Origin of the sequence: Enterobacter sp. EC_64 (genome assembly GCF_019584165.1) — a bacterium.
In the GTDB taxonomy this organism is placed as follows: Bacteria; Pseudomonadota; Gammaproteobacteria; order Enterobacterales; family Enterobacteriaceae; genus Enterobacter; species Enterobacter roggenkampii.
On the sequence record NZ_VDAS01000002.1, the window covers coordinates 171493 to 286835 of the forward strand.

The 115343-nt window shown below is 55.5% G+C and carries 102 protein-coding genes (2 of these 102 only partly in view); 60 read left to right on the forward strand and 42 right to left on the reverse strand.

What is annotated here, in order from left to right; all coding sequences use genetic code 11:
• The 18 genes from rsmH to mutT form a co-directional block, all read left to right on the forward strand.
• Positions 1-472, forward strand: partial view of a 16S rRNA (cytosine(1402)-N(4))-methyltransferase RsmH gene (gene rsmH / locus FHC52_RS02365; RefSeq protein WP_021240527.1) — the 3' portion only. It extends 470 nt beyond the left edge of the window; only the last 472 of its 942 coding nucleotides appear in the window; its start codon lies off the left edge, out of view; its stop codon occupies positions 470-472.
• Positions 469-834: a cell division protein FtsL gene (gene ftsL / locus FHC52_RS02370; protein WP_008501989.1), complete on the forward strand. Its 366-nt coding sequence runs from the start codon at positions 469-471 to the stop codon at positions 832-834. Before rsmH ends, ftsL begins: the two co-directional genes overlap by 4 nt.
• Positions 835-849: 15 nt before the next feature.
• Positions 850-2616 (forward strand): peptidoglycan glycosyltransferase FtsI, encoded by a 1767-nt coding sequence (locus FHC52_RS02375; protein ID WP_008501988.1) that lies wholly within the window; start codon positions 850-852, stop codon positions 2614-2616.
• The gene (murE, locus tag FHC52_RS02380; RefSeq protein WP_023326692.1) at positions 2603-4090 is read left to right on the forward strand and encodes a UDP-N-acetylmuramoyl-L-alanyl-D-glutamate--2,6-diaminopimelate ligase; all 1488 of its coding nucleotides are present in this window, start codon (positions 2603-2605) and stop codon (positions 4088-4090) included. The genes FHC52_RS02375 and murE overlap by 14 nt, the downstream gene beginning before the upstream one ends.
• Positions 4087-5445 (forward strand): UDP-N-acetylmuramoyl-tripeptide--D-alanyl-D-alanine ligase, encoded by a 1359-nt coding sequence (murF, locus tag FHC52_RS02385; RefSeq protein WP_220419889.1) that lies wholly within the window; start codon positions 4087-4089, stop codon positions 5443-5445. The genes murE and murF overlap by 4 nt, the downstream gene beginning before the upstream one ends.
• Positions 5439-6521, forward strand: coding sequence for a phospho-N-acetylmuramoyl-pentapeptide-transferase (mraY, locus tag FHC52_RS02390; RefSeq protein ID WP_008501985.1), 1083 nt, complete (start codon positions 5439-5441; stop codon positions 6519-6521). The genes murF and mraY overlap by 7 nt, the downstream gene beginning before the upstream one ends.
• 2 nt (positions 6522-6523) lie before the next feature.
• The gene (murD, locus tag FHC52_RS02395; RefSeq protein ID WP_032675946.1) at positions 6524-7840 is read left to right on the forward strand and encodes a UDP-N-acetylmuramoyl-L-alanine--D-glutamate ligase; all 1317 of its coding nucleotides are present in this window, start codon (positions 6524-6526) and stop codon (positions 7838-7840) included.
• Positions 7840-9084, forward strand: coding sequence for a cell division protein FtsW (ftsW, locus tag FHC52_RS02400; RefSeq protein WP_008501983.1), 1245 nt, complete (start codon positions 7840-7842; stop codon positions 9082-9084). Before murD ends, ftsW begins: the two co-directional genes overlap by 1 nt.
• Positions 9081-10145, forward strand: a complete 1065-nt coding sequence (murG, locus tag FHC52_RS02405) for an undecaprenyldiphospho-muramoylpentapeptide beta-N-acetylglucosaminyltransferase (protein WP_021240525.1) — start codon at positions 9081-9083, stop codon at positions 10143-10145. Before ftsW ends, murG begins: the two co-directional genes overlap by 4 nt.
• A 56-nt stretch (positions 10146-10201) precedes the next feature.
• Positions 10202-11677 (forward strand): UDP-N-acetylmuramate--L-alanine ligase, encoded by a 1476-nt coding sequence (gene murC / locus FHC52_RS02410; RefSeq protein WP_023326695.1) that lies wholly within the window; start codon positions 10202-10204, stop codon positions 11675-11677.
• A complete protein-coding gene (locus FHC52_RS02415; protein WP_045371602.1) occupies positions 11670-12590 on the forward strand; it encodes a D-alanine--D-alanine ligase in 921 nt (306 codons plus the stop codon). The genes murC and FHC52_RS02415 overlap by 8 nt, the downstream gene beginning before the upstream one ends.
• 1 nt (position 12591) lies before the next feature.
• Positions 12592-13434, forward strand: a complete 843-nt coding sequence (gene ftsQ, locus FHC52_RS02420; RefSeq protein ID WP_220419890.1) for a cell division protein FtsQ — start codon at positions 12592-12594, stop codon at positions 13432-13434.
• A complete protein-coding gene (gene ftsA, locus FHC52_RS02425; protein ID WP_006173845.1) occupies positions 13431-14687 on the forward strand; it encodes a cell division protein FtsA in 1257 nt (418 codons plus the stop codon). Before ftsQ ends, ftsA begins: the two co-directional genes overlap by 4 nt.
• A gap of 63 nt (positions 14688-14750) precedes the next feature.
• Positions 14751-15902 carry a cell division protein FtsZ gene (ftsZ, locus tag FHC52_RS02430; protein ID WP_008501978.1) on the forward strand — a complete coding sequence of 384 codons (1152 nt, stop codon included), beginning with the start codon at positions 14751-14753 and terminating at the stop codon, positions 15900-15902.
• Positions 15903-16003: 101 nt separating this feature from the next.
• Positions 16004-16921: a UDP-3-O-acyl-N-acetylglucosamine deacetylase gene (gene lpxC / locus FHC52_RS02435; protein ID WP_008501977.1), complete on the forward strand. Its 918-nt coding sequence runs from the start codon at positions 16004-16006 to the stop codon at positions 16919-16921.
• A gap of 278 nt (positions 16922-17199) precedes the next feature.
• Positions 17200-17703, forward strand: a complete 504-nt coding sequence (secM, locus tag FHC52_RS02440; RefSeq protein WP_074165536.1) for a secA translation cis-regulator SecM — start codon at positions 17200-17202, stop codon at positions 17701-17703.
• Between the two features lie 58 nt (positions 17704-17761).
• Positions 17762-20467, forward strand: coding sequence for a preprotein translocase subunit SecA (gene secA, locus FHC52_RS02445; protein WP_021240521.1), 2706 nt, complete (start codon positions 17762-17764; stop codon positions 20465-20467).
• Positions 20468-20524: 57 nt separating this feature from the next.
• The gene (mutT, locus tag FHC52_RS02450) at positions 20525-20926 is read left to right on the forward strand and encodes an 8-oxo-dGTP diphosphatase MutT (RefSeq protein WP_220419891.1); all 402 of its coding nucleotides are present in this window, start codon (positions 20525-20527) and stop codon (positions 20924-20926) included.
• A gap of 25 nt (positions 20927-20951) precedes the next feature.
• Here the strand turns inward: mutT and yacG are convergent, their stop codons facing one another.
• The 3 genes from yacG to coaE are packed head-to-tail and all read right to left on the reverse strand — an operon-like array spanning position 20952 to position 22519.
• A complete protein-coding gene (gene yacG, locus FHC52_RS02455; RefSeq protein ID WP_126287611.1) occupies positions 20952-21146 on the reverse strand; it encodes a DNA gyrase inhibitor YacG in 195 nt (64 codons plus the stop codon).
• 9 nt (positions 21147-21155) lie between these two features.
• Complete coding sequence (gene zapD, locus FHC52_RS02460; RefSeq protein WP_008501972.1) at positions 21156-21899, reverse strand: cell division protein ZapD; 744 nt, start codon at positions 21897-21899, stop codon at positions 21156-21158.
• Positions 21899-22519 carry a dephospho-CoA kinase gene (gene coaE, locus FHC52_RS02465; protein WP_220419892.1) on the reverse strand — a complete coding sequence of 207 codons (621 nt, stop codon included), beginning with the start codon at positions 22517-22519 and terminating at the stop codon, positions 21899-21901. The genes zapD and coaE overlap by 1 nt, the downstream gene beginning before the upstream one ends.
• 228 nt (positions 22520-22747) lie before the next feature.
• Here coaE and FHC52_RS02470 point away from each other — a divergent pair, with 228 nt between their 5' ends.
• Positions 22748-23791 (forward strand): GMP reductase, encoded by a 1044-nt coding sequence (locus FHC52_RS02470; protein ID WP_023293282.1) that lies wholly within the window; start codon positions 22748-22750, stop codon positions 23789-23791.
• Between the two features lie 41 nt (positions 23792-23832).
• Here the strand turns inward: FHC52_RS02470 and hofC are convergent, their stop codons facing one another.
• The 4 genes from hofC to nadC all read right to left on the reverse strand — a co-directional run bounded on the left by hofC (position 23833) and on the right by nadC (position 27905).
• Entirely contained in the window at positions 23833-25017 is a 1185-nt protein-coding gene (gene hofC, locus FHC52_RS02475; protein ID WP_063417731.1) for a protein transport protein HofC, read from the reverse strand.
• Positions 25007-26389, reverse strand: coding sequence for a type II secretion system protein GspE (gene gspE, locus FHC52_RS02480; protein WP_220419893.1), 1383 nt, complete (start codon positions 26387-26389; stop codon positions 25007-25009). Before gspE ends, hofC begins: the two co-directional genes overlap by 11 nt.
• Positions 26390-26399: 10 nt before the next feature.
• On the reverse strand, positions 26400-26837 hold the full coding sequence (ppdD, locus tag FHC52_RS02485; protein ID WP_047747737.1) for a prepilin peptidase-dependent pilin: 438 nt from the start codon (positions 26835-26837) through the stop codon (positions 26400-26402).
• Between the two features lie 174 nt (positions 26838-27011).
• The gene (gene nadC / locus FHC52_RS02490; protein WP_021240514.1) at positions 27012-27905 is read right to left on the reverse strand and encodes a carboxylating nicotinate-nucleotide diphosphorylase; all 894 of its coding nucleotides are present in this window, start codon (positions 27903-27905) and stop codon (positions 27012-27014) included.
• Between the two features lie 87 nt (positions 27906-27992).
• Between nadC and ampD the strand changes: the two genes are divergently transcribed.
• Entirely contained in the window at positions 27993-28544 is a 552-nt protein-coding gene (gene ampD / locus FHC52_RS02495; protein WP_139963492.1) for a 1,6-anhydro-N-acetylmuramyl-L-alanine amidase AmpD, read from the forward strand.
• 9 nt (positions 28545-28553) lie between these two features.
• The gene (gene ampE, locus FHC52_RS02500; protein WP_008501964.1) at positions 28554-29408 is read left to right on the forward strand and encodes a beta-lactamase regulator AmpE; all 855 of its coding nucleotides are present in this window, start codon (positions 28554-28556) and stop codon (positions 29406-29408) included.
• A gap of 18 nt (positions 29409-29426) precedes the next feature.
• Here ampE and FHC52_RS02505 read toward each other — a convergent pair whose 3' ends face one another.
• The 4 genes from FHC52_RS02505 to FHC52_RS02520 form a co-directional block, all read right to left on the reverse strand.
• Positions 29427-30377, reverse strand: coding sequence for a family 43 glycosylhydrolase (locus FHC52_RS02505; protein WP_220419894.1), 951 nt, complete (start codon positions 30375-30377; stop codon positions 29427-29429).
• 10 nt (positions 30378-30387) lie between these two features.
• Positions 30388-31785 (reverse strand): glycoside-pentoside-hexuronide (GPH):cation symporter, encoded by a 1398-nt coding sequence (locus FHC52_RS02510; RefSeq protein ID WP_047745495.1) that lies wholly within the window; start codon positions 31783-31785, stop codon positions 30388-30390.
• A 162-nt stretch (positions 31786-31947) separates the two neighbouring features.
• Positions 31948-33318 carry an aromatic amino acid transporter AroP gene (gene aroP, locus FHC52_RS02515; RefSeq protein ID WP_008501961.1) on the reverse strand — a complete coding sequence of 457 codons (1371 nt, stop codon included), beginning with the start codon at positions 33316-33318 and terminating at the stop codon, positions 31948-31950.
• A gap of 46 nt (positions 33319-33364) precedes the next feature.
• Positions 33365-33592, reverse strand: a complete 228-nt coding sequence (locus tag FHC52_RS02520) for a hypothetical protein (protein ID WP_021240510.1) — start codon at positions 33590-33592, stop codon at positions 33365-33367.
• Positions 33593-33855: 263 nt separating this feature from the next.
• Here FHC52_RS02520 and pdhR point away from each other — a divergent pair, with 263 nt between their 5' ends.
• The 4 genes from pdhR (at position 33856) to lpdA (ending at position 40917) form a co-directional block, all read left to right on the forward strand.
• Positions 33856-34620, forward strand: a complete 765-nt coding sequence (pdhR, locus tag FHC52_RS02525; protein ID WP_008501960.1) for a pyruvate dehydrogenase complex transcriptional repressor PdhR — start codon at positions 33856-33858, stop codon at positions 34618-34620.
• Between the two features lie 123 nt (positions 34621-34743).
• Positions 34744-37407, forward strand: coding sequence for a pyruvate dehydrogenase (acetyl-transferring), homodimeric type (gene aceE, locus FHC52_RS02530; protein ID WP_008501959.1), 2664 nt, complete (start codon positions 34744-34746; stop codon positions 37405-37407).
• 14 nt (positions 37408-37421) lie between these two features.
• Positions 37422-39317 carry a pyruvate dehydrogenase complex dihydrolipoyllysine-residue acetyltransferase gene (aceF, locus tag FHC52_RS02535; RefSeq protein WP_021240508.1) on the forward strand — a complete coding sequence of 632 codons (1896 nt, stop codon included), beginning with the start codon at positions 37422-37424 and terminating at the stop codon, positions 39315-39317.
• Between the two features lie 175 nt (positions 39318-39492).
• Positions 39493-40917 carry a dihydrolipoyl dehydrogenase gene (gene lpdA, locus FHC52_RS02540; RefSeq protein ID WP_003856313.1) on the forward strand — a complete coding sequence of 475 codons (1425 nt, stop codon included), beginning with the start codon at positions 39493-39495 and terminating at the stop codon, positions 40915-40917.
• Between the two features lie 53 nt (positions 40918-40970).
• On the opposite strand, the gene FHC52_RS02545 is transcribed toward lpdA, so the two are convergent.
• Together FHC52_RS02545 and FHC52_RS02550 are read right to left on the reverse strand one after the other, a co-directional pair.
• Positions 40971-41762 carry a DUF2950 family protein gene (locus tag FHC52_RS02545; protein WP_126287614.1) on the reverse strand — a complete coding sequence of 264 codons (792 nt, stop codon included), beginning with the start codon at positions 41760-41762 and terminating at the stop codon, positions 40971-40973.
• A gap of 10 nt (positions 41763-41772) precedes the next feature.
• The gene (locus FHC52_RS02550) at positions 41773-43326 is read right to left on the reverse strand and encodes a DUF3300 domain-containing protein (protein WP_126287615.1); all 1554 of its coding nucleotides are present in this window, start codon (positions 43324-43326) and stop codon (positions 41773-41775) included.
• Positions 43327-43724: 398 nt separating this feature from the next.
• Between FHC52_RS02550 and acnB the strand changes: the two genes are divergently transcribed.
• Together acnB and yacL are read left to right on the forward strand one after the other, a co-directional pair.
• Positions 43725-46322, forward strand: a complete 2598-nt coding sequence (acnB, locus tag FHC52_RS02555; protein WP_069597883.1) for a bifunctional aconitate hydratase 2/2-methylisocitrate dehydratase — start codon at positions 43725-43727, stop codon at positions 46320-46322.
• 207 nt (positions 46323-46529) lie between these two features.
• A complete protein-coding gene (gene yacL, locus FHC52_RS02560) occupies positions 46530-46892 on the forward strand; it encodes a protein YacL (protein ID WP_008501954.1) in 363 nt (120 codons plus the stop codon).
• A gap of 31 nt (positions 46893-46923) precedes the next feature.
• Here yacL and speD read toward each other — a convergent pair whose 3' ends face one another.
• From speD to FHC52_RS02575, 3 genes are all read right to left on the reverse strand, one after another.
• A complete protein-coding gene (gene speD / locus FHC52_RS02565) occupies positions 46924-47718 on the reverse strand; it encodes an adenosylmethionine decarboxylase (protein WP_008501953.1) in 795 nt (264 codons plus the stop codon).
• A complete protein-coding gene (gene speE / locus FHC52_RS02570; protein WP_008501952.1) occupies positions 47719-48588 on the reverse strand; it encodes a polyamine aminopropyltransferase in 870 nt (289 codons plus the stop codon).
• Between the two features lie 115 nt (positions 48589-48703).
• Entirely contained in the window at positions 48704-49051 is a 348-nt protein-coding gene (locus FHC52_RS02575) for a YacC family pilotin-like protein (RefSeq protein WP_014882582.1), read from the reverse strand.
• Between the two features lie 145 nt (positions 49052-49196).
• Between FHC52_RS02575 and cueO the strand changes: the two genes are divergently transcribed.
• Positions 49197-50765: a multicopper oxidase CueO gene (gene cueO / locus FHC52_RS02580; protein ID WP_126287616.1), complete on the forward strand. Its 1569-nt coding sequence runs from the start codon at positions 49197-49199 to the stop codon at positions 50763-50765.
• Positions 50766-50851: 86 nt separating this feature from the next.
• Here cueO and FHC52_RS02585 read toward each other — a convergent pair whose 3' ends face one another.
• A complete protein-coding gene (locus FHC52_RS02585; RefSeq protein ID WP_023293268.1) occupies positions 50852-53242 on the reverse strand; it encodes a glucose/quinate/shikimate family membrane-bound PQQ-dependent dehydrogenase in 2391 nt (796 codons plus the stop codon).
• A 208-nt stretch (positions 53243-53450) separates the two neighbouring features.
• Between FHC52_RS02585 and hpt the strand changes: the two genes are divergently transcribed.
• On the forward strand, positions 53451-53987 hold the full coding sequence (gene hpt / locus FHC52_RS02590) for a hypoxanthine phosphoribosyltransferase (protein WP_008501948.1): 537 nt from the start codon (positions 53451-53453) through the stop codon (positions 53985-53987).
• Between the two features lie 91 nt (positions 53988-54078).
• On the opposite strand, the gene can is transcribed toward hpt, so the two are convergent.
• Positions 54079-54741 (reverse strand): carbonate dehydratase, encoded by a 663-nt coding sequence (can, locus tag FHC52_RS02595; RefSeq protein WP_008501947.1) that lies wholly within the window; start codon positions 54739-54741, stop codon positions 54079-54081.
• Between the two features lie 107 nt (positions 54742-54848).
• Here can and FHC52_RS02600 point away from each other — a divergent pair, with 107 nt between their 5' ends.
• The 4 genes from FHC52_RS02600 (at position 54849) to FHC52_RS02615 (ending at position 58399) form a co-directional block, all read left to right on the forward strand.
• Entirely contained in the window at positions 54849-55775 is a 927-nt protein-coding gene (locus FHC52_RS02600; RefSeq protein WP_008501946.1) for an ABC transporter ATP-binding protein, read from the forward strand.
• Entirely contained in the window at positions 55772-56542 is a 771-nt protein-coding gene (locus FHC52_RS02605; RefSeq protein WP_008501945.1) for an ABC transporter permease, read from the forward strand. The genes FHC52_RS02600 and FHC52_RS02605 overlap by 4 nt, the downstream gene beginning before the upstream one ends.
• A 104-nt stretch (positions 56543-56646) precedes the next feature.
• Positions 56647-57087 (forward strand): PTS sugar transporter subunit IIA, encoded by a 441-nt coding sequence (locus FHC52_RS02610; protein WP_008501944.1) that lies wholly within the window; start codon positions 56647-56649, stop codon positions 57085-57087.
• Positions 57088-57151: 64 nt separating this feature from the next.
• Complete coding sequence (locus FHC52_RS02615) at positions 57152-58399, forward strand: polysaccharide deacetylase family protein (protein ID WP_008501943.1); 1248 nt, start codon at positions 57152-57154, stop codon at positions 58397-58399.
• A gap of 1 nt (position 58400) precedes the next feature.
• On the opposite strand, the gene FHC52_RS02620 is transcribed toward FHC52_RS02615, so the two are convergent.
• The 16 genes from FHC52_RS02620 to thpR form a co-directional block, all read right to left on the reverse strand.
• A complete protein-coding gene (locus FHC52_RS02620; protein WP_248214320.1) occupies positions 58401-59480 on the reverse strand; it encodes a fimbrial protein StkG in 1080 nt (359 codons plus the stop codon).
• A gap of 8 nt (positions 59481-59488) precedes the next feature.
• The gene (locus FHC52_RS02625) at positions 59489-60097 is read right to left on the reverse strand and encodes a fimbrial-like protein (protein ID WP_032654694.1); all 609 of its coding nucleotides are present in this window, start codon (positions 60095-60097) and stop codon (positions 59489-59491) included.
• Positions 60098-60111: 14 nt separating this feature from the next.
• On the reverse strand, positions 60112-60675 hold the full coding sequence (locus FHC52_RS02630) for a fimbrial protein (RefSeq protein WP_220419895.1): 564 nt from the start codon (positions 60673-60675) through the stop codon (positions 60112-60114).
• A gap of 26 nt (positions 60676-60701) precedes the next feature.
• Positions 60702-61274: a fimbrial protein gene (locus FHC52_RS02635; RefSeq protein ID WP_032654701.1), complete on the reverse strand. Its 573-nt coding sequence runs from the start codon at positions 61272-61274 to the stop codon at positions 60702-60704.
• A 28-nt stretch (positions 61275-61302) separates the two neighbouring features.
• Positions 61303-63894 (reverse strand): outer membrane usher protein, encoded by a 2592-nt coding sequence (locus FHC52_RS02640; protein WP_063616192.1) that lies wholly within the window; start codon positions 63892-63894, stop codon positions 61303-61305.
• Between the two features lie 83 nt (positions 63895-63977).
• Positions 63978-64721 carry a fimbrial chaperone gene (locus FHC52_RS02645; protein WP_032654704.1) on the reverse strand — a complete coding sequence of 248 codons (744 nt, stop codon included), beginning with the start codon at positions 64719-64721 and terminating at the stop codon, positions 63978-63980.
• 82 nt (positions 64722-64803) lie between these two features.
• Positions 64804-65409 carry a fimbrial protein gene (locus FHC52_RS02650; RefSeq protein WP_032654709.1) on the reverse strand — a complete coding sequence of 202 codons (606 nt, stop codon included), beginning with the start codon at positions 65407-65409 and terminating at the stop codon, positions 64804-64806.
• A 300-nt stretch (positions 65410-65709) separates the two neighbouring features.
• Entirely contained in the window at positions 65710-66090 is a 381-nt protein-coding gene (gene panD / locus FHC52_RS02655; protein ID WP_006810068.1) for an aspartate 1-decarboxylase, read from the reverse strand.
• A gap of 34 nt (positions 66091-66124) precedes the next feature.
• Positions 66125-66976, reverse strand: a complete 852-nt coding sequence (panC, locus tag FHC52_RS02660) for a pantoate--beta-alanine ligase (RefSeq protein ID WP_008501942.1) — start codon at positions 66974-66976, stop codon at positions 66125-66127.
• Between the two features lie 11 nt (positions 66977-66987).
• Positions 66988-67779: a 3-methyl-2-oxobutanoate hydroxymethyltransferase gene (panB, locus tag FHC52_RS02665; RefSeq protein ID WP_023293249.1), complete on the reverse strand. Its 792-nt coding sequence runs from the start codon at positions 67777-67779 to the stop codon at positions 66988-66990.
• Between the two features lie 123 nt (positions 67780-67902).
• A complete protein-coding gene (folK, locus tag FHC52_RS02670) occupies positions 67903-68382 on the reverse strand; it encodes a 2-amino-4-hydroxy-6-hydroxymethyldihydropteridine diphosphokinase (RefSeq protein ID WP_021240500.1) in 480 nt (159 codons plus the stop codon).
• The gene (pcnB, locus tag FHC52_RS02675; RefSeq protein WP_072203850.1) at positions 68379-69776 is read right to left on the reverse strand and encodes a polynucleotide adenylyltransferase PcnB; all 1398 of its coding nucleotides are present in this window, start codon (positions 69774-69776) and stop codon (positions 68379-68381) included. The genes folK and pcnB overlap by 4 nt, the downstream gene beginning before the upstream one ends.
• Positions 69777-69818: 42 nt before the next feature.
• Complete coding sequence (gene gluQRS, locus FHC52_RS02680; protein WP_220419896.1) at positions 69819-70709, reverse strand: tRNA glutamyl-Q(34) synthetase GluQRS; 891 nt, start codon at positions 70707-70709, stop codon at positions 69819-69821.
• A gap of 59 nt (positions 70710-70768) precedes the next feature.
• A complete protein-coding gene (gene dksA / locus FHC52_RS02685; protein ID WP_001155232.1) occupies positions 70769-71224 on the reverse strand; it encodes an RNA polymerase-binding protein DksA in 456 nt (151 codons plus the stop codon).
• A 176-nt stretch (positions 71225-71400) separates the two neighbouring features.
• A complete protein-coding gene (sfsA, locus tag FHC52_RS02690; RefSeq protein ID WP_021240498.1) occupies positions 71401-72105 on the reverse strand; it encodes a DNA/RNA nuclease SfsA in 705 nt (234 codons plus the stop codon).
• Complete coding sequence (thpR, locus tag FHC52_RS02695; RefSeq protein WP_032654719.1) at positions 72095-72649, reverse strand: RNA 2',3'-cyclic phosphodiesterase; 555 nt, start codon at positions 72647-72649, stop codon at positions 72095-72097. Before thpR ends, sfsA begins: the two co-directional genes overlap by 11 nt.
• A gap of 73 nt (positions 72650-72722) precedes the next feature.
• Here thpR and hrpB point away from each other — a divergent pair, with 73 nt between their 5' ends.
• The 6 genes from hrpB (at position 72723) to fhuB (ending at position 83979) form a co-directional block, all read left to right on the forward strand.
• The gene (hrpB, locus tag FHC52_RS02700) at positions 72723-75152 is read left to right on the forward strand and encodes an ATP-dependent helicase HrpB (RefSeq protein WP_032654722.1); all 2430 of its coding nucleotides are present in this window, start codon (positions 72723-72725) and stop codon (positions 75150-75152) included.
• A gap of 142 nt (positions 75153-75294) precedes the next feature.
• Entirely contained in the window at positions 75295-77820 is a 2526-nt protein-coding gene (mrcB, locus tag FHC52_RS02705; protein WP_008501930.1) for a bifunctional glycosyl transferase/transpeptidase, read from the forward strand.
• A gap of 231 nt (positions 77821-78051) precedes the next feature.
• Positions 78052-80262, forward strand: coding sequence for a ferrichrome porin FhuA (gene fhuA / locus FHC52_RS02710; protein WP_220419897.1), 2211 nt, complete (start codon positions 78052-78054; stop codon positions 80260-80262).
• 50 nt (positions 80263-80312) lie between these two features.
• A complete protein-coding gene (gene fhuC, locus FHC52_RS02715) occupies positions 80313-81110 on the forward strand; it encodes a Fe3+-hydroxamate ABC transporter ATP-binding protein FhuC (protein WP_008501928.1) in 798 nt (265 codons plus the stop codon).
• Complete coding sequence (gene fhuD, locus FHC52_RS02720; RefSeq protein ID WP_023293241.1) at positions 81110-82000, forward strand: Fe(3+)-hydroxamate ABC transporter substrate-binding protein FhuD; 891 nt, start codon at positions 81110-81112, stop codon at positions 81998-82000. Before fhuC ends, fhuD begins: the two co-directional genes overlap by 1 nt.
• Positions 81997-83979, forward strand: coding sequence for a Fe(3+)-hydroxamate ABC transporter permease FhuB (gene fhuB / locus FHC52_RS02725; protein WP_128299365.1), 1983 nt, complete (start codon positions 81997-81999; stop codon positions 83977-83979). Before fhuD ends, fhuB begins: the two co-directional genes overlap by 4 nt.
• 84 nt (positions 83980-84063) lie before the next feature.
• Here fhuB and hemL read toward each other — a convergent pair whose 3' ends face one another.
• Entirely contained in the window at positions 84064-85344 is a 1281-nt protein-coding gene (hemL, locus tag FHC52_RS02730) for a glutamate-1-semialdehyde 2,1-aminomutase (protein WP_008501925.1), read from the reverse strand.
• A gap of 176 nt (positions 85345-85520) precedes the next feature.
• Here hemL and clcA point away from each other — a divergent pair, with 176 nt between their 5' ends.
• Both clcA and erpA read left to right on the forward strand, forming a co-directional pair.
• On the forward strand, positions 85521-86921 hold the full coding sequence (clcA, locus tag FHC52_RS02735) for a H(+)/Cl(-) exchange transporter ClcA (protein WP_021240492.1): 1401 nt from the start codon (positions 85521-85523) through the stop codon (positions 86919-86921).
• Between the two features lie 79 nt (positions 86922-87000).
• On the forward strand, positions 87001-87345 hold the full coding sequence (gene erpA / locus FHC52_RS02740; protein ID WP_008501923.1) for an iron-sulfur cluster insertion protein ErpA: 345 nt from the start codon (positions 87001-87003) through the stop codon (positions 87343-87345).
• 58 nt (positions 87346-87403) lie between these two features.
• On the opposite strand, the gene FHC52_RS02745 is transcribed toward erpA, so the two are convergent.
• The 3 genes from FHC52_RS02745 to mtnN are packed head-to-tail and all read right to left on the reverse strand — an operon-like array spanning position 87404 to position 89546.
• Positions 87404-88027, reverse strand: coding sequence for a TRIC cation channel family protein (locus FHC52_RS02745; RefSeq protein ID WP_126287620.1), 624 nt, complete (start codon positions 88025-88027; stop codon positions 87404-87406).
• A gap of 27 nt (positions 88028-88054) precedes the next feature.
• On the reverse strand, positions 88055-88855 hold the full coding sequence (gene btuF / locus FHC52_RS02750; protein WP_220419898.1) for a vitamin B12 ABC transporter substrate-binding protein BtuF: 801 nt from the start codon (positions 88853-88855) through the stop codon (positions 88055-88057).
• Positions 88848-89546, reverse strand: a complete 699-nt coding sequence (gene mtnN / locus FHC52_RS02755) for a 5'-methylthioadenosine/S-adenosylhomocysteine nucleosidase (RefSeq protein WP_008501920.1) — start codon at positions 89544-89546, stop codon at positions 88848-88850. The genes btuF and mtnN overlap by 8 nt, the downstream gene beginning before the upstream one ends.
• 82 nt (positions 89547-89628) lie before the next feature.
• Here mtnN and dgt point away from each other — a divergent pair, with 82 nt between their 5' ends.
• The 3 genes from dgt to cdaR all read left to right on the forward strand — a co-directional run bounded on the left by dgt (position 89629) and on the right by cdaR (position 94015).
• Positions 89629-91143, forward strand: a complete 1515-nt coding sequence (dgt, locus tag FHC52_RS02760) for a dGTPase (protein WP_220419899.1) — start codon at positions 89629-89631, stop codon at positions 91141-91143.
• A gap of 130 nt (positions 91144-91273) precedes the next feature.
• Positions 91274-92710, forward strand: coding sequence for a serine endoprotease DegP (gene degP / locus FHC52_RS02765; protein ID WP_008501918.1), 1437 nt, complete (start codon positions 91274-91276; stop codon positions 92708-92710).
• Between the two features lie 147 nt (positions 92711-92857).
• On the forward strand, positions 92858-94015 hold the full coding sequence (gene cdaR / locus FHC52_RS02770) for a DNA-binding transcriptional regulator CdaR (protein WP_008501917.1): 1158 nt from the start codon (positions 92858-92860) through the stop codon (positions 94013-94015).
• An 89-nt stretch (positions 94016-94104) separates the two neighbouring features.
• Here cdaR and FHC52_RS02775 read toward each other — a convergent pair whose 3' ends face one another.
• The 4 genes from FHC52_RS02775 to map all read right to left on the reverse strand — a co-directional run bounded on the left by FHC52_RS02775 (position 94105) and on the right by map (position 98995).
• A complete protein-coding gene (locus tag FHC52_RS02775) occupies positions 94105-94494 on the reverse strand; it encodes a DUF3461 family protein (RefSeq protein WP_008501916.1) in 390 nt (129 codons plus the stop codon).
• Positions 94495-94605: 111 nt separating this feature from the next.
• Positions 94606-95430, reverse strand: coding sequence for a 2,3,4,5-tetrahydropyridine-2,6-dicarboxylate N-succinyltransferase (gene dapD / locus FHC52_RS02780; RefSeq protein ID WP_008501915.1), 825 nt, complete (start codon positions 95428-95430; stop codon positions 94606-94608).
• Between the two features lie 32 nt (positions 95431-95462).
• Positions 95463-98138 (reverse strand): bifunctional uridylyltransferase/uridylyl-removing protein GlnD, encoded by a 2676-nt coding sequence (glnD, locus tag FHC52_RS02785; RefSeq protein ID WP_128299366.1) that lies wholly within the window; start codon positions 98136-98138, stop codon positions 95463-95465.
• Between the two features lie 62 nt (positions 98139-98200).
• On the reverse strand, positions 98201-98995 hold the full coding sequence (gene map, locus FHC52_RS02790; RefSeq protein WP_008501913.1) for a type I methionyl aminopeptidase: 795 nt from the start codon (positions 98993-98995) through the stop codon (positions 98201-98203).
• 321 nt (positions 98996-99316) lie between these two features.
• Here map and rpsB point away from each other — a divergent pair, with 321 nt between their 5' ends.
• The 16 genes from rpsB to dnaE all read left to right on the forward strand — a co-directional run.
• Positions 99317-100042: a 30S ribosomal protein S2 gene (gene rpsB, locus FHC52_RS02795; RefSeq protein WP_003856207.1), complete on the forward strand. Its 726-nt coding sequence runs from the start codon at positions 99317-99319 to the stop codon at positions 100040-100042.
• A 117-nt stretch (positions 100043-100159) separates the two neighbouring features.
• Positions 100160-101011 carry a translation elongation factor Ts gene (tsf, locus tag FHC52_RS02800; RefSeq protein WP_014830708.1) on the forward strand — a complete coding sequence of 284 codons (852 nt, stop codon included), beginning with the start codon at positions 100160-100162 and terminating at the stop codon, positions 101009-101011.
• A 150-nt stretch (positions 101012-101161) separates the two neighbouring features.
• A complete protein-coding gene (pyrH, locus tag FHC52_RS02805) occupies positions 101162-101887 on the forward strand; it encodes a UMP kinase (RefSeq protein ID WP_008501910.1) in 726 nt (241 codons plus the stop codon).
• Between the two features lie 167 nt (positions 101888-102054).
• Entirely contained in the window at positions 102055-102612 is a 558-nt protein-coding gene (gene frr / locus FHC52_RS02810) for a ribosome recycling factor (RefSeq protein ID WP_032654740.1), read from the forward strand.
• Positions 102613-102705: 93 nt separating this feature from the next.
• Entirely contained in the window at positions 102706-103905 is a 1200-nt protein-coding gene (ispC, locus tag FHC52_RS02815) for a 1-deoxy-D-xylulose-5-phosphate reductoisomerase (protein WP_032654742.1), read from the forward strand.
• 186 nt (positions 103906-104091) lie between these two features.
• The gene (gene ispU / locus FHC52_RS02820) at positions 104092-104850 is read left to right on the forward strand and encodes a (2E,6E)-farnesyl-diphosphate-specific ditrans,polycis-undecaprenyl-diphosphate synthase (RefSeq protein ID WP_021240487.1); all 759 of its coding nucleotides are present in this window, start codon (positions 104092-104094) and stop codon (positions 104848-104850) included.
• 12 nt (positions 104851-104862) lie between these two features.
• Positions 104863-105720 (forward strand): phosphatidate cytidylyltransferase, encoded by an 858-nt coding sequence (cdsA, locus tag FHC52_RS02825; RefSeq protein WP_008501906.1) that lies wholly within the window; start codon positions 104863-104865, stop codon positions 105718-105720.
• Positions 105721-105731: 11 nt separating this feature from the next.
• Positions 105732-107084: a sigma E protease regulator RseP gene (gene rseP, locus FHC52_RS02830; protein ID WP_008501905.1), complete on the forward strand. Its 1353-nt coding sequence runs from the start codon at positions 105732-105734 to the stop codon at positions 107082-107084.
• A gap of 31 nt (positions 107085-107115) precedes the next feature.
• The gene (gene bamA / locus FHC52_RS02835) at positions 107116-109533 is read left to right on the forward strand and encodes an outer membrane protein assembly factor BamA (RefSeq protein ID WP_008501904.1); all 2418 of its coding nucleotides are present in this window, start codon (positions 107116-107118) and stop codon (positions 109531-109533) included.
• 122 nt (positions 109534-109655) lie between these two features.
• A complete protein-coding gene (gene skp / locus FHC52_RS02840) occupies positions 109656-110150 on the forward strand; it encodes a molecular chaperone Skp (RefSeq protein WP_008501902.1) in 495 nt (164 codons plus the stop codon).
• Positions 110151-110153: 3 nt separating this feature from the next.
• A complete protein-coding gene (gene lpxD / locus FHC52_RS02845) occupies positions 110154-111179 on the forward strand; it encodes a UDP-3-O-(3-hydroxymyristoyl)glucosamine N-acyltransferase (protein WP_008501901.1) in 1026 nt (341 codons plus the stop codon).
• Between the two features lie 102 nt (positions 111180-111281).
• Entirely contained in the window at positions 111282-111737 is a 456-nt protein-coding gene (fabZ, locus tag FHC52_RS02850; protein ID WP_010426706.1) for a 3-hydroxyacyl-ACP dehydratase FabZ, read from the forward strand.
• A 3-nt stretch (positions 111738-111740) separates the two neighbouring features.
• Positions 111741-112529 carry an acyl-ACP--UDP-N-acetylglucosamine O-acyltransferase gene (lpxA, locus tag FHC52_RS02855; protein ID WP_008501899.1) on the forward strand — a complete coding sequence of 263 codons (789 nt, stop codon included), beginning with the start codon at positions 111741-111743 and terminating at the stop codon, positions 112527-112529.
• Positions 112529-113677, forward strand: a complete 1149-nt coding sequence (lpxB, locus tag FHC52_RS02860) for a lipid-A-disaccharide synthase (RefSeq protein WP_008501898.1) — start codon at positions 112529-112531, stop codon at positions 113675-113677. The genes lpxA and lpxB overlap by 1 nt, the downstream gene beginning before the upstream one ends.
• Positions 113674-114270 carry a ribonuclease HII gene (gene rnhB, locus FHC52_RS02865; protein WP_008501897.1) on the forward strand — a complete coding sequence of 199 codons (597 nt, stop codon included), beginning with the start codon at positions 113674-113676 and terminating at the stop codon, positions 114268-114270. The genes lpxB and rnhB overlap by 4 nt, the downstream gene beginning before the upstream one ends.
• Before the next feature lie 38 nt (positions 114271-114308).
• Positions 114309-115343, forward strand: the 5' end (the start) of a protein-coding gene (gene dnaE / locus FHC52_RS02870; protein ID WP_023326729.1) for a DNA polymerase III subunit alpha. 2448 nt of this gene lie beyond the right edge of the window; 1035 of the gene's 3483 nt are visible here — the first part of the coding sequence; the start codon lies at positions 114309-114311; the stop codon falls past the right edge of the window.

Below are 115343 nucleotides of genomic sequence, written 5' to 3' on the forward strand. Positions count from 1 at the left end.
AGAGCGCTTTGGCAAACGTATTGCGCGCGCCATTGTTGAGCGCAATCGCATTGAGCCGATGACCCGCACCAAAGAGTTGGCCGAGGTGATCGCGGCGGCAACGCCGGTGAAGGATAAGCACAAACATCCCGCGACCCGTACCTTCCAGGCGGTTCGCATCTGGGTAAACAGTGAACTGGAGGAAATAGAGCTGGCGCTAAAAAGCTCGCTCGACGTGCTTGCCCCGGGTGGGCGGTTATCCATCATCAGCTTCCATTCGCTGGAAGACCGTATTGTGAAACGCTTTATGCGTGAACAAAGCCGCGGTCCACAGGTACCCGCGGGGCTGCCGATGACGGAAGAACAACTCAGGAAGCTGGGTGGCCGTCAGTTGCGAGCATTAGGCAAGTTGATGCCGGGCGAAGAAGAGGTGGCAGAGAATCCACGCGCCCGTAGTTCAGTGCTGCGTGTTGCAGAGAGGACGAACGCATGATCGGCAGAGTGACAGAGACCCTAAGCAAAGTTAAGGATTCGTTAGGAAGCAACGAGCGCCATGCCTTGCCTGGCGTGATCGGCGACGATCTTTTGCGGTTTGGGAAACTGCCACTCTGTCTGTTCATTTGCATCATTGTCACGGCTGTGACGGTGGTCACCACCGCCCACCACACACGTTTATTGACTGCGCAACGCGAGCAGATGGTACTGGAACGCGATGCGCTGGATATTGAATGGCGAAATCTGATCCTTGAAGAAAACGCGCTCGGCGATCACAGCCGGGTTGAACGGATCGCGACGGAAAAGCTGCAGCTGCAGCATGTTGATCCTTCACAGGAAAATATCGTAGTACAAAAATAAGGGAAAACGCGACGCATGAAAGCAGCGGCAAAAACGCTAAAACCAAAACGTCAGGAAGAACAGGCCAACTTTATCAGTTGGCGTTTTGCGTTGCTTTGCGGCTGCATTTTACTGGCGCTGGGTTTTCTACTGGGCCGCGTGGCCTGGCTGCAAATCGTCGCCCCTGACATGCTGGTACGCCAGGGCGATATGCGCTCTCTGCGCGTTCAGGAGGTTTCCACGTCCCGCGGGATGATCACCGACCGCTCCGGTCGTCCGCTGGCGGTGAGCGTGCCGGTGAAAGCGATCTGGGCCGATCCGAAAGAGCTGCACGACGCCGGTGGCATTACCCTTGATAACCGCTGGAAAGCCCTCTCTGATGCGCTGAAAATGCCGCTGGATCAGCTGGCTTCCCGCGTTAACGCGAACCCGAAAGGACGTTTTATCTATCTGGCGCGTCAGGTTAACCCTGACATGGCGGACTACATTCGCAAACTGAAGCTGCCGGGTATTCATCTGCGTGAAGAATCCCGCCGTTACTACCCATCCGGCGAAGTAACCGCTCACCTCATTGGCTTTACCAACGTCGACAGCCAGGGGATTGAGGGCGTTGAGAAAAGCTTCGATAAGTGGCTCACCGGCCAGCCGGGCGAGCGAATCGTGCGTAAGGACCGTTACGGGCGCGTCATCGAAGATATCTCTTCCACGGACAGTCAGGCAGCGCATAACCTGGCCCTGAGTATCGACGAGCGCCTGCAGGCGCTGGTCTACCGCGAGTTGAACAACGCGGTGGCGTTCAACAAGGCGGAGTCAGGCAGCGCCGTGCTGGTGGATGTCAGCACCGGTGAAGTGCTGGCGATGGCCAACAGCCCGTCCTACAACCCGAACAACTTTACCGGCACCGCAAAAGATGCCATGCGTAACCGGGCAATTACCGACGTGTTCGAACCCGGCTCCACGGTGAAGCCGATGGTGGTGATGACCGCGCTCCAGCGCGGTATTGTCAATGAAAACACGGTACTGAACACTGTCCCATACCGTATTAACGGCCACGAGATAAAAGACGTGGCGCGCTACAGCGAATTGACCCTGACCGGGGTGTTACAGAAGTCGAGTAACGTCGGTGTTTCAAAGCTGGCGTTAGCGATGCCGTCCTCAGCGTTAGTAGAGACTTACTCACGTTTTGGACTGGGAAAGGCGACCAATTTGGGGTTGGTCGGAGAACGCAGTGGCTTATATCCTCAAAAACAACGGTGGTCTGACATAGAGAGGGCCACCTTCTCTTTCGGCTACGGGCTAATGGTAACCCCGTTACAGTTAGCGCGAGTCTACGCAACGATTGGCAGCTATGGCGTCTATCGCCCGCTGTCGATTACCAAAGTTGATCCACCGGTCCCGGGCGAGCGTATCTTCCCGGAATCTATCGTTCGTACCGTGGTGCACATGATGGAAAGCGTGGCGCTGCCGGGCGGCGGCGGCGTGAAGGCGGCGATTAAAGGCTATCGTATCGCCATTAAAACCGGTACAGCGAAAAAAGTGGGGCCAGACGGCCGCTACATCAACAAATACATTGCCTATACCGCAGGCGTTGCGCCTGCAAGCAATCCGCGTTTTGCGCTGGTGGTCGTGATAAACGATCCACAGGCGGGTAAATACTACGGCGGCGCCGTCTCCGCGCCTGTGTTCGGGGCCATCATGGGCGGCGTGTTACGCACCATGAACATTGAACCGGATGCGCTGGCGACGGGCGAAAAAAGTGAATTTGTAATTAATCAAGGCGAGGGTACAGGTGGCAGATCGTAATTTGCGCGACCTTCTCGCTCCGTGGGTGCCAAATGCACCGGAGCGAGCACTGCGAGAGATGGTTCTGGACAGCCGCGTAGCGGCTTCTGGCGATCTTTTTGTGGCGGTGGTCGGTCATCAGGCGGACGGGCGTCGTTATATCCCGCAGGCGATTGCGCAAGGTGTGGCTGCCATTATTGCTGAGGCTAAAGATGAGGCAACCGACGGTGAGATCCGTGAAATGCACGGCGTGCCGGTCATCTATCTCAGCCAGTTAAACGAACGTCTTTCCGCACTGGCGGGACGTTTTTATCACGAACCTTCCGACCAGCTGCGTCTGGTTGGCGTAACGGGTACGAACGGTAAAACCACCACCACGCAGCTGATGGCGCAGTGGGCACAGCTGCTGGGTGAAACCGGTGCGGTGATGGGGACCGTGGGTAACGGTCTGCTGGGCAAAGTGAGCCCGACGGAAAACACCACCGGCTCGGCGGTTGACGTACAGCACGTGCTTGCCGGTCTGGCAGGGCAGGGAGCAACCTTTGCCGCGATGGAGGTCTCTTCGCACGGTCTGGTACAGCACCGCGTCGCGGCGCTGAAATTTGCTGCATCCGTGTTTACCAACCTGAGCCGCGACCATCTTGATTATCATGGCGATATGGAGCACTACGAAGCCGCGAAATGGCTGCTGTTCTCTACTCACCATTACGGTCAGGCCATCATCAACGCCGACGATGAAGTGGGCCGCCGCTGGCTGGCGAAGCTGCCGGATGCGGTTGCCGTCTCGATGGAAGACCATATCAATCCGAACTGCCACGGCCGCTGGCTGAAGGCGGTTGAGGTGAATTATCACGACAGCGGGGCGACCATCCGCTTTGCCTCTTCCTGGGGGGAAGGCGAAATTGAAAGCCGCCTGATGGGGGCGTTTAACGTCAGCAACCTACTGCTGGCGCTGGCAACGCTGCTGGCGCTGGGTTACCCGATGGCTGAACTGCTGAAAACCGCCGCGCGACTGCAGCCGGTTTGTGGCCGTATGGAAGTATTTAGCGCGCCGGGTAAGCCGACCGTTGTGGTTGATTATGCCCACACGCCGGATGCGCTGGAAAAAGCGCTGGAAGCGGCGCGCCTGCACTGTACCGGTAAGCTCTGGTGCGTGTTTGGCTGCGGCGGCGATCGCGACAAAGGCAAACGCCCGCTGATGGGGGCGATTGCGGAACAGTTCGCGGATATTCCGGTTGTTACCGATGACAACCCGCGTACCGAAGAGCCGCGCGCCATCATTAATGACATTCTGGCGGGTATGCTGGACGCAGGCCGCGCGCGCGTCGTGGAAGGCCGTGCTGAAGCCGTGACAAACGCCATCATGCAGGCGCAGGAGAATGACGTTGTTCTGCTGGCGGGCAAAGGCCATGAAGATTATCAGATTGTTGGCAATCGCCGTCTGGATTACTCGGATCGCGTAACGGCAGCTCGCCTGCTGGGAGTCGTCGCATGATTAGCCTCTCCTTAAGCCAGGCCGCAGCGGTACTGCACGGCGACCTGCACGGGCAAGACCTGACCATCGATGCCGTGACGACGGACACCCGTAAAGTCACCGCAGGCTGTCTCTTTGTGGCGCTGAAAGGCGAGCGTTTTGACGCGCATGATTTTGCCGAGCAGGCCAAAGAGAACGGCGCCGGTGCGCTGCTGGTCAGCCGCAAGCTTGATATCGATCTGCCGCAGGTTGTGGTGAAAGATACGCGTCTCGCGTTCGGTGAGCTGGCTGCCTGGGTTCGTCAGCAGGTGCCGGCTCGCGTCGTCGCGCTGACAGGGTCATCAGGCAAAACGTCAGTGAAAGAGATGACGGCGGCGATCCTCAGCCAGTGCGGCAATACGCTTTTTACCGCGGGCAACCTCAATAATGACATCGGCGTGCCGATGACATTGCTTCGCCTGACCAAAGAGCATGACTATGCGGTGATCGAGTTAGGCGCAAACCACCAGGGTGAAATCGCCTGGACCGTAAGCCTGACTCGCCCGGAAGCGGCGCTGGTGAATAACCTCGCGGCTGCGCACCTGGAAGGCTTTGGCTCGCTGGAAGGCGTGGCGAAAGCGAAAGGCGAGATTTACACCGGCCTGCCGGATAACGGTATCGCCATTCTGAACGCCGACAACAACGACTGGCTGAACTGGCAGAGCATCATTGGTGCGCGTAAAACCTGGCGCTTCTCTCCAAATGCGGCCAACAGTGATTTTACGGCGCCCAATATCCATGTGACGTCGCACGGCACCGAGTTCACCCTCACTACCCCAACGGGTGGCGTGGAGGTGCTGCTGCCGCTGCCGGGTCGCCATAACATCGCCAATGCCCTTGCGGCGGCGGCGCTGGCAACGGCGGTGGGCGCTTCACATGCGGCAATCAAAGCCGGGCTGGCGAACCTGAAAGCCGTGCCGGGACGCCTGTTCCCGATTCAGCTTTCGGAAAACAAGCTGCTGCTGGATGATTCCTACAACGCGAACGTTGGCTCGATGACGGCGGCGGTGCAGGTGTTATCTGAAATGCCGGGCTACCGCATCATGGTGGTTGGCGACATGGCAGAACTGGGCGACGAAAGCGAAGCCTGTCATACCCAGGTCGGTGAAGCGGCGAAAGCGGCGGGGCTGGACTGTGTACTGAGCACAGGAAAATTGAGCCAGGCGATTAGCCAGGCCAGCGGCGTTGGCGAGCATTTTGCCGATAAAGCCGCGATGATTGAGCGCCTTAAGGCATTAATGACAGAAAAACAAATTGTGACAGTGTTAGTGAAAGGTTCACGTAGTGCCGCCATGGAAGAGGTTGTGCACGCATTACAGGAGAACGGGACATGTTAGTTTGGCTGGCCGAACATTTGGTCAAATATTACTCAGGCTTTAACGTCTTTTCATATCTGACGTTTCGCGCCATCGTCAGCCTGCTGACTGCGCTGTTCATCTCGTTGTGGATGGGCCCGCGCATGATTGCCCGTCTGCAAAAGCTCTCTTTCGGCCAGGTTGTGCGTAATGACGGCCCGGAATCGCACTTCAGCAAGCGCGGTACGCCGACCATGGGCGGGATCATGATCCTGACTGCCATCGTCGTTTCCGTGCTGTTGTGGGCGTACCCGTCCAACCCGTACGTCTGGTGTGTGCTGACGGTACTGGTGGGTTACGGGATCATCGGTTTCGTCGATGATTACCGCAAAGTCGTCCGCAAAGATACCAAAGGCCTGATTGCCCGCTGGAAGTATTTCTGGATGTCGGTGATCGCGCTGGGCGTGGCCTTCGCGCTGTATCTGGCCGGGAAAGACACGCCAGCGACCGAGCTGGTCGTGCCGTTCTTTAAAGACGTGATGCCGCAGCTGGGTCTGTTCTACATTCTGCTGGCGTACTTTGTGATTGTCGGCACCGGTAACGCCGTTAACCTGACCGACGGTCTGGATGGCCTGGCAATCATGCCTACCGTCTTCGTGGCGGCCGGTTTTGCGCTGGTGGCGTGGGCGACCGGTAACATGAACTTTGCGAACTACCTGCACATCCCTTATCTGCGTCATGCGGGTGAACTGGTGATCGTCTGTACGGCGATTGTCGGCGCGGGTCTTGGCTTCCTGTGGTTCAACACCTATCCGGCTCAGGTCTTTATGGGTGACGTCGGTTCACTGGCTTTGGGCGGCGCGCTGGGCATTATTGCCGTGCTGCTGCGCCAGGAGTTCCTGCTGGTGATCATGGGCGGCGTGTTTGTGGTTGAGACGCTGTCGGTGATTTTGCAGGTCGGCTCCTTCAAGCTGCGCGGTCAGCGCATCTTCCGTATGGCGCCGATTCACCACCACTATGAACTGAAAGGCTGGCCGGAGCCGCGCGTCATTGTGCGCTTCTGGATTATTTCGCTGATGCTGGTGCTGATTGGCCTGGCAACGCTGAAGGTACGTTAATCATGGCAGATTACCAGGGCAAAAAAGTCGTTATCATCGGGTTGGGCCTCACGGGGCTCTCCTGCGTGGACTTTTTCCTCGCGCGTGGCGTGACGCCGCGCGTGATGGATACGCGTGTCTCTCCGCCGGGTCTGGACAAGCTGCCGGAACAGGTTGAACGCCACCTGGGTGGTCTGAATGATGACTGGCTGCTGGAAGCCGATCTGATTGTCGCCAGCCCGGGTATGGCGCTGGCGCATCCTTCCCTGAGCGCTGCCGCAGATGCGGGCGTTGAGATTGTTGGCGATATCGAGCTGTTCTGCCGCGAAGCGCAGGCGCCCGTTATCGCGATTACCGGTTCTAACGGTAAAAGCACCGTCACCACCCTGGTGGGGGAAATGGCAAAAGCGGCGGGCATGAACGTCGGCGTTGGCGGTAACATTGGTTTGCCTGCTCTGATGCTTCTGGATAAAGGTTGTGAACTGTATGTTCTCGAGCTTTCCAGCTTCCAGCTGGAAACGACCTCCAGCCTGCATGCTGCCGCTGCGACGATCCTCAACGTGACTGAAGATCACATGGACAGATATCCCTTTGGTCTGCAGCAGTACCGTGCCGCCAAGCTGCGCGTTTATGAGAATGCCAAAGTCTGCGTGGTGAACGCCGATGACGCGCTGACCATGCCGGTGCGTGGCGCAGACGAGCGCTGCATCAGTTTTGGCATCACCATGGGTGATTACCATCTGAACCGCCAGCTGGGCGAAACCTGGCTGCGCGTGAAAGGTGAGAAAGTGCTGAACGTGAAAGAGATGAAGCTCTCTGGTCAGCACAACTATACCAATGCGCTGGCGGCGCTGGCGCTGGCGGATGCTGTCGGGCTGCCGCGCTCCTCGAGCCTGAAAGCGTTAACCACGTTTTCTGGCCTGGCGCACCGTTTCCAGCTGGCGCTGGAGCACAACGGCGTGCGCTGGATCAACGACTCCAAAGCCACCAACGTGGGCAGCACGGAGGCCGCGCTGAACGGGCTGCACGTTGACGGTACCCTGCATCTGCTGCTGGGTGGCGACGGTAAGTCTGCTGATTTCTCGTCCCTGAAGCCGTATCTCTCCGGCGATAACATCCGTCTCTACTGCTTCGGCCGTGACGGCAGCGAGCTGGCTGAACTGCGCCCTGAGATCGCCGAGCAAACCGAAACCATGGAACAGGCGATGCGGCTGATTGCCCCTCGCGTGAAGCCGGGTGATATGGTGCTGCTCTCTCCGGCCTGTGCAAGTCTGGATCAATTCAAGAATTTCGAACAGCGTGGTGATGTCTTTACCCGCCTGGCGAAGGAGTTAGGCTGATGCGTTTATCTCTCCCTCGCCTGAAAATGCCGCGCCTGCCAGGATTTGGGATCCTGGTGTGGTTGTTTGCGGCGCTCAAAGGCTGGGTGATGGGCTCTCGTCAAAAAGATAACGACAGCCTGATCATGTACGACCGCACGCTGTTCTGGCTCACAATGGGGCTCGCGGCGGTCGGCTTTATTATGGTGACGTCAGCGTCAATGCCCGTCGGGCAGCGTCTGGCGAACGATCCTTTCCTGTTTGCCAAACGTGATGGTCTGTACATCATCCTGGCATTCTGCCTGGCGCTGGTGACCTTGCGTCTACCGATGGAGTTCTGGCAGCGGCACAGTACGGCGATGCTGATCGCCTCGATCATTATGCTGCTGATCGTTCTGGTGGTGGGGAGCTCCGTAAACGGGGCATCACGCTGGATCGCCTTTGGCCCGCTGCGTATTCAGCCTGCGGAATTTACCAAGCTCTCCCTGTTCTGCTACCTGGCGAACTACCTGGTGCGTAAAGTAGATGAAGTGCGTAACAACCTGCGCGGCTTCTTAAAACCGATGGGCGTGATTCTGGTGCTGGCGGTCTTACTGCTGGCGCAGCCTGACCTCGGTACGGTGGTTGTACTGTTTGTCACCACGCTGGCCATGCTGTTCCTGGCGGGCGCGAAGCTGTGGCAGTTCATCGCCATCATTGGGATGGGGATTTCAGCGGTTGTGCTGCTGATCCTCGCCGAGCCTTACCGTATTCGCCGCGTGACCTCTTTCTGGAACCCGTGGGAAGACCCGTTCGGCAGTGGTTATCAGCTGACGCAGTCACTCATGGCCTTTGGTCGTGGTGAGCTCTGGGGACAGGGGCTGGGTAACTCGGTACAGAAACTGGAGTATTTACCGGAAGCGCATACTGACTTCATCTTCTCCATTATTGCGGAAGAACTGGGTTATATCGGTGTGGTATTAGCGCTATTAATGGTATTCTTCGTCGCTTTCCGCGCCATGTCCATCGGCCGGAAAGCGCTGGAGATCGATCACCGTTTCTCAGGCTTCCTGGCCTGCTCAATTGGTATCTGGTTTAGTTTCCAGGCATTGGTTAACGTCGGGGCCGCAGCGGGTATGCTGCCGACCAAAGGTCTGACGTTGCCGTTGATCAGTTATGGTGGTTCCAGTCTGTTGATTATGTCGACGGCCATCATGCTGTTGTTGCGCATAGATTATGAAACGCGTCTGGAAAAAGCCCAGGCGTTTACACGAGGTTCACGATGAATCAACCGAAGCGGTTAATGGTGATGGCAGGCGGTACCGGCGGACATGTGTTCCCGGGACTGGCGGTTGCACACCATTTAATGGATCAGGGCTGGCAGGTACGCTGGCTGGGAACCGCAGACCGCATGGAGGCCGACCTGGTACCGAAACACGGTATTGAGATCGACTTTATTCGTATTTCCGGCCTGCGCGGCAAAGGCCTCAAGGCAATGCTGCTGGCTCCGGTGCGCATTTTTAACGCCTGGCGTCAGGCGCGCACCATTATGAAGCGCTTTAAGCCCGATGTGGTGCTGGGCATGGGCGGCTATGTCTCGGGGCCGGGCGGGTTAGCCGCGTGGTCGTTAGGTATTCCCGTCGTCCTGCATGAGCAGAACGGTATTGCCGGTCTGACCAACAAATGGCTGGCGAAAATCGCCACCAAAGTCATGCAGGCGTTTCCCGGCGCGTTCCCGAAAGCGGACGTGGTAGGTAACCCGGTCCGTGTGGACGTACTGGCGCTGCCGTTGCCGGACGCTCGCCTGGCGGGTCGTGAAGGGCCGGTTCGTGTGCTGGTCGTCGGTGGCTCTCAGGGGGCACGCATTTTAAACCAGACGATGCCGCAGGTTGCTGCAAAGCTGGGGGATGCCGTCACCATCTGGCACCAGAGCGGAAAAGGCGCTCAGCAGACCGTTGAGCAGGCTTACGCCGAGGCGGGGCAGCCGCAGCATAACGTGACGGAATTTATCGACGACATGGCTGCAGCCTATGCCTGGGCCGATGTCGTGGTCTGTCGTTCTGGCGCCTTAACGGTAAGCGAAATCGCTGCCGCGGGTCTGCCAGCCCTGTTTGTGCCTTTCCAGCACAAAGACAGACAGCAGTACTGGAATGCCCTGCCGCTTGAGAAAGCCGGTGCGGCGAAAATTTTTGAGCAGCCACAATTTACCGCTGACGCGGTCGCCACCACCCTGGCGGGCTGGAACAGAGACGTATTGCTTGAGATGGCTGAACGCGCGCGCGCGGCGGCTATCCCTGATGCGACGGAACGGGTGGCAAAAGAAGTGAGCCTGGCAGCCCAGGCTTAACCCTCGCAGCGCGTGAAGCGCGGCACGAATTTTAAGTAGTCGATGGCGTTTAGAGAATGAATACACAACAACTGGCAAAACTGCGTTCAATCGTGCCCGAGATGCGTCGCGTCCGGCACATTCACTTTGTTGGCATCGGTGGTGCCGGCATGGGCGGTATTGCCGAAGTGTTAGCTAACGAAGGCTATCAGATCAGTGGGTCTGACCTGGCGCCAAACCCTGTAACGCAGCAGCTGGCGTCGCTTGGGGCGACTATCTATTTCAACCATCGCCCGGAAAACGTGCGCGATGCGAGCGTGGTGGTGGTCTCAAGCGCCATCTCTTCTGACAACCCGGAAATCGTTGCCGCTCACGACGCGCGCATTCCGGTGATCCGCCGTGCCGAAATGTTGGCGGAACTGATGCGCTTCCGCCACGGCATCGCGATTGCCGGGACCCACGGTAAAACCACGACCACGGCGATGGTTTCCAGTATTTATGCAGAAGCGGGTCTCGACCCGACGTTCGTCAACGGCGGCCTGGTCAAAGCCGCGGGCGTACATGCGCGTCTGGGCCACAGTCGTTATCTGATTGCTGAAGCGGACGAGAGCGACGCGTCGTTCCTGCACCTGCAGCCGATGGTGGCGATTGTCACCAACATCGAAGCTGACCATATGGATACCTACCAGGGTGACTTCGAGAACTTAAAGCAGACCTTTATCAACTTCCTGCACAACCTGCCGTTCTACGGGCGCGCGGTGATGTGCGTGGACGATCCGGTGATCCGCGAGTTGCTGCCGCGCGTGGGTCGTCAAATCACCACCTACGGCTTCAGCGAAGACGCTGACGTCCGCGTGGAAGAGTACAAACAGATTGGCGCGCAGGGACACTTCACGCTGGCGCGTCAGGACAAAGAGCTGCTGCACGTGACGCTGAATGCGCCAGGGCGCCATAACGCGCTCAATGCCGCAGCGGCAGTGGCCGTCGCGACGGAAGAAGGCATTGATGACGATGCGATTCTGCGCGCACTGGAAAGCTTCCAGGGCACCGGGCGTCGTTTCGATTTCCTCGGTGAATTCCCGCTGGATGCCGTGAACGGTAAAGCCGGTACGGCGATGCTGGTGGACGACTATGGCCACCATCCGACCGAAGTGGACGCCACCATTAAAGCCGCTCGTGCAGGCTGGCCAGATAAAAATCTGGTGATGGTGTTCCAGCCGCACCGCTTCACGCGTACACGCGATCTGTATGACGATTTCGCCAGCGTCCTGTCACAGGTAGACACCCTGTTAATGCTGGATGTGTACGCCGCAGGCGAGACGCCGATTCCTGGTGCAGACAGCCGTTCTCTGTGTCGCACCATTCGTGGACGCGGTAAAGTTGACCCTATTCTGGTTTCTGACCCTGCGCAGGTGGCGGAAATTCTGGCACCGGTCCTGACAGGTAACGATCTGATTCTGATTCAGGGTGCGGGAAATATCGGCAAAATCGCCCGTACCTTAGCTGAAATCAAACTGAAGCCGCAAAACCAGGAGGATGAGCATCATGGCTGATAAGATTGCTGTCCTGTCTGGCGGCACCTCCGCCGAGCGCGAGGTTTCCCTGAATTCAGGCGCCGCTGTACTGGCGGGCCTGCGTGAAGGTGGCGTCAATGCGCACCTGGTCGATCCAAAAGAGGTCGACGTGACGCAGTTAAAAGCCATGGGCTTCGATAAAGTCTTTATCGCTTTACACGGTCGTGGCGGCGAAGACGGCACCCTGCAGGGGCTTCTGGATCTGATCGGTCTGCCATACACCGGCAGCGGCGTGATGGCGTCTGCTATCTCTATGGATAAACTGCGCAGCAAGCTGCTGTGGCAGGGCGCAGGTTTACCTGTTGCGCCATGGGTGGCACTGACGCGTCGCGAATTTGAATTGGGCCTGCCGGATAGCGTTAATGCACGCATTGCTGAACTGGGCTTACCGGTTATTGTAAAGCCCAGTCGGGAAGGCTCCAGCGTGGGAATGTCCAAAGTCGACAAAGCTGACGATTTAGCGTCCGCTTTAGCGCTGGCATTTCAACATGATGATGAAGTTCTGATAGAAAAATGGCTTAGCGGGCCGGAATTTACCGTCGCGATGCTTGGCGAAGAAATTTTACCGTCAATCCGTATCCAACCCGCCGGAGTCTTCTATGATTATGAGGCGAAGTATCTCTCTGATGAGACGCAATATTTCTGCCCAAGTGGTCTTGAAGATGAGCGTGAAGCCGATTTACAGTCCCTGGTGCTTAAAGCCTGGCATGTTCTGGGTTGCCAGGGCTGGGGACGCATCGATGTGATGCAGGACAAAGATGGACAATTTTATCTGCTGGAAGCCAACACCTCTCCGGGTATGACGAGCCACAGCCTTGTGCCGATGGCTGCGCGTCAGGCGGGGATGAGCTTCTCGCAGTTAGTCGTACGCATTCTGGACCAGGCGGGCTGATATGTCTCAGGCTGCATTGAACACGCGCAACCGCGATGACGAGGAAGAATACACCTCTTCACGCCGCAGTAATGGAACGCGTCTTGCAGGCATCATTTTCCTGCTCGGGGTGCTGTGCACCGTGTTTATCAGCGGCTGGATGGTCCTGGGCTGGATGGAAGATGCGCAGCGGTTGCCGCTTTCTAAGCTGGTGGTCACCGGTGAGCGTCACTACACGCGTAACGACGATATTCGCCAGTCAATACTGGCGCTGGGTTCGCCTGGCACCTTTATGACGCAGGACGTCAATATTATCCAGAGCCAGATTGAACGTCTGCCATGGATAAAACAGGCGAGCGTAAGAAAGCAATGGCCTGATGAATTGAAGATTCATCTGGTTGAATATGTGCCCATTGCGCGTTGGAATGATCAGCACATGGTTAACGTCGACGGAAATTCCTTCAGCGTCCCGACCGATCGTGTCAACAAGCAGAATTTACCGATGTTGTATGGCCCTGAAGGCAGCGAAAACGAGGTTTTACAGGGTTTTCGTGAAATGGGCCAGGTGCTGGCGAAGGACAGGTTTACGTTAAAAGATGCTGCAATGACGGCGCGCCGCTCCTGGCAGCTTACGTTAACGAACGGCATTAAGCTCAACCTGGGACGCGGGGACACCATGAAGCGTCTGGCGCGTTTTGTCGAACTTTACCCGGTTTTACAGCAGCAGGCACAGACTGACGGCAAACGGATAAGCTACGTTGATTTGCGCTATGACTCAGGCGCAGCAGTCGGTTGGGTACCGGCTCCGGTCGAGGAACCTAATCAGCAACAGAATCAGGCACAGGTACAGGCAGAACAACAATGATCAAGGCGACGGACAGAAAACTGGTAGTTGGACTGGAGATTGGCACCGCGAAGGTTGCCGCTTTAGTAGGGGAAGTTCTGCCCGACGGTATGGTCAATATCATTGGCGTGGGCAGTTGCCCGTCACGTGGTATGGATAAAGGTGGGGTAAACGATCTTGAATCGGTGGTGAAATGCGTCCAGCGCGCCATCGATCAGGCTGAATTGATGGCAGATTGCCAGATTTCTTCTGTCTATCTTGCCCTTTCTGGTAAGCACATTAGCTGCCAGAACGAAATCGGCATGGTGCCGATTTCCGAAGAGGAAGTGACGCAGGAAGACGTTGAAAACGTTGTGCATACGGCGAAGTCCGTGCGTGTTCGCGATGAGCATCGCGTATTGCACGTGATCCCGCAGGAATATGCGATTGACTACCAGGAAGGGATCAAAAACCCGGTTGGTCTGTCAGGCGTTCGTATGCAGGCAAAAGTGCACCTGATCACATGTCACAACGATATGGCGAAGAACATTGTAAAAGCCGTTGAACGTTGTGGCCTGAAAGTTGACCAACTTATTTTCGCCGGTCTGGCGGCAAGTTATTCCGTACTGACCGAAGATGAACGTGAACTGGGTGTCTGTGTGGTCGATATTGGTGGTGGTACAATGGACATGGCCGTGTATACCGGCGGTGCGCTGCGCCACACCAAAGTGATCCCGTACGCAGGAAACGTCGTGACCAGCGATATTGCTTACGCTTTTGGTACGCCACCGAGCGATGCAGAAGCGATTAAAGTGCGCCACGGCTGTGCGCTGGGTTCTATCGTTGGCAAAGATGAGAGCGTTGAAGTGCCAAGCGTCGGTGGTCGTCCACCGCGCAGCCTGCAGCGCCAGACGTTGGCAGAGGTGATCGAGCCGCGCTATACCGAGCTGCTCAACCTGGTCAACGAAGAAATTTTACAGTTACAGGAACAGCTTCGTCAGCAGGGTGTTAAACATCATCTTGCGGCGGGGATTGTATTAACCGGCGGTGCAGCGCAAATTGAAGGTCTTGCGGCCTGTGCGCAGCGCGTCTTCCATACGCAGGTACGTATTGGGGCGCCGCTGAATATTACCGGTTTAACGGATTATGCTCAGGAGCCGTATTATTCAACGGCTGTGGGCCTGCTCCACTACGGGAAGGAATCTCATCTCAGTGGTGAAGCGGAAGTGGAAAAACGCGTCTCAGTGGGGTCGTGGGTCAAACGACTGAACAACTGGTTGCGAAAAGAGTTTTAATTTTTTTAAGAGACCGGAGAGAATTAGCGGTCTCGGGCGACAGGCACAACGGAGAGAGAAATTATGTTTGAACCTATGGAACTGACCAACGACGCGGTGATTAAAGTCATCGGCGTCGGTGGCGGCGGCGGTAACGCCGTAGAGCATATGGTGCGTGAACGCATTGAAGGTGTTGAATTCTTCGCGGTTAACACCGATGCGCAGGCACTGCGTAAGACGGCGGTAGGCCAGACTATCCAGATCGGCGGTGGTATCACCAAAGGGCTGGGAGCTGGGGCTAACCCGGAAGTGGGTCGCAATGCGGCTGAAGAAGATCGTGAAGCCCTGCGCGCTGCACTGGAAGGTGCGGACATGGTCTTCATCGCAGCAGGTATGGGTGGCGGTACCGGTACCGGCGCAGCACCTGTTGTGGCTGAAGTAGCTAAAGATTTAGGTATCCTGACCGTTGCTGTCGTGACCAAGCCTTTCAATTTTGAAGGCAAGAAGCGTATGGCCTTCGCGGAGCAGGGTATCACCGAACTGTCCAAGCATGTGGACTCGCTGATCACCATCCCGAACGACAAACTGTTGAAAGTTCTGGGTCGCGGTATCTCCCTACTGGACGCCTTCGGTGCAGCAAACGACGTGCTGAAAGGCGCGGTTCAGGGTATCGCTGAACTGATTACCCGTCCTGGCCTGATGAACGTTGACTTTGCAGACGTTCGCACCGTGATGTCCGAAATGGGCTACGCGATGATGGGCTCTGGCGTGGCGAGCGGCGAAGACCGTGCAGAAGAAGCGGCTGAAATGGCTATCTCTTCTCCACTGCTGGAAGATATCGACCTGTCTGGTGCGCGCGGCGTGCTGGTCAACATTACCGCTGGCTTTGACCTGCGTCTGGATGAGTTCGAAACCGTGGGTAACACCATCCGTGCGTTCGCCTCTGACAACGCTACCGTGGTAATCGGTACTTCACTTGACCCTGAAATGAACGACGAGCTGCGTGTTACCGTTGTTGCAACCGGTATCGGTATGGACAAGCGTCCTGAGATCACCTTAGTGACTAACAAGCAGACTCAGCAACCGGTCATGGATCGTTACCAGCAGCACGGTATGTCTCCGCTGACTCAGGAGCAGAAACCGGCCGCGAAAGTGGTGAACGACCCAACGCCGCAAACGGCGAAAGAGCCAGATTATCTGGATATCCCGGCGTTCCTGCGTAAGCAAGCTGATTAAGAATTGGCTGGAATTAGGGGATTTGCGCTCTTTGTGCTAAACTGGCCCACCGTTAGTGATATACACTCTCGGTTGGATAGTTAATTTGGCGAGATTATACGATGATCAAACAAAGGACACTTAAACGTATCGTTCAGGCGACGGGTGTCGGTTTACATACCGGCAAGAAAGTCACGCTGACGTTACGCCCTGCGCCGGCCAATACCGGGGTCATCTATCGTCGCACCGACTTGAATCCACCGGTAGATTTTCCGGCCGATGCCAAATCTGTGCGTGATACTATGCTCTGTACTTGTCTGGTGAACGAGCATGACGTGCGGATTTCTACCGTAGAGCACCTGAACGCCGCCCTGGCGGGTCTGGGTATCGACAACATTATTGTTGAAGTCGACGCGCCAGAAATTCCGATTATGGATGGCAGTGCTGCACCGTTCGTCTATCTGTTGCTGGATGCCGGCATCGAAGAACTGAACTGCGCGAAGAAATTTGTCCGCATCAAAGAGACCGTTCGCGTCGAAGATGGCGACAAGTGGGCCGAATTTAAACCGTACAATGGTTTCTCGCTGGACTTTACCATCGACTTTAACCATCCGGCGATTGATTCCAGCACCCAGCGCTATGCGATGAACTTCTCTGCCGATGCGTTTATGCGCCAGATCAGCCGAGCCCGTACGTTTGGCTTCATGCGTGATATCGAATATCTGCAGTCCCGCGGCCTGTGCCTGGGCGGCAGCTTCGATTGTGCCATCGTTGTTGACGATTATCGCGTACTGAACGAAGACGGCCTGCGTTTCGAAGATGAATTCGTTCGTCACAAAATGCTGGACGCTATCGGCGACCTGTTCATGTGTGGTCACAACATCATTGGTGCATTTACCGCGTTCAAATCCGGTCATGCGCTGAACAACAAACTGTTGCAGGCCGTCCTGGCAAAACAGGAAGCTTGGGAATATGTGACCTTCGAAGACGAAGCAGAACTGCCGTTGGCTTTCAAAGCGCCAAGCATGGTTCTGGCGTAACGGTTCACGCCGTTTCGTAAAAAATCGACTGGTTAACCTGGTACTCTCTCCGGCCAGGAAGACCAGTCGTTTTTATTTTTACCCTTCTTTGTTTGCCCCAGCGTTATTTCTAGTCTGTCTTGCGCAGAAAGTGTGTGCGTTAGCTGCATTCTTGACCGTTTTTCCCCGCGGCGGCGCCTCATTCCTGCTGATGTGTATTGGCTTTAGTGGTAATATCTGGGCGCTTAAAAAAATAACTGAAGATAGCCTGTAGCAGGCTGGCTTATGTGGTGGAGCAAGTGAGCGGAATACTGACGCGCTGGCGACAATTTGGCAGACGTTACTTCTGGCCGCATCTCTTATTAGGGATGGTCGCGGCGAGTTTCGGCTTGCCTGCGCTCAGCAACAGTGCCGAAGCGGCGACGCCGACGAAGACCTCTACCAGCAAACACGATCTCAATACGCGGGTTAACTTTACAAATCTCGCCTGGCTTGAAGCCAGTCGCCGCCCGAATTTCTCCGTTGATTACTGGCACCAGCACGCTATCCGCACGGTTATCCGCCATCTCTCCTTCGCGATGGCGCCGCAGGCAATGCCTGTTGCGGAAGAGGCGCTGCCGGTGCAGGCGCAGCATCTTGCCCTGCTGGACACGCTCAACGCGCTGCTCACGCAGGACAGCCAGCCGCCGGTCATGGTTCGCCAGACGGCGCAACGCGCGCTCGTTCCTCCTGTTTCATTCTCTGTTTCAACCTGGATTAGCCAGGTTCACGGCATTCGCGCCGGGCCTCAACGCCTCAGCTAAATTAACTTTTTCAATACCTTAATTTATCTGCCCATGATGGGGCGTTTGAGAATTTATTATGCTAATCAAATTATTAACTAAAGTTTTTGGTAGTCGTAACGATCGTACCCTGCGCCGTATGCGCAAAGCTGTTGCCGTCATCAACGGTATGGAACCGGCGATGGAGAAGCTCTCTGATGATGAGCTGAAAGCGAAAACGGCGGAATTTCGTGCGCGTCTGGAAAAAGGTGAAACCTTAGAAAGCCTGATCCCGGAAGCATTTGCGGTCGTGCGTGAAGCAAGTAAGCGCGTGTTCGGCATGCGTCACTTCGACGTTCAGCTGCTGGGCGGGATGGTGCTTAACGAACGCTGCATCGCGGAAATGCGTACCGGTGAAGGTAAAACCCTGACCGCAACGCTGCCGGCTTACCTGAATGCGTTGACCGGTAAAGGCGTTCACGTCGTTACCGTCAACGACTATCTGGCGCAGCGTGACGCCGAAAACAACCGTCCACTGTTCGAATTCCTCGGCATGACCGTCGGCATCAACATGTCTGGCCTGCCTGCACCAGCCAAGCGTGAAGCGTATAACGCGGACATTACCTACGGTACCAACAACGAATACGGCTTCGACTACCTGCGTGACAACATGGCGTTCAGCCCTGAAGAGCGCGTCCAGCGTAAGCTGCACTACGCGCTGGTGGATGAGGTGGACTCCATCCTGATTGATGAAGCGCGTACCCCGCTTATCATCTCCGGCCCGGCTGAAGACAGCTCCGAGATGTACCGTAAGGTCGACAAAATCATTCCACACCTGCTGCGCCAGGAGAAAGAAGACTCGGATACCTTCCAGGGTGAAGGTCACTTCTCCGTGGATGAAAAAGCGCGCCAGGTGAACCTGACCGAGCGTGGTCTGGTGAAAATCGAAGAGCTGCTGGTGGCTGAAGGCATTATGGAAGAGGGCGAGTCTCTGTACTCTCCGAGCAACATCATGCTGATGCACCACGTGACCGCAGCGCTGCGTGCCCACGCGCTGTTCACCCGCGACGTCGACTACATCGTAAAAGACGGCGAAGTGATCATTGTCGATGAGCACACCGGTCGTACCATGCAGGGACGTCGCTGGTCTGACGGTCTGCACCAGGCTGTAGAAGCCAAAGAAGGCGTGGATATTCAAAACGAAAACCAGACGCTGGCCTCTATCACCTTCCAGAACTACTTCCGTCTGTACGAGAAGCTGGCGGGCATGACCGGTACAGCCGATACCGAAGCGTTTGAATTCAGCTCTATCTACAAGCTGGATACCGTGGTCGTTCCAACCAACCGTCCGATGATCCGTAAGGATATGCCGGACCTGGTGTACATGACCGAAGCGGAAAAAATTCAGGCGATCATCGAAGACATTCGCGAGCGTACTGCTAAAGGCCAGCCGGTTCTGGTGGGGACCATCTCCATTGAAAAATCCGAAGTGGTTTCTCACGAGCTGACGAAAGCGGGCATCAAGCACAACGTACTGAACGCCAAATTCCACGCCAAAGAAGCGGATATCGTTGCGCAGGCAGGTTATCCGGCTGCGGTAACCATCGCCACCAACATGGCGGGTCGTGGTACCGATATTATGCTGGGCGGTAGCTGGCAGGCCGAGGTGGCTGAGCTGGAAAACCCAACGCCTGAACAGATTGCTCAGATTAAGGCCGACTGGCAGGTGCGTCACGACGCGGTGCTGGCATCCGGCGGTCTGCACATTATCGGTACCGAGCGTCACGAATCGCGTCGTATCGATAACCAGCTGCGTGGCCGTGCGGGTCGTCAGGGTGATGCCGGTTCTTCCCGCTTCTACCTGTCGATGGAAGATGCGCTGATGCGTATTTTCGCCTCCGACCGCGTGTCCGGCATGATGCGCAAGCTGGGCATGAAGCCGGGTGAAGCCATTGAACACCCGTGGGTTACCAAAGCGATCGCGAACGCACAGCGTAAAGTGGAAAGCCGCAACTTCGATATTCGTAAGCAGCTGCTGGAATATGACGACGTGGCTAACGATCAGCGTCGTGCGATCTACACCCAGCGTAACGAACTGCTGGACGTGTCCGACGTGAGCGAAACCATCAACAGCATTCGCGAAGATGTGTTTAAAGCCACGATTGATGCGCACATTCCGCCGCAGTCTCTGGAAGAGATGTGGGACATCGAAGGCCTGCAGGAACGTCTGAAAAACGACTTTGACCTCGATCTGCCTATCAAAGAGTGGCTGGATAAAGAGCCTGAGCTGCACGAAGAGACCCTGCGCGAGCGTATCTACGAAACCGCGCTGGACGTCTACAAGCGCAAGGAAGAAGTGGTTGGCGCTGAAATGATGCGTCACTTCGAAAAAGGCGTGATGCTGCAGACGCTGGACTCCCTGTGGAAAGAGCACCTGGCGGCGATGGACTACCTGCGTCAGGGTATCCACCTGCGTGGCTATGCGCAGAAAGATCCGAAGCAGGAATACAAGCGTGAGTCCTTCTCCATGTTTGCCTCTATGCTTGAGTCGCTGAAGTATGAAGTCATCAGCACCCTGAGCAAGGTTCAGGTGCGCATGCCGGAAGAAGTGGAAGCGATGGAGCAGCAGCGTCGTGAAGAAGCCGAGCGTCTGGCACAAATGCAACAGCTGAGCCATCAGACCGACGACAGCGAAGCCGCAGCGGCGATCGCCGCGCAAACCGGCGATCGTAAAGTGGGTCGTAACGATCCATGCCCGTGCGGTTCTGGTAAAAAGTACAAGGCGTGCCACGGCCGTCTGAGCTAAGTTCATAAAAAAACAAAAAGGCGCAGATTTCTGCGCCTTTTTTATGGAAGTGACAATATGAAAATACTGCAAATTGCCGTCGGGATTATTCGCAACCCGCAAAATCAAATCTTCATCACCCAGCGCGCTGCCGACGTCCATATGGCAAACAAGTGGGAGTTTCCAGGCGGTAAAATCGAGTCAGGTGAAACGCCGGAAGAGGCGCTGGTTCGCGAGCTTCAGGAGGAGGTGGGGATCACCCCGCTTGGCGCAACGCTGTTTGATAAGCTTGAATACCAGTTTCCGGACAGACACATCACGCTGTGGTTCTGGCTGGTGGAAAACTGGGAAGGTGAACCCTGGGGGAAAGAGGGGCAGCCGGGTAACTGGGTGGAGCTTCAGGCAAGTGATGCCGAAAAATTCCCGCCAGCTAATGAGCCTGTGATCCTGCGGTTAGTCGAACAACCGAAGGCCTGCTAAGCGACGCGCCAGCAGGCTTTACAGATTACTGCTGGTTTTCACTCCAGTCATCGCTGTCCGAAAGATCGCCTTTACTCGGGATGCGTTTCTCTTCCGCCGCCCATTCGCCCAGGTCAATAAGCTGGCAGCGTTTGCAGCAGAATGGGCGGAACGGACTCACTTCGCCCCAGACAACGGCTTTGCCACAGGTCGGGCAGTTTACGGTGGTGACATCAGACATCGGCACTCCTTAACAACAGGCCAGTTCAAAATCGAGGCGTTCCGGCACGGTGCCATTTTCGCTGTCCAGCGGCATAAAGCGAATCGCAAAGCGGCTCTTATGCCCGGAAATTTGCGGATAAAGCTGTTCGCCAAGCGATAAATTCAGGCGCAGAAGATCGGCATCATCACCGTTGTCCTGGTAGAAACCGTTCAGGCTGGTTTGCTTGCGGAACGGCGCCGAGTTACGGATCAGATCGAGGATCAGCGACAGCGTCTGGTGCATCGGCTCCAGACTTGCCAGCCAGCTGTTCACCTGCGCGTCACGCTGCGCTTGTGGCATATGGAGCCACATATGCAGCGTCGGCAGGTCGAAGCTGCAGCAACCGCCAGGGATGCTCAGGCGCTGGCGCACCAGGCCAATCAGGCGGTCCTCACGCAAAAACTGCCCGACGCGCGGTGCGGCCATCAGGATGCTGCTGCTGGTTTTAAGCTGCTGACGAAGGGAATCGATACGGCTTACGTCCACCCCCGGAACCTCAGCCCATGCCTGCAATTTACGCTGCTGGCGCTCCAGCTCTTTAAGCAATTCTGTGCGGACATCGCCGCGTTCAATCACATCCAGCAGATCGCCTACATTGCGGAAGAAGTGCAACGCCGTAGCGTGATCGTTAACCGGCAGATGTTGTGAAAGCTGCTGAATGAGGAATTCGATACGTAGCCAGGTACGCATTTTTTCGTTGAGCGGATGCTCAAAAAGGATGTGAGTCGACATTATGGTTTTTCCTGTGCAACGGCCTGCCCGGCTAACGTCAGATACTGCGCGTGCAGACGGGCAATATCCGATGCAATAGCATCTGGTGCGCCGTTATTATCAATAACATCATCCGCCACGGCAAGGCGCTGAGCGCGCGTGGCCTGAGCGGCGAGAATATGTTCAGCATGCTCGCGCGAGACATGGTCTCGCGTCATGGTTCTCTGGATTTGCGTCTCGGGTGCGACATCAATCACCAGTACCCGATCGGCTTTCTGATGCAGCTGATTTTCCACCAGCAGCGGAACCACCCACAAGACATAGGGCGAGCGGGCTTCGGCTATCTGACGCTGTGTTTCCTGGTGGATAATGGGATGGAGCAGGGCATTAAGCCAGGCTTTTTCCGCTGAATCGGAAAAAATGCATTCGCGAAGCTGACGGCGATTTAGCGTGCCATCGGCATTGATGATTGCCTGGCCAAAATGTTCTGCGATGGCCTTAAGCGCGGGTGTATTGGGCTCTACCACCTGGCGGGCAATAATATCGGCATCGATAATCGTGATACCCAAACGAGAAAACGCGTCTGCAACGGTACTTTTGCCACTACCGATGCCACCGGTTAATGCAACGATATACCCCATTAAATCAAATCCTGGGAATTATTCATTATTAAAATCAGTTGATTAAAACTCTCAGGTGCGCCAGCAACTGTTTAGCCCTGTTTACCGGCTTTTTACCAGGTAAATTTATAGGATTGTAGCGTAAAAAAAGAGAATTTCGCAGTCTTGCGGAGCAGGTATTAGTGCGTATGATAGCGTCACTGGAGTTGTGCTTTTAACATATTTGCCTCTAACCCCAGGAATCCGCACATGCGTATCGAAGAAGATCTGAAGTTAGGTTTCAAAGACGTTCTTATCCGCCCTAAACGCTCTACACTGAAAAGTCGCTCAGACGTTGAACTCGAACGTCAATTCACCTTTAAGCATTCCGGTCAGACCTGGTCTGGCGTGCCGATCATCGCTGCCAACATGGATACTGTGGGAACCTTTGAGATGGCAACCGCGCTGGCACAGTTCGACATCCTCACCGCCGTGCACAAACATTACAGCCCTGAAGAGTGGGATGCGTTTGTGGCGTCCGCCTCTGCTGATGTGGTGAAGCACGTGATGGTCTCCACCGGTACCTCCGATGCGGATTTCGAGAAGACCAAACAGATTCTGAAGGCTAACCCGGCGCTGAACTTCGTTTGTATTGATGTGGCGAACGGTTACTCCGAGCACTTCGTACAGTTCGTCAGCAAGGCGCGTGAGGCCTGGCCGACGAAAACCATCATCGCGGGCAACGTGGTGACCGGTGAAATGTGTGAAGAGCTGATCCTCTCCGGTGCCGATATCGTGAAAGTGGGCATCGGTCCGGGCTCCGTATGCACCACGCGCGTCAAAACCGGCGTCGGTTATCCGCAGCTCTCTGCCGTCATTGAATGTGCCGATGCGGCGCACGGTCTGGGCGGCCAGATCATCAGCGACGGTGGTTGCACCATGCCGGGTGATGTTGCAAAGGCCTTCGGCGGCGGCGCGGACTTCGTGATGCTCGGCGGCATGCTGGCAGGTCACGAAGAGAGCGGCGGTACCGTAGTAGAAGAGAACGGCGAGAAATTTATGCTGTTCTACGGTATGAGCTCTGAGTCTGCGATGACCCGTCACGTCGGCGGCGTGGCAAAATACCGTGCGGCAGAAGGTAAAACCGTCAAGCTGCCTCTGCGCGGCCCGGTTGAAAACACCGCACGCGATATCCTCGGCGGCCTGCGCTCTGCCTGCACCTACGTTGGCGCCTCCCGCCTGAAAGAGCTGACAAAGCGTACGACGTTTATTCGCGTTCAGGAACAAGAAAACCGCGTATTCAACAGCCTGTAATGGCTATCGCTGGCGCATGCCCGTGCGCCAGCCCTGTTGTACTATCCCGCGCTCATCGCATCTCCCAGGTGGAATATCGGCAGGTACATTGCCACCACCAGCGTACCAATAATGACCCCCGTCACTATCAGAAGCACTGGCTCCAGAAGCGCCGCCAGATTCTCTGCACGTTGAAAGGTCTGTTCCGTATGATGGCGGGCAAGGTTTGCCAGCATGATATCCAGCGCACCTGACATTTCACCGGTTCGTAAAAGCTGAACACAGAGCGGGGTAAAGATTGCCGCTCTTTGAAAGGATGACCAGACGGGAAGGCCTTTTTCAATGTCCTCCCGCACGCCGCGCAGTATTCCCTGCCAGTACTGACTTTCAACGGTCTCCTCGGCGCTCTCCAGGCCCTGTAAAAAGGGGATACCCGCCTGTTGCGTGAGTGACAGCACGGTAAAGACGTGTCCCAGCTTTTGACCTTTTGCCAGTGCGCCCATCACGGGCGTATGCAGCAGGATGCACTGCCAGCGAGGATTCTGCCGCAGAGCCCAGGCGACGGCTAAGGGGGCTAATAGCAGGACGAACAACGCAAGGGCATATGACTGCATAAAGGCGGCCATCCCCATAACCATCTGTGTCAGCACGGGAAGCGGGGTATTAAACGTTTTGTAGATCGCGGCAAACTCGGGCAGGACCAGAGTGACCATCGCCAGCACGACGAGCACAGCCAGCGTCAGGACGATCGCCGGGTAGCGCAGCGCCTTTTTCACTTTTGCACTGAGCTGCTGCTGCGCTTTTTGTTGCTGCGCGAGCTGACGACAGCACACCTCCAGCTTCCCCGTCAGCTCTCCGGTTTTCACCATCGAGACATGCAGCGGGCTAAAAACGGCTGGCCACTTTTTTAGCGACTCAGAAAACGGGCATCCTTCACTGAGCTCATCGGCAATGCTTTGCAGCAGCGCCTGCCACGGTTTTAACGGATGTTGCTCTGCCAGCATTTGCAGGCTGTGGGACAGCGTCAGCCCAGCCTGCAGCAGCGAGGCGAGCTGATGAAACATCTCGCCGCAGTGGTGTGGCCGCCAGCGCTGTCGCTGCGCGCATCGGGTCAGCGTCAGAGGATGGAGGTCGTTACGCATCAGCCGGGTGAAGGCCGCATTGCGGTCTGTGGCCCAGAGTGTCCCGCTTCGGGGTTCTCCATCTTTGGTGAGCGCACGCCAGCGCCAGAGCTGATTAGCCGCCATTGGGCATTCCCAGGACGCGCAACAACTCTTCAATCGTGGTTAGCCCTTGTTCGACGGCCCTGCAGCCGTGTTCAAAAAGAGAAACCATCCCCGCCTGCCGGGCGCTCGCCTCTATGACGTCAGTTCCCGCCCCGCTGGCAATGGCCTGCCGCAGGGCATTGTCGATGGCGAGTACTTCAAAAATGGCCACGCGGCCATAAAAGCCGTGATAACAGCGATCGCAGCCGGTGGGCTGCCAGCGTGGAAGCGGCCTGGGCCATACTGAGCGAGGTAGTTGAGCCTGATCGCGGGTTTCCCGGCGACAATGTGGGCACAAACGCCGGACCAGTCGCTGGGCCATCACCATCGTCAGCGCGGAAGAAATCATCCAGCGCGCGACGCCCATCTGCTCCAGGCGAATCAGCGTTTCCGTCGTCGAGTTGGTGTGCAGGGTCGACAGCACCAGATGCCCGGTCTGGGCAGCATTAATGGCAATCCCGGCCGTTTCTCCGTCACGGATTTCGCCGACCATAATGATGTCGGGATCCTGACGTAGCAGTGCGCGCAGCACGTTCTGGAAGGTTAAACCCGCCCGGGGATTAATCTGCGTCTGGTTTAATCCGGCAAGGGGGATCTCAATAGGATCTTCCACGCTGCAGATGTTGACGTCAGGGGTGTTACGCGACTGCAAAGCGCTGTACAGCGTCACGGTTTTGCCGCTGCCGGTAGGGCCGGTGACCAGAATCAGCCCCTGCGGCTGGTGGAGAACCGCATTAAAACAGGCCAACTGTTCAGCATTCATGCCAAGCGCTTTCGGCTCAAGGGCCTGCGGAACCTGATGCAGGAGGCGCAGCACAATTTTTTCGCCGCCGCTGCAGGGAAGCGTCGCGATCCGAAACGAGACCGGCTCATTGGCCAGTTCAATCGTAAACTGGCCGTCCTGAGGCAGTCGGCGTTCCGCAATATCCAGGTTACCCAGCACTTTTAAACGTGCGCTTAACAGGTTAGCCAGTTCAGCGGCAAGCGGAGGCTGCGGACAAAGTACGCCGTCGATACGTAAACGAATCTGGCACGCGTGCTCCATCGGTTCGATATGAATATCAGAGGCGCGCTGGTTGATTGCCTGCTGCAGCGTGTGGTTAAGGACATCTACCGTGGAGTGTGTTTGCGAAACGCCGGGCAGATGCGATTGTGACGTTAGCTGCCGGTGTTTTTCCATGCGCTCCGCGCTCCAGCACTCAATATCAATCCGTTTCTGGGTCGCGAAACGCAGCGCCTCCATGAGTTCGGTCGCGGGCTTTCCCACGACGGCAATGTTGATCCTCTCACTGGCGCTGGATAGCAGCAGTGCGTGATGGCGAAGACAAAGCGCCACGAGTTGATCGGTATTCATTCTCCGCTCCTCAGTTATTGTTGAAGCGGAAAACGTCTTCGCAGGCCTGCTTCAGAGCGCTATCAGCACTGATGTTGCAGACGCGCGTCCAGCCCATCATCCCGTTGCCGTTGTTCCACTGCGGCGTCATGACCACTTCCAGCCCGTTAAGACTTTCCTGTCCTGTTAAGGTCACGATCCCTTTCGCTACGCTCATTCCGGAAACGTAGCGTGTCGTGGTGGGGGAAGGGATGCCGTTGCTGTTGGCATCGCAGCTCTCCACACCACCGTGATCCAGCGCGCAAAGTTCAATGGCGGTGCGGTAGGGAACGAAGGTTTGCAGCATATCGGTCAGCGCCGCTTTGCGCAGGTAGTTCTGATAGGCAGGTATGCCGATGGCGCTCAGAATCGCAATAATGCCGATGACCACCATCAGCTCAATAAGAGTGAATCCGTGTTGTCTGTTCATATCTGCTCCTTACGTTAAGTGGCGCTACTCTGTCAGCGCAAAAGGGCAGAAACGAGGGGCAAAAAAGGGAACGGGAAAGCGCATTCAGAGAATTAATGCGGTGTTGCAGGGAGGAACAGCGGATTTGCGAGCGGGGCTGAAATTCCCCTCTCCAGGCGGAGAGGGGAGGAATCACTATTTAAAACGCATCGAGAGGTCGAGGGCGCGAACGTGCTTGGTCAGCGCGCCGACTGAGATGTAATCCACGCCGGTTTCGGCGAATTCACGGATCGTTTCGAAGGTGACGTTCCCGGAGACTTCGAGCTGGGCCCGGCCATTGGTCAGTTTTACCGCCTCACGCATCTGCTCGGTTTCGAAGTTATCGAGCATGATGATATCGGCCCCGGCCTTAATCGCCTGCTCCAGCTCGTCCAGGTTTTCCACTTCTACTTCAACCGGCACATCCGGATGCAGCCAGAAGGCCTTCTCCACCGCCTGACGTACGGAACCCGATGCAATAATGTGGTTCTCTTTAATCAGGAAAGCGTCGGACAGGCCCAGACGATGGTTTGCGCCGCCGCCGCAGAGCACCGCGTACTTCAGCGCCGTGCGCAGGCCCGGCAGCGTTTTGCGGGTATCCAGCAGCTGGGTTCGGGTGCCGGCCAGCAGGTCAACGTAACGACGCACTTCGCTGGCGACGCCAGAGAGCGTTTGTACAAAATTGAGCGCGGTACGTTCGCCGGTCAGCAAGACGCGGGAAGGGCCGTCCAGCTCGAACAGCGGCTGATTTGGCGTGACGCTATCGCCGTCCTCCACGTGCCATGTGACCTGCACATCATCACCCGCCAGCTGGGTAAAGACCTCTTCAACCCAGCGCTTACCGCAAAAAACCCCTTCTTCGCGGGTGATAATGACCGCGTGGGAGCGCGTCTCTTTCGGCAACAATTGTGCGGTAATATCTTTATCGGCATTGACGTCACCGCCCAGATCTTCTTTCAAAGCATGGGCAACGCTTGCCGGAATATCCATATTAATACGTTCCAGAAGCGCTTCACGTCGGTGGTCGGGGTTGTAGCGGCGAGGCGGCATGATAAAACTCCAAATTGGTAACGAATCATAATATTGAAACATGCTACTCTGAACCGAGTAACAGCACCATACATAAGGAGTTCCAGCATGTTGTTAGAAAACGGATGGCTGGTGGATGCGCGGCATGTGCCTTCGCCGCACCACGACTGCCGCCCGGAGGATGAAAAGCCCACACTGCTGGTGGTTCATAATATTAGTCTCCCGCCGGGGGAATTCGGCGGCCCGTGGATCGATGCGTTATTCACGGGAACGATAGATCCCGATGCCCATCCTTTCTTTGCTGAGATTGCGCATCTGCGCGTGTCGGCTCATTGCCTGATTCGTCGCGATGGTGAAGTGGTTCAGTATGTTCCCTTTGATAAGCGCGCCTGGCATGCCGGAGTATCGATGTATCACGGGCGCGAACGGTGCAACGATTTTTCTATCGGGATCGAACTGGAAGGTACGGATACGACGCCCTACACCGATTCACAGTATCAACAGCTAGCGACTGTGACCCGCACGCTTATCGGACTTTACCCGGCCATCGCCGACAATATTACCGGGCACAGCGATATCGCTCCGGCGAGAAAAACCGATCCCGGCCCGGCATTTGACTGGCCGCGGTTCCGCGCCATGCTCACCGCGTCGTCAGAATAAGGAGATACCATGACGTTGTTTACCATGCTGCTGGTTATCATCGCTGAACGCCTGTTCAAGCTCGGTGAGCACTGGCATCTGGATCACCGGCTGGAGGTGTTATTCCGCCGTATCAAGCACTTTTCCATGCTGCGCACGCTGCTGATGATGGCGGGCGTGATGGTGATTACGTTCCTGCTGCTGCGCGCGCTGTATGGACTCTTTTTCAACGTGCCGCTGCTGGTGGTGTGGATCCTGCTCGGCGTGCTGTGCATTGGTGCGGGCAAGGTGCGTTTGCACTATCACGCGTACCTTAAAGCCGCCTCCCGTGACGATGCCCATGCGCGCAATGCCATGGCGAGCGAGCTGACGATGATCCACGGCGTGCCGCCGGACTGCGACGAGCGCGAGTTCCTGCGCGAACTGCAGAACGCGCTGCTGTGGATTAACTTCCGTTACTACCTGGCGCCGCTGTTCTGGTTTGTGGTGGGCGGCCCGTGGGGGCCGGTACTGCTGATGGGGTATGCGTTCCTGCGCGCCTGGCAGACCTGGCTTGCTCGCTATCTGACGCCGCACGAGCGTTTGCTGTCCGGCATTGATGCCATCCTGCACGTGGTTGACTGGCTTCCGGTGCGTCTGGTGGGCGTGGTGTACGCGTTAATTGGCCACGGTGAAAAAGCGCTGCCCGCGTGGTTCGCCTCGCTTGCCGACCGCCATACGTCGCAGTATCAGGTGTTAACGCGTCTGGCGCAGTTCTCGCTGGCGCGCGAGCCGCATACCGATAAGATTGAAACGCCGAAAGCCGCTGTCTCCATGGCGAAGAAAACGTCGTTTGTGGTCGTGGTTATCGTGGCGCTGCTGACGATCTACGGCACGCTGGTGTAAGCCAGCGCGCCGTAACGATTAAAGCGTGTCCGCAGGCGGGATGCCGAAATCAGGCATCCCGTTTTCATTCCAGCGGACGAGCTTCAGGCGAGTATGGCGGTTTGGATCGTACAGCGGATCGCCCTCAATTTCGGTGTAGTTCCGCGCGTGATACACCAGCACATCTTCCCCTTCCGGCGTTTGCGTAAAGCTGTTGTGTCCCGGGCCGTACTGGCGATTTTCGTAGCTGGTGGCGAATACGGGACGCGGGGATTTATGCCAGTTTGCAGGGTTTTGCGGATCGGCGTTCAGGTCTATCCACAGCAGCCCCATGCAGTAGTTATCGTCGGTGGCGCTGGCGGAGTAGCTGATAAACAGCTTATCGCCGTGAACCAACACCGCCGGGCCTTCGTTGACCCAAAACCCGCGACACTCCCAGTCATACTCCGGCTTGCTGAGCATCACCGGCTCGCCTTTCAGCGTCCACGGGTTCGCCATTTCGCACAGATAAAGGTTGGAGTTCCCGGTGATATCCGGCGCTTTTTGCGCCCACAGATACCAGCGTTTGCCCTGATGCACAAAGGTGGTGGCGTCCAGGGCGAAGGTGTCGAACGGGGTTTTGATCTGGCCTTTTTCCACCCACGTGCCGGTGAGCGGATCGCTGTCGGCACATTCAATGGCAAACATGCGGTGCTGAAACATCCCTAGCGCGTCGAGCGCCTGGGTGTGCGTCGCGGCAAAATAGATGTACCACTTTCCGTCAATGTGGTGCAGTTCCGGCGCCCATATCAGCTGGCTCATTGGGCCGGCGTCGGGTTTACGCCAGACCACCACCTCTTCGACATGACGTAAGCCTTCCAGCGAGTCTGCACGGCGGATCGCCAGCCTGTCGTACTGCGGCACGGAGGCGATAAAGTAATATTGCCCATCGTGGCGCAGGATATACGGGTCGGCGCGTTGTTCAATAAACGGGTTTGGCCAGGTTTGCATTCGGCTTTCCTTATTTAGTCTCAGCGGCTTTCAATTCCTGATAATCGTTCAGCTCGTGGTAGTTGTTGCGGCGTTTTTCCAGATCGAGCTGGATCTGCTTCATGGTTTCACGATCCACCTTCAGCAGGCGCACCACGCCCGCGGTAATCAAATAACCCACCCCCGGGATAACGGTAAACAGCAGCACAATCCCGTTGATGGCGTCTGCGCTTTGCGCTTTCGCCCCCGCGTCGTAGCCGTACCAGGAGAGCAGAAAACCGACCATCGCCCCGGCAATCGCCAGCCCCAGCTTGAGGAAGAAGATGTTGCCCGAGAAGCTGATGCCGGTGATGCGCTTCCCGGTTTTCCACTCGCCGTAGTCGTCCACGTCGGCCATCAGCGACCAGTGCAGCGGAGACGGGATCTGGTGCAGGATGTTCAGCAGGACGTAGAGCACCACGATGGTGACGGTCGCTTTCGGGTCGAAGAAATAAAAGGCGCAGGAGAAAATCGCCAGCACGATGTTGGTCCAGAAGAAGACCTTCAGCTTACACCAGCGGTCGGTCAGCACTTTTGCCAGCACGCTGCCGAGCATCATGCCGACAACGCCCAGGCTGATAAACAGCGTGGCGAAGTGGGTGCTCTGGCCCATGACCCAGGTGACGTAATACATGGTGGCCGCCATGCGGATAAAGCCCGGGCAGACGTTGCAGAGCGTCAGGAGCAGAATGCGCACCCACTGGTCGTTCTTCCACACGTCTTTCAGGTCGTTTTTCAGCTCGTCATTGGTCTGGACTGCCGGGCGCACGCGCTCGCGCACGGTGGCGAAGCAGAACAGGAACATGCAGGTGCCAATCAGCGCCAGCACGGTCATGGCCATCTGGTAGCCTTTGGCTTTGTTGTCCCCGCCAAACCAGTCGGCCATCGGCAGCAGCGTTAATGAGAGCAGCAGCGTGGCGATGCCGACCAGCACGAAGCGATACGACTGGCAGGCCACACGTTCTTTTGGATCGTTAGTGATCACCCCGCCCAGCGAGCAGTAGGGGATGTTGATGGCGGTGTAGGTGAGCGACAGCAGGAAGTAGGTGACAAAGGCATAGATAACTTTGCTGTTATAGCTCCACTCTGGCGTGGTGAACATCAGGATGCTGAACAGCGCGTACGGGAAAGCGATCCACAGCAGCCATGGACGAAACCGGCCATATTTACTGCGGGTGCGGTCGGCAATCGCGCCCATGATCGGGTCCGTAACGGCGTCAATCACGCGGACGGACAGCAGCAGCACGCCGACCAGCGCAGGGGCCAGACCAAAAATATCCGTATAAAAATAGTTAACAAACAGCATGATGGCGCCGAAGATGATGTTACATCCGGCGTCGCCCATCCCATAGCCGATCTTTTCTTTTACTGACAGCTTTGCGTTATCCATAGACTGCTCTCCGGGTTACGGTATGGAGAGAATTATTTGCTGGCGAAGGGATATATGCGTTGCAGTATCAGGGCGGTGATATGGATAAATGCGCTGTGGGCGTGAAAGTGTGAGGGAGGTAACAACGCGCGGCACCTGTAAAAACAGGTACCGCGGATAGGCTTAGTGCGCCTTCATGGCATTACGGCTTTTCTGACTGAAGAGATAGCCAACGCCGAGTACTGCAATCCAGACCGGAATCAGGTAGACGGAAATCGCCATACCTGGGGTGATCAGCATGATCACCAGCACGGCCGCCATGAACAGCAGGCAGATCCAGTTACCCAGAGGATAGAGCAGGGCAGGGAAGCGCGTGGTGACGCCCTGCTGCTGCTTCGCGCGGCGGAACTTCATGTGCGCCAGGCTGATCATCGCCCAGTTGATGACCAGCGCAGAGACCACCAGCGCCATCAGCAGGCCAAACGCCGATTCCGGTGCCATGTAGTTAATGAGCACGCACAGGGCGGTCACGATGGCGGAAACAATGATGGTATTCACCGGCACGCCGCGTTTATCAACGTTAAGCAGCATCTTCGGCGCGTTACCCTGCTGGGCCAGGCCGAACAGCATGCGGCTGTTGCAGTATACGCAGCTGTTGTAAACGGAGAGCGCTGCGGTCAGCACCACGATGTTCAGCGCGTTGGCGACAAAGGTATCGCCCAGCTCGTGGAAGATCAGCACAAACGGGCTGGTGTCAGCAGTCACGCGCGTCCACGGCAGCAGCGAGAGCAGCACCGCCAGTGAGCCCACATAGAAGATCAGGATGCGGTAGATAACCTGATTGGTGGCTTTCGGGATGCTCTGCTCCGGGTTGTCGGCTTCAGCAGCGGTGATGCCCACCAGCTCCAGGCCGCCGAAGGAGAACATTATGATCGCCATCATCATCACCAGGCCGGTCATGCCGTGAGGCAGGAAGCCACCCTGTTCCCAGAGGTTGCGCACCGTGGCCTGCGGGCCGCCGTTGCCGCTGAACAGCAGCCAGCCGCCGAAGATAATCATCGCCACCACGGCAATGACCTTGATGATGGCAAACCAGAACTCCATCTCCCCGAACACTTTAACGTTGGTCAGGTTAATGGCGTTGATAATAACGAAGAAGGCTGCAGCAGAAGCCCAGGTTGGGATTTCGGGATACCAGAACTGAATGTATTTCCCGACGGCGGTCAGTTCGGCCATGGCAACCAGAACGTACAGCACCCAGTAGTTCCAGCCCGAGGCGAAACCGGCAAAGCTGCCCCAGTACTTATAGGCAAAGTGGCTGAAGGAGCCTGCGACCGGCTCTTCCACGACCATTTCGCCCAGCTGGCGCATGATCAGAAAAGCAATGAAACCCGCAATCGCGTAACCCAAAATAATGCCCGGACCGGCAGACTGGATAACGGATGCGCTGCCCAGAAACAGGCCGGTACCAATCGCACCGCCCAGTGCGATGAGCTGAATATGGCGGTTTTTAAGCCCGCGCTTTAGCTGATCGCCGTGCTGTTGAGCTTCCATTTGAAACCTCGTGTGTGGTTGTTATGTTCACGCTGAGCGTGTGTAATTATGAAAATCCATATTCTGTATTTATTTCTTTACGGTTAACGAGACCGAAAAAAGCGGAGATGACTTCCGTAAGCGCCAGAATAGTGGTAAGTGCCTGCGAATGCACCTGCTTTATGAAGGGGTGATGACGACTTGAATAAAAAGAAAGCATTTGTAAATCGGCCCGCTCGTTGTTCCTCACCCAACCTATAGAATAGAAATGCGCCTTAAGTGGGCGAATTTTCATTATTTGCCTTGTTGAATCGCTTCAGATTGCAAAAACCCTCGTTTCATTATGGTTAAAACTCCCTCTTTGGGGGTAATCAACTCATTTGTGCAAAGTTACATTTCTGAAACGTTATTTCTGTAAGGTTGTTAAAATGTGCAGGGTTTACTGATTTCAATCAAAACCAATATGGACAGAAGGTGAATACTTTGTTACTTTAGCGATACGAAATAGAAATTGGTAAGACCAATTGACTCCGGGCAAAAAGGCGTAAGACAGGGAATATGGCCTACAGCAAAATTCGCCAACCAAAACTATCTGATGTGATTGAGCAGCAGCTGGAGTTTTTAATCCTCGAAGGGACTCTGCGCCCGGGTGAGAAACTTCCGCCAGAACGCGAACTGGCAAAACAGTTCGACGTTTCACGTCCCTCTCTGCGTGAGGCGATTCAACGTCTCGAAGCAAAGGGCTTGCTGCTTCGTCGCCAGGGCGGCGGAACCTTTGTGCAAAACAGCCTGTGGCAGAGCTTCAGCGATCCGCTGGTAGAACTTCTCTCTGACCACCCAGAATCCCAGTTTGACCTGCTTGAGACCCGTCACGCGCTGGAAGGTATTGCGGCCTATTACGCCGCCCTTCGCAGCACTGATGAAGATCGCGTGCGTATCCGCGAGCTGCATCAGGCCATTGAACGGGCACAGCAGTCCGGCGATTTAGACGCCGAGTCCAGCGCCGTCGTCCAGTATCAAATTGCCGTCACCGAAGCGGCCCACAACGTGGTGCTCCTCCATCTGCTACGCTGCATGGAGCCGATGCTGGCCCAGAACGTTCGTCAAAATTTTGAATTGTTGTATGCCCGTCGGGACATGCTCCCACTGGTAAGCAACCATCGCACCCGAGTATTCGAGGCGATAATGGCCGGGGAACCGGAGCAGGCGCGCGAAGCGTCGCACCGCCATCTGGCTTTCATTGAGGAAATCTTGCTGGACCGCAGCCGTGAACAATCGCGTCGCGAACGTTCATTACGCCGCATACAGCAACGAAAGGATTAAGCGCCAGGTACTTTTAGAGCGCGGCAACTAAACGCAGAACCTGTCTTATTGTGTTCTTGCCCAAGAGCACAATGGGACAGGTTCCAGACAAATCAACGTATTAGATAGATAAGGAATACCCCCATGTCAGAACGTCTCCAAAATGACGTGGATCCGATCGAAACTCGCGACTGGCTACAGGCGATCGAATCGGTCATCCGTGAAGAAGGTGTTGAGCGCGCTCAGTATCTGATTGATCAGCTGCTTTCTGAAGCCCGCAAAGGCGGCGTGAAGGTTGCTTCAGGTGCAGGGGCTAGCAACTACGTAAACACGATTGCCGTTGAAGACGAACCGGAATACCCGGGCAATCTGGATCTGGAACGTCGTATCCGTTCTGCAATCCGCTGGAACGCCATCATGACCGTTCTGCGCGCATCCAAGAAAGACCTGGAACTGGGTGGCCACATGGCGTCCTTCCAGTCTTCTGCGACCGTTTACGAAGTGTGCTTCAACCACTTCTTCCGTGCAGCGAACGAGAAAGACGGCGGCGATCTGGTGTACTTCCAGGGCCACATCTCTCCGGGCATCTATGCACGTGCATTCCTGGAAGGTCGTCTGACTGAAGAGCAGATGAACAACTTCCGTCAGGAAGTTCACGGTAAAGGTCTGTCTTCTTACCCGCACCCTAAACTGATGCCTGAATTCTGGCAGTTCCCAACCGTATCCATGGGTCTGGGCCCAATCGGTGCGATCTACCAGGCGAAATTCCTGAAGTATCTGGAACACCGTGGTCTGAAAGACACCTCTGAGCAGACCGTATACGCCTTCCTGGGCGACGGCGAAATGGATGAGCCAGAATCTAAAGGCGCGATCACCATCGCAACCCGTGAGAAGCTGGACAACCTGTGCTTCATCATCAACTGTAACCTGCAGCGTCTGGATGGTCCGGTAACCGGTAACGGCAAGATCATCAACGAACTGGAAGGCATCTTCGCAGGTGCTGGCTGGAACGTGATCAAAGTCATGTGGGGTTCCCGTTGGGACGAACTGCTGCGTAAAGACACCAGCGGTAAACTGATCCAGCTGATGAACGAAACCGTTGACGGTGACTACCAGACCTTCAAATCCAAAGACGGTGCCTACGTGCGTGAGCACTTCTTCGGCAAATATCCAGAAACCGCAGCCCTGGTTGCAGACTGGACTGATGAGCAGATCTGGGCCCTGAACCGCGGTGGTCACGATCCGAAGAAAATCTACGCTGCACTGAAAAAAGCGCGTGAAACCAAAGGTAAAGCGACTGTAATCCTGGCCCACACCATCAAAGGTTACGGCATGGGTGATACCGCAGAAGGTAAAAACATCGCTCACCAGGTTAAGAAAATGAACATGGACGGCGTGCGCTATATCCGCGACCGTTTCAACGTTCCGGTGACCGATGAGCAGGTCGAAAACCTGTCTTACATCACCTTCCCGGAAGGCTCCGAAGAGCACAAGTACCTGCACGAACGTCGTCAGGCGCTGAAAGGCTACCTGCCAGCTCGTCAGCCTAACTTCACCGAGAAGCTGGAACTGCCAGCGCTGGAAGACTTCTCTCAGCTGCTGGAAGAGCAGAACAAAGAGATCTCTACCACTATCGCTTTCGTTCGTGCCCTGAACGTGATGCTGAAGAACAAGTCGATCAAAGATCGCCTCGTGCCAATCATCGCCGACGAAGCGCGTACTTTCGGTATGGAAGGTCTGTTCCGTCAGATCGGTATCTACAGCCCGAACGGCCAGCAGTACACCCCGCAGGACCGTGAGCAGGTTGCATACTACAAAGAAGACGAGAAAGGTCAGATCCTGCAGGAAGGTATCAACGAGCTGGGCGCAGGCGCATCCTGGCTGGCCGCTGCGACTTCTTACAGCACCAACAACCTGCCGATGATCCCGTTCTACATTTACTACTCCATGTTCGGGTTCCAGCGTATCGGTGACCTGTGCTGGCAGGCAGGCGACCAGCAGGCTCGCGGCTTCCTGATCGGTGGTACTTCCGGTCGTACGACCCTGAACGGTGAAGGTTTGCAGCACGAAGATGGTCACAGCCACATTCAGTCTCTGACTATCCCTAACTGTATCTCTTACGACCCGTCTTACGCGTATGAAGTGGCAGTCATCATGCATGACGGTCTGCAGCGCATGTACGGTGAAGCGCAGGAGAACATTTACTACTACATCACCACCCTGAACGAAAACTACCACATGCCGGCAATGCCAGCAGGTGCCGAGGAAGGTATCCGTAAAGGTATCTACAAACTCGAAACCATCGAAGGTAGCAAAGGTAAAGTTCAGCTGCTGGGCTCCGGTTCTATCCTGCGTCACGTTCGTGAAGCAGCGCAGATCCTGGCGAAAGACTACGGTGTCGGTTCCGACGTGTACTCTGTGACCTCCTTCACTGAACTGGCGCGTGATGGCCAGGATTGTGAGCGCTGGAACATGCTGCACCCACTGGAAACCCCACGCGTACCGTACATCGCTCAGGTGATGAACGACGCGCCAGCGGTGGCGTCTACTGACTATATGAAACTGTTCGCTGAGCAGGTTCGTACTTACGTTCCAGCTGATGATTATCGCGTTCTGGGTACTGACGGCTTCGGTCGTTCTGACAGCCGCGAAAACCTGCGTCACCACTTCGAAGTTGATGCTTCTTACGTGGTTGTAGCAGCACTGGGCGAACTGGCTAAACGTGGCGAAATCGATAAGAAAGTGGTTGCAGACGCAATTACCAAATTCAACATCGATGCAGAAAAAGTTAACCCGCGTCTGGCGTAAGAGGTAAAAGAATAATGGCTATCGAAATCAATGTACCGGACATCGGGGCTGATGAAGTTGAAATCACCGAGATCCTGGTCAAAGTAGGCGACAAAGTTGAAGCTGAACAGTCGCTGATCACCGTAGAAGGCGACAAAGCCTCTATGGAAGTCCCGTCTCCTCAGGCTGGCATCGTTAAAGAGATCAAAGTCTCTGTTGGCGATAAAACCGAGACTGGCAAACTGATCATGATTTTCGATTCCGCCGACGGTGCAGCAGCTGCTGCACCTGCGCAGGAAGAGAAGAAAGCCGCTCCGGCCGCCGCTGCTCCAGCAGCTGCCGCGAGCGCGAAAGACGTGAACGTGCCGGACATCGGCGGTGACGAAGTTGAAGTCACTGAGATCCTGGTGAAAGTGGGCGATACCGTTGCGGCCGAGCAGTCACTGATCACCGTAGAAGGCGACAAAGCCTCTATGGAAGTGCCAGCACCGTTTGCGGGTACCGTTAAAGAGATCAAGATCAACACCGGTGACAAAGTGTCTACTGGCTCCCTGATCATGATCTTCGAAGTGGCAGGTGCTGCACCTGCTGCCGCGCCTGCACAGGCCGCTGCTCCGGCGCCAGCCGCAGCACCAGCTGCTGCTGGCGGCGCGAAAGACGTTAACGTACCGGACATCGGCGGTGACGAAGTTGAAGTGACCGAAGTGATGGTGAAAGTGGGCGACAAAGTTGCCGCTGAACAGTCACTGATCACCGTTGAAGGCGACAAGGCTTCCATGGAAGTGCCTGCGCCGTTCGCGGGTACCGTTAAAGAGATCAAAATCAGCACCGGCGACAAAGTGTCTACCGGCTCTCTGATCATGGTCTTCGAAGTGGAAGGCGCTGCGCCTGCCGCAGCTCCGGCTGCCGCGGCTGCTCCAGCACCGGCTGCTGCACCGGCTCAGGCTGCTAAACCAGCCGCTGCCCCTGCTGCAAAAGCAGAAAAATCAGAGTTCGCTGAAAACGACGCTTACGTCCACGCGACGCCGCTGATTCGTCGCCTGGCGCGCGAATTCGGTGTGAACCTGGCGAAAGTGAAAGGGACTGGCCGTAAAGGTCGTATCCTGCGCGAAGACGTTCAAACCTACGTGAAAGACGCGGTGAAACGCGCCGAAGCTGCACCAGCTGCAGCCGCTGGCGGCGGTATCCCGGGCATGCTGCCATGGCCGAAAGTGGACTTCAGCAAGTTCGGCGAAATCGAAGAAGTGGAGCTGGGCCGTATCCAGAAAATCTCTGGTGCGAACCTGAGCCGTAACTGGGTGATGATCCCGCACGTTACGCACTTCGATAAGACCGATATCACCGATCTGGAAGCGTTCCGTAAACAGCAGAACGCCGAAGCTGAGAAGCGTAAACTGGACGTGAAATTCACCCCAGTGGTCTTCATCATGAAGGCGGTTGCTGCGGCTCTGGAACAGATGCCACGCTTCAACAGCTCCCTGTCCGAAGACGGCCAGAAGCTGACGCTGAAGAAATACATCAACATCGGTGTTGCGGTTGATACGCCAAATGGTCTGGTTGTTCCGGTCTTCAAAGACGTGAACAAGAAGAGCATCACTGAGCTGTCCCGTGAACTGACCACCATCTCCAAGAAAGCGCGTGATGGTAAGCTGACTGCCGGCGAAATGCAGGGCGGCTGCTTCACCATCTCCAGCATCGGCGGCCTGGGTACCACCCACTTCGCGCCGATTGTGAACGCGCCGGAAGTGGCTATCCTCGGTGTGTCCAAGTCCGCGATGGAGCCGGTTTGGAATGGCAAAGAGTTCGTGCCGCGTCTGATGATGCCAATCTCTCTGTCCTTCGACCACCGCGTGATCGACGGTGCTGATGGTGCGCGTTTCATCACCATCATCAACAACATGCTGAGCGACATTCGCCGCCTGGTGATGTAATCGAAAAGCCGGCCAGTCGGCCGGCTTTTTTCTGATAATCTCATGGCGTTTGTGAGGTTATTGGCGAAAGCGACAATTCGTGAGCCGTTTGTTGTTTCAAAATTGTTAACAATTTTGTAAACTGCGGGCGGATAGAACGACCCGGTGGACGACGGGTATAAACTAAGAGGTCATGATGAGCACAGAAATCAAAACTCAGGTCGTAGTACTTGGGGCAGGCCCGGCAGGTTACTCCGCAGCATTTCGCGCAGCGGATTTAGGTCTGGAAACCGTCATCGTAGAACGTTACAGCACCCTCGGCGGTGTTTGTCTGAACGTCGGCTGTATCCCTTCTAAAGCGCTGCTGCACGTAGCGAAAGTTATCGAAGAAGCCAAAGCGCTGGCTGAACACGGTATCGTCTTCGGCGAGCCGAAAACCGACATCGACAAAATTCGTACCTGGAAAGAGAAAGTTATCACTCAGCTGACCGGCGGTCTGGCGGGTATGGCCAAAGGCCGTAAAGTGAAAGTGGTAAACGGTCTGGGTAAATTCACCGGTGCGAACACCCTGGAAGTGGAAGGCGAAAACGGCAAAACCGTGATCAACTTCGACAACGCGATCATCGCGGCAGGCTCTCGCCCAATCGAACTGCCATTCATTCCGCATGAAGATCCGCGCGTGTGGGATTCCACCGATGCGCTGGAGCTGAAAACCGTTCCTAAGCGTCTGCTGGTGATGGGCGGCGGTATCATCGGTCTGGAAATGGGTACCGTGTACCACGCGCTGGGTTCAGAGATCGACGTGGTTGAAATGTTCGACCAGGTTATCCCGGCTGCTGACAAAGACATCGTTAAAGTCTTCACCAAGCGCATCAGCAAGAAATTCAACCTGATGCTGGAAACCAAAGTGACTGCCGTTGAAGCGAAAGAAGACGGTATTTACGTTTCCATGGAAGGCAAAAAAGCCCCATCCGAACCACAGCGTTACGACGCCGTGCTGGTGGCGATCGGCCGTGTGCCGAACGGTAAGAACCTCGACGCGGGCAAAGCTGGCGTGGAAGTGGACGACCGTGGCTTCATCCGCGTTGACAAACAGCTGCGCACTAACGTGCCGCACATCTTTGCTATCGGCGATATCGTCGGTCAGCCAATGCTGGCGCACAAAGGTGTTCACGAAGGTCACGTTGCCGCTGAAGTTATCGCCGGCATGAAGCACTACTTCGATCCGAAAGTGATCCCATCTATCGCGTATACCGAGCCAGAAGTGGCATGGGTGGGTCTGACTGAGAAAGAAGCGAAAGAGAAAGGCATCAGCTACGAAACCGCCACCTTCCCGTGGGCTGCTTCTGGCCGTGCTATCGCGTCCGACTGCGCAGACGGTATGACCAAACTGATCTTCGACAAAGAGACTCACCGCGTGATCGGTGGTGCGATTGTCGGTACCAACGGCGGCGAGCTGCTGGGTGAAATCGGTCTGGCTATCGAAATGGGCTGCGACGCGGAAGACATCGCGCTGACCATCCACGCTCACCCAACTCTGCACGAGTCCGTGGGCCTGGCGGCAGAAGTGTTTGAAGGCAGCATCACCGACCTGCCAAACGCGAAAGCGAAGAAGAAATAAGTTTCTTCAGATGAAAAAAAGCGGCCTGAGGCCGCTTTTTTTATGCGCTGCGTTCAGGGAGCCACGGGTTGCCAGGCTTTATCCGGGTTATAGGCGGTTAACGCCCGGGCTTTCTGCTCAGAATCCTTGCCGAGATCGGACTGATACACCTTGTCGTCCTGATTTATCACAAAGCTCATCACGCCCGTTTGACCGTAGCTGACCGGCCACGCCACCATCGCGAAACCGTTATTATCCGGCAGGATCCGGAAGCGATAGCCGTGATAGCCGGTACCCGGCTCTTTCGGGCTAAATGCCGGTCCGAGCGGACTGGGCGTTTCGCCGGGTGAGACGGGCCAGTACAAACCGTCTTTCTTCCCTTCCGAGCTGACAATCTTCTGCGCGTATTTCTGGTTCATCGCAAAGTAGCTTTGCTGCGCATCAACATAGGCATGCAGGGCTTCAATGGCGGCAAGTTCGTTACGCCCGATTTCACGGGTCAGGATCTCTTCAGCCCCTTCTTTGATATCGAATTGCCAGCCGGCGGCGGTTTTGATCACCGGGATGGGAAGCTGCCAGTCGTTGTCTCCAACAACAAGATGCGCCGTATCTCCTTCGACAACGGTGTTATGACGAACTTTCCAGTCGCGCAGGAAACGATCGACGGCATCCGGATCAACGCCTTCGGGAGGGAGAAAATCGCGCCAGTTCTCTCCAAGCAGATTGCTCATCGCGCGCTCATTATGCTCACTAATGGCGCTGGCCAGCGCATCGGTCGCCTGGTCGGGCGTGCTAAAGGACTGCTGCGCCATCACCGAGGCCGAAAGCATGAACAACACCATTCCACTGAGTAGTTTACTTTTCATGTCGGTTCCCTTAGCGATGTCTAAATTCACGGCGTTCAGCGCGTCCACCAGACACCTGACGGGGCTGCTGCTGGCGAGCCGCAAGCTGCCTGCTTTGCGCACCGCGCTGCTGCTGCGCCTGCCAGTTCGCGGAACGGCTGTCGTTGCCGCTCAGCGCATTGGCCCGGGACTGACCGTTTCGCAGCTGCAGAGCGCGTTGCTGCGCGGGCTGTGAAGCGCGTTTCTCCTGTCTTTGGGTTACAGCCTGACGATTTTCTCGCTGCTGCGTGGTGGTCCGCTTCGCCGTCTGCGGTTTGGTGTCGTAGCCACGGTAGTTGTTGCGCTGCGAAATTTGCTTCAGCTGTTCACTCGAGGCCTGACGCTGCACATCCTTCGTGCCGGGACGTGCCGTTTGCGGGAAGGTTTTCCCCGTGGATTTCTCCATCTGGCTCAGGGCCGCCTGACGCTGGCTATCCCGGTTAACCGGTTTTTGCTGCGTTGAGCTTAGCCCGGTGACTGTGCTGGTGGGGTGGAAACGGGTGTTGAGCTGGTTAGTCGGATAGGGCACACCCTCCCGGTAGGCCGGGTTATGCTGCCAGGTACGGTTGGCGTCCGTCAGACGCTGTCCGCTGATTTTATTGAAGTTCTCAACGTTGATATTGATGTTGTTATCACCGTTGCGGTTATAGCCGCCGTGATTATCCCAGTCACCGTCATGGTGGTGGTCCCAGTCATCGTCGTCATCCCAGTCGATATTGCTGAAAATGGCATAGGTTGTGGCAACGCCCAGGCTGAAGCCTAAGCCGTTGACGAAGCTGTTGCCAAACTGCTCTCCGGGCGTGGGCGGGAGATAGGTGGGTGGATAGGCGGTGTTGGGCCTGGTCCCATAAACCGTATTGGGGTTATAGGTGGGAACATAAACGACCTGCGGATCGGCAGATTCAATTTTGATCACCGTTGGGGCGGGCGCAGACGTGGTTGTTGTCGTTGCCTCGGTGGCGCGGGTTTTCGCTGGTGCTGGCTTTGTCACGGTGGTGACCGTCTGCTGAGGCGTAGATTGTAAAGCACCGGTCTTCTGTGCCAGCGCGCGCAGGCGTTGAACGGAATCCATCACGTCTTTCGGCTGCGCGAGAAACGCATCGCCCAGATTTTGTACCCACGGCGGGTTTTCACCCATCAGCGACATAAGCTGAGGAAACGCGACCAGCGATTTTACGCTCGGATCCCAGGGCTGGCTGGCAACGGCCTGAATGGCGGCGTCCCCTTCCATTTTAGGGTTGTCTTTTGACCACTGAGCCGCCTGAATCACGTTGGCCGGGTAAGTCGAGGCCATCAGAATTTGTGAAAGCAGGGCGTCAGGGTAGAGCGCAATGGGGGCAACCCACTGATCGATTTGCGCGGCAGTGTAGGTCGGCGCGAACACAGGGGCGGGCTGGGCTACGGCAGGTGCCGCCGGTTGTTGAGCGACGGGGGCTGGCGCAACGGGTTCCGTTGCACGACTTTTGACAAACAAGACGCCTGAGGCGGCAAGCAGCCCGGCACTGCACAGAAGGATGAGCAGATGTGGCTTAAAGGGCAACTTCATAAAATGACTCCAACGAGACCAGCGCTGTGCCGTGAGGCGTTACGGTTGGCGTGAGTATTATTCACCCGTCTTTTACTGTTTTGACTTTTATTGGGAAGCGTCCGGTACGTCCGGATAAAGAGTGTGAGTATTTATTACACAATTATATCTGATGAAGAAAAAACTGAAGCGTCACGGTGCAGAAGAACCGCAAAATGATGCCCTAAATCCCCGCTACACCATGCTTAACGATTCAGCAAACTTTTTAATGTTGCTTTTTTGTAAACGGATTAACACTGTGCAGAAATCCTGCTATGCTGCCCGACGCGGTATCGGGCATTTACCCTACAAACTGCTGTCTCACAGGAGCGTGAAGAGAACGCCCGCCGCATATGACAATGAGAGCGAGGAGAACCGTCGTGCTAGAAGAATACCGTAAGCACGTAGCAGAACGTGCCGCCGAGGGAATTGTACCCAAACCGTTAGATGCAACCCAAATGGCCGCGCTCGTCGAGCTGCTGAAGAACCCGCCTAAGGGCGAAGAAGAATTCCTGTTAGATCTGCTGATCAACCGCGTACCGCCTGGCGTAGATGAAGCTGCCTACGTAAAAGCCGGATTCCTTGCTGCTATCGCCAAAGGCGAAGCCACCTCCCCACTGGTTACTCCTGAAAAAGCCATCGAACTGCTCGGCACCATGCAGGGTGGTTACAACATTCATCCGCTGATTGACGCGCTGGATAACGACAAGCTGGCACCGATTGCCGCTAAAGCGCTCTCGTCTACGCTGCTGATGTTCGATAACTTCTACGATGTGGAAGAAAAAGCCAAAGCTGGCAACGTCTATGCGAAGCAGGTGATGCAGTCCTGGGCTGATGCCGAATGGTTCCTGAATCGTCCAGCGCTGGCTGAAAAAATTACCGTTACTGTTTTCAAAGTGACCGGTGAAACCAACACCGATGACCTCTCTCCGGCACCGGACGCGTGGTCTCGCCCGGATATCCCGCTGCACGCCCTGGCGATGCTGAAAAACGCCCGTGAAGGCATTGAGCCGGATCAGCCGGGCGTTGTCGGCCCGATCAAACAGATCGAAGCGTTGCAGAAAAAAGGCTTCCCGCTGGCTTACGTGGGTGACGTTGTGGGTACCGGTTCTTCCCGTAAGTCCGCCACCAACTCCGTGCTGTGGTTCATGGGTGACGACATCCCGCATGTGCCAAACAAACGCGGCGGCGGCCTGTGCCTCGGCGGTAAAATTGCACCGATCTTCTTCAACACCATGGAAGATGCGGGCGCGCTGCCAATTGAAGTAGATGTGAGCAACCTGAACATGGGCGACGTGATTGACGTCTACCCGTATAAAGGCGAAGTGCGCAACCATGAAACCAACGAGCTGCTGGCAAGCTTCGAACTGAAAACCGACGTGCTGATTGACGAAGTGCGCGCCGGTGGCCGTATTCCGCTGATCATCGGGCGCGGCCTGACTACCAAAGCGCGTGAAGCGCTGGGCCTGCCGCACTCAGACGTGTTCCGTCATGCGAAAGACGTAGCGGAAAGCAACCGCGGCTTCTCGCTGGCACAGAAAATGGTCGGTCGCGCCTGCGGCGTCGCCGGTGTTCGTCCTGGCGCCTACTGCGAGCCGAAGATGACCTCCGTCGGTTCTCAGGACACCACTGGCCCAATGACCCGTGACGAACTGAAAGACCTGGCGTGCCTGGGCTTCTCTTCCGATCTGGTGATGCAGTCCTTCTGCCACACTGCGGCGTATCCGAAGCCGGTTGACGTGACCACGCACCACACGCTGCCTGACTTCATTATGAACCGTGGCGGTGTCTCCCTGCGTCCGGGCGACGGCGTTATCCACTCCTGGCTGAACCGCATGCTGCTGCCGGATACCGTGGGTACCGGCGGTGACTCCCATACCCGTTTCCCAATCGGTATCTCCTTCCCGGCGGGCTCCGGTCTGGTGGCGTTTGCTGCCGCGACCGGCGTGATGCCGCTGGATATGCCGGAATCGGTGCTGGTGCGCTTCAAAGGTAAAATGCAGCCGGGTATTACCCTGCGCGACCTGGTTCACGCGATCCCGCTGTATGCGATTAAACAGGGTCTGCTGACCGTTGAGAAGAAAGGGAAGAAAAACATCTTCTCTGGCCGTATCCTGGAAATCGAAGGTCTGCCGGATCTGAAAGTAGAGCAGGCGTTCGAGCTGACCGATGCCTCCGCCGAGCGTTCGGCTGCGGGCTGTACCATCAAGCTGAACAAAGAGCCGATCGTTGAGTACCTGAACTCTAACATCGTGCTGCTGAAGTGGATGATTGCAGAAGGCTACGGCGACCGTCGTACGCTGGAGCGTCGTATCCAGGGCATGGAAAAATGGCTGGCCGATCCGCAGCTGCTGGAAGCCGATGCTGACGCAGAGTACGCGGCGGTGATCGACATCGATCTGGCGGATATCAAAGAGCCAATCCTGTGTGCACCGAACGATCCGGACGACGCGCGTCCGCTGTCCGAAGTTCAGGGCGAGAAGATCGACGAAGTGTTCATTGGTTCGTGCATGACCAACATCGGTCACTTCCGCGCGGCCGGTAAGCTGCTGGATACCCACAAAGGCCAGCTGCCAACCCGTCTGTGGGTGGCGCCGCCAACCCGTATGGACGCGGCTCAGCTGACCGAAGAGGGCTACTACAGCGTGTTTGGTAAGAGCGGCGCGCGTATCGAAATTCCTGGCTGTTCTCTGTGTATGGGTAACCAGGCGCGCGTAGCCGACGGCGCGACGGTGGTCTCCACTTCGACCCGTAACTTCCCGAACCGTTTAGGTACCGGTGCGAACGTCTTCCTGGCCTCTGCGGAGCTGGCGGCGGTTGCGGCGCTGATTGGCAAACTGCCAACGCCGGAAGAGTACCAGACCTTTGTGGCTCAGGTGGATAAGACAGCGGTGGATACCTATCGCTATCTGAACTTCGACCAGCTCTCTCAGTACACCGAGAAGGCCGACGGGGTTATCTTCCAGACGGCAGTATAAATGCTACCCTCTCCCGTGGGAGAGGGGCTGGGGGTGAAGGCACCAGACCGCACCTGACCCATTGCCCGGTGGCGCTACGCTAACCGGGCCTACAAAACCCATCGCAACTACGGTGGGTTTTTTATTTTCATTCCTCCCACCTCCCACGCTTTTTTTCTTCCTCGCTGCTGCGATAATTACCTTAATGGCTTTGCAGAGGAAAACACTATGGATTACGAATTTCTGCGCGACATCACCGGAGTGGTGAAAGTGCGTATGTCGATGGGCCACGAAGCCGTTGGACACTGGTTTAACGAAGAGGTGAAAGAAAATCTCTCCCTTCTTGATGAGGTTGAACAGGCGGCAAAGACGGTGAAAGGCAGTGAGCGCTCCTGGCAACGCGCCGGGCACGAATACACGCTGTGGATGGACGGTGAAGAGGTCATGGTGCGTGCCAACCAGCTCGAGTTTTCAGGCGACGAGATGGAAGAGGGGATGAGCTACTATGACGAAGAAAGCCTGTCGCTGTGCGGCGTAGAAGACTTCCTTCAGGTGGTGAATGCCTACCGCGAGTTCATGAAACAGCGGTAATTTCCCGAAGCATCCCTGCTCCGGGCAACACTTACACGGCCGGAATGTTGCGGCCGTAGTAGATCTCGCGCATCTCTTTCCAGAGCAGGTCAGTAATCGCCTTACGCTCTTCTTCGCTCAAATCTTCCGGCTTCGTGTGGAACATATAGTGCTTAAGGTCGAACTCCTTAAGTAACATCTTGGTATGGAAGATGTTTTCCTGATACACGTTCACGTCCATCATGTCGTACAGTGACTTCATGTCCTCGGACATAAAGTTCTGAATAGAGTTAATCTCGTGGTCGATGAAGTGCTTCATGCCGTTGACGTCACGGGTAAAACCGCGCACGCGGTAATCAATCGTGACGATATCCGATTCCAGCTGGTGGATGAGATAGTTCAGTGCGTTCAGCGGGGAAATCACGCCGCAGGTCGACACTTCAATATCGGCACGGAACGTACACAGCCCGCCTTCCGGGTGACTCTCCGGGTAGGTATGGACGCAGATATGGCTTTTATCCAGGTGAGCAACCACTACTTCCGGCAGCGGGCCCGGATGTTCCGTTTTGTCGATAAGCTTCGGATCGACCGGCTCTTCGCTGACCAGTATGGTCACGCTGGCGCCCTGGGGTTCATAATCCTGTCGGGCAATATTCAGGATGTTGGCGCCGATAATGGAACAGGTTTCTGACAGGATCTCGGTCAGACGGTTGGCGTTGTAGAGTTCGTCGATATAGGCGATGTAACCATCGCGTTCTTCCGCTGTTTTGGCATAGCAGATATCGTAAATACAAAAACTCAGGCTTTTGGTCAGATTGTTAAAGCCATGCAGTTTAAGCTTTTTCAATTAGCTCACCCCCTTAGTGGATAATGCGTCTTGCAGGTACTGCGGCAGAGCAAACGCTGCGGTATGAATAGCCGGATTGTAGTATCGGCACTGTAGACCTGCCTGATGGAAGCGGGCCTGAATAATTTCGGTGGAAAGATGACGTAATACGTCGTTATCCGTCGCCCAGGCAAAGGTCATGATCCCGCCGTAGTACGTCGGAATGGCCGCCTGATAGAAGCTGACATCCTCGAAATAGGTGCTGAGCTTGCGATGGCTATCCAGCGCTTCATCCTGTTGCAGGAAGCAGACGCCGTTTTGGGCGACGAAGATCCCGCCCGGGTTCAGGCAACGCTTGCAGCCTTCGTAGAACGAGGAGGTAAACAGCGACGCGCCAGGGCCGATAGGATCGGTGCAGTCGGAGATAATGACGTCAAAGGTCTGGGTTGTCTGGTTAACAAAGTTAACCCCGTCATCAATCACCAGATTAAAACGCGGATCGTCATAGCTACCGGCATTGTGGTTGGGCAGGTACTGGCGGCAGAACGAGACGACGCCCGCATCGATTTCCACCATGGTGATGGTTTCAATCGAGCGATGGCGGGAAACTTCACGCAGCATTGCACCGTCGCCACCGCCGATAATCAGGACATGCTTTGCATGGCCGTGCGCCAGCAGCGGGACGTGGGTCATCATCTCATGATAGATAAACTCATCTCGCTCGGTCGTTTGCACGACGCCGTCCAGCGCCATTACGCGGCCAAAGGCAGCATTCTCGAAGATGATGAGATCCTGGTGATCGGTTTTTTCATGATAGAGCACGTTATCAACGGCAAAGTACTGACCAAACTGGTCATGCAGTGTTTCATGCCACAACGTGTGGTCGGCCATACGCGGACTCCTCCTTTGTTAACATCCGTTACGCTCACAAAAAATGAGCGAAACATGATAGCTAACTATAACCGTGGTTGCACGGCTATAGGTTTAACAGGAGGCGTCGGGAAGGTTATTTGACGTAGGCGAGCAGGCTGAGCGAATCGCGAGCCAGCGCTTTGCATTTTTTAGCCGTGGGAATGCCAATACCGCTTAGGTCACGGTAGCTGTCTTCGCCGAGCGCCTTCATGTCAAAGCTGTCGTAGTTGCTGAGATCCCACTGGTTCTGCTGGGCAAAAAAGACCAGCGCGCGGCGAATTTGCCCGTTGGGTAAATTCTGGTAGCCACAATCATTTTTCAGGAATACAAAAACCGCCGTTAAATCGGCCATATCTTCCGCTTCATTTTCACTGAGCGCATAGCTGTTCGCACACATTGCCATCAGGCTACCGAACAAAATTGTCCTGAAAAACGTCTTCATTGCTTCTACCACTTCTTCACGGAAAATTAACGTTAGCATACTTGATGCCAGTGCGACGATCTTTATTATTGCCGCTTTACTTGACCTTCCGGTAAGGGGAGGGTTTATGCTCAAAAGATCGCCTGCTGGAAATAAGGAAATGAACATGCAACGTCGTGATTTTTTAAAATATTCCGTGGCGCTGGGGGCTGCCAGCGCCTTACCCCTCTGGAGCCGTGCGGTTTTCGCGGCTGACAGGCCTGCCTTACCCATCCCTGATTTACTTACCGCTGACGCCCGCAGCCGTATCCAGCTTGTCGTTCAGTCCGGTAACACACTGTTCGGTGCGCACAACGCGACAACCTGGGGCTATAACGGCAATCTTCTCGGTCCTGCGCTACAGCTGCGCAAAGGTAAAGCGGTGACGGTGGATATCCAGAATACTCTTGCTGAAGAGACGACGGTGCACTGGCACGGACTGGAAGTGCCGGGCGAGGTAGACGGCGGGCCGCAGGGCATCATCAAAGCGGGTGGCACGCGCAGCGTCACCTTTACGCCCAACCAGCGCGCCGCGACCTGCTGGTTCCATCCGCATCAGCATGGCAAAACGGGCCATCAGGTAGCCATGGGGCTGGCGGGGCTGGTGCTGATTGAAGACGACGAAAGCCGCCTGCTGCGCCTGCCGAAGCAGTGGGGCATCGACGATGTGCCGGTGATTGTGCAGGACAAGAAATTCACCGCTGACGGGCAAATCGACTACCAGCTGGACGTGATGAGCGCGGCGGTCGGCTGGTTTGGCGACACGCTGCTGACCAACGGCGCCATTTATCCTCAGCACGCCGCGCCGAAAGGCTGGCTGCGCCTGCGTCTGCTTAACGGCTGTAACGCGCGTTCTCTCAACTTCGCCACCAGCGATAAGCGTCCTCTGTACGTGGTCGCCAGCGACGGCGGGCTGCTGCCTGAGCCGGTGAAGGTCAACGAACTGCCGATGCTGATGGGGGAGCGCTTTGAGGTGCTGGTGGATATCAGCGACGGCAAGCCGTTCGATCTTGTGACCCTGCCGGTTAGCCAGATGGGGATGGCGGTCGCGCCGTTTGACAAGCCGCATCCGGTGCTGCGTATCCAGCCGTTACGGGTGACCGCTTCCGGCACGCTGCCTGATACGTTAACCACGCTGCCGGCACTTCCGTCGCTGGATGGGCTTACGCAACGGAAACTGCAGCTCTCCATGAACCCGATGCTCGATATGATGGGCATGCAGGCGCTGATGGCGAAATATGGCGATAAGGCGATGGCGGGGATGCATCACGGGCAGATGATGGGTCACATGAACATGGACCACGGCAAAATGGGCGGCATGGGGAACATGAATCACGGCGATCATGGCTTTGATTTCCACAACGCCAACATGATCAACGGCAAAGCGTTCGACATGAACACGCCGATGTTTGCTGCGACAAAAGGGCAGCTTGAGCGCTGGGTGATTTCAGGTGAAGGGGACATGATGCTGCACCCGTTCCATATCCACGGCACGCAGTTCCGCATTCTCTCTGAGAACGGCAAAGCCCCGGACGCGCATCGCGCGGGCTGGAAGGATACGGTGAAGGTGGAAGGCGGCGTCAGCGAGGTGCTGGTGAAGTTTGACCACGATGCGCCGAAGGAGTTTGCCTATATGGCGCACTGCCATCTGCTGGAGCATGAAGATACGGGGATGATGCTGGGCTTTACCGTATAAAAAAAGCCGGGTGGCGGCTTCGCCTTACCCGGCCTGCATAGCGTATCCATAGGCCCGGTAAGCGTAAGCGCCACCGGGCTTTTCAGTTACTTGTTTTCGTCAGGCAACGCATACGCGACAATATAGTCGCCCATCTTCGTGCCAAACGAACCGTGACCGCCCGCGGAGATGACAACGTACTGCTTGCCATTCACTTCATAGGTCATCGGCGTAGCTTGTCCACCCGCTGGCAGACGGCCTTGCCACAGTTTTTCACCGTTGGTCATGTTGTACGCGCGCAGGTAGTTATCTGCGGTTGCCGCGATGAACAGCACGTTACCGGCGGTGGAGATTGGGCCACCCAGCATAGGCATACCCATATTGAACGGCACCGGAACCGGCATCGGGAACGGCATGCTGTCCTGTGGCGTACCAATACGTTTTTTCCATACGATCTGGTTAGTTTTCAGATCCAGACCGGAGATATAACCCCAGGCAGGCTGTTTACACGGCAGACCGAACGGCGACAGGAACGGATTCAGCGTTACGCCGAACGGTACGCCATACTGCGGCTGAATACCGGCTTCGGTACCGCTGCCTTTCGCGTCTTTCGGCTGCTCCATTGGGTTGCCCGGACCGCGTGGGATCAGACGGGAAACGAAGGGCAGCGCCATTGGGTTGGCAATCGCGACCTGACGGTTAGGGTCAACGGAGATCCCACCCCACTCGAACATCCCCAGGTTACCCGGGAAGACCAGCGTGCCCTGCTCAGAAGGCGGCGTGAAGATGCCTTCATAGCGCAGCTGATGGAACATCACGCGGCACACCAGCTGGTCAAACATCGTGGCACCCCACATGTCTGCCCCGCTGAGGTCTTTCTTCGGACGGAAGCTCAGATCGGAGAACGGCTGGGTTTTGCTGACGTAATCGCCTTTCGCCGCACCCTGCGGAACCGGTTTTTCCGGTGCAGGCACAACCAGCTTGCCGTTGCTGCGATCCAGCACGAAGATGTTGCCGGTTTTCGCTGGAGCGTAAATCACCGGTACGGTTTTGCCGTTAACGGTGATGTCCGCCAGCGTCGGCTGGGACGGCATATCCATATCCCACAGATCGTGGTGAACGGTCTGGTAGCTCCAGGCCAGCTTACCGGTGGTCGCGTTCAATGCCACGATAGCGCTGGCATAACGTTCCTGCTCCGGCGTGCGGTTACCGCCCCAGATATCTGGCGTAGTAACGCCCATCGGCAGGTAGACCAGGTCCAGCTTCGCGTCATACGCCGCAGGCGCCCAGGAGTTTGGCGAGTTAAAGGTAAAGGTGTGCTCGTCCGACGGGATCGCGTTCGGATCTTTCGCGCCCGGGTCGAAGGCCCACAGCAGTTTACCGGTGTTCACGTCGAAACCACGGATAACGCCGGAGGTTTCGCGGGTGGAGAAGTTATCTGTTACCGAACCGGCAATCACGATGGTTTTATCGGTGATGATTGGCGGGGAGGTCGGCTCATACAGACCCGGCGTGGTGTCCGGCATATTGGTCTGCAGATTCAGGATACCTTTGTTGGCAAAGGTTTCGCACAGCTTGCCCGTTTCGGCATTGATGGCGAACAGACGACCATCGTTCACCGGCAGCATGATGCGGCGAGGACAGTCGGCAATGACTTCCGGGCTCGCATTATCCGGGCGCGCTTCGTGATAAGAGACGCCACGGCAGGTCACGTGCTGGAAGGACGGGTTGGAGTTCAGCTGCGGATCGAAGTGCCATTTCTCTTTACCAGTGGCCGCGTCGAGCGCGAACAGACGCTGGTGCGCCGTACACAGATAAAGCATATCGCCGACTTTAATTGGCGTCACTTCGTTGGTCAGTTCACCCGGATCGTTCGGCATCTTCAGATCGCCGGTACGGAATACCCAGGCTTCTTTCAGGTTCTTAACGTTGTCCGCGTTGATCTGCTTCAGCGGAGAGTAACGCTGGCCTTCCTGGTTACGACCATAGGCAGGCCAGTCGCCGTCAGCAACCTGAGAGATCGCCGCCGCAGGCGTCGATTCTGCGTTCAGCGTACCGTTGATCTCCTGCGGATCGTTGAAGCCAGCCCAGGTCAGGATACCGCCGCTGATTAACAGCGCTACCACCAGCGCCGCGACCGCACCGCTGGACGGCACGATCAGGCGACGCCAGACGAACGGCAGGATCAGCCAGATGCCGAAGAAGACCAGGATGTCACTGCGCGGCGTCAGCGCCCAGAAGTCAAAGCCGACTTCCCAGACGCCCCAGATCATGGTGGCAAGAAGGAGTGCGGCATACAGCCACAGTGCAGATTGTTTTCTACGCCAGAGCAGGACGGTTACGCCAAGCATAACCAGGCCCGCAATCGGGTAGTACCAGGAGCCGCCGATCGCGACCAGCCAGACGCCACCGATTAACAGGTACAGGCCGCAGAAGGCGGCGAATAGCGCTGTTAATGTCACCAGTAGACGCGGCTGTTTAGAGTTTGTTTCAGCCATAGAAAGTGTACTCGTCAGTTTTTGTTAATAATTTGCTAGCAACTAATTATAGGTATTAACAAGTGTGATCGGAATCACAATATTTGCTTTTTATAACTCATACGCCAGGGTTATCCATTTGCTGATATAATGGCTGGCTTGCGTATCAGTGCTGGATATTAACTCATCCGTATTGAGAGATTTTCATTAAAATCATTTGGTTAGTAATATGAAACATACTGTTGAAGTGATGATCCCGGAAGCCGAGATCAAAGCGCGTATCGCCGAACTGGGTCGTCAAATCACCGAACATTACAAGGACAGCGGCAGCGAAATGGTGCTGGTCGGTCTGTTGCGCGGCTCTTTCATGTTCATGGCAGACCTGTGCCGTGAGGTGCATGTGCCCCATGAGGTCGATTTTATGACCGCCTCCAGCTACGGCAGCGGCATGTCCACCACCCGTGATGTGAAAATCCTGAAAGATCTGGATGAAGATATTCGTGGCAAAGATGTGTTGATCGTTGAGGACATCATCGACTCCGGCAACACGCTGTCAAAAGTGCGCGAGATCCTGAGCCTGCGTGAGCCAAAATCGCTGGCGATTTGCACCCTGCTGGATAAGCCTGACCGCCGTGAAGTGCAGGTGCCGGTGGAGTTCGTCGGTTTCTCTATCCCGGACGAGTTCGTCGTCGGTTACGGCATTGACTACGCACAGCGTTATCGTCATCTGCCGTATGTTGGGAAAGTGGTATTGCTGGACGAGTAATTGCGGTTTGTTGCCCGGTGGCGCTGCGCTTACCGGGCCTAAGAATGGGCACATGTAGGCCGGGTAAGGCGCAGCCGCCACCCGGCTTTGTTTATTTATGGTTTACGTGCTTAAGCTGAAGGTTGGCAATTCCCGAACGGTAACGCTGCTCCAGCGTTTCGCGGTTGGTGGCGGTCACTTCCAGGTTGCGCAGCAGACCATCGTGAATACCGTACGCCCAGCCGTGGATCGAGACCTTCTGCCCGCGCTTCCACGCCGATTGCATGATCGTTGAGTGGCCCAGGTTATACACCTGCTCCATCACGTTGAGTTCGCACAGGGTATCCATGCGGCGCTCCTGCGGCATTTCGCCAAGCAGTGAGCTATGTTTGAACCAGATATCGCGGATGTGGAGCAGCCAGTTATCAATGAGCCCCAGCTCCGTGTTTTCAACCGCCGCCTGCACGCCGCCGCAGCCGTAGTGGCCGCAGATGATGATGTGCTCGACTTGCAGAACGTCAACGGCATACTGAACAACAGAAAGACAGTTGAGATCGGTGTGAATCACCAGGTTGGCAACGTTGCGGTGAACAAACAGTTCGCCGGGCTCGAGGCCGGTCAGGCGCTCCGCCGGTACGCGGCTGTCGGAGCATCCAATCCAGAGAAAGCGTGGGTTTTGCGCCTGCGCGAGTTTTCCAAAAAATCCGGGGTCTTCCTCCACCAGCATTTTTGACCATAGTGCATTGTTGCTGATGAGTGTATCTATGTTGTTCATGGAGGTTAGCGACCTGTAACCGAGTAATTGCGTTGCGCTACTATAGGGTAACCCGACTTTTAATGAAACCACACAACGTGTGTCAGAACTGAAGGTAAGTTAATTTCATGGCAATTGCACTGGAGCTTGAGCAGCTTAAAAAAACCTATCCGGGCGGCGTTCAGGCGCTGCGCGGAATAGATCTTAAAGTAGAGGCCGGTGATTTTTACGCGCTTCTGGGGCCGAACGGGGCGGGGAAATCGACTACCATCGGCATCATTAGCTCGCTGGTGAACAAAACCTCCGGCCGCGTCAGCGTGTTCGGATACGACCTGCAAAAAGATGTGGTCAACGCCAAGCGCCAGCTGGGTCTGGTACCGCAGGAATTCAACTTCAACCCGTTTGAGACGGTGCAGCAGATCGTCGTTAACCAGGCGGGTTATTACGGCGTTGAGCGTAAAGAGGCCCTGGAGCGGAGCGAAAAATACCTCAAGCAGCTCGATCTGTGGGAAAAGCGTAACGAACGCGCCCGGATGTTATCCGGCGGGATGAAGCGCCGCCTGATGATTGCCCGTGCGCTGATGCACGAGCCAAAGCTGCTGATCCTCGATGAGCCGACGGCGGGCGTAGACATTGAGCTGCGCCGCTCCATGTGGGGCTTCCTGAAAGACCTCAATGACAAAGGCACCACCATCATTCTGACTACCCACTACCTGGAAGAGGCGGAAATGCTGTGCCGCAACATCGGCATCATTCAGCACGGCGAGCTGGTGGAAAACACCTCGATGAAGAACCTGCTCTCCAAGCTGAAATCAGAAACCTTTATTCTCGATCTGGCGGCAAAGAGCCCGCTACCGAAGCTTGAAGGGTACCAGTATCGTCTGGTGGATACCTCGACGCTGGAAGTGGAAGTGCTGCGCGAGCAGGGGATTAACAGCGTGTTCTCCCAGCTGAGCGCGCAGGGTATTCAGGTTTTAAGTATGCGTAACAAAGCGAACCGACTGGAAGAGCTGTTTGTCTCTCTGGTGCAGGATAAACAAGGAGACAAGGCATGACGCATCTTTACTGGGTCGCGCTGAAAAGTATCTGGGCGAAAGAGATTAACCGTTTTATGCGCATCTGGGTGCAAACCCTGGTGCCGCCAGTCATCACGATGACGCTCTATTTCATCATCTTCGGTAACCTGATTGGTTCCCGGATTGGTGAGATGCACGGCTTTACCTATATGCAGTTTATCGTGCCTGGCCTGATCATGATGGCGGTGATCACCAACGCCTATGCCAACGTGGCGTCGTCCTTTTTCAGCGCCAAGTTCCAGCGCAATATCGAGGAACTACTGGTGGCACCGGTGCCAACGCATGTGATCATTGCCGGTTACGTCGGTGGCGGCGTGGCGCGCGGTCTGTGTGTTGGGATCCTGGTGACGGCCATCTCGCTGTTCTTCGTGCCGTTCCAGGTGCACTCCTGGCTTTTCGTGGCCCTGACCCTGCTCCTGACGGCGATCCTCTTCTCGCTGGCCGGTCTGCTGAACGCCGTGTTTGCCAAAACGTTTGACGACATCAGCCTGATCCCGACCTTCGTGCTGACGCCGCTGACCTATCTCGGCGGGGTGTTCTACTCCCTGACGCTGCTGCCGCCGTTCTGGCAGGCGCTGTCGCACCTGAACCCGATCGTCTACATGATCAGCGGTTTCCGCTTTGGCTTCCTCGGCATCACCGATGTGCCGCTGTTTACCACGGTGGCGGTGCTGGTGGTGTTCATCATCGTCTTCTACCTGCTGTGCTGGTATCTGATCCAGCGTGGACGCGGTCTGCGCAGCTAGCCCTCAGCCCGGCGACATTCTGTCTGCCGGGCACTTTCTTTGACAGTTATCACCGAAAGCTAACCTTCACTCCGCTAAACTACTTGCCTGCTAAGGAGAGAGTTATGCTGGGATGGGTTATCACCTGCCACGATGAACGGGCGCAGGACATGCTGCTGAAGCTGGAAGCCAGGTTTGGTCCGCTGCCACAGTGTCGCGCGGTTAACTACTGGCGCGGCTTGAGTACCAACATGCTTGGCCGGATGATGTGCGATGCCCTTCATGAAACCGACACCGGAGACGGCGTGATTTTCCTTACCGATAAATCCGGCGCGGCGCCGTACCGTGCTGCGGCCCTGATGAGCCATAAGCACGACTGCTGCGAGGTGATCTCCGGTATTAGCTTTCCACTGCTTGAAATGATGTATCCCCATCGCGAGACCTTAACCAGCGCAGCGTTCCGTAACGCTATCGTTTCGCTGGGTACCCCGGGCGTCAGCAGCTTGTGGCATCAACAGCAAAAAAATCCTCCCTTTGTCCTGCTGCATGACCTGTATAAGAATTAAACATTGGTATTGATGTCGCTTTTGCTACAATGGCGTAAGTATTTCCGCTTCGAATAAGACCCTCATGTTCACGCGTATTGTTTTCCTGCTATTGATGTTCGTGTCCGGCACTGTTTCTGCCAGTTTATTAAGTCAGCAAAGACTGCCTGCTCAATATATGCAAACCACCGAAGATGCGGCGATTTGGGCGCAGATCGGCAACAGCGTCATTAACGTTGGCAACGTGCGGGCAGGGCAGATCCTCGCGGTGGTGCCTGCGGCGGCGGACTACTATGAATTTCGCTTCGGATTTGGCACGGGCTTTATCGACAAGGGGCATCTGGAGCCGGTTCAGGGCAAACAGCGCGTCGAGGATGGCCTGGGGGATTTGAATAAACCGCTGAGCAATCAAAACCTGATAACGTGGAAAGACACGCCCGTTTATAACGCCCCGAACAACGGCAGCGCACCCTTCGGCACCTTAAGCGCCAATCTTCGCTATCCGATCCTGAACAAACTTAAAGACCGTTTAAACCAGACCTGGTTTCAGATCCGCATCGGTAATCGTCTGGCGTGGATCAGCAGCCTGGATGCGCAGGAAGATAACGGCCTTCCTGTTCTGACCTACCATCATATTTTGCGCGATGAAGAAAACACGCGCTTTCGACATACGTCCACAACGACCAGCGTACGTGCGTTTAATAACCAGATGGCATGGCTTCGCGATCAGGGCTATACCACCCTGACGATGTACCAGCTGGAAGGGTACGTGCGTAACAAAATGAACCTGCCTGCGAAATCGGTGGTGATAACCTTTGACGATGGCCTGAAATCTGTCAGCCGCTATGCTTATCCTGTGCTGAAAGAGTACGGCTTCAAGGCTACCGCGTTTATTATCTCTTCCCGCATAAAAGGCCATCCGCAGAAGTGGGATCCTAAATCCCTGCAGTTTATGAGCGTGCAGGAGATTAAGGGGATTCAGGATGTGTTCGATATTCAGTCTCATACCCACTTCCTGCACCGCGTGGATGCCAATAAGCATCCGATTTTACTGAGCCGCAGCTATCACGTGATTTTGTTTGATTTTGAACGCTCGCGTCGCGCGCTGGCGCAGTTTAACCCGCGCGTGCTGTATGTCTCTTACCCCTTCGGCGGCTACGACAATAAAGCGATAAAGGCGGCGAATGATGCCGGTTTCCATCTGGCGGTGACGACGGTGAAAGGAAAGGTGAAGCCGGGGGATAATCCGTTCTTACTGAAACGCCTGTACATCTTAAGAACGGATTCGCTGGAGACGATGTCGCGGCTGATCAGCAATCAGCCGCAGGGGTAGTTTACTCGTAGGTTATCTGGAAGGTAACAGAGGTACCGAAAGTCCCGACGGTCACAGGTTCGCTGCCGATTTTAACCAGTTGAGCCCAAAGGGTTCTGTCTACAAAATTCACCGGGTCCACTCCAATCACTTCGCCCACAGCAAGGATTCGCGCATAGCTATCAGCTGGAACAGGATAGTTATCACCCTGATTATCCAGAATCCTGACGCCGACGCCTCCTGCCGCGGTTACTCCACTATTACCTTCAACGGCGTTAGTAAAATACTTTTTATCTGAGGTGGTATGAGTGGATGATAATGTATATTCAACCTTCACTGTATTTATACATGTCCCCGTAATCTGAAACCCGACTTTAGTGGTATTACCGTTTTCGACTTCTGCAGGATACCAGTCCCCCAGATTCACCGTTGTCGGGGCGCGTAATGCGCACGTTGGACGGTTTAAGGGAATACTGAATGACATCTGGGACATATTCACCAGCGGACGTGGATGGTCATCTTTTGTTGTCCCATTAGGGTTACCAATAATAATTTGACCGATAGGGCCACTGCTCGCGGTCAGGAAATTCTCATCTGTGGGTACACCTGTGAACCCATTTGTCTGCCAAATTTCCATACGAACGTGCCAGTTTTTCTCATCAAGAAGCCCATAGTCATACCCGATGATACCTGTCCGATAAAATTCGTTCGCGTTTGGGGGGAACCATGCCGTTACGCCATTACCATCCGGGAAAAACGCCAGCGTGTAGTAAATCCCTGGGATGTTTGTACGAAAAGCGGCTTTGCCATCAATGCTCGCCTCCTCCATTGCATTATCGGTTAACTGATAAACATCTCCGCCGTCATCGCCGCCTGCGCAGTGCGATCTTAACGTCGGTGTTGTCTCCATAATGATCGTGGAGCTGATCTGCGTTGGGGCGGTTACCGTGCCCACGGGCAGGGGGGTAATCACCGGTTGTGTACCCGGGGACATAATTAACACATCGTCTGCTCCGGCGTAAAATTTGCACTCGTACGCATGCGTTGCGCCAGAAATCCCGAGCGCCATAAACTCTAATAGAGTCAGTAGTTTCTTCATCATAAATCCCTTTATTCGTAGCTCACATTCACCAGAACGCTGCTCATCACCGTGCCGCTGGTGACGGTTCCTACGTTCTGATAGCGTGCGTAAAATCCATAATCCTTTATATAGCTCTCACTGCTTCCAGCAACGTCGTAAATAACGTTAGACGTACCGTCACTTTTCAAAACGTTCGTTTTGTATTTTTCAGAGAAAATAACGATACCCACATTTTCAGCTGCGCCGGCTGTCGCATCGTTTTTAAACACCTGGTTTTGGTTACTCCAGAAACCATTCTGCGGTGAAAAACTAAATTTCAGTTGGTTAATATCTGCACCCTCTCCACCGCCCGCATAGCAGTTATCTACGTGAATGGTGAAGGGCGTGCCTGCTTCATCATCGGTCGGCGTTAAACGGTCGCTCTTATCTCTGTTATAAAACCAGTCTCGGGCAACGGTGGGCAAATAGATTTCCCCGCCGTTTTCGACGCTGAGCTGGCATGTATTGTTAACAATGTTTGCCGTCAGGTTTACATCCATACCTGAACCTGCCTGACTTACGCCAGGCAGAGTGCTACCAGCCAGACCGATAAGCAACATCAGACCGGGCTGGTGTAAAGTAAACGGTGATTGTTGCATAGTGGTCCCTGGAATTATTGATAGGCGATGGTGAACGTGACCGGTGCACTAACGGCACCTGTGCCAACATCAGCAATGGTTTGACCCTGGCCTACTACGATGCGGGAAGTCATTGGAAATTCACCGATGCCATTAGAAATGGTGACTTCCTGTGCTGCTGGAGGGGTGTTGCAGCTCATGAGTAGCCCAGTATCGACAACGCCTGACCAGATTTCAAAGCCTGTTGCTAAGCCACCTGAGTAGGAGTCACCGTTCTTACCTGTGCCACTGCACTCCCCACCAGCGCCTTTTGCGGCTGCTACTGTTGCCTTCGTTACACCAGAACAGTTGGTGAAGGCAATCTTGAGCGGCTTAACGCGGGTTTTGTTCACCAGATCGGATTTATATACTTCGCCAAAAGCAATTTCAGTGGCTGCAGTACCGGCATCGTTAAGCACTTTTGCAGTACATGTGCCTGATACAACTTTGGTTTTAATCGTCATTTCGACGCTGTTGGTACCTGTAATTGCTGCACTTGCCATTCCAGAGAACAGAAGGGTAGAAACGGACAGGGCGATAAAAGTGGATTTAAATTTCATAATGTTGCTCCGGTTTCCTGCACCAATTACTCGTAGCTAAATTCAAATGTCGCCACAGCCTGAAAATCGCCAATGGTCATTTTGTTTGTTTGGGTTTCACGTAGTGTGGCAACTAAAGGTACTTCCTTGTTTTGGATTTCTGTTGCAGTCCAGACCAGGCGCTCTGTATCAACGGTAGAGTTAATAGTGAATGGAGCCAGCGGTGTATCTGCTCTGGCAATTTCGACCGCAGAATAATCTGCACCACCGTTTGCTTTAGTGATCTGGTTGACTAGCCCCGTGGTCAAATAACCCGATGGTGACCCTTTTACCGTGGTTTTCAGCGAGGTCAGGGATGCCGGACATTCAACGATCACGATTTTGAAATTGGCATTCGCAGTACCGGCCTTCACATCGTCAATACGCACCTGGCTATTGCTACCAATAGTCAGCGTTTGTTGCGTATCGGAGCCCGTACCGCCAACCAGTTTCATATCGCAAGTGGTTTCGCGAATATTGGCGGTGAAGTTCACATCCAGATTGGTGCCGTTGGCAAGCGCTGAACCTGATAACGCAAGCATCGTCATGGCAACGACCGACAGCTTAAGATTTTTTTTCATACTCACTCTCATCTATTTTCCTGAATAATTACATTTGGCACTGTTGGTTATTAAGTACCGTTGTAAGTCCTACTTTTTGAGCGTTTTGTAAAACCTGATAACGGACGTCACATTTACTGTCCTTATCATTTCCCCAGACCACGTGCAGTACGCCTTGATCCTCTACGCCACGGACATAAGCTTGACCCGCCTGACCGACGGTGCCGACAGATTCATTTTTCTCATTTAATACATCTGCACCCAGAGGAATAAACCCTTTATCGGTTCGCTGGAGCTCTAATATCAGTGAACGACCTTCGTTCGTTTCAAAATTAACCAGCACCACAGAACCGCTACGAGGAACAGTAATTTCACTGGTGTTTGTTATTTCAACGTCGTTTTCCAGGGTGCTGATATCCAGATAAACACGGTTTTCACGATAAGCCGACATATAAGGTAAAATGCCGTAACCAGAATCACCAATTTCACTACTGCCGAAGCCAATACCTGCTCCTTTCGCACCGCTGGCTTTTACCAGCGCCAGTGCATCGCTGTCACCAATACTTCCCGGTGCGAATGCAATGCCCCCGGAATGTAATACCATGCCCCCGCTATAGGATGCGGAATATTGCTTGCTGTTGTCATCGCCGAATGAAGCCGATAATCCAAGAGGACCGTATGCGCTATTTAATGAACCATAGCCACTTATTTGATTCAGATTACCGTAATTACCGCTGTTAGAGGCGGCGCTGACGGAATAGCTGATCTTATTATCTTGCGTGTTGCCACCCGCAGAAGTGTTAACGCTCGTGCCACCTTTAAGATCGGAACGCAACCCCATATTAACGTTAGAGAAACCACCTGAACGCGAACCGTCATGTGAAAACACGTTTAGTGGAATACTCAAACTCAAATAAACGCTGTCATCTTTTTTCCCATACTGGTCATAGGTTCGTTGTAATGACAGACTGTAACTGCCATAGGTGAAGCTATTGTTATATCCAATGTTGTAGTTGGACGTTGACCCGGTGGCATTCCAGTAATCCTGCCATGTACCGCTGACGTACAGAGAACCAAAGCTATTTTCACCCGAATTCAAGGGCTGATTAAGACTGATTTGCACCTGATTTTTGGTTCGCTGATAGTCGGCGTATAGCGCGTCGTTTGAGGCATAGCTGCGGTTAGAATATTTCTGTCGCGTGATACTGTCCTGGAGCTGTGCCGCATCGTTAAGACTGAGGTAATCCTCTGTTGAGAAACGATAGGCCGCCACGTTGAAGGACGTATCTGTCGCCTCAATCATTTTGCTGAAGGTAAGGCGATAACTTTGACCGCTAAGCGTATTAAGGCCTTCAATATTCGCATGGGACTGGGTGGCATCAAGTGCGAACGCACCAATTGAGGTGTTCATCGCGAGGCCCAGAATACCCGCATAAAAATCCATGTCGCTGTATTGCGCGCCAATATAACCCGTGAAGGTATTATTCAGGCCATAGTAAAGCGTGCCATAACCGACTTTTGGTGCGTCAATCAGGGAATCGTCGTTTAATTCACCAAGACCCACGTCCCAGCGCGTCGCGCCCGGGCGAAGCATTTGGGTAACGGATGAAAAAGGCACGGTAAAGGAGCGTTTGCTGCCATCTGCTTCTTCGATGGTGACCAGTAAATCATTGCCATAGCCCGTTGTGCTTAGGTCATTAATTTCAAATGCCCCTGGTGGCACCGAGGTTTCATAGATCTTATTGCCGCTCTGCGTGACGCTGACTTTCGCGTTACTGTTTGCTGTCCCGCGGATCACCGGCGCATAGCCAGTAGAGCCCATCGGCAGCATGCGGTCATCGCTGTACATTCGGGTACCGCGTAGGCTTATTGAGTCAAACGCGTCACCGCGAGTATAGGAGTCACCTACGACGAATTGCGCATTGAGTGGCGTAATATCCCGCTGTAAATAGATATCCTGGCTGGAATACTTGGTACCGTTATCTTTGTCCCAGTTAAGATTACCGCGAGAACGTAACCGCCACGGGCCCATATTGATCCCGTAACGTAAACCCATATAGGCGCTTTCTGATGTACTGCCATTGCTCTCGCTATGCCATGCGTTCATATCATAAGAGAGCAGGGCGGCAGGAATACCGTTTTCCCAAAGAGACGGATCGACATAACCTGCCGGGCGTTTCAGGACATAGACCTGCGGGAAATTAAGATCCAGCGCCTGTTTACCGCTGTCATAACTTACCGTTGCGCCGGGAAAGGCCTTTTTAATATCTATGCATGACGCATCATCTTCCTGTACTTTATCCAGCGTCTTGGTATCTATACCTGATTGTGCCAACAGCAGTTTCGTCAGGCATGGCGCCGCGCGCGGTGTTCCGTTATCTTTAAACGTTACATCCACGGTAGATTTTAATTTACCGTTAAGGTTAATCTTTGTGCGATAAGTACCCGGTAATACCGGGTTGCCATGTGCAAAACGGTTAATATCAATATTTGAGCTGCCATTTAAAAGAAACTGATCGTTAAATTCAATCGCTTCTTCATCATCAGGCTGCGTATCTGCTGATGCGATATTTTCTGCACAAGCATAAAAGGGTAATGCTGCGCTTATAGCAAGGCATAAAAGAGAACGTTTAAATAACATGGCAGACCCGCTTGATCAGTGCAGAGAGCGATCTCTCTGCAGAGCTAATGCTATCAATTTTTATAGGAATTAGAGTTTTCTATTTATTTAAGTCCGGTTTCGTAATGGTCTGTTCCACCATAGTCATTAATGGCGTCATACTCTACGCTGCCATTTTCCACGGAAGCTAAACCTTTTATCGTCATCACAGCATCGCTGAAAGGTGCCACTGCCTGATGAATGACCTCATACGTTTTTGGCCCGGTTTTAAAGGTCACCGTTGAAACAGAGATGTTATATGGTGAGCTATTGTGTGCAACGAGTTTAATTGCATTTCCATCTTTCTTCTGCGTCCAGGTTAAACCTTTAGCAGCATCACCTGGAGTGCCTTTTAATCCGTCTGGACGGAAGAAGAATTTAATACGCGTTCTGAATGCCAGCTGAAGCTGGTTAAGGTTTTCTTTATCCACATTTTTGGATTTTGGCGGAATTTCCAGAACGTTGAACCAGAACAGGGATTCACGATCCTGAGGTAACGGTGTACCCGTGTAGGTAATTCGCACGGACTGCCCTTTTTTCGGATCAATACGTGATACTGGCGGGGTAATGATAAATGGGAGCTTAAGCTCTTGCGGGTTTACACCATCGCGACCATCGTCAAGCCAGGTCTGAACCAGAAGGGGTTTAGTGCCATGGTTATCGAGATTTACCACGACATCTTTGGAAGACTGCGTGTATACAATACGCGTGCCGGATATAACGATATCCGCCTTGGCATTTGATGCGCACAAAAAAGCGGTTGCGAGTAATGTGGCCTTCAGACCTTTACCGAATACTAAACGAGACATTTTCCACTTCCTTTTGGAATTACAGAAACAATCCCTCATTATTAATGAGGGATTGTTAAATTATTTTTAATTTACGAATCTCTTATTCGTAAATCATAGTGAAGGCAACCTGTGCCTGCACGGTACCCGCAGATACTGGGTTAGACGCGGCATCCCAACCCTGACCTTGGGTGTAAGCTACACGGTAGTACAGGTTACCTGCGCCAGTAGTAGTATCGATTGTTGCTTTCTGGGTATTGTTAGTCTGGTCAATCTTAATTTGATCGGTAGCGGAGTTACCGTCGTTTGACAGAACCAGGTTGACGTTCTTAGCTGCGCCCTGAGCGTTGCTTGGTGGAACCAGCAGGCCGCCTTCGGTAGAAGAAGAGCCAGCCCATGAAGAGAACTGTGCAGACGCTTTCTTCGCAGTAGCAGTATCACAACCCGTCAGGGACAGGGTGAATTTCTTTTCACCCAGGGTGCTGGTGGTACCCAGTGCGTTAGCGAAATCGCGCACAAATACGGTGTCCAGGTTCACGTCAAAATCGTTACCGTTCTGATCTATCTTCTGGTCAAGAGAAACCTGGCAAGTGTTGTTAGAAACCATACCGTGGAAGGTAATGGTACCCGTATCATTAGCTGCCATTGCGGAACCCGCGCTCAGAACCATTGCTACAGCTGCTGCCATGCCATATTTTTTGAAAGACATTTGATTATCCATATCTATAAGTTTTCGATATCAACAGGGCAAATTATATTTATCTATAATAAACCTTGTCATTTGAAATAATGTTATTTCGGTGCGGAGTTTAAATGCTTGCTGGAGGGAAATAAATAGGGGTGGTTTTATGAAGTTTATAAGATGTTTGTAGATATACTAATAATATTACGTGTGTGAATGTTATTTATGGATGTATATCGTTATGAATATAATTATGGCGGGAATATTTTAATAGGATAGATGGGGGGATTCACTCACCGAAAAAGCATTTCGATGAGTGAATTAGCTTTACGCCACCTGAACCGGAATCGCCTTTGCGGTGCGCTTCATGTCATTGTCGCCTTCGAAGTAGGCGACTTTAGGCTGCCAGCGACGTGCTTCTTCGTCAGACATCATCACGAAACTGGCGATGATCACGATATCACCCACGTCCGCGCAGTGCGCCGCAGCGCCGTTAACGGAGATGATTTTAGAACCGCGCTCGGCGGCAATCGCGTAGGTAGAGAAGCGTTTACCGTTGTTCACGTTCCAGATATCAATCGCTTCGTTTTCGAGGATACCTGCTGCATCAAGGAAATCCTGGTCAATGGCGCAGGAGCCTTCATAGTGCAGGTCGGCCTGCGTGACTTTCACACGGTGAAGCTTACCTTGCAGCATTTTGCGAATCATTACGTTTACCTATAATTATCAGGGGTTAAAGGAACTACGCCAGCTCAACCACTTTATTGTCGATCAGACGCGCCTGACCTAGCCAGGCCGCCACCAGGATGACTGCGCGCTTGCTGTTCTGGGTTAATTCCAGCAGCGTATCAGCATCACGAATTTGTACGTCGTCAGCACGAAGGCCTTTATCGTTAAGCGCCTGCTCGGCAAGGGCGATAATCTCTTCTGCTGTTAACTCTTTTGCCAGCATCTGCTCCGCCATGGTGTTCATGACCTTGCTTAAGCCCGGCGCGATTTTACGTTGTTCGGCCGTCAGGTAGCCATTTCGCGAGCTGAGTGCCAGGCCGTCTTTTGCGCGTACGATCGGTACGCCGACAATCTCGATATCGTAACCCATATCCGCAACCATCTTGCGGATCAGCGCCAGCTGCTGGAAGTCTTTCTCGCCAAAGCAGGCAACGTCCGGCTGTACCAGGTTGAACAGCTTGCTGACGATGGTGGAAACGCCGCGGAAATGGCCCGGGCGGCTGGCGCCTTCGAGCATGGTGGAAATGCCCGGGACGTCAACGTAGGTTGCCTCTTCGGTACCCTGCGGGTAAACATCCGCCGGTGCAGGTGAGAAGACGATATCCGCGTGGCGTTTTTTGAGCTTCTCGCAATCTTCCTGCAGGGTACGCGGGTAGCGCGCCAGATCGTCTGCGCGGTCAAACTGCATGGGGTTCACGAAGATACTGACCACCACGATATCTGCCCGCGCACGGGCTTCGTCGACGAGCTTCATGTGGCCGTCATGCAGATTGCCCATGGTCGGGACCAGTGCGATACGTTTACCTTCCTGACGCGCGCGGCGGATATGCTGGCGAAGCAGCGGCAGGGTTTCAATGATTAGCACAACGAGACTCCTTAATGGAAACTGTGTTCTTCACCCGGGTAAACACCGGATTCAACGTCGGCAATATACTGCCTGACCGCAGCGCGCATGTCGCCCGCTTCGGCGAGGAAATTTTTGGCAAATTTCGGGATGTGTCCGCCGGTGATACCGAAGGCGTCGTGCATCACCAGAATCTGACCGTCGGTGACGTTGCCTGCACCAATACCAATCACCGGAATGGACAGCGCGTCGGTGATGCGTTTCGCCAGCTCAACCGGCACGCACTCCAGCACCAGCAGCTGGGCACCTGCGGCTTCCAGCGCCAGGGCATCATCCAGCAGCGTCTGGGCGGCATCGCCACGGCCCTGCACCTTATAGCCGCCAAAGATATTGACGGACTGCGGCGTCAGGCCTAAATGCCCGCACACCGGCACGGCGCGCTCGGTGAGCCTCTTCACCGTATCCACAAGCCAGGCGCCGCCTTCAATTTTGACCATATTGGCACCGGCACGCATCACTGCCGCCGCGTTTTCGAATGCCTGTTCCGGCGTGGCATAGGCCATAAACGGCAGATCGGAAAGCAGCAGGCACGCTGGGGCGCCACGGCGCACGGCGCGGGTATGGTAAGCGATATCCTCAACCGTTACCGGCAGGGTGGAATCATGTCCTTGTACCGTCATCCCTAACGAGTCTCCGACCAGCATGACGTTGATCCCCTCTTCGGCAAACAGTTTGGCGAAGCTGTAGTCATACGCGGTGATGGTGGCGAAGCGTTTTTTTTCCTGTTTGCATTTCTGCAGTAAGGAGATGGTGGTTGGTTTCATACTGTTTCCTGATAGCCCAAAAGCGAATCTTTGCGCATTCTAACAGTAACATTCGAGGGAACAATGATTTTAGGTAAACGATTAACCATAAATATTTTATGGTTAATCGCTAAAAAAACAGCCTTACCAGCGGGCGGGTTTCTCCGCACCGAGACTGTTGAGAACGGCCTTTAGCGAGAGCCCGTCAGGAAAGGTAAGGGAAGGGGCAACTTCATACAGCGGCCAGAGCATAAACCCGCGATTTTTCATGTCGTAATGCGGTACGGTGAGGCGTTCAGTGTTAATCACCTCATGGCCGAACAGCATAATATCGAGATCAAGCGTGCGCGGCCCCCAGCGTTCGGCTTTGCGTACGCGGCCCTGCTGAAGCTCAATACGCTGGGTATTGTCCAGCAGCGCTTCGGGACCCAGCTCAGTCTCAAGAACCACGGCGGCGTTGAGGTAGTCTGGCTGATCCTGCGGCCCCAGCGGCGGGGTGCGATAGAACGAGGAGACCGCCACGATGCGGCTTTGCGGGATCTCACCCAGCGCCTCTACGGCAGCATTCACCTGCTCCAGCGGTGAGGCTAAATTGCTGCCGATGGCGATATACGCGAGGGTCATGCTGTCCCTTCACGACGCGGCGCGCGTTTGCGCGGACGACGATGACGGCGACGCGGTTCCGGCTCTTCATCCAGCCCGGTCAGCATATCTTTCTGCTCTGGCGGGGCGGAGACCTGGAATTCAGCCCACCACTGCGCCAGACGCTGCAGCTCCTGGTTGCGTTCAATTTCAGCGCGCAGCGACAGGAGATCGAAGGCGGCACGGAACTTAGGATGTTCCATTAGCTTCCAGGCGCGTTTGCCCTGACGACGGGACATGCGCAGCTGAAGCTGCCAGATGTCGCGCACCAGAGTGGTAATACGTTTCGGAATGGCGAGCGTGCGGCAGCCTTCGTCCAGCACGTCGTTGGCGGCCAGCGCGAACGCATCGTAATAGGCGAGCCCGCTCTCCTGGGTAATGCGCTGGGCCGTTTCCAGCAGCGGATACCAGAACATCGCGGCAAACAGGAACGCCGGGTTCACGCGCATGTCGTTGCGAATGCGGGTATCGGTATTCTTCAGCACCTGCGCAATCATCCGCTCCATTGGGCTGTCACCGTTTTCGGTGAAGTAGCGGGTAATGGTCGGGAACAGCGGCTGGAACAGGTTGTATTCGCGCAGAAGATTATAGGTTTCAAAACCGTGGCCGGCCTGCAGCAGCTTCAGCGCTTCTTCGAACAGGCGAGCAGGCGGCACGTCGTTAATCAGCGTCGCCAGACGCGGGATCGGCTCGGCCGTTTCCGGGCTGATGCGCATATTGAGCTTGGCGGCGAAACGCACGGCGCGCAGCATACGCACGGGATCTTCACGGTAGCGCGTTTCCGGCGTGCCGATCAGGCGGATCAGACCTTCTTTCAGGTCCTGCATGCCGCCGACGTAATCGCGCACGGTGAAATCCGCCACGCTGTAATAGAGGCTGTTGATGGTGAAGTCGCGACGCTGGGCATCTTCTTCGATAGAGCCGAAGATGTTGTCGCGCAGCAGCATACCGTTCTGGCCGCGCTGCGACGTGGTGCGATCGGATGCGCCCGCTTCGTGGTGGCCGCGGAAGGTCGCCACTTCGATAATTTCCGGCCCAAACATCACGTGAGCCAGACGGAAGCGGCGGCCAACGAGACGACAGTTGCGGAATAATTTGCGCACCTGCTCAGGCGTGGCGCTGGTCGTCACGTCGAAATCTTTCGGTTTTTTGCCCAGCAGTAAATCACGCACCCCACCGCCGACGAGATAGGCCTCGTAGCCCGCTTTATTCAGACGATAGAGTACCTTGAGGGCATTTTCACTGATATCTTTGCGGGAAATAGAGTGCTGCTCACGCGGAATAACCGACATGTGTGGCTGTGCAATAGCATCATTCGCCATGCTCTCTTCGCGGCTTAGCACTTTACGGCAAAAATTAGCGACTCGGGTAAAAATGGTACACCTCGTAGTGTGTTTTGTTATGAAAAAAGCGGCTAATCATAGCTCAGCGCAACGCATTTGAGAATGCTGGATTTTTGGCACAGCCCTGAGCGTCCAGTTGGCGATGGCCATTTTCAGCAGTTCGTCAATACGCAGATCCTGCCATTCGTTGGTTACATTCTGGTTGAGAAAATGCAGCGCGTCGATCAAAACAGGGCGCGGATCGCCGTCTGGCAGGGCCGGGGCGTGGTTCTGCTTTGATAATTTTAAGCCCTGCGCATTAACCGCCAGCGGCAGATGAATATAGTCCGGTGCCGTCCAGCCAAACTGGTGATACAGCGAGATTTGCCGTACGGTGGGCTCGACCAGATCCGCCCCGCGCACAATTTCCGTCACGCCCTGGAAATGATCGTCCACCACCACGGCCAGGTTGTAGGCGAACAGGCCATCGCGACGGTGAATAATAAAATCCTCACGCGCCAGACGTTCATCGGCATGAATCTCACCGGAGAGTAAATCGTTAAAGCGCGTCACCGGCGAGCGCTGCAGTATTCGCACGGCGGCATTTTCAGGAGCGTTGTTCAACGTGCGGCAGTGGCCATCATAGACGCCGCCTGCGCTCTGAATACGCGCGCGGGTGCAGGTGCAGTTATAGGAAAGCCCCTGAGCGCGAAGCCAGACCAGACGTTCCCGATACGCCTCGTGACGTGTTGACTGCCAGAGAACCTCGTCATCCCAGTGAAGACCGTAATGTTCCAGCTGACGCAGAATCGTCTCTGCTGCACCGGGAACTTCACGCGGAGGGTCAATATCTTCAATGCGGACGAGCCATTTTCCCTGACGGGCGCGAGCCTGCAGGTAGCTGCCGAGCGCGGCAATTAATGAGCCGAAGTGTAATTCACCGGAAGGAGATGGCGCGAAGCGCCCAATATAGTGTGATTCAGACATATCAACAGTAACAAGGCGGGAGAGACTCCCGCCTTTGGAGTGTGTAAACAGCGCTGGTGTTAACCGGCCATCTGTTTTTCGCGGATTTCGGCCAGCGTTTTGCAGTCGATGCACAGATCGGCGGTTGGACGCGCTTCCAGGCGACGAATGCCAATTTCAACACCGCAGGATTCGCAGTAGCCAAAATCTTCGTCTTCGACTTTTTTCAGCGTTTTCTCGATCTTTTTGATCAGTTTGCGTTCGCGGTCACGGTTACGCAGTTCGAGGCTGAACTCTTCTTCCTGAGCGGCACGGTCTACCGGATCCGGGAAGTTAGCAGCTTCATCCTGCATATGAGTAACGGTGCGATCGACTTCATCCCTGAGTTGATTACGCCATGCTTCAAGAATACGCTTGAAGTGCGACAGCTGGGCTTCGTTCATATACTCTTCGCCCGGTTTCTCTTGATACGGCTCCACCCCAGCGATGGCGAGAATACTCAGGGACGATGTTTTACGGTTTTGCCCTTCTTGCATGTTGCTTCTCCTTAACACGCACTATCGATCCCCGTGTTGGGGGAAAAATCAGGTCGCTATAAATAGCAGATGCTTTTCCGTATGGCAATTATCTAAACGTAACACTTGACAAGCCTGTGAGGAAAAGCGTATTTGCGCACGCGGCCAGAACACTTAATAGTCAATCGTCTAATCCCTTATAAGACAATGGGAAGAGAGGATCTCAGAGTCATATTATCGGCAGAAAGTTCCGCTTTATAAGCGAAAACCTCTACCCCCTGCTTTTGTGCCTCATTCAACAATTGCGCGTATTTAGGATCAATATGGCGGGCAGGGGAGAAACGTTCAATGGCTGAATGCAATACCGCAAACAGCAATACGGCGCGTTTGCCCGCCGCCGCAACACTCATTAGCTCTCGCAGATGCTTCTGGCCACGTAGCGTTACCGCATCCGGGAAGTAGCCATTTTCCTGTTCCGCTAACGTCACTGATTTTACTTCAATATAGCACTCCGGCCTGTCTTCCGCCTGTAACATGAAGTCAATTCTGCTGCCTTCATCGCCATATTTCACTTCGCTTTTATGCGTGCCATAACCAACCAGTTCGGGAATAACGCCATGGGTCAGCGCTTCCTTAACTAACTGATTGGCGCGCAGGGTATTAACGCAAATAAATGCCCCGTTTTGGGTTTCGGTCATTTCCCAGGTATGAGCATATTTGCGTTTAGTATTTTCTGATGTGGAATACCAGACCCTGTCACCCGGCGTCGCACAGCCCGTCATGGCACCGGTATTGGGGCAGTGCAGGGTGAGCTGTTCGCCTTCTGGCGTGATCACATCGGCGAGGAAGCGTTTGTAGCGTTGGACAAGCGTAGCGTGCTGCAGGGGAGGACTAAACTTCATCAGAATTCCTTTCGGTGTCGCCCAGCGTCCAGCGCTGTAGCGGCGTATAGCGGGTGCGTCCCTGAATAAAGACGGATTCATAAAGCGCGAATGTGTTGACCTGAAAGGCCCAGTGAAAACCCGGCGGCGGGATGGCAACGGCCTGACCGGCATCGCGCAGCAGGGTGATGTGCGGATGAAACGGCTGTGGGCTTTGATAACAGCCGCTGCGCGCCGCCTGCGCGCGCAGCATGTTCGCCAGCTGTAATAATCCGCGCGGAGGCTGTCGCGTACCCAGCCAGACCACGCGCGAACGCAGCCACTGGCCCGCGTCGTCGAGGTGCAGCGTAAATTCCGGCTGGGCAATACGCCCTGCCAGGGCGGCTAGCGCCCGCTGTTTTTCGGCACTGACGTCGCCCAAAAAGGCCAGCGTCAGGTGCAGGTTGGCCGCCGCGACAGGGCGACCGGCCTCCGGCGGGAAGTGGTCAGCGCGCCAGCGAACAATTTGACGCTGTAAGGGGGTGGGCAATTCAATGGCAAAAAACAGCCGTTTCGACTCAGGCATACGGAGGACTCGGTAATGATATGCGCCGATGCTACAATGTACGCCGACGAATGTTAACCCTCTGGAGCTGTTAGTGTCCTCATTGCCGGTCGCCGTTGTTCTTCCTGACCTTCTCGCTGCCTTACGCCATTCCCCGCAGGTTTTGCTGAATGCCCCGACGGGGGCGGGTAAGTCCACCTGGCTGCCGCTGCAGATTCTGAAAGAGGGGAACATCAGCGGGAAAATTATCCTGCTGGAGCCGCGCAGGCTGGCCGCACGCAACGTGGCGCAGCGCCTCGCGGAACTGCTGAAAGAAAAACCGGGCGAAACGGTAGGGTACAGGATGCGCGCCGAGACCTGCGTGGGTCCGACAACGCGCCTTGAGGTGGTCACCGAGGGCATTCTCACCCGCATGCTGCAAAACGATCCGGAGCTGACCGGCGTCGGGCTGGTGATCCTGGATGAATTTCACGAGCGCAGCCTGCAGGCGGATCTGGCCCTCGCGCTGTTGCTGGACGTTCAGCAGGGACTGCGTGACGATCTCCGGCTGCTGATAATGTCGGCCACGCTGGACAATGCGCGGCTACGGCAGGCGCTACCCGATGCGCCTGTCATCAGCTCTGAAGGGCGGGCGTTTCCAGTTGAACGCCGCTATCAACCGCTTCCCTCCCATCAGCGTTTTGACGAAGCGGTCGCCATTGCCACCGCAGAACTGCTGCGTCAGGAACCCGGCTCGCTGCTGCTGTTTTTGCCGGGCGTCGGGGAGATCCAGCGCGTGCAGGAGCAGCTTTCCTCTCGCGTAGGCGGTGATGTACTGCTCTGCCCGCTCTACGGCGCGCTGTCGCTGCAGGAGCAGCGTAAAGCTATCCTTCCTGCCCCGGTTGGACAGCGCAAGGTGGTACTGGCAACCAATATTGCTGAAACCAGTTTGACCATCGAAGGTATTCGCCTGGTGGTCGATAGCGCGCAGGAGAGGGTGGCAAGCTTTGACCCGCGCACCGGGCTGACTAAACTCCTGACGCAGCGCATCAGCCAGGCATCAATGGTGCAGCGCGCGGGCCGCGCGGGGCGACTTGAGCCGGGTATCTGCCTGCATCTGACCAGCGCAGAGCAGGCTGAACGCGCGGCGCAGCAAAGCACACCGGAAATTTTACAAAGCGATTTGTCTGGCCTGGTGATGGATCTGCTGCAGTGGGGCTGCCCGGATCCTGGACAGCTTACCTGGCTTGATTCCCCGCCAGCCGTGAACCTCACCGCTGCGCGCAACCTGTTGACCCAGCTTGGTGCGCTGGAAGGCGAACGTCTGACGGTACGCGGCCAGAAAATGGCGGCACTGGGCAACGATCCGCGTCTGGCCGCGATGCTGATGGCCGCGCAGGGGGAAGATGAGATTGCCACGGCGGCCAAACTGGCGGCTATCCTTGAGGAGCCGCCGCGCGGAGGCAGTAGCGATCTGGGGCAGGCGTTTTCGCGCAATCAGGGGAACTGGCAGCAGCGGGCGCAGCAGCTCTGTAAGCGGCTTAACAGCCGCGGCGGCGTGCCAGACAGTGAGAGCCTCTCCCGGCTGTTAGCGCAGGCGTTTCCGGACCGGATTGCGCGTCGGCGCGGGCTGGACGGTCGCTACCAGCTGGCAAACGGTATGGGGGCGATGCTGGACAGCGATGATGCCCTGACGCGTCATGAGTGGCTGATTGCGCCGCTCCTGTTGCAGGGGAGCAACTCTCCGGATGCGCGTATCCTGCAGGCGATTGCCGTCGATATTGACGCCCTGACCCGTACCTGTCCGCATCTGCTCCAGCAATCGGACATCGTCGAGTGGGATGACGCCCAGGGCACGCTGAAGGCGTTTCGTCGTAGCCAGATTGGCAAACTGACGCTTGGAACGAAGCCGCTGGCGAAGCCGTCGGAAGACGAGCTCCATCAGGCTATGCTGAACGGCATTCGGGAAAAAGGGCTCAGCGTGCTGAACTGGACGCCGGAGGCTGAGCAGTACCGCATTCGCCTGCACTGCGCCGCTCGCTGGTTGCCGGAGTACGCCTGGCCAGCGGTGGATGACGAAACGTTACTCGCGTCGCTGGAGGCCTGGCTACTGCCGCAGATGAGCGGCGTACACTCCCTGCGGGCGCTGAAAGCGCTTGATGTTAAGGTCGCGTTACAGAATTTACTGGACTGGTCATTGCGTCAACGTCTGGATAGTGAACTGCCAGGGCATTACACTGTGCCGACCGGAAGCCGGATTGCCATCCGTTATCATGAGGATAATCCGCCGGCGCTGGCGGTTCGAATGCAGGAGATGTTTGGTGAGGCAACCACGCCGTCTATCGCTGAAGGGCGCGTGCCGTTGGTGCTTGAACTGCTGTCGCCTGCGCATCGACCCTTGCAGATCACTCGCGATTTGGGGGCGTTCTGGGCGGGGAGCTACCGTGACGTGCAAAAAGAGATGAAAGGGCGGTACCCCAAACACGTCTGGCCGGACGATCCGGCGAATACGGCGCCGACGAAGCGGACGAAGAAGTATTCCTGATAGGGATGTGCGGCCTGATGCCCTCACCCCGGCCCTCTCCCACAGGGAGAGGGAGAACTAATTTTGAGAGATTTCTTCTTTCACAGACCGGTGGAAGAAAAGAGAATCGGGCCCTTGCGCCTGAAAGTTGCGGAGAAAAAGCATGGCGGGGAATGACCGCGAGCCAATAGGACGTAAGGGAAGACCAACGCGTCCGGCGAAAGAAAAGGTAAGCCGTCGTCGCCTCAGAGATGAGGACTATGACGATGACTATGAAGACGATGATGAGGATGAAGAACCGATGCCGCGTAAAGGGAAAGGCAAAGGGCGCAAGCCTCGGGGCAAACGCGGCTGGTTCTGGCTGCTGCTGAAGCTCTTTATTGTTTTTGTTGTGCTGATGGCAATTTACGGCGTCTATCTGGATCAGAAGATCCGCAGCCGTATCGACGGTAAAGTCTGGCAGTTACCTGCGGCCGTGTATGGCCGTATGGTGAACCTTGAGCCAGATATGTCCATCACGAAAAACGAAATGGTAAAACTGCTGGAAGCCACCCAGTATCGTCAGGTGTCAAAAATGACGCGCCCTGGCGAATTTACCGTGCAGGCCAACAGCATTGAGATGATCCGCCGTCCGTTTGATTTCCCGGACAGCAAAGAGGGTCAGGTGCGCGCGCGTCTGACCTTTGACGGCGATCGTCTGGATACCATCGAGAACATGGATAACAACCGTCAGTTCGGTTTCTTCCGTCTCGATCCCCGCCTGATCACCATGCTCTCGTCGGCGAACGGCGAACAGCGTCTGTTCGTGGCGCGTAACGGCTTCCCGGATCTGCTGGTTGATACCCTGCTGGCAACCGAAGACCGCCACTTCTACGAGCATGACGGCATCAGCCTCTACTCGATTGGCCGTGCGGTCCTGGCGAACCTGACCGCGGGCCGTACCGTGCAGGGGGCAAGTACGCTGACCCAGCAGCTGGTGAAGAACCTGTTCCTCTCCAGCGAGCGCTCTTACTGGCGTAAAGCGAACGAAGCGTATATGGCCGTGCTGATGGATGCGCGCTACAGCAAGGATCGTATCCTTGAGCTGTATATGAACGAGGTGTACCTCGGTCAGAGCGGCGACAACGAAATCCGCGGCTTCCCGCTGGCGAGCCTGTACTACTTTGGTCGTCCGGTCGAAGAGTTGAGCCTGGATCAGCAGGCGCTGCTGGTGGGCATGGTGAAAGGGGCGTCCATCTATAACCCGTGGCGTAACCCGAAACTGGCCCTTGAGCGTCGTAACCTCGTTCTGCGTCTGCTGCAACAGCAGCAGGTGATTGACCAGGAGCTGTACGACATGCTGAGCGCACGTCCGCTCGGCGTGCAGCCGCGCGGCGGGGTGATCTCGCCTCAGCCTGCGTTTATGCAGCTGGTGCGTCAGGAGCTGCAGAGCAAGCTTGGCGATAAGGTGAAAGACCTCTCCGGCGTGAAGATCTTTACGACCTTTGACTCCGTGGCGCAGGATGCGGCAGAAAAAGCGGCGGTGGAAGGCATTCCGGCGCTGAAGAAACAGCGTAAGCTCTCCGATCTTGAAACCGCGATGGTGGTGGTTGACCGTAACTCCGGCGAAGTTCGTGCGATGGTGGGCGGTGCCGAGCCGCAGTTTGCTGGCTATAACCGTGCCATGCAGGCGCGTCGCTCGATCGGCTCTCTGGCAAAACCGGCAACCTATCTCACTGCCCTGAGTCAGCCAAACCAGTATCGTCTCAATACCTGGATTGCGGATGCGCCGATCTCCCTGCGCCAGCCTAACGGCCAGGTGTGGTCACCGCAGAACGACGACAAGCAGTTTAGCGGTCAGGTGATGCTGGTGGATGCGTTGACGCGCTCCATGAACGTGCCGACGGTGAACCTGGGCATGTCGCTGGGTCTGCCAGCGATTGTCGATACCTGGCAGAAGCTGGGCGTGGCGAAAGATCAGCTGCACCCGGTACCGGCGATGATCCTGGGTGCGCTCAACCTGACGCCGATCGAAGTGGCGCAGGCGTTCCAGACGATCGCCAGCGGCGGTAACCGCGCGCCGCTCTCCGCCCTGCGTTCGGTGATTGCCGAAGATGGCTCCGTGCTGTATCAGAGCTTCCCGCAGGCGGAACGTGCCGTTCCTGCGCAGGCGGCCTATATGACGCTGTGGACGATGCAGCAGGTGGTGCAGCGCGGTACCGGCCGTCAGCTGGGGGCGAAGTATCCGGGCCTGCATCTGGCGGGTAAAACCGGGACCACCAACAACAACGTTGATACCTGGTTTGCCGGTATTGATGGTCGTGAAGTGGTGATCACCTGGGTAGGCCGCGACAACAACCAGCCGACCAAGCTGTACGGCGCGAGCGGGGCGATGTCGATTTACCAGCGCTATCTGGCGAATCAGTCCCCGGTGCCGCTGAACCTGGTTGCGCCGGAAGATATCGTCGATATGGGCGTGGACAGCTCCGGTAACTTCGTCTGCGGCGGCGGAATGCGTACTCTGCCGGTCTGGACAACCAACCCGGATTCCCTGTGCCAGCAAAGCCAGCCAGAACAGCCAACGGGTAACCCGTTCGAGCAGTCTTCTCAGCCACAGCAGCCGCAGCAGCAACAGCCGCAGCAGCAGAACGAGAAGAAAGACAGCGATGGTGTCGCAGGCTGGATTAAAGATATGTTCGGCGGTAACTAACCGCGTGAGGTCCCCCCGCAAGGGGGGATTTTTTTACCCATTCCCCCCCTTTTTTTAACCCTCTTTTTAATATTGATTAACCCTTCGTTCTCTCCTGGTTATTTCTTAAACCCTTAATTCTCGTAGGGCCGCTTACTGCTTGCTATGCAGTCAGCGTTTCGCCTATTATGCTGCGGTCATAATAATAATTCTCGTTTACGTTATCATTCACTTTTCCATCAGAGATACACCATGGCGCTTTCCAATACTGCTCAGCCAATCAATACGTCGCTGCGTAAAATCGCGGTCGTCGTCGCCACAGCGGTTGCCGGCATGTCGGCTTATACACATGCTGCCGAAACCCCGAAAAAAGAAGAAACCATTACGGTAACCGCAGCACCTGCGGCACAGGAAAGTGCCTGGGGACCGGCACCCACGATTGCGGCTAAACGCACCGCCACCGCGACCAAGACCGATACCCCGATTGAGAAAACCCCGCAGTCTATTTCTGTCGTCACCCGTGAAGAGATGGACATGAAGCAGCCGGGGACGGTTAAACAGGCGCTGGCCTATACGCCGAGCGTGTTCGCAACACGCGGGGCGTCAACAACGTATGACGTTGTTTCTATTCGTGGGTTCACCACCTCCAGTACCGTGAATACTAACCAGTATCTGGACGGGATGAAGCTGCAGGGAGATAACTATTCTGAAGCGTCCATGGATCCGTATTTCCTTGAGCGCGTCGAGCTGCTGCGTGGCCCAACGTCCGTTCTGTACGGTAAAAGCCACCCGGGCGGCGTGGTCAGCATGGTCAGCAAGCGCCCAACCACCGAGCCACTGAAAGAAATTCAGTTCAAAATGGGTACCGATAACCTGTGGCAGACCGGGTTTGATTTCAGCGATGCGATTGATGATGACGGCGTGTGGTCATACCGTCTGACCGGTCTGGGGCGCAGCGAAAATGCGCAGCAGGAGATGGTGAAATCTTCCCGCTACGCCATTGCACCTGCTTTCAGCTGGCGTCCTGACGATAAAACCGATTTTACTTTCCTGAGCAACTTCCAGAGCGATCCGGATGCAGGCTATTACGGCTGGCTGCCGCGGGAAGGTACCGTTGTGCCTTACTACGATGCCAACGGCAAAGCACACAAGCTGCCGACCGATTTCAACGAAGGTGAAGAAGATAACAAGATCTCCCGTCGTCAGAAAATGGTGGGTTACAGCTTCTCGCATCAGTTTGATGACACCTTTACCGTGCGTCAAAACCTGCGCTACACCAAAATCAATACGCTTTACCGTTCCGTCTACGGTAACGGCTATATTGCACCGGCTCAGATCAGCCGCGCGTATGTGCGCTCCGATGAGGACCTCAACTCGTTTACCGTTGATACTCAGCTTCAGTCCAAATTCGCGACGGGTGCAGTGGATCATACCCTGTTGACGGGCGTTGATTACCTCCGCATGCGTAATGATATTGATGCTGACTACGGCACGGCCGATCCCATCAGTATGACGAAGCCTGCGTACGGCAATCCAAATGTCGACGTTTACTACCTTTACAAAGTACTCAACCGTCAGGAACAAACCGGCCTTTATGCGCAGGATCAGGCTGAATGGGATAAGTGGGTACTCACAATGGGTGGCCGCTATGACTTTGCGAAAACCTCAGCACTGACGCGTACAACCGGTACTACCGCGGAAATCAACGATCAGGCATTCACGTGGCGCGGCGGGATTAACTACCTGTTCGACAACGGCATCACGCCTTATTTCAGCTATAGCGAATCGTTCGAACCGATTTCGGGTACCACTCAGGGCGGCAAACCGTTCGATCCTGCACGCGGCAAGCAGTATGAAGCGGGCGTGAAATACGTACCGAAAGATCTGCCTGTTGTGGTCACGGCTGCTGTTTATCAGTTAACCAAAAACAACAACCTGACGGCCGATCCGGCGAACCCGACCAGCGGCTTTAGCGTGCAGGGCGGTGAAATTCGCTCTCGCGGTTTCGAACTGGAAACGAAAGCTGCCGTCTCTGCCAACGTGAACGTGACGGCTTCCTATAGCTTTACTGATGCCAAATACACGCACGATACCTGGTATGAAGGCCGTCGTCCGGCGGAAGTGCCGCGCAATATGGCGTCTCTGTGGGCAGATTACACCTTCCACGAGACGGCGTTGAGCGGTCTGACGGTAGGGGCTGGCACCCGTTACATCGGTAACACCGTGTCCTATTACTCCGCCTCGTCGCCAAAAGCCTACCAGTCATTCAACGTCGCGGGCTATGCCCTGGCGGATGCCACCGTGAAATACGATCTGGCACGCTTAGGACTTCCCGGCTCTTCTGTCGGCGTCAACGTGAACAACATCTTCGATCGCGAATACGTCTCCAGCTGCTACAGCGAATATGCCTGCTACTGGGGAGCAGGACGTCAGGTTGTTGCTACCGCGACCTTCCGCTTCTAATCTCTCTTCGGGCACGGTTCGCCGTGCCCTTTTTATTTAAGTTGGCTGATATGCAGGATAATCAAACGCAACCCGACACCACCTTTACGCTCAACCATCTCTCCTTTCGCGTACCCGGGCGCACCTTGCTGCATCCGCTCTCTTTGACGTTTCCCGCAGGTAAAGTCACGGGCCTGATTGGTCACAACGGTTCCGGTAAGTCCACGCTGCTCAAGATGCTGGGACGACATCAGCCGCCGTCAGAAGGCGACATCCTGCTGGATGACCAACCGCTGGAGAGCTGGAGCAGTAAAGCCTTTGCCCGCAAAGTGGCGTATCTGCCGCAGCAGCTGCCGCAGGCGGAGGGGATGACGGTGCGAGAGCTGGTGGCGATTGGGCGTTATCCGTGGCATGGCGCGCTTGGACGCTTTGGCGTGGCCGACAGAGAGAAAGTGGAAGAGGCGATTGCGCTGGTCGGGCTTAAGCCGCTGGCGCACCGTCTGGTGGATAGCCTGTCCGGCGGTGAACGCCAGCGCGCGTGGATTGCAATGCTGGTGGCCCAGGACAGCCGCTGCCTGCTCCTCGACGAACCCACCTCCGCACTTGATATCGCCCATCAGGTCGATGTTCTGGCGCTGGTGCACCGCTTGAGCCAGCAGCGCGGTCTGACGGTGATTGCGGTGCTGCATGATATCAACATGGCGGCACGCTACTGCGATTACCTTGTTGCGCTGCGCGGTGGCGAAATGATTGCGCAGGGAACGCCGTCCGAGCTGATGCGCAGCGAAACGCTGGAACAGATTTATGGTATTCCGATGGGTATTCTGCCTCACCCGGCCGGGGCTGCACCGGTGAGCTTCGTGTACTGATGCTGGACAACATGCGCATTAGCCGCCGTCGCCTGCTGACGGCGATGGCCCTCTCACCGCTGCTGTTAAAAATGAATACGGCGCGTGCCGCCGCCGTCGATCCGCACCGCATAGTGGCGCTTGAGTGGTTGCCGGTCGAGCTGATGATGGCGCTCGGCGTTACGCCCTACGGCGTCGCGGACATTCCCAACTATAACCTCTGGGTGAACGAGCCGAAGCTGCCGGACTCGGTGATCGACGTCGGCCTGCGTACGGAGCCAAACCTCGAGCTGCTCACCCAGATGAAACCGTCGTTCCTCTTCTGGTCCGCGGGCTACGGTCCGTCAGAAGAGGTGATGGCGCGCATTGCACCCGGGCGTGGATTCGCTTTCAGCGACGGTAAAAAACCGCTGGCCGTAGCGAAAAATTCGATTGGCGAGATGGCGCATTTCCTTAACCGGGAAGCGGAGGCCAAACGGCATCTCGACGAATTTGATGCCCTGATCGACTCCCTGAAGCCGCGTTTTGCTCACCGGGGCGATCGTCCGCTGCTGATGGTGACGCTGCTGGATGCCCGCCATATGCTGGTCTTTGGTAAAAACTGCCTGTTCCAGGAGGTGCTGGACAGCTTCGGCATTCGCAACGCCTGGGAAGGGGAGATGACGTTCTGGGGCAGTACCGCTGTGGGTATCGATCGCCTCGCGGCGTTTCGCGATGTGGATGTGCTGTGTTTCGATCACGGCAACGAGCGCGACATGCAAACCCTGATGGCGACCCCGCTCTGGCAGGCGATGCCGTTTGTGCGCGAGCGGCGCTTCCAGCGCGCTCCGGCGGTCTGGTTCTACGGCGCGACGCTGTCGGCGATGCATTTTGCCCGCGTGCTGGATAACGCCCTGGGAGGTAAAGCATGAGTACGCGTATTGCCCGTTTCCCGGCGCTTCTGCTGATGCTGATTTTTCTTGCCGCGCTGGCGTTAACCGGGTTCAACCTCTCTGCCGCGTTACCGCGCGCGCAATGGGAAGCCGCGCTGGCCTCGCCGGATATCGACAATATTCAGCAGATGCTGTTCCACTACAGCCTGCTGCCGCGTCTGGCAATCTCCCTTTTAGTCGGTGCCGGCTTAGGGCTGGTGGGCGTGCTGTTCCAGCAGGTGTTACGTAACCCGCTGGCGGAGCCAACCACGCTCGGCGTCGCGACCGGCGCACAGCTTGGGATCACTATCACCACGCTGTGGGCGCTGCCGGGAGCGTTAACCTCGCAGTTTGCGGCACTCGCGGGGGCGTGCGTAGTGGGCGCACTGGTCTTTGGCGTGGCCTGGGGCAAACGCCTTTCCCCTGTGACGCTCATTCTGGCCGGGCTGGTGGTGAGCCTCTACTGTGGCGCGATTAACCAGCTGCTGGTGCTTTTCCACCACGATCGGCTGCAAAGCATGTTCCTGTGGAGTACCGGTACGCTCACCCAAACCGACTGGAGCGTTGTGCTGCGCCTGTGGCCGCAGCTGGCTGGCGGTGTTGTGGTGACGCTGCTGCTCCTGCGTCCCCTGACGCTGATGGGACTGGATGATGGCGTGGCGCGTAACCTGGGGCTGGCGCTGTCGCTGGCTCGCCTGGCGGCGCTGACGCTGGCGATTGTATTAAGCGCCCTGCTGGTGAACGCGGTCGGCATCATCGGGTTTATCGGCCTGTTTGCGCCGCTGCTGGCGAAAATGCTTGGGGCGCGTCGTTTGCTGGCGCGTCTGCTGCTGGCCTCGCTGATTGGGGCGTTGATCCTCTGGCTTTCCGATCAGCTTATTCTCTGGCTGGCGCGGGTGTGGCGGGAAGTCTCTACCGGCTCGGTCACGGCGCTGATCGGTGCGCCGCTGCTGCTTTGGCTGCTGCCGCGTCTGCGCAGCATGAGCGCACCGGCGATGGATGCGGGCGATAAAGTCCATGCTGAACGTCAGTCGGTACTGTGGTTTAGCCTTGCCGGGCTGGCGGTGCTGGTTATTGCCTCGTTCGCGGCGCTCTCATTCGGTCGCGATGCCGCGGGCTGGCACTGGGCAACGGGCGATTTACTCAACGATCTGCTGCAGTGGCGCTGGCCGCGTATCTTTGCTGCGCTGATCGCAGGGGTAATGCTGGCGGTGGCGGGGTGCATTATTCAGCGTCTGACCGGCAACCCGATGGCGAGCCCGGAAGTGCTTGGGATCAGCTCTGGCGCCGCCTTTGGCGTGGTGCTGATGCTGTTCTTTGTGCCGGGCAATGCGTTTGGCTGGCTGATGCCTGCCGGCAGTCTCGGGGCGGCGGTTACGCTGCTGATTATCCTGATTGCCGCTGGTCGCGGCGGGTTTTCACCGCACCGCATGCTGCTGGCGGGGATGGCGCTCAGCACCGCGTTCACCATGCTGCTGATGATGCTGCAGGCAAGCGGCGACCCGCGTATGGCGAAGATCCTGACCTGGATATCCGGCTCAACGTACGGCGCGACCGGCAGCCAGGCGATCGGGTCCGGGCTCGTGATGGTCGTGCTGCTGGCGATGGTGCCGCTGTGCCGACGCTGGCTGACTATTCTGCCGCTCGGCGGGGAAACCGCACGTGCGGTTGGAATGGCGCTGACGCCAGCGCGTGTAGCGCTGCTGCTGCTCGCCGCGTGCCTGACGGCGACGGCCACCATGACGATTGGCCCGCTGAGTTTTGTGGGGTTAATGGCGCCGCATATCGCCAGAATGATGGGGTTCCGCCGGACGATGCCGCATATCGTCATGTCGGCCCTCACGGGCGGGGTGATGCTGGTGTTTGCAGACTGGTGCGGAAGAATGGTGCTGTTCCCGTATCAGATCCCGGCGGGGCTGCTGTCGACCTTTATTGGTGCGCCGTATTTTATTTATCTGTTGAGAAAGCAGAGTCGGTAGTCAGGTGCGGCCTTATGCCCTCTCCCACGGGGAGAGGGAGAACACCGTAGGCCGGGTAAGCGTTAGCGCTACCCGGCAATGCCCTTAGAGCTTGGCAAACACCTTACGCGCCGCGTCAATGGTGTTATTGATATCTTCTTCGCTGTGCGCCACGGACATAAAGCCCGCCTCGAATGCGGACGGTGCCAGGTACACGCCTTCTTCCAGCATCAGGTGGAAGAAGCGCTTGAAGCGTTCAACGTCGCACTTCACCACGTCCTGATAGCGGGTCACGGTTTTCGCCTCGGTGAAGAAAATCCCGAACATCCCGCCTACGTGGTTAACCACCAGCGGAATACCGGCCTCTTCTGCCGCTTCCAGCAGGCCGTTTGCCAGCTGCGTGGTCCGGTCGGTCAGGGTTTCGTGAATACCTGGCTGAGCCACTTCGGTCAGGCAGGCAAATCCCGCCGCCATGGCGATAGGGTTACCGGAGAGCGTGCCCGCCTGGTAAACCGGGCCGGTTGGTGCCAGCGCTTCCATGACGTCCTTACGACCACCGAACGCGCCGACCGGCATGCCGCCGCCGATGATTTTACCCAGACAGGTGAGGTCCGGCTCCACGCCGTAATAAGACTGGGCGCCCGCCAGCGCCACGCGGAAGCCGGTCATCACTTCGTCGATGATCAGCAGCGCGCCGAACTCATCGCACAGGGCGCGCAGGCCCGGCAGGAAGTCAGGCTGCGGTGGGATACAGTTCATGTTGCCCGCAACCGGCTCAACGATGATGCAGGCGATCTCCTGCGGATACTGCTCGAACGCCGCGCGAACGGTGTTCAGATCGTTGTAGGTACAGGTCAGGGTATGCTTCGCGAAATCCGCAGGTACGCCAGGCGAGTTTGGCTGGCCGAGCGTCAGCGCGCCGGAACCCGCTTTCACCAGCAGGCAGTCCGCGTGGCCGTGGTAGCAGCCTTCGAACTTGATGATTTTATCGCGGCCGGTAAAACCGCGCGCCAGGCGGATGGCGCTCATGGTGGCTTCGGTACCGGAGTTCACCATGCGCACCATGTCCATGGTCGGGACCAGCTCGGTGACCAGTTCCGCCATCTTCACTTCCATTTCGGTAGGCGCACCGAAGCTCAGGCCGCGCTGGGCGGCTTCAATCACGGCGTTACGAATGGCCGGGTGGTTGTGACCAAGCACCATCGGGCCCCAGGAGCCGACGTAATCGATATAGGCTTTGCCATCGACATCATACAGATACGCGCCGTCAGCACGTTCGATAAACAGCGGCGTGCCGCCCACGCCGGTAAAGGCGCGCACAGGTGAGTTCACGCCACCCGGAATAAGCTCGCGGGCTGCACTGTAGAGGTTTTCAGACTTGCTCATGGCGTCGTTCCTGGTTCGTATAAAATGATTAAGCCCACTATTCTAAGTGATTCGGGGAAGGTTATGAAATTTTTAGCCTGGTAATGCTTTAAGATTTGTTAAGTAATTTTCAGGAGACGGTGGGGCAGTCTCTGGTAAAATCCACGCGGCTTTTGTATGACGAATAAGTACAGGACATGAAATCAGATTCTCCGTCTTTTGAAGAACAACAGTTTACGCGCGCCCAGCATCGAATCAGTATTCGACGGCTGCTCAATCGCGATAAAACGCCGCTGGCGATCCTGCTGGCCGCTGCCGTGGTGGGAACACTCGCCGGTCTGGTGGGCGTGGCGTTTGAAAAAGCGGTTAATGCCGTACTCAACTGGCGAGTGGGAACCGTGGCCGGTTTCGCCGACAGCCGATGGCTGGTCTGGGTTGCGGCGTTCGGGTTGTCGGCGCTGTTCGCCATGGTGGGGTATTTTCTTGTGCGTAAATTTGCGCCGGAGGCGGGCGGGTCCGGCATCCCGGAAATTGAAGGGGCGCTGGAGGAGCTGCGTCCTGTGCGCTGGTGGCGAGTCATTCCGGTGAAATTTATCGGCGGCATGGGTACGCTGGGCGCGGGGATGGTTCTTGGCCGGGAAGGGCCTACGGTTCAGCTGGGCGGGAACGTCGGCCGCATGGTGGGCGATCTCTTTCGGATGCGCAGCGCCGAAGCGCGCCATACGCTGCTGGCAACCGGTGCGGCGGCGGGGCTGTCGGCGGCCTTTAACGCGCCGCTGGCGGGCATTTTGTTTATCATCGAAGAAATGCGCGCGCAGTTTCGCTACAACCTGATCTCCATTAAAGCGGTGTTTACCGGCGTCATTATGTCGAGCATCGTGTTTCGCCTCTTTAATGGCGAAGGGGCGGTCATTGAGGTGGGTAAACTGACCAACGCGCCGGTTAACACCCTGTGGCTTTACCTGATCCTCGGCATGATTTTTGGCGTGGTGGGACCGCTGTTTAATACCTTTATCCTGCGCGCTCAGGATATGTTCCAGCGTATTCACGGTGGGAATACGACTAAATGGGTGCTGATGGGCGGCCTGCTTGGCGGAATCTGTGGCGTGCTCGGGTTTATCGAGCCGAATGCCGCGGGCGGCGGCTTCGGGCTGATCCCCATTGCGGCGGCGGGGAACTTCAGCGTGGGTCTGCTGCTGTTTATGTTTATCTCCCGCGTCATCACCACGGTATTGTGTTTTTCCTCCGGCGCGCCCGGCGGGATATTCGCCCCGATGCTGGCGCTGGGAACCTTGTTGGGCACCGCGTTTGGTATGGCGGCTGAGGCGGGCTTTCCCGCCTATCACCTTGATGCAGGGACCTTTGCGGTAGCCGGAATGGGGGCGCTGCTGGCCGCCTCCCTGCGCGCGCCGTTGACCGGTATCGTGCTGGTGCTGGAGATGACGGACAATTACCAGCTCATTTTGCCAATGATCATTACCTGTCTCGGGGCGACACTATTAGCCCAGTTCCTGGGTGGAAAACCGCTATACTCCACCATCCTCGCGCGTACCCTGGCAAAACAAGAGGCGGAGCGGGCCGCCGCGCAGAATACTTGAATGAATTACCAGGGTATTAGATAATGACGAAAAGAATTGGGTGAATTTTACCCAATAGCAGTATTCATGGGAGCATAAGATGAGTGATGACGTAGCTGTGCCGCTGGAATTTACCGAAGCAGCAGCCAACAAAGTGAAAACCCTGATTGCCGACGAAGACAATCCGGATCTGAAACTGCGTGTCTATATTACCGGTGGCGGCTGCAGCGGCTTCCAGTACGGTTTTACTTTTGACGATCAGGTTAACGATGGCGATATGACCATTGAGAAACAGGGCGTCGCGCTGGTGGTTGACCCGATGAGCCTGCAGTATCTGGTAGGTGGTTCGGTCGACTACACCGAAGGTCTGGAAGGTTCACGCTTTGTGGTGACCAACCCGAACGCAACAAGCACCTGCGGGTGTGGGTCTTCGTTCAGCATTTAAGCCTGAATGCGGATTGTAGGCCCGGTAAGCGAAGCGCCACCGGGCTTATAAACGACGCCTATCTTGAAGTTTCATCCAGCGCAAACGTCGGCAGCTTCAGATGCCAGCGTATCGCCGCTAAACGTATCGCCAGCGTCACGATCATCCCCAGCATCGCGGCGTTTTCCAGCGGAATTGCAAAGGTGTAATACGCGGTCGCGTGGACAATGCCGCCCGCAATACAGGCCGTCGCGTAAATTTCAGTACGCAGGATCATCGGCACCTCCCGTGCCAGAATGTCGCGAATGATCCCGCCGCCCACGCCGGTTAACACGCCCATGCAGATCGCCACCATCGGACCGGTGCCCGCATTAAACGCCTTATTGACACCAATACCGACAAACACGGCCAGACCGACGGCATCCAGTACCGGCAATATCCATTTTGGTAATCGGCGGGGCTGGCGAATCAGCACAATGGTTAACAGGCAGGTGACCATCGCGACCACCAGGTCGGTCGGATCTTTCACCCAAAACACCGGGCCATTGGCCAGCGCCATATCGCGGATTGTCCCGCCGCCCACGGCGGTCACCACGCCAAGCACCAGCACGCCAAACGGATCCATGCGTAGTTTTCCGGCGAGCAGGACGCCGGAGATAGCAAAAACGGCTGTGCCAAGAATATCCAGCCAATAAACGAGCATCGTTAAATCCTCGAAAAGGGTCTTATGTTAGTGACTCTCTGCCAGCGCGGCACAGAGCTGTTTTGCGGCGAGGATAATACGCGGGCTGGCGCGTTCAAACCAGTCGCTGTTGAGGGGTATTACCGGTATTTTTAGCTGCTTTTGCCAGAATTGCTCGATTTTGGGAATTTCGCTCGCATTTCCGACCACCACGATGGCCTGTGGCTGGCGCGCCAGAACCTGCTCACGGCTTACCTGAGGCCACGGTACCCGGCTGGCTGCAAAGATGTTTTCACCGCCACAGACTTCCAGTACCTGATTCTGAATCGACCCTTTACCGGTGGTGAACAGCGGCTGGCTGCCAAACTGCAGGAAGATGCGCTTTTTAACAGGGGTATCGTATCGGGATTTCAGCGCGGCATAGTCGCTGAGCATCTGTTTCGCTGCAGCCTCGGCTTTTTTGGGCGTAGGGCTATAGGGTGCCAGGGCCTGTAGCGCCTGAGCGACCTGCTCAATGCTGACGGCATCAATCCACATGATCTTGATGCCAAGGGAGGTAAGCTGGTTAACCAGCCGCTCGGCGTTTCCGCCGCGCCAGGCCAGCACGAGATCCGGTTTCAGCGCCACGATGCGCTCAAGGTTCATCCCTTGCCAGGTTGCCACCTGTTCAATGCCCGCAGCCTGTGGGGGATAATCCGAAAAGCTGCTCACGCCAACGGGCGTGATCCCGGCGGCAAACGCCAGTTCGGTATTGGCGGGAGAGAGGGTAATCACACGCGGCGCGGCAAAAAGCCACGCCGGTGCGAGCAGAAGCAGGGCGGCCAGCGCCCTGAAGGGATGTTTAGCCACGTGCCAGGTTCTGCACCAGGCGTTCCACCATCACGGTGGACTGTTTTGCTGCAACGGTCAGGAACTCGTCGAAGCTGATGTGGGACTGCTGATCTGCCACGTCAGAGATGGCGCGAACCACTACAAACGGTACGTTGAAATTATGGCAAACGTGCGCGATCGCGGTCGCTTCCATCTCAACGGCCACCGCCTGAGGGAAGTTATGACGGATTTTCGCCAGGCCAACGGAGCCATTGATGAACGCATCACCGCTGACAATCAGACCGCGTACCGCGTTGAGGTTGAGCTCCGCAATGCAGGTCTCTGCCGCCGCAATCAGTTTGTCGTCCGCTTTAAACCCTGCCGGGCAGCCCGGAAGCTGGCCGTACTCGTAGCCGAACGCGGTGACGTCCGCATCGTGATAGCGCGCTTCGTCGGAAACAACGATGTCACCCACTTTCAGCGTCGGCGCCAGGCCGCCCGCAGAGCCGGTATTCACGATCACGTCCGGCTTGCAGCGCTCAAGCAGCAGGGTGGCACCCAGCGCCGCAGCGACTTTACCGATGCCTGATTTCAGCAGAGCCACGTCAACACCGTTTAGCTGACCGGTATAGATCTCACAACCTCCCAGAGAGAGGGTCTGACGGTTCTCAATTTTGTCACGCAGAAGCGTAACTTCTTCTTCCATTGCACCAATAATGCCGATTTTCATAGATTTACTCGCGATGTGCCTTGTTAAGATGCATAGTCTATCATGCGGTTAAGGGGAAACGCATTCTCACGCGGGGGAGCACATGTCACCAATCGATTTTCGCACCAAAATTAACTGGCACCGACGTTTCCGTTCGCCGCAGGGCGACAAGAGCGAACATGAGATCCTGCGTATCTTCGAAAGCGATCGCGGGCGGATCATTAACTCGCCCGCCATCCGCCGTCTGCAGCAAAAGACCCAGGTCTTTCCGCTGGAGCGTAACGCCGCGGTGCGCACGCGCTTAACCCACTCCATGGAGGTGCAGCAGGTCGGGCGCTACATCGCCAAAGAGATTTTAAGCCGTCTCAAAGAGCAGCGCTTACTGGAAACCTATGGTCTGGACGAGCTGACGGGGCCTTTTGAGAGCATCGTTGAGATGGCCTGCCTGATGCATGACATCGGCAACCCGCCTTTCGGCCACTTTGGTGAGGCGGCTATCAATGACTGGTTTAAGCAACGGCTTTACCCTTCGGATGCGGTAAGCCAGCCGCTGAGCGACGACCGCTGCATCGTACGCGATTTACGCCTGCGTGAAGGTGAAGAGGGGCTGAACGATCTGCGCCGCAAGGTGCGCCAGGACCTCTGTCACTTTGAGGGTAACGCGCAGGGGATCCGGCTGGTGCATTCCCTGATGCGTATGAACCTGACCTGGGCGCAGGTCGGCTGCATTCTTAAATATACGCGCCCCGCGTGGTGGATGGGGGAGACGCCCGCGTCCCACAGTTATTTAATGAAAAAACCGGGCTATTACCTTTCCGAAGAGGCTTATATTGAACGGTTACGTAAAGAACTTTCATTGACGCCAAACGGCCGTTTTCCATTGACCTGGATTATGGAAGCCGCCGATGATATTTCCTATTGCGTGGCCGATCTGGAAGACGCCGTTGAGAAAAAAATTTTCAGCGTCGAGGAGCTTTATCAGCATCTTTATACGGCCTGGGGCACCCATGAAAAAGGCTCGCTGTTTGCGCAGGTTGTCGAAAATGCCTGGGAAAAATCACGCTCAAATACATTAAGCCGCAGTACGGAAGACCAGTTCTTTATGTATTTGCGGGTCAATACATTAAATAAGCTGGTGCCGTACGCGGCGTCACGCTTTATTGATAATTTGCCGCTGATTTTCAGCGGGGAATTCAACCACGCCCTGCTGGAAGATGACAGCAGTTTCAGCCAGCTCCTCGAGCTTTATAAACATGTGGCGATGCGGCATGTATTCAGCCATCCGGATGTCGAACAGTTAGAGCTGCAGGGATATAGGGTGATCAGTGGGTTACTGGAAATTTATGCTCCGCTGCTCCAGCTGTCGGTCGACGAATTCAGCGAGCTGGTAGAACACGAGCGCGTGCGCCGTATTCCCATTGAATCACGACTTTATCAAAAACTTTCTACCCGACACCGTCTGGCGTATGTCGAAGCGATTGGCAAGCTGGATCGCCAGTCACCGCAGTGGCCGGTGATGGAATATTATTACCGCTGCCGTCTTATCCAGGACTATATCAGCGGCATGACGGATTTGTATGCCTGGGATGAATATCGCAAGCTGATGGCGGTGGAATAACCCGGAGTTTTGTAAAGACGGCCAATAAATTTTTACCTTTTCCATAAACTTATCGCCGGAACTAAGCGGTATAAAACGAATCTGAGTTACACAGCAATTTTGCGTTACCTGTAAATCGAGATTGAGAAACATGAAAAAAACCACATTAGCAATGAGTGCACTGGCTCTGAGTTTAGGTTTAGCGCTGTCTCCTCTGACTGCTACTGCAGCCGAGACCGCGTCGTCGGCAGCAACCGCGCAGCAGATGCCAAGCCTGGCACCGATGCTCGAAAAAGTGATGCCATCGGTGGTGAGTATTAACGTTGAGGGTAGCACGACCGTCAATACGCCGCGCATGCCGCGTAACTTCCAGCAGTTCTTCGGCGACAACTCGCCGTTCTGCCAGGACGGTTCGCCATTCCAGAGCTCTCCGTTCTGTCAGGGCGGTGGCGCAGGGGATGACAGCCAGGGCGGCGGCCAGCAGCAGAAATTCATGGCGCTTGGCTCGGGGGTAATCATTGATGCAGCGAAAGGCTATGTCGTCACCAACAACCACGTTGTTGATAACGCGAGCAGCATTAAGGTTCAGCTGAGCGATGGCCGTAAGTTTGACGCCAAAGTGGTCGGCAAAGATCCGCGCTCCGACATCGCGCTGATCCAGATTCAGGATCCGAAAAACCTGACGGCGATTAAAATTGCCGACTCCGACGCGCTGCGCGTGGGTGACTATACCGTGGCGATCGGTAACCCGTTTGGTCTGGGTGAAACCGTGACCTCGGGTATCGTCTCTGCACTGGGCCGCAGCGGCCTCAATGCCGAAAACTATGAAAACTTCATCCAGACGGATGCAGCGATCAACCGCGGTAACTCCGGCGGTGCGCTGGTCAACCTGAACGGCGAGCTGATCGGTATCAACACCGCGATCCTGGCACCGGACGGCGGCAACATCGGGATCGGCTTTGCTATCCCAAGTAACATGGTGAAAAACCTGACCGCGCAGATGGTGCAGTATGGCCAGGTGAAACGCGGTGAGCTGGGTATCCTGGGTACGGAACTGAACTCCGAACTGGCTAAGGCAATGAAGGTTGACGCCCAGCGCGGGGCATTCGTCAGCCAGGTGATGCCGAACTCCTCTGCGGCGAAAGCGGGCATTAAAGCGGGGGATGTGATCACCTCCCTGAATGGTAAACCGATCAGCAGCTTTGCCGCCCTGCGTGCGGAAGTCGGCTCTATGCCTATCGGCAGCAAAGTGACCCTTGGTCTGCTGCGCGACGGCAAGGCGGTTAACGTCAGCCTGGAGCTGCAGCAGAGCAGCCAGAATCAGGTGGACTCCAGCACCATCTTCAGCGGTATTGAAGGTGCCGAGATGAGCAACAAAGGCGCAGATAAAGGCGTAGTGGTGAATAACGTGAAGGCGAATTCACCGGCAGCCCGTATTGGCCTGAAAAAAGGCGATGTGATCATGGGCGCTAACCAGCAGCCGGTGAAAAACATCGCTGAACTGCGTAAGATCCTCGACAGCAAACCTTCCGTGCTGGCGCTGAATATCCAGCGTGGTGACACCTCTATTTACCTGCTGATGCAGTAATCCTCTGAAGCCCCTGTTCGCAGGGGCTTTTCTCGTTTCTGTGACCTTTCACACAAGTCCACACTTCTTCCTCTCTCTTTGTGCATCTGCACAATGCAGGCGTCGCTGAACTTCCCTATGCTTGAGCTCTGCTCACGGGAGGGTTCTATGGCTGGCTGGCATCTTGATACCAAAATGGCGCAGGATATTGTGGCGCGCACCATGCGCATCATTGATACCAATATCAACGTAATGGATGCCCGCGGGCGCATTATTGGCAGTGGCGATCGCGAGCGTATTGGGGAATTGCACGAAGGCGCGCTGCTGGTGCTCTCCCAGGGGCGCGTGGTCGATATCGACGATGCGGTAGCGAAACACCTGCACGGCGTCCGTCAGGGCATCAATTTACCGCTGCGCCTTGAAGGCGAGATTGTGGGGGTCATCGGCCTCACCGGCGAGCCCGAGTCACTGCGAAAATATGGCGAGCTGGTCTGCATGACGGCGGAGATGATGCTGGAGCAGTCGCGGCTGATGCACCTGCTGGCTCAGGACAGCCGCCTGCGCGAAGAGCTGGTGATGAACCTTATTCAGGCAGAGGAGCATACGCCTGCGCTCAGTGAATGGGCGCAGCGTCTGGGGATCGATCTGAACCAGCCGCGCGTGGTGGCGGTCATTGAGGTCGACAGCGGCCAGCTGGGCGTAGACAGCGCGATGGCCGAGCTGCAGCAGCTGCAAAATGCACTGGCGACGCCGGAGCGCGATAACCTGGTGGCGATCGTTTCTCTGACGGAGATGGTGGTGCTCAAACCGGCGCTCAATGCGTTTGGCCGCTGGGATGCGGACGATCATCGCCGTCGCGTGGAGCAGTTAATTTCCCGTATGAAAGAGAATGGTCAGCTGCGTTTTCGCGTTGCGCTGGGCAACTACTTTACCGGTCCGGGCAGTATCGCCCGCTCCTGGCGAACCGCGCGCACCACCATGATGGTGGGCAAGCAGCGAATGCCGGAGAGCCGCAGCTATTTTTATCAGGACCTGATGCTGCCGGTGCTGCTCGACAGCCTGCGCGGTGGCTGGCAGGCCAATGAGCTGGCGCGGCCACTGGCGCGCCTGAAAGCCATGGACAATAACGGCCTGCTGCGCCGGACCCTGCAGGCGTGGTTCCGTCATAACGTGCAGCCGCTGGCGACGTCAAAAGCGCTGTTTATTCACCGCAATACCCTGGAGTATCGGTTAAACCGAATTTCAGAGCTGACGGGGTTAGATCTGGGAAATTTCGACGACAGGCTGCTGCTGTATGTGGCGCTGCAGTTGGATGAACAGAGATGAAGCTGTTTGCCGGGGGGCGGCTTCGCCTTACCCGGCCTACATGCGTTCGTAGGCCCGGTAAGCGAAGCGCCACCGGGCAATAAAACGGCTTATTTGTTGCGGGTTAACTTCTCAAGATCCGCTTCAATCTCGCTGATCTTATTGGTAACAACGCTTTCAAGGTGACGCAGGTCGTCAAGGATCTTGCGCTTGAGATCGACTTCGGTGCGGTCGCGCTGGCAGATCTGATCGAGTTCATCGATCACATAGCGCAGGTTAGGGCTGATTTCCTGTACTTCTTTGTATCCCTGTCCTACACCGTCAGCAACAACGGTCTTACGCTGGCGTGGGTATTTAAACTTCACGCTTTTGGCGAAAAACTCTCCTTTGTCCTTGTGAAAATAGATTTTCAAAATATCGTTATTGGCTTCCTGGCGGAGGCTGTAACGATCAATTTCATCAGGATTGGTAATGCCCAGACTTTTCAGATTATCGTACATAGCGGTACCCTTGATCTCAACATAACCTTTGAATAATTAACGAAAAAATCTATTTTCGCCACCCTCAGATATAAAAAAAGCGGGGTTGCCCCCGCTTTTTGTTATACCCGATTAATCGATGGTGCGCAGCAATTCGTTGATGCCCACTTTACCGCGCGTTTTCGCATCCACTTTCTTCACGATAACCGCACAGTACAGGCTGTATTTGCCATCTTTTGACGGCAGGTTGCCGGAAACCACCACGGAGCCCGCCGGAACGCGACCGTAATGCACTTCACCGGTTTCACGGTCGTAAATACGGGTGCTCTGGCCGATGTAAACGCCCATGGAGATCACGGAACCTTCTTCCACGATCACGCCTTCCACCACTTCTGAACGCGCGCCGATGAAGCAGTTATCTTCGATGATGGTTGGGTTAGCCTGCAGTGGCTCCAGAACACCGCCGATGCCCACGCCGCCGGACAGGTGAACGTTTTTCCCGATCTGTGCGCAGGAACCAACCGTTGCCCACGTATCCACCATGGTGCCTTCATCAACGTAGGCACCGATGTTCACGTAGGATGGCATCAGCACGGTGTTGCGTGCGATGAAGGCACCCTGACGCACCGCCGCAGGCGGCACCACGCGGAAACCTTCTTTCTGGAAACGCGCTTCGTCGTAGTCAGCGAACTTCATTGGCACTTTATCGAAGTAGCGGCTTTCTGCTCCGTCGATAACCTGGTTATCGTTGATGCGGAAAGAGAGCAGCACGGCTTTCTTCAGCCATTGATGAGTGACCCACTGACCGTCGATTTTTTCTGCCACGCGCAGCGCGCCGGAATCCAGCAGGGAAATCACCTGGTTTACCGCTTCACGGGTCACGGTATCCACATTTGCCGGGGTAATCTCGGCGCGACGCTCAAAAGCGGACTCAATAACGTTCTGTAACTGCTGCATTGTTTACTCTTTCCATTTCACTAAAAAACATATCACCCTTTATCGTTTGGATTGAGGGCTGCTGTCAACCGTTGTTGCACTTCAAGCTGCAGGTCATTATTAAGGGCACGCCGGTCGGCGGTGGCGATTATAAATAAATCTTCTACTCGCTCGCCAATCGTTGTAATTCGGGCCCCATGAAGCGAAATTCCCAGATCGGCAAAAACCTGGCCGACGCGGGCGAGCAGCCCTGGCTGGTCGAGCGCGATCAGCTCCAGGAACGATTTACGATCGGTGTGGGTCGGCAGGAAATTGACCTCGGTATCCACGGTAAAGTGGCGCAATTTTGCCGGCTGGCGACGCGGCTGCGGGGGCTGCCAGCTGCGCTGGGTAATCGCCTGCTCCAGACCTAAACGTATCCCTTCATGCCTGTCCGACGACAGCGGGCTGCCGTCCGGCTCCAGCACGATAAAGGTGTCCATGGCCATGCCGTCGCGGGTGGTGAAAATCTGCGCGTCATGCACGCTCAGGTTACGTCTGTCCAGCTCGGCACAGACGGCAGCAAACAGATAAGGCCGGTCCGGGCTCCAGATGAAAATCTCCGTTCCGCCGCGCGTGGCCTGCGGGCTTAGCAGGATCATCGGCTGGGACAGATCGTGCTTGAGCAGATGCCGCGCGTGCCACGCCAGCTGGTTTGGGCTGTGGCGGACAAAATAGTTGGCGCGGCAGCGGGCCCAAATCTGATGTAGCGCCTCTTCATCAATGTTATCCATCCGCAGCAGCGCCAGCGCCTGAAGCTGGTGGTGACGCACGCGCTCGCGCATGTCCGGCGTGTTCTGCATCCCGCGACGCAGCTGTTTTTCGGTAGCGAAGTACAGCTCGCGCAGCAGGCTCTGCTTCCAGCTATTCCACAGGGTTTCGTTGGTGGCGCAAATATCCGCCACCGTCAGGCAGACCAGATAGCGCAGGCGGTTTTCCGTCTGAACTTCTTCCGCGAACTGCTTAATGACTTCCGGGTCCTGAATGTCCCGACGCTGCGCGGTGACCGACATCAGCAGGTGATGGCGCACCAGCCAGGCCACCAGCTGCGTTTCACGTGAGTTCAGGCCGTGCAGTTCGGCAAATTTCAGCACGTCCTGGGCGCCCAGTACCGAGTGGTCACCGCCGCGGCCCTTGGCGATGTCGTGGAACAGGGCGGCAATCAGGATCAGTTCCGGATGGGTCAGGCGCGGCCACAGCTCGACGCACAGCGGGTGGCGGGAGCGCGTCTCTTCTTTGGCAAAGCTCTCCAGCTTGAGCATCACGCGGATGGTGTGTTCATCCACCGTGTAGGCGTGGAACAGGTCGAACTGCATTTGGCCGACAATGTGCGACCACTGCGGCATATAGGCCCACAGCACGCTGTGGCGGTGCATCGGCAGCAGCCCGCGGCTTACGGCGCCCGGGTGGCGGAGCATGCTCAGGAACAGCGAACGGGCTTCCGGGATGTAACACAAAGGCTGCGTCAGATGACGGCGCGCATGGCGCAGATGGCGCAGGGTGGTGGAGTAGATCCCGGTGATGCTGCTGTTGCGCACCATGGTGTAGAACATCCGCAGGATCGCTTCCGGCTCGCGGATAAACAGCGTTTCGTCGCGCAGATCGATAAGCGTGCCGCGCAGCTGGAATTCATCGTCAATCGGGCGCGGCTTTTCGTCCGCCGTCAGGGCCAGAATGGCCTCGTCGAACAGCTGCAACAGCATCTGGTTCAGCTCGGTCACCCGGCGGGTGACGCGGAAGAAATCCTTCATCATCTGCTCAACCGGCTCGTTACCTTCGCCCTGGTAATTCAGGCGCTGCGCCACGCTGAGCTGGCGGTCAAACAGCAGACGGTTATCGTAGCGGGTGACCTCCAGATGCAGGGCAAAGCGGATGCGCCACAGCAGGTGCAGACACTCGTTGAGCTCGTTACGCTCCGCCTCGGTTAAAAAGCCGAAGCCAACCATCTCGTCCAGCGAGGTGGCGCCGAAATGGCGACGGGCGACCCACTGTAACGTGTGGATGTCGCGCAGGCCGCCGGGGCTGCTTTTAATGTCAGGCTCAAGGTTATAGCTGGTGCCGTGGTAGCGCTGGTGGCGCTGGTTTTGCTCCTCGACCTTCGCGGCGAAGAACTTTTCTGACGGCCAGAAGCCGTCGCTGAAGATGTGTTTTTGCAGCTCCAGGAACAGCGCGACGTCGCCAATCAGCAGACGGGTTTCAATCAGGTTGGTGGCAACGGTCAGGTCCGATAGCCCTTCCAGCAGACACTCTTCCAGGGTGCGAACGCTGTGGCCGACTTCCAGCTTCACGTCCCAGAGCAGGGTCAGAAGCTCGCCGATTTTTTGCGCCTGTTCGTCCGGCAGCTTTTTGCGGCTTAGGATCAGGAGATCGATATCGGAAAGCGGATGCAGCTCACCGCGGCCATAGCCCCCGACGGCAACCAGCGCGATGTCGCTAACCTGCCCGAAACCGTAGTCGATCCATAGACGCTGCAGGAGCTGGTCGATAAACTCGGTGCGCGCCTCAATGAGCTGCTCGGCAGATACGCCTGCATCGAACGCGCTACCCAGCCAGCGATGGAAAACATCCATATGGGATTTAATATGCGCGCAGGTCAGCTCGTGCGGCGGCCAGACGCCCGGGTTATCGGGCTGGTCGGGGAGGGTGGGAAGGGCTGTGTTAGCATACTGTTCGGGTAAAAGATTACTCATCGTGCGCCACCCATAAGAAAAAGCTATCGCCATTAAAAAAGCCGGCATTTGCCGGCTTCTTATCACTCAATGTTCGTCAGTATCGCCGGGATGGTGTCATCCTTGCGCAACGTCATAATTTCGCAGCCGTTGTCTGTTACCACAATAGTATGCTCGTACTGGGCAGACAAGCTTCTGTCTTTGGTTTTCACCGTCCAGCCGTCTTTCATGGTGCGGATGCGGTAGTCACCGGCGTTGACCATTGGCTCGATGGTGAAGGTCATGCCCTTTTGCAGCACGACGCCGCCGTCGTCTGCATCGTAGTGCAGAACCTGCGGCTCTTCATGGAAGACGCGGCCAATACCGTGACCGCAGTATTCGCGCACCACGGAGAACCCTTCCGCTTCCACAAATTTCTGAATTGCGGCGCCGATAGTACGCAGGCGAATACCCGGCTTCACCATTTTCAGCGCCAGGTAGAGGCTATCCTGGGTGACTTTGCACAGGCGCTCGCCCAGGATGGTCGGCTTGCCAACGATGAACATTTTTGAGGTGTCACCGTGGTACTCGTCTTTAATGACGGTCACGTCGATGTTGACGATATCGCCGTCTTTCAGCAGTTTTTCATCGTCAGGAATGCCGTGGCACACCACTTCATTAATAGAGATGCAGACGGATTTTGGGAAACCGTGGTAGCCGAGGCAGGCGGAAACCGCGTGCTGCTCGTTCACGATATAGTCGTTACAGATGCGGTCCAGTTCACCCGTGCTGACGCCCGGCTTCACGAACGGCTCGATCATTTCCAGCACTTCCGCGGCCAGACGACCGGCGACGCGCATCTTTTCAATTTCTTCAGGTGTCTTAATAGAGATAGCCATGTAATCTGTCCATCGGTGTCGATTTTTTCGACAATACTAGTCTAAGTGTCGTCAATGGTATCAGTCAGGCACGCTCCGTGCCAAATTGAGAATCATTAACAGCACACTCCGCCAACAACTGTTGGTTTCTGGTCGTGTTTTGTGGTATAAAGCGCGCCGGACTTCCGATCCATCTCAGATACACAGGCTGGACGGGAGCGACAAATCTCACTTTGTGTAACAACACACACGTATCGGCACATATTCCGGGGTGCCCTTCGGGGTCGGTAATATGGGATACGTGGAGGCATAACCCCAACTTTCAATATAGAGGTTTTAAACATGGCAACTGTTTCCATGCGCGACATGCTCAAGGCTGGTGTTCACTTTGGTCACCAGACCCGTTACTGGAACCCGAAAATGAAGCCTTTCATCTTCGGCGCACGTAACAAAGTTCACATCATCAACCTTGAGAAAACTGTACCAATGTTCAACGAAGCCCTGGCTGAGCTGAACAAGATCTCTTCCCGTAAAGGTAAGATTCTGTTCGTTGGTACTAAGCGCGCTGCAAGCGAAGCTGTGAAAGATGCTGCTAACAGCTGCGACCAGTTCTTCGTGAACCATCGCTGGTTGGGCGGCATGCTGACCAACTGGAAAACTGTTCGTCAGTCCATCAAGCGCCTGAAAGATCTGGAAACCCAGTCTCAGGACGGTACTTTCGACAAGCTGACTAAGAAAGAAGCGCTGATGCGCACTCGTGAACTGGACAAGCTGGAAAACAGCCTGGGCGGTATCAAAGATATGGGCGGCCTGCCAGACGCGCTGTTCGTAATCGATGCAGACCACGAGCACATCGCTATCAAAGAAGCTAACAACCTGGGTATCCCGGTATTCGCTATCGTTGATACCAACTCCGATCCGGACGGTGTTGACTTCGTTATCCCGGGTAACGACGACGCAATCCGTGCTGTTAGCCTGTACCTGAGCGCTGTAGCTGCTACCGTTCGTGAAGGCCGTTCCCAGGATCTGGCTTCTCAGGCGGAAGAAAGCTTCGTAGAAGCTGAATAATAAGGTTTTACCCCTTATTAGTACCGTGTATGAATAGGGGCCCATTACCGGCCCCTTTTTTCAATTTACACTGTTTGGCCCCCGGCCGGGCAGTTCACATCTCCCGAGGATTTAAGAATGGCTGAAATTACCGCATCCCTGGTAAAAGAGCTGCGCGAGCGTACTGGCGCAGGCATGATGGATTGCAAAAAAGCGCTGACTGAAGCGAACGGCGACATCGAGCTGGCAATCGAAAACATGCGTAAATCCGGTGCGATCAAAGCAGCTAAAAAAGCAGGCAACGTTGCTGCTGACGGCGTGATCATCACTAAGATCGACGGCACCTACGGCATCATTCTGGAAGTTAACTGCCAGACTGACTTCGTTGCTAAAGATGGTGGTTTCCAGGCATTTGCTAACAAAGTTCTGGACGCAGCGGTTGCTGGCAAAATCACTGACGTTGAAGTTCTGAAAGCACAGTTCGAAGAAGAGCGTGTTGCGCTGGTTGCTAAAATCGGTGAGAACATCAACATCCGTCGCGTTGCTTCTCTGGAAGGCGACGTTCTGGGTTCATACCAGCACGGTGCTCGTATCGGTGTTCTGGTTGCGGCTAAAGGCGCTGACGAAGAGCTGGTTAAACAGCTGGCAATGCACATCGCTGCAAGCAAGCCAGAATTCGTTAAGCCAGAAGACGTGTCTGCTGAAGTGGTAGAGAAAGAGTACCAGGTTCAGCTGGACATCGCGATGCAGTCTGGTAAACCAAAAGAAATCGCAGAGAAAATGGTTGAAGGCCGCATGAAGAAATTCACCGGCGAAGTTTCTCTGACTGGCCAGCCATTCGTAATGGACCCAAGCAAATCTGTTGCTCAGCTGCTGAAAGAGCACAACGCTGACGTAACTGGCTTCATCCGCTTCGAAGTGGGCGAAGGCATCGAGAAAGTTGAGACTGACTTCGCAGCAGAAGTTGCTGCAATGTCCAAGCAGTCTTAATGATTGAAAAGGAGCCGCCTGAGGGCGGCTTCTTTTTGTCACCCGTCACAGGAAATCAGACAGGCTCCAGTATCGCTGTACTGATTTGCGGCATATCATGTCGCCAGAATTAACCCCCATCTTAATCGTTGACAGTCTCAGGAAAGAAACATGGCTACCAATGCAAAACCCGTGTACAAACGCATTCTGCTTAAGCTGAGTGGCGAAGCGCTGCAGGGATCGGAAGGCTTCGGTATTGACGCAAGCATCCTTGATCGCATGGCACAGGAAATCAAAGAACTGGTCGAACTGGGCATCCAGGTTGGCGTGGTCATTGGCGGTGGCAACCTTTTCCGTGGTGCTGGTCTGGCGAAAGCGGGGATGAACCGCGTTGTGGGCGACCACATGGGTATGCTGGCAACCGTGATGAATGGCCTGGCGATGCGTGATGCGCTCCATCGCGCCTATGTGAACGCCCGCCTGATGTCCGCGATCCCCCTGAATGGCGTATGCGATAATTACAGCTGGGCAGAAGCTATCAGCCTGCTGCGCAACAACCGCGTGGTGATCCTCTCCGCCGGTACGGGTAACCCGTTCTTTACGACCGATTCCGCTGCTTGCCTGCGCGGTATCGAGATCGAAGCTGATGTGGTACTGAAAGCGACCAAAGTCGATGGCGTGTTTACTGCCGACCCGGCAAAAGATCCTTCTGCCACCATGTACGATCAGCTGAGCTACAGCGAAGTGCTGGATAAAGAGCTGAAAGTGATGGATCTTGCCGCCTTCACGCTGGCTCGCGACCACAAATTGCCAATTCGTGTCTTCAACATGAACAAACCTGGCGCACTGCGTCGCGTGGTCATGGGCGAAAAAGAAGGCACTTTGATCACGGAATAATTTCCGTTGACGATAAATACAGGTAAGATTCCGCTTTATTTTGTAGTGGTATCTTACCCGGGCGCGCCTTTGGCGTTGTCATGAATTAAACGCGACTATACTTAGCACACCTGTAGCGCTGTGCTGGCGGATAGTCTGCCTGAGACAAGTTTTCAAGGATTCGTAACGTGATTAACGACATCAGAAAAGATGCTGAAATACGCATGGAAAAATGCGTAGAAGCGTTCAAAACCCAAATCAGCAAAATCCGTACTGGCCGTGCTTCCCCAAGCCTGCTGGATGGCATCATCGTCGAGTACTACGGTACGCCAACCCCTCTGCGTCAGCTGGCGAGCGTGACGGTAGAAGATACCCGTACGCTGAAAATCAACGTATTCGATCGTTCTATGGGCCCGGCGGTTGAGAAAGCGATCATGGCGTCTGACCTCGGTCTGAACCCAAGCTCTGCGGGTGCTGACATCCGCGTTCCACTGCCACCGCTGACCGAAGAGCGTCGTAAAGACCTGATCAAAGTGGTGCGTGGCGAAGCTGAGCAGGGTCGTGTATCCGTGCGTAACGTCCGTCGCGACGCGAATGATAAAGTCAAAGCGCTGCTGAAAGAAAAAGAGATCAGTGAAGATGACGATCGTCGTTCCCAGGACGACATTCAGAAAATGACTGACGCTGCCATCAAGAAAATTGATGCGGCGCTGGCAGATAAAGAAGCGGAACTGATGCAGTTCTGATTTCTGTCGTACACTGATAAACGCCGTTCAGAGGGACTTTGGGTCTTGCTGGCGGCGTTTTGCTTTTATCTGGTCTAACTTTTCGGGCATCTCATGAAGCATTTAACACTCCTTGGCTCAACCGGCTCTATCGGTTGCAGCACTCTCGACGTTGTTCGCCATAATCCTGAACTTTACACCTTGACAGCGCTGGTGGCCGGTAAGAATGTGCAGCGAATGGTTGAGCAGTGCCTGGAGTTTACGCCCCGCTATGCGGTGATGGATGACGAAGAGAGCGCGCGCCTGCTGAAAGCACAGCTGCTTGAGAAGGGCAGCCGAACCGAGGTGCTGAGTGGCCAGCGGGCGGCCTGCGAGATGGCGGCGCTGGATGAGGTGGATCAGGTGATGGCGGCCATTGTCGGGGCGGCAGGATTATTGCCGACGCTTGCCGCAATTGATGCCGGTAAGGACGTTCTGCTGGCCAATAAAGAGTCGCTGGTCACCTGCGGACGCCTGTTCATGGAGGCGGTGAAGCAGCGCGGCGCGCGTCTTTTGCCCGTCGACAGCGAGCACAACGCGATTTTTCAGAGTTTACCGCAACCTTTTCAACAGAACCTGGGGTACGCTGACCTGGAGCAGAATGGCGTCGTGTCGATTCTGCTTACCGGGTCTGGTGGCCCGTTCCGTGAAACGCCACTGTCTGAACTGCGTGCGATGACGCCGGATCAGGCGTGCCGTCATCCGAACTGGTCCATGGGGCGTAAAATCTCCGTTGACTCTGCCACCATGATGAACAAAGGTCTGGAATACATTGAAGCGCGCTGGCTGTTTAATGCGTCAGCGAAACAGATGGAAGTACTGATTCACCCGCAATCGGTGATTCATTCGATGGTGCGTTATCAGGATGGCAGCGTGCTGGCGCAGCTGGGCGAACCGGATATGCGTACGCCGATTGCCCATTCCATGGCGTGGCCGAATCGAGTGAAGTCCGGCGTGAAGCCGCTTGATTTCTGCAAGCTAAGTTCCCTGACGTTCAGTGAACCAGACTATGACCGCTACCCTTGTCTGAAGCTTGCAATGACGGCCTTTGACCAGGGGCAGGCGGCGACAACGGCACTGAATGCAGCCAATGAAATTACCGTTGAAGCATTTCTGAATCAGCAAATTCGTTTTACCGATATTTCGGCGTTAAATTTATCGGTACTGGAGATGATGGATTTGCGCGAACCACAGAGCGTGGAAGAGGTGCTGACGGTGGATGCAGCTGCGCGTAATATTGCGCGCCAACAGGTGACACGTCTCGCAAGCTGGTGATAAAGCAACCACTAGTCGTCGTGCTATTTGTTAGCGTTGGGCTTCAGTGATATAGTCTGCGCCACCTGATCGCAGGTATTTGACTTTACGTGGTCAGGTGAGCCGTGGTTTGACACGGCTTTTTTATGTATCGGCTTCAGTATTCCTGAGTACCGTTAAATCCTTTTCAGGGACAAAAAACGCGTTATGTTGTCTGCGAATCAACCAATAAGCGAAAACTTGCCAGCTCATGGCTGCCGTCATGTAGCAATCATTATGGATGGCAATGGCCGCTGGGCGAAAAGACAAGGGAAGATACGAGCCTTTGGGCATAAAGCTGGGGCGAAATCCGTTCGCCGCGCCGTTTCTTTTGCCGCCAATAACGGCATTGATGCGTTAACGCTCTATGCTTTTAGCAGTGAAAACTGGAATCGACCGCTGCAGGAAGTGACTGCGTTGATGGAATTGTTTGTGTGGGCGCTAGACAGCGAAGTAAAAAGCCTGCACCGCCACAACGTCCGCCTGCGTATCATTGGCGATACCAGTCGTTTTAACTCACGTTTGCAGGAACGGATTCGTAAAGCAGAGGCGCTGACTGAAAATAATACCGGTCTGACGCTGAATATTGCGGCGAATTACGGCGGACGCTGGGATATTATCCAGGGCGTTCGGCATCTCGCCGAACAGGTTCAGGAAGGGCTGTTGAGACCCGACCAAATTGATGAAGAAGCGCTGAGCAAGCAAATCTGCATGAATGAACTGGCACCTGTGGATTTAGTAATTAGGACAGGGGGAGAACATCGCATAAGTAACTTTTTGATATGGCAAATTGCCTATGCCGAACTTTACTTTACAGATGTTCTTTGGCCCGATTTTGATGAACAAGACTTTGAAGGTGCGCTGCATGCCTTTGCCAATCGAGAGCGTCGTTTCGGCGGCACCGAGCCTGGTGGCGACAACGCCTGATGGGGGTAGCTTTTGCTGAAGTATCGCCTGATTTCCGCTTTTGTATTAATACCCATTGTCATTGCGGCGCTGTTTTTACTGCCCCCGGTGGGATTCGCTATTGTTACGCTGGTGGTGTGCATGCTCGCCGCGTGGGAATGGGGACAGTTTAGCGGCTTTACCTCGCGTACGCAGCGAGTATGGCTTGCGGTACTTTGTGGCTTTATTCTGGCCGTAATGCTGTTCACGTTGCCTGAATATCATCATGATATTCATCAGCCTCTGGTGGCTGGTTCCTTGTGGATATCGTTGGCCTGGTGGGTTGCCGCGCTGTTGCTGGTGCTGTTTTATCCCGGCTCCGCGGCGTTGTGGCGTCATTCAAAAGTGCTGCGACTGATTTTTGGTTTGCTCACTATTATTCCTTTTTTCTGGGGTATGGTTGCGCTGCGCGCCTGGCACTACGACGAAAACCACTACAGCGGTGCGATCTGGCTGCTTTATGTGATGATTCTCGTCTGGGGGGCTGACTCCGGGGCCTATATGTTTGGTAAACTGTTTGGCAAACATAAGCTGGCACCGAAGGTTTCTCCGGGCAAAACCTGGCAAGGATTTATCGGCGGTTTGTTTACGGCCGCGATCATCTCCTGGGGCTACGGCGTCTGGGCGAATCTTGAAGTGGCACCATCAATACTGCTGGTGTGCTCGATTTTTGCTGCGCTTGCCTCCGTGCTCGGTGATTTAACCGAAAGTATGTTCAAGCGTGAAGCAGGGATTAAGGACAGTGGACACCTGATTCCAGGGCATGGCGGTATACTGGATCGCATTGATAGCCTGACAGCGGCTGTTCCAGTGTTTGCGTGTTTGCTTTTACTGGTATTCGGGACGATTTAACGGAAGGTTTTATGCTGAGCATTCTCTGGAATCTGGCGGCGTTCATAGTTGCACTGGGTGTACTGATTACCGTGCATGAATTTGGCCATTTCTGGGTTGCTCGCCGCTGTGGCGTGCGCGTAGAACGGTTTTCCATCGGTTTTGGTAAATCACTCTGGACGCGCACCGACCGCCACGGTACGCAATTTGTCATCGCCCTTATCCCGCTGGGTGGCTACGTCAAAATGCTCGACGAACGCGTCGAGCCTGTCGCGCCTGAACTGCGACACAGCGCATTCAACAATAAAACCGTTGGACAACGCGCCGCCATCATCGCTGCCGGACCGGTAGCCAACTTCATCTTTGCAATTTTCGCTTACTGGCTGGTGTTTATCATCGGCGTCCCTGGCGTGCGTCCGGTAGTAGGTGACATTGCCCCCAACTCCATCGCGGCGAGTGCGCAAATTACATCCGGGATGGAACTTAAAGCGATTGATGGCATCGAAACCCCTGATTGGGATGCCGTGCGACTGCAGCTGGTTGCTAAAATTGGCGATCCGCAGACCACCATCAGCGTATCGCCATTTGGGTCAGACGCCCGTCAGGACAAAGTGCTCGATTTACGTCAATGGCGTTTCGAGCCAGACAAAGAGGATCCCGTCGCTGCGCTGGGCATTCGTCCGCGCGGCGCGCAGATCGAGCCGGTATTAGCCGAAGTACAGGCAAACTCGGCGGCGAGCAAAGCGGGTTTGCAAGCAGGCGACAGGATCGTTAAAGTCGATGGTCAACCATTAACAGAGTGGATGACCTTTGTTACTCTGGTGCGCGATAATCCGGGTACGTCTCTCGCGCTGGAAGTTGAAAGGCAGGGCAGTCCGCTTTCGCTGACGCTGATCCCGGATACGAAGTCGGTCGGCAAGAAGGCAGAAGGGTTTGCAGGCGTTGTGCCAAAAGTGATCCCGCTGCCAGATGAGTACAAGACAATACGCCAGTATGGGCCGTTCAGCGCCATCCTTGAAGCCACGGATAAAACATGGCAACTGATGAAGCTGACGGTCAACATGTTGGGGAAATTGATAACCGGTGATGTGAAACTGAACAACCTCAGTGGGCCAATTTCGATTGCCCAGGGGGCTGGGATGTCAGCGGAATTCGGGGTGATTTACTATCTCATGTTCCTCGCGCTCATTAGCGTGAACCTTGGGATAATCAACCTGTTCCCGCTTCCCGTTTTAGACGGGGGTCATCTGCTGTTTTTAGCGATTGAAAAGCTAAAAGGCGGGCCGGTATCCGAGCGAGTTCAAGACTTTAGTTATCGCATTGGCTCGATTTTGCTGGTGCTGTTAATGGGGCTTGCACTTTTCAATGATTTCTCTCGGTTGTAAGAGAGTTAGTTAGGAAGAACGCATAATAACGATGGCGATGAAAAAGTTGCTCATAGCGTCGCTGCTGTTTAGCAGCGCCACCGTATACGGTGCTGACGGGTTCGTAGTGAAAGACATTCATTTCGAAGGCCTTCAGCGTGTCGCCGTTGGTGCGGCCCTCCTCAGTATGCCTGTGCGCCCCGGCGATACGGTTAATGATGATGATATCAGTAATACCATCCGTGCTCTGTTTGCCACCGGCAACTTCGAGGATGTCCGCGTCCTGCGTGATGGTGATACCCTGCTGGTACAGGTAAAAGAACGTCCAACGATCGCCAGTATCACTTTCTCCGGCAACAAGTCGGTGAAAGATGACATGCTCAAGCAAAACCTTGAAGCATCCGGTGTTCGTGTGGGTGAGTCTCTGGACCGCACAACCCTTTCAGACATTGAAAAAGGTCTGGAAGACTTCTACTACAGCGTCGGTAAATACAGCGCCAGCGTGAAAGCGGTTGTGACTCCGCTGCCGCGTAACCGTGTTGACCTGAAGCTGGTCTTCCAGGAAGGCGTCTCTGCGAAGATCCAGCAGATCAACATTGTGGGTAACCACGCGTTCAGCACCGACGAACTGATCTCCACCTTCCAGCTGCGCGATGAAGTGCCGTGGTGGAACGTGGTGGGCGATCGCAAATACCAGAAACAGAAACTGGCGGGCGACCTTGAAACCCTGCGCAGCTACTATCTGGATCGTGGTTACGCGCGTTTCAACATCGACTCGACGCAGGTGAGCCTGACGCCGGACAAGAAAGGCATCTACATTACGATCAACATCACGGAAGGCGATCAGTACAAGCTTTCGGGTGTTGAGGTGAGCGGTAACCTGGCGGGGCATTCTGCTGAAATCGAATCGCTGACCAAAATTCAGCCAGGCGATCTCTATAGCGGATCCAAAGTCACCAAAATGGAAGACAGCATTAAGAAGCTGCTCGGCCGCTATGGTTATGCCTATCCGCGCGTACAGACTCAGCCGGAAATCAATGACGCGGATAAAACCGTTAAGCTGCACGTGAATGTTGACGCGGGTAACCGTTTCTACGTGCGTAAGATCCGCTTCGTCGGTAACGACACCTCCAAAGACTCCGTTCTGCGTCGCGAAATGCGTCAGATGGAAGGCGCATGGTTAGGTAGCGATCTCGTTGATCAGGGTAAAGAGCGTCTGAACCGTCTGGGCTATTTTGAAACGGTTGATACTGATACCCAGCGCGTACCGGGCAGCCCGGATCAGGTTGATGTCGTTTATAAAGTGAAAGAGCGTAACACCGGTAGCTTTAACTTTGGTGTGGGCTACGGTACTGAAAGCGGCGTCAGCTTCCAGGTTGGCGTGCAGCAGGATAACTGGCTGGGTACGGGTTACTCTGTCGGAATTAACGGTACCAAAAACGACTACCAGACCTACTCTGAGTTCTCTGTAACGAACCCATACTTCACCGTTGACGGTGTGAGCCTGGGTGGTCGTATCTTCTATAACGACTTTAAAGCCGACGATGCGGATCTGTCCTCCTACACCAACAAGAGTTACGGTGTGGACGGAACGCTTGGCTTCCCGATTAACGAATACAACACCCTGCGAGCGGGCTTAGGTTACGTGCATAACGACCTGTCCAATATGCAACCGCAGGTGGCCATGTGGCGTTACCTGGACTCTATTGGCCAGTCGGCGAGCAAAAACAGCGATAACAACGGTTTCGCTGCAGATGACTTCACCTTCAACTACGGCTGGACCTATAACCGTCTCGACCGTGGCTACTTCCCAACGGAAGGTTCTCGCGTCAACCTGAACGGTAAAGTCACCGTCCCGGGTTCCGATAACGAGTTCTATAAGGTGACGCTGGATACTGCGTCCTACTTCCCGATCGATGACGATCACAAGTGGGTGGTTCTGGGTCGTACCCGTTGGGGCTATGGTGATGGTTTAGGCGGCAAAGAGATGCCGTTCTATGAAAACTTCTATGCCGGTGGTTCCAGTACCGTTCGTGGCTTCCAGTCCAACAACATTGGTCCGAAAGCGGTTTACTACGGCGGGAACGACAAAGATAACTGCGATAAGTCTTCCTCATCAGAAGTCTGTAGTTCTGATGACGCAGTCGGCGGTAACGCTATGGCCGTGGCGAGCCTGGAGTTCATCACGCCAACGCCGTTTATTAGTGATAAATATGCGAACTCCGTCCGTACATCCTTCTTCTGGGATGCGGGTACGGTGTGGGATACCAACTGGGAGAACACTGCCCAGATGCGTGCAGCTGGCGTTCCTGACTACAGCGATCCGAGCAATATTCGCATGTCTGCCGGTATCGCATTACAATGGATGTCACCGCTGGGGCCGTTGGTCTTCTCTTACGCCCAGCCGTTTAAGAAATATGATGGAGACAAAGCGGAGCAATTCCAGTTTAACATTGGTAAAACCTGGTAATAATCCGCTGCAAAGGAATGCGTTGGCAGTGTAGCGCTGACAACTGGCGATCGGTAATACGGTCGCCTTGCCACGCAAAGAACGGTACCTTCTGGTGCCAATGGGATGGTAAGGAGTTAATTGTGAAAAAGTGGTTATTAGCTGCAGGTCTCGGTTTAGCGATGGCAACTTCTGCTCAGGCAGCAGACAAAATTGCAATCGTCAACATGGGTAATTTGTTCCAGCAGGTTGCACAGAAAACAGGTGTTTCTGCGACTCTGGAAAACGAATTCAAAGGCCGTGCAAGCGAACTGCAGGGTATGGAAAACGATCTTCAGTCCAAAATGCAGCGTCTGCAGCGTGATGGTTCTACCATGAAGGCAAGCGACCGCAGCAAGCTGGAAAAAGACGTAATGGCTCAGCGCCAGGCGTTCTCCCAGAAAGCGCAGGCTTTCGAGCAGGATCGTCAGCGTCGTTCTAACGAAGAACGCGGCAAGCTGGTGACTCGCATTCAGACCGCGGTTAAAGCAGTGGCTGCCGATCAGAGCATCGATCTGGTTGTTGATGCGAACGCCGTCGCTTTCAACAGCAAAGATGTTAAAGACATCACTGCTGACGTTCTGAAACAGGTTAAATAAGTAATGCCTTCAATTCGACTGGCTGATTTAGCTCAGCAGTTGGATGCAGAATTACACGGTGATGGCGATATCGTCATCACCGCTGTTGCGTCCATGCAATCTGCTAAAGCTGGCACGATTACCTTCATGGTAAGCCCTAAGTACCGTGAGCAACTGGCTCAATGCCAGGCGTCAGCTGTTGTTCTGACGCAGGACGATCTTCCATTTGCCACTGTAAGCGCGCTGGTAGTGAAAAACCCCTACCTGACGTATGCACGCATGGCTCAAATTCTTGATACCACGCCGCAACCGGCCCAGAACATTGCTGCCAGCGCAGCGATTGATGAGACGGCCAGGCTGGGTAACAACGTCGCCGTTGGTGCGAATGCGGTTATCGAATCCGGCGTCGAGCTGGGCGATAACGTCGTCATTGGCCCGGGCTGCTTCGTTGGGAAAAATACGAAAATCGGCGCCGGGACCCGTTTATGGGCCAATGTGTCCGTATACCATGACGTTGAAATTGGCGAAAACTGCCTCGTCCAGTCCAGCACCGTGATTGGTTCTGATGGCTTTGGTTACGCTAACGATCGCGGTAACTGGGTTAAGATCCCGCAGCTTGGTCGCGTTATTATTGGCGATCGCGTGGAGATCGGCGCCTGTACCACCATTGACCGTGGCGCGCTTGACGACACGATCATTGGCAATGGTGTTATCATCGATAACCAGTGCCAGATTGCGCATAACGTTGTGATTGGCGACAATACCGCGGTTGCGGGTGGCGTCATCATGGCGGGCAGCCTGAAAATTGGCCGTTATTGCATGATTGGCGGTGCGAGCGTGATTAATGGCCATATGGAAATCTGCGACAAGGTGACCGTGACGGGAATGGGCATGGTAATGCGTCCTATCACTGAACCTGGCGTCTATTCCTCCGGCATTCCGCTCCAGCCCAACAAGGTATGGCGTAAAACAGCAGCTCTGGTGATGAACATTGATGATATGAGCAAGCGCCTCAAGTCCCTTGAGCGCAAGATCGATCAACAAGACTAAGCGTCATCCGTTTAACGCTATTTTTCCCGGCCTGTCGGCTTTCTAATAAACCGGCAGGCCGTGTTATTATTGTTATCAGTACATTTTGACAGGAAGAGTATTTTGACTACTGACACTCATACTCTGCATATTGAAGAGATTTTAGAACTTCTGCCGCACCGCTACCCGTTTCTGCTGGTAGACCGTGTGCTGGATTTTGAAGAAGGTCGTTTTCTGCGCGCAGTGAAAAATGTTTCCGTGAATGAGCCGTTCTTCCAGGGGCACTTCCCTGGTAAACCTATCTTCCCGGGTGTGTTGATTCTGGAAGCGATGGCTCAGGCTACCGGTATTCTGGCGTTTAAAAGCGTCGGTAAACTGGAACCCGGTGAGCTGTATTACTTCGCGGGTATTGACGAAGCGCGCTTTAAGCGCCCTGTCGTGCCTGGTGATCAGATGATCATGGAAGTCACTTTTGAAAAAACGCGTCGTGGCCTGACTCGCTTCAAAGGCGTAGCGCTGGTTGACGGTAAAGTTGTTTGCGAAGCGACGATGATGTGTGCTCGTAGCCGGGAGTCCTGATACGTGATTGATAAATCCGCCTTTATTCATCCTACCGCCATTGTGGAAACGGGTGCCATCGTTGGTGCTAACGCCCACATTGGCCCGTTTTGTATTGTTGGACCCCATGTCGAAATTGGTGAGGGTACAGTACTGAAATCTCACGTTGTGGTGAATGGTCACACGACCATTGGCTGCAATAACGAGATCTATCAGTTTGCCTCCATCGGCGAAGTTAACCAGGATCTGAAATATGCTGGTGAGTCGACCCGTGTGGAAATCGGCGATCGTAACCGTATTCGCGAAAGCGTCACCATTCATCGTGGAACAGTACAGGGTGGTGGGTTGACGAAGGTGGGCAGCGATAACCTGTTTATGGTGAATGCGCATATCGCGCACGACTGTACCGTGGGTGATCGCTGTATCCTTGCCAACAATGCCACGCTGGCAGGACACGTATCAGTTGATGACTTCGCAATTATTGGCGGCATGACCGCAGTCCATCAGTTCTGCATCATTGGTGCGCACGTGATGGTCGGCGGATGCTCCGGTGTGGCGCAGGACGTCCCACCGTATGTGATTGCGCAGGGCAACCATGCCACGCCGTTTGGCGTGAACATCGAAGGCCTCAAGCGTCGTGGTTTTAGTCGCGAAGCGATTACTGCCATCCGCAACGCGTACAAACTGCTGTACCGTAGCGGTAAAACGCTGGAAGAGGCGAAGCCGGAAATTGCCGAACTGGCGAAAAAGCACCCGGAAGTGGACGCGTTCATGGAGTTCTTTGACCGTTCAACAAGGGGTCTGATTCGTTAATGGTCGACAGTCGTCCGCTTACGATAGCCCTGGTCGCCGGAGAAACCTCCGGCGATATTCTTGGTGCCGGTCTCATCCGTGCGCTTAAGGCTCGCGTACCCAATGCTCGCTTCGTCGGTGTTGCTGGCCCGCTGATGCAGGCCGAAGGCTGTGAAGCCTGGTATGAAATGGAAGAGCTGGCCGTGATGGGGATCGTTGAGGTGCTGGGACGGTTACGCCGTTTGCTGCACATCCGTGCCGATCTCACCCGCCGCTTTACCGAACTCAAACCCGATGTGTTTGTCGGTATCGATGCACCTGATTTCAACATTACCCTCGAAGGGAACCTGAAAAAGCAGGGCATTAAGACGATTCACTACGTCAGTCCGTCCGTCTGGGCGTGGCGACAGAAACGCGTTTTCAAAATCGGACGGTCCACCCACCTGGTGCTGGCTTTCCTGCCTTTCGAAAAAGCGTTTTACGACAGATTTAATGTTCCGTGCCGTTTTATCGGTCATACCATGGCGGATGCGATGCCACTGGATCCGGATAAAAACGCGGCGCGCGACGCGCTGGGCATCCCGCATGATGTGCACTGTCTGGCCTTACTGCCAGGCAGCCGTGGCGCAGAAGTTGAGATGCTGAGCGCCGATTTTCTTAAGACTGCGCAACTTCTTCGTCAGACCTATCCCGATCTTGAAGTGGTCGTGCCGCTGGTGAATGCCAAACGCCGCGAGCAGTTTGAGCGCATCAAAGCTGACGTCGCCCCGGATCTTCACGTCCGTCTTCTGGACGGGCAGGGGCGGGAAGCGATGTATGCGAGCGATGCCGCACTGCTGGCCTCCGGCACGGCGGCGCTGGAGTGTATGCTGGCGAAATGCCCGATGGTGGTCGGTTACCGCATGAAGCCGTTTACCTTCTGGCTGGCAAAACGTCTGGTGAAAACAGATTACGTCTCCCTGCCAAACCTGCTTGCGGGTCGCGAGCTGGTGAAAGAACTGCTACAGGATGAATGCCAGCCACAGGCGCTGGCGGAGGCCCTGCTGCCGCTGCTCGCCAACGGTAAAACCAGCCACCAGATGCACGATACCTTCCGCGAACTGCATCAACTGATCCGCTGTAATGCTGATGAGCAAGCGGCCGATGCGGTGCTGGAGTTAGCAAAATGATGGAATTTGTTTATCCTCACACCCACCTTGTGGCGGGTGTGGACGAAGTGGGTCGTGGTCCGTTAGTGGGAGCCGTGGTGACCGCTGCGGTGATCCTCGATCCGGCTCGGCCGATCGTCGGGCTGAACGACTCAAAAAAATTGTCTGAAAAGCGCCGGCTGGCGCTGTTTAGTGAGATTCAGGAGAAAGCGCTGGCCTGGAGCCTCGGGCGCGCTGAACCGCATGAGATAGACGAGCTGAATATTTTGCATGCCACGATGCTGGCGATGCAGCGTGCGGTGGCGGGGCTGAAAATTTCCCCTGAATATGTCCTGATTGACGGCAACCGCTGTCCGGCATTGCCCATGCCTTCAATGGCAGTGGTCAAAGGCGATAGCCGGGTCGCAGAAATTAGCGCAGCTTCTATTATTGCCAAAGTGACACGCGACGCCGAAATGGCCGCGCTGGACCTCACTTACCCTCAGTATGGTTTCGCCCAGCATAAGGGATATCCCACACCTTTCCACCTGGAGAGGCTGGCTGAACATGGCGCAACCGAACACCATCGGCGCAGTTTTGGCCCGGTAAAACGCGCCCTGGGACGGGTGTCCTGAATCATTACGCAAGCAATTAAGTAACGCGGAATCTGAAGATGGCTGAACCACGTTTCGTACACCTGCGGGTGCATAGCGACTACTCCATGATCGATGGGCTGGCGAAGACCGGGCCGCTGGTAAAAAAGGCGGCCTCGCTTGGCATGCCTGCGCTGGCGATCACCGATTTTACCAACCTGTGTGGCCTGGTGAAGTTCTACGGAACGGCGCACGGCGCGGGGATGAAGCCTATTGTCGGGGCAGATTTTCATGTGCAGAGCGATCTCATCGGCGATGAACTGACGCAAATCTCCGTGCTGGCGATGAACAACGCGGGTTACCAAAACCTCACGCTGCTGATCTCCAAAGCCTATCAGCGCGGTTACGGCGCGCTGGGACCGTGGATCGACCGCGACTGGCTGGCTGAACTGAACGAAGGGCTGCTCCTGATCTCAGGCGGCCGGATGGGGGACGTCGGCAAATCCCTGCTGCGCGGTAACAGCGCGCTGGTGGATCAATGCGTCTCGTTCTATGAAGAATATTTCCCGAATCGTTATTACCTGGAGTTGATCCGTACCGGCCGTCAGGATGAAGAGAGCTATCTTCATGCCGCGGTGGCGCTCGCAGAGGAGCGTGGCCTGCCCGTAGTGGCCACCAATGATGTGCGATTCCTTGAGGCGGGCGATTTTGACGCTCACGAAATTCGCGTGGCGATCCACGATGGCTTTACCCTCGACGATCCGAAGCGGCCGCGTAATTACTCCGCACAACAGTACATGCGCAGCGAGGAGGAGATGTGTGAGCTCTTCTCCGATATCCCCGAAGCGCTGGAAAACAGCGTAGAGATTGCCAAGCGCTGCAACGTCACCGTCCGCCTTGGCGAATACTTCCTGCCGCAGTTCCCGACGGGTGACATGACCACGGAAGATTTCCTGGTCATGAAATCGAAAGAAGGTCTGGAAGAGCGTCTGGAATTCCTGTTCCCGGATGAAGAAGAGCGTAAAAAGCGTCGCCCGGAGTATGACGAACGCCTGGACATAGAACTCCAGGTGATCAACCAGATGGGCTTCCCGGGCTACTTCCTGATCGTTATG

Excerpts from the sequence above, each read along its gene's own strand:
- mutT (WP_220419891.1), top strand. The coding sequence starts at position 20,525 with ATGAAAATACTGCAAATTGCCGTCGGGATTATTCGCAACCCGCAAAAT.
- map (WP_008501913.1), bottom strand. The coding sequence starts at position 98,995 with ATGGCTATCTCTATTAAGACACCTGAAGAAATTGAAAAGATGCGCGTC.
- ftsL (WP_008501989.1), top strand. The coding sequence starts at position 469 with ATGATCGGCAGAGTGACAGAGACCCTAAGCAAAGTTAAGGATTCGTTA.
- murF (WP_220419889.1), top strand. The coding sequence starts at position 4,087 with ATGATTAGCCTCTCCTTAAGCCAGGCCGCAGCGGTACTGCACGGCGAC.
- FHC52_RS02620 (WP_248214320.1), bottom strand. The coding sequence starts at position 59,480 with ATGATGAAGAAACTACTGACTCTATTAGAGTTTATGGCGCTCGGGATT.
- FHC52_RS02775 (WP_008501916.1), bottom strand. The coding sequence starts at position 94,494 with ATGTACGATAATCTGAAAAGTCTGGGCATTACCAATCCTGATGAAATT.
- ftsW (WP_008501983.1), top strand. The coding sequence starts at position 7,840 with ATGCGTTTATCTCTCCCTCGCCTGAAAATGCCGCGCCTGCCAGGATTT.
- ampE (WP_008501964.1), top strand. The coding sequence starts at position 28,554 with ATGACGTTGTTTACCATGCTGCTGGTTATCATCGCTGAACGCCTGTTC.
- FHC52_RS02545 (WP_126287614.1), bottom strand. The coding sequence starts at position 41,762 with ATGAAAAGTAAACTACTCAGTGGAATGGTGTTGTTCATGCTTTCGGCC.
- FHC52_RS02520 (WP_021240510.1), bottom strand. The coding sequence starts at position 33,592 with ATGAAAATTCGCCCACTTAAGGCGCATTTCTATTCTATAGGTTGGGTG.
- rseP (WP_008501905.1), top strand. The coding sequence starts at position 105,732 with ATGCTGAGCATTCTCTGGAATCTGGCGGCGTTCATAGTTGCACTGGGT.
- dapD (WP_008501915.1), bottom strand. The coding sequence starts at position 95,430 with ATGCAGCAGTTACAGAACGTTATTGAGTCCGCTTTTGAGCGTCGCGCC.
- sfsA (WP_021240498.1), bottom strand. The coding sequence starts at position 72,105 with ATGAAGTTTAGTCCTCCCCTGCAGCACGCTACGCTTGTCCAACGCTAC.
- cdaR (WP_008501917.1), top strand. The coding sequence starts at position 92,858 with ATGGCTGGCTGGCATCTTGATACCAAAATGGCGCAGGATATTGTGGCG.
- FHC52_RS02550 (WP_126287615.1), bottom strand. The coding sequence starts at position 43,326 with ATGAAGTTGCCCTTTAAGCCACATCTGCTCATCCTTCTGTGCAGTGCC.
- dksA (WP_001155232.1), bottom strand. The coding sequence starts at position 71,224 with ATGCAAGAAGGGCAAAACCGTAAAACATCGTCCCTGAGTATTCTCGCC.
- FHC52_RS02510 (WP_047745495.1), bottom strand. The coding sequence starts at position 31,785 with ATGGATAACGCAAAGCTGTCAGTAAAAGAAAAGATCGGCTATGGGATG.
- FHC52_RS02640 (WP_063616192.1), bottom strand. The coding sequence starts at position 63,894 with ATGTTATTTAAACGTTCTCTTTTATGCCTTGCTATAAGCGCAGCATTA.
- lpxB (WP_008501898.1), top strand. The coding sequence starts at position 112,529 with ATGGTCGACAGTCGTCCGCTTACGATAGCCCTGGTCGCCGGAGAAACC.
- lpxC (WP_008501977.1), top strand. The coding sequence starts at position 16,004 with ATGATCAAACAAAGGACACTTAAACGTATCGTTCAGGCGACGGGTGTC.
- aroP (WP_008501961.1), bottom strand. The coding sequence starts at position 33,318 with ATGGAAGCTCAACAGCACGGCGATCAGCTAAAGCGCGGGCTTAAAAAC.
- ftsQ (WP_220419890.1), top strand. The coding sequence starts at position 12,592 with ATGTCTCAGGCTGCATTGAACACGCGCAACCGCGATGACGAGGAAGAA.
- fhuA (WP_220419897.1), top strand. The coding sequence starts at position 78,052 with ATGGCGCTTTCCAATACTGCTCAGCCAATCAATACGTCGCTGCGTAAA.
- FHC52_RS02415 (WP_045371602.1), top strand. The coding sequence starts at position 11,670 with ATGGCTGATAAGATTGCTGTCCTGTCTGGCGGCACCTCCGCCGAGCGC.
- gluQRS (WP_220419896.1), bottom strand. The coding sequence starts at position 70,709 with ATGTCTGAATCACACTATATTGGGCGCTTCGCGCCATCTCCTTCCGGT.
- speE (WP_008501952.1), bottom strand. The coding sequence starts at position 48,588 with ATGGCCGACCACACGTTGTGGCATGAAACACTGCATGACCAGTTTGGT.
- FHC52_RS02605 (WP_008501945.1), top strand. The coding sequence starts at position 55,772 with ATGACGCATCTTTACTGGGTCGCGCTGAAAAGTATCTGGGCGAAAGAG.
- panB (WP_023293249.1), bottom strand. The coding sequence starts at position 67,779 with ATGAAACCAACCACCATCTCCTTACTGCAGAAATGCAAACAGGAAAAA.
- ftsZ (WP_008501978.1), top strand. The coding sequence starts at position 14,751 with ATGTTTGAACCTATGGAACTGACCAACGACGCGGTGATTAAAGTCATC.
- FHC52_RS02625 (WP_032654694.1), bottom strand. The coding sequence starts at position 60,097 with ATGCAACAATCACCGTTTACTTTACACCAGCCCGGTCTGATGTTGCTT.
- lpxD (WP_008501901.1), top strand. The coding sequence starts at position 110,154 with ATGCCTTCAATTCGACTGGCTGATTTAGCTCAGCAGTTGGATGCAGAA.
- ampD (WP_139963492.1), top strand. The coding sequence starts at position 27,993 with ATGTTGTTAGAAAACGGATGGCTGGTGGATGCGCGGCATGTGCCTTCG.
- ispC (WP_032654742.1), top strand. The coding sequence starts at position 102,706 with ATGAAGCATTTAACACTCCTTGGCTCAACCGGCTCTATCGGTTGCAGC.
- folK (WP_021240500.1), bottom strand. The coding sequence starts at position 68,382 with ATGACCCTCGCGTATATCGCCATCGGCAGCAATTTAGCCTCACCGCTG.
- FHC52_RS02610 (WP_008501944.1), top strand. The coding sequence starts at position 56,647 with ATGCTGGGATGGGTTATCACCTGCCACGATGAACGGGCGCAGGACATG.
- FHC52_RS02745 (WP_126287620.1), bottom strand. The coding sequence starts at position 88,027 with ATGCTCGTTTATTGGCTGGATATTCTTGGCACAGCCGTTTTTGCTATC.
- FHC52_RS02585 (WP_023293268.1), bottom strand. The coding sequence starts at position 53,242 with ATGGCTGAAACAAACTCTAAACAGCCGCGTCTACTGGTGACATTAACA.
- rnhB (WP_008501897.1), top strand. The coding sequence starts at position 113,674 with ATGATGGAATTTGTTTATCCTCACACCCACCTTGTGGCGGGTGTGGAC.
- tsf (WP_014830708.1), top strand. The coding sequence starts at position 100,160 with ATGGCTGAAATTACCGCATCCCTGGTAAAAGAGCTGCGCGAGCGTACT.
- FHC52_RS02630 (WP_220419895.1), bottom strand. The coding sequence starts at position 60,675 with ATGAAATTTAAATCCACTTTTATCGCCCTGTCCGTTTCTACCCTTCTG.
- hemL (WP_008501925.1), bottom strand. The coding sequence starts at position 85,344 with ATGAGCAAGTCTGAAAACCTCTACAGTGCAGCCCGCGAGCTTATTCCG.
- FHC52_RS02635 (WP_032654701.1), bottom strand. The coding sequence starts at position 61,274 with ATGAAAAAAAATCTTAAGCTGTCGGTCGTTGCCATGACGATGCTTGCG.
- yacL (WP_008501954.1), top strand. The coding sequence starts at position 46,530 with ATGGATTACGAATTTCTGCGCGACATCACCGGAGTGGTGAAAGTGCGT.
- aceF (WP_021240508.1), top strand. The coding sequence starts at position 37,422 with ATGGCTATCGAAATCAATGTACCGGACATCGGGGCTGATGAAGTTGAA.
- thpR (WP_032654719.1), bottom strand. The coding sequence starts at position 72,649 with ATGCCTGAGTCGAAACGGCTGTTTTTTGCCATTGAATTGCCCACCCCC.
- pdhR (WP_008501960.1), top strand. The coding sequence starts at position 33,856 with ATGGCCTACAGCAAAATTCGCCAACCAAAACTATCTGATGTGATTGAG.
- FHC52_RS02505 (WP_220419894.1), bottom strand. The coding sequence starts at position 30,377 with ATGCAAACCTGGCCAAACCCGTTTATTGAACAACGCGCCGACCCGTAT.
- murG (WP_021240525.1), top strand. The coding sequence starts at position 9,081 with ATGAATCAACCGAAGCGGTTAATGGTGATGGCAGGCGGTACCGGCGGA.
- FHC52_RS02650 (WP_032654709.1), bottom strand. The coding sequence starts at position 65,409 with ATGTCTTTCAAAAAATATGGCATGGCAGCAGCTGTAGCAATGGTTCTG.
- ppdD (WP_047747737.1), bottom strand. The coding sequence starts at position 26,837 with ATGAACAGACAACACGGATTCACTCTTATTGAGCTGATGGTGGTCATC.
- rpsB (WP_003856207.1), top strand. The coding sequence starts at position 99,317 with ATGGCAACTGTTTCCATGCGCGACATGCTCAAGGCTGGTGTTCACTTT.
- zapD (WP_008501972.1), bottom strand. The coding sequence starts at position 21,899 with ATGTCGACTCACATCCTTTTTGAGCATCCGCTCAACGAAAAAATGCGT.
- murD (WP_032675946.1), top strand. The coding sequence starts at position 6,524 with ATGGCAGATTACCAGGGCAAAAAAGTCGTTATCATCGGGTTGGGCCTC.
- clcA (WP_021240492.1), top strand. The coding sequence starts at position 85,521 with ATGAAATCAGATTCTCCGTCTTTTGAAGAACAACAGTTTACGCGCGCC.
- nadC (WP_021240514.1), bottom strand. The coding sequence starts at position 27,905 with ATGCCGCCTCGCCGCTACAACCCCGACCACCGACGTGAAGCGCTTCTG.
- secA (WP_021240521.1), top strand. The coding sequence starts at position 17,762 with ATGCTAATCAAATTATTAACTAAAGTTTTTGGTAGTCGTAACGATCGT.
- lpdA (WP_003856313.1), top strand. The coding sequence starts at position 39,493 with ATGAGCACAGAAATCAAAACTCAGGTCGTAGTACTTGGGGCAGGCCCG.
- erpA (WP_008501923.1), top strand. The coding sequence starts at position 87,001 with ATGAGTGATGACGTAGCTGTGCCGCTGGAATTTACCGAAGCAGCAGCC.
- murC (WP_023326695.1), top strand. The coding sequence starts at position 10,202 with ATGAATACACAACAACTGGCAAAACTGCGTTCAATCGTGCCCGAGATG.
- aceE (WP_008501959.1), top strand. The coding sequence starts at position 34,744 with ATGTCAGAACGTCTCCAAAATGACGTGGATCCGATCGAAACTCGCGAC.
- ispU (WP_021240487.1), top strand. The coding sequence starts at position 104,092 with ATGTTGTCTGCGAATCAACCAATAAGCGAAAACTTGCCAGCTCATGGC.
- FHC52_RS02375 (WP_008501988.1), top strand. The coding sequence starts at position 850 with ATGAAAGCAGCGGCAAAAACGCTAAAACCAAAACGTCAGGAAGAACAG.
- mtnN (WP_008501920.1), bottom strand. The coding sequence starts at position 89,546 with ATGAAAATCGGCATTATTGGTGCAATGGAAGAAGAAGTTACGCTTCTG.
- FHC52_RS02470 (WP_023293282.1), top strand. The coding sequence starts at position 22,748 with ATGCGTATCGAAGAAGATCTGAAGTTAGGTTTCAAAGACGTTCTTATC.
- gspE (WP_220419893.1), bottom strand. The coding sequence starts at position 26,389 with ATGAATACCGATCAACTCGTGGCGCTTTGTCTTCGCCATCACGCACTG.
- cueO (WP_126287616.1), top strand. The coding sequence starts at position 49,197 with ATGCAACGTCGTGATTTTTTAAAATATTCCGTGGCGCTGGGGGCTGCC.
- fhuC (WP_008501928.1), top strand. The coding sequence starts at position 80,313 with ATGCAGGATAATCAAACGCAACCCGACACCACCTTTACGCTCAACCAT.
- FHC52_RS02645 (WP_032654704.1), bottom strand. The coding sequence starts at position 64,721 with ATGTCTCGTTTAGTATTCGGTAAAGGTCTGAAGGCCACATTACTCGCA.
- mrcB (WP_008501930.1), top strand. The coding sequence starts at position 75,295 with ATGGCGGGGAATGACCGCGAGCCAATAGGACGTAAGGGAAGACCAACG.
- FHC52_RS02600 (WP_008501946.1), top strand. The coding sequence starts at position 54,849 with ATGGCAATTGCACTGGAGCTTGAGCAGCTTAAAAAAACCTATCCGGGC.
- fhuD (WP_023293241.1), top strand. The coding sequence starts at position 81,110 with ATGCTGGACAACATGCGCATTAGCCGCCGTCGCCTGCTGACGGCGATG.
- hpt (WP_008501948.1), top strand. The coding sequence starts at position 53,451 with ATGAAACATACTGTTGAAGTGATGATCCCGGAAGCCGAGATCAAAGCG.
- degP (WP_008501918.1), top strand. The coding sequence starts at position 91,274 with ATGAAAAAAACCACATTAGCAATGAGTGCACTGGCTCTGAGTTTAGGT.
- pyrH (WP_008501910.1), top strand. The coding sequence starts at position 101,162 with ATGGCTACCAATGCAAAACCCGTGTACAAACGCATTCTGCTTAAGCTG.
- mraY (WP_008501985.1), top strand. The coding sequence starts at position 5,439 with ATGTTAGTTTGGCTGGCCGAACATTTGGTCAAATATTACTCAGGCTTT.
- hofC (WP_063417731.1), bottom strand. The coding sequence starts at position 25,017 with ATGGCGGCTAATCAGCTCTGGCGCTGGCGTGCGCTCACCAAAGATGGA.
- FHC52_RS02615 (WP_008501943.1), top strand. The coding sequence starts at position 57,152 with ATGTTCACGCGTATTGTTTTCCTGCTATTGATGTTCGTGTCCGGCACT.
- coaE (WP_220419892.1), bottom strand. The coding sequence starts at position 22,519 with ATGGGGTATATCGTTGCATTAACCGGTGGCATCGGTAGTGGCAAAAGT.
- dgt (WP_220419899.1), top strand. The coding sequence starts at position 89,629 with ATGTCACCAATCGATTTTCGCACCAAAATTAACTGGCACCGACGTTTC.
- glnD (WP_128299366.1), bottom strand. The coding sequence starts at position 98,138 with ATGAGTAATCTTTTACCCGAACAGTATGCTAACACAGCCCTTCCCACC.
- ftsA (WP_006173845.1), top strand. The coding sequence starts at position 13,431 with ATGATCAAGGCGACGGACAGAAAACTGGTAGTTGGACTGGAGATTGGC.
- panD (WP_006810068.1), bottom strand. The coding sequence starts at position 66,090 with ATGATTCGCAAAATGCTGCAAGGTAAGCTTCACCGTGTGAAAGTCACG.
- fhuB (WP_128299365.1), top strand. The coding sequence starts at position 81,997 with ATGAGTACGCGTATTGCCCGTTTCCCGGCGCTTCTGCTGATGCTGATT.
- bamA (WP_008501904.1), top strand. The coding sequence starts at position 107,116 with ATGGCGATGAAAAAGTTGCTCATAGCGTCGCTGCTGTTTAGCAGCGCC.
- FHC52_RS02575 (WP_014882582.1), bottom strand. The coding sequence starts at position 49,051 with ATGAAGACGTTTTTCAGGACAATTTTGTTCGGTAGCCTGATGGCAATG.
- yacG (WP_126287611.1), bottom strand. The coding sequence starts at position 21,146 with ATGTCTGATGTCACCACCGTAAACTGCCCGACCTGTGGCAAAGCCGTT.
- can (WP_008501947.1), bottom strand. The coding sequence starts at position 54,741 with ATGAACAACATAGATACACTCATCAGCAACAATGCACTATGGTCAAAA.